An 83,752-nucleotide genomic window follows, 5' to 3' on the forward strand; every position below is an offset into this window, starting at 1 on the left:
CCCAGGAACTGGAGTGGGCCGACGTCGTCGCCATCACCTCCGGTTATCCCGCGCTGGAGCAGCAGCGTCGCGTGCTCCAGACGCACCGCATGATCATCGCGGCCATCGCGGCGGGCGACCGGCACCAGGCGACGACGCTGATGCGCGCCCACTCCCTTGCGTTGCACCACCACGTCCTGGAGGAGGGGCGGGACTTTCCGGTCACGCCCCTGACGCACTCCAGGGCGGCCGGTGGCCGGTGACCGGTCCGTGCCACCCAGAATCACCCCAGAGAGTCCCAGGAGTTCCCCATGCCTGTGCCGTTCGGTGACCTGCCCGAGGGGGTCGACGCCGATCTGCTGTTCGATGTCGCCGACGGCATCGCGCGCATCATCCTGAACCGTCCCGCCCGGGGCAACTCGATCACCGTGTCGATGTTCCCGAGCTTCCGCGCCGTCTGGGAGGAGGTGCGGATGAACAACGACATCCGTTGCGTGATCATCACGGGCGCGGGCGGCAGGCACTTTTGCACCGGGGTCGACGTCGACTCCGTCGCGGAGAGCGGGCAGGTCGCCATGGGCAGCGGCAACATCACCGACGAACTGCACTTCACCTCCCGTCAGAACCGTGTGTGGAAGCCCGTCATCTGCGCGGTCAACGGGCTGGTGGCCGGCGCCGGCCTCCACTTCGTCGTGGACAGCGACATCGTGGTCGCCGTCGAGCACGCGCAGTTCCTCGACAGCCACGTGAACGTGGGGCAGGTGGGCGGCATCGAGAACACCGGCCTGGCCAGGCGGCTTCCGCTCGGCACCGCCCTCCGCATGACACTCCAGGGCCGCAACTTCCGGCTGCCCGCAGCACGGGCGTACCAGCTCGGCCTGGTCGAAGAGCTGACCGCGCCCGACCAGCTCATGGAGACGGCGCTGCAGATCGCCAGGGACATCGCCGCCAACTCGCCGCAGGCCGTGTCCCTCTCCCAGCAGGCCGTGTGGGCGTCGACCGAGATGCCCTATTCGCAGTCCGCCGAGTACGGCTGGTCGCTGGTGCGGTCCCACTGGTCGCATCCGGACTTCGTCGAGGGCCCCCGCGCGTTCGCCGAGCGCCGTGAGCCCCGGTGGACTGTCGGATGAGCTCCGGACCTCTGGCGGGGATCGTCGTCGTCAGCCTTGCCGAGCAGTACCCCGGGCCCTTCGCCACCATGGTGCTGGCCGACCTCGGCGCGCGGGTGACCATGGTCGAGCGGCCGACCGGGGACCCCACCCGGCGTCATCCGGCCCTCTTCCGCGCGTTGAACCGCAACAAGCGGTCCGTCGCGCTCGATCTCAAGACGGCGCCGGGGCAGGCGGCCCTCCGGTCCATGCTGGCCGACGCCGACGTCCTGATCGAGGGCTTCCGGCCCGGCGTTCTGGAACGACTGGGTCTCTCCCCGGAGCGGCTTCGGCTGGATTTCCCTGACCTGGTGGTCGTGTCGGTGTCGAGCTACGGCCAGAGCGGGCCGGATCGTGAACTCGGCAGCCACGACCTCACCGTGCAGGGGCGGGCCGGGTTGCTGGACGGGGCGCGGGACGGCGTCGGCGTGGTTCCGGCCGCCGACCTCGTGGCGGGAGCCTTCGCCGTCATCGGGGTACTGAGCGGCCTGCTCGCACGTCAGGCTCGCGGTGGGGCGCACGTCGATGTCTCCATGCTCGACTGCCTGGTGGCCTGGCAGGCGGTACGGATGGGGGGACACCTGGCGAGCGAGGAGACCACGGGTTATCCGCCACGGGAACCGGCGTACGGGATGTTCCGGTGCGAGGACGGTGGTGCGGTGACGCTCGCGATCGCCGGGGAGGACCGGCAGTGGGCCGCGCTCTGCGACGAGCTGGGGCTGGGCGACCTGGGCGGCCTCTCCACCGGCGAACGGGAGAGTCGCGCCGACCAGTTGCGAACACTCCTGTCCCGCGCGCTCGCCGCGCGGCGGTCCGATGATGTCATCGGCCGGTTGGAACGACGGGGTGTCAGCTGCGGCCACGTTCGCCGTGTCCCGGAGGTGTTCGACGATCCGCAGGTCAAGGCGCGCCGGCTGCTGCTCGACCTCCCGTCAGGCCACCGGTCCGTACGGCAACCGCTGCTCTTCGACGGACAGGCCATCACGGCGTGCCCCGATGTCCCGGCGCTGGGCGAGCACAACGAGCTCTATGGCCTCGATCCGCTTCAGGCCGACCGGTGACGGCCGTGGGGACGACCGCGCCGCGCAGGACCTGCGCGGTGGGGATCGCGATCCAGCCGGACCTGCTCACCGCGCCCGCCACCGATCTCGCCCGGTTCGCCCGGGCGGTCCGCGACGCCGGCCTCGACCATGTGTCGGTAGGTGACCACGTCAGCTACCGGGGAGGTCAGGGCATCGACGGCCTCCTCGCGGCGGCGGCGCTCCTGGCGGCCGGGCCCGAACTCCGCGTGGTCGTCGGCGCCTTCCAGCTGGCGCTCCGGCACCCGCTGATCGCCGCCCGTCAGCTCGCCACCGTGACCTCGTTCGCACCTGGACGTCTCGTCCTTGCCGTGGGGGCAGGCGGTGACGACCCCAGGGAGGCCGCCAACTGCGGTGTCGACCCCCGAAGCCGCGGAAAGCGTCTCAACGAGAGTCTCGACGTGCTGAGCCGGCTCATGCGCGGCGAGGTGGTCGATCACCATGGCGTGCATTTCGACCTGGAGCAGGCGTCGATCGCGACGACGGGGCCCGCTCCGCCCCTGGTGATCGCCGGGGCGGGGGAGGCGGCTGTCGAGCGCGCGGCCACCTATGGATCCGGCTGGCTGGGACTGTTGTGCACGCCTCGCCGGTATCGCGAGACCCGTCAGGAGATCGTCCGGCGTACGGCGGCCCTGGGCCGTCCTGCTCCGGACTGGTTCGGGCTCAATGCCTGGTGCGCGTCCGCCGGCCAGTCCGGGCAGGAGCTGGAGTCGAGCCTCGGCCGTTGGTTCGGCCCCGCGGCCCCTCGCCTGCTCCACCTGTGCGGCGTGGGGGAGGACCACCGGATCGCCGCCTGGCTGGCGGAGTACGTCGCGGCCGGCGCGACCCGGCTGAGCATCTCGGTTCCGGCGGCCAACGCGGTCGAAGCCGTCGAACGGGTCGCCGTGCTCGCCGAACTGCTGACCGAGCGGATCGAGGACGCCGCCACGCCACCCGGCTGACACCCGGCGGGGGGTTCGGCGCACCGGCTACGCCCACCGCGCGAGAGCCTCCGCCGCGGTCAGCGCCCGGCCGTCGACCGGTTCGGGTCGCGCGTTGGGAGTTCTGGAGAACCTCGGCGCGGGCGCCGCCTGAACCATCCCGTCCACCTCGACGTATGAGGTCGTTCGCGTCGATGCCCAGCCCGTCCAGCAGCGCCGAGAAGAACTGGGGTTCCAGAGCTCCCACCACCACGTACCGCCGGTCCGCGCACTCGTAGGTGTCGTAGAACGGGGCACCGCCGTCGAGCAGATTGCTCTCCCGCCGGTCACGCCACACTCCCATGCCGCGAAGCGCCATGGCCATCTGGCTCAGGAGTGCGGTCCCGTCCACCATCGCGGCATCGACCACCTGCCCCCTGCCCGACAGTGAGCGCTCCCAGAGCGCGGCCAGCATGCCGACCAGCAGCAGCATGGATCCGCCGCCGAAGTCGCCGACGAGGTTGAGCGGGGGAGCGGGCGCCTGGTCGGCCCGGCCCATGGCGTGCAGCGCGCCGGTCAGCCCGATGTAGTTGATGTCGTGACCGACGTCCCCGGCCAACGGCCCGTCCTGACCCCATCCTGTGATCCGCCCGAAGACCAGCCGGGGGTTACGCGCCAGGCACTCCTGTGGCCCGACACCGAGCCGCTCCACCACGCCGGGCCGCAAGCCCTCGATCATGACATCGGCGCGCTCGGCGAGATCCAGGACGAGAGCCCGCCCTTCCGGCTCCTTCAGGTCCACGGGGATCGAGCGCCGGCCGCGCAGGATAGGCGCCGAGGGCGACGGCCTCAAGATCGCGCTGGCCGGCCTCGACTCCGGCCGGCTGGGCATCGCGGCGGTCGCCACCGGCCTGGCCCAGGGGGCGCTTGACCAGGCTGTGGCGTACGCGAAGGAGCGGGAGAGCTTCGGAAAGCCGATCATCGAGCACCAGGGCCTTGCCTTCCTGCTCGCGGACATGGAGGCGGCCGTCCAGAGTGTCCGCGCGACGACCCTGCACGCCGCGCGCCTGAAGGACCTCGGCCTGCCGTTCGGCCGGGAGGCGTCCATCGCCAAGATGGTCGCCACCGACAACGCCATGAAGGTCACCACCGACGCCGTGCAGGTCCTCGGCGGGTACGGCTACACCCGCGACTTCCCGGTCGAGCGCTACATGCGCGAAGCGAAGGTCATGCAGATCTTCGAGGGCACCAACCAGATCCAGCGCCTGGTCATCAGCCGCGCACTCGCCGGGGACGCCGGTGGGACGATCATCACCTCCGGTGGGGAGCAGGACTGATGGAAGTCGTCAACCGCGCGGGTGTCGCTCCGCCACGCGCACCCAGGCGTGTGGCGGGGGGCGCCAGGTGGTGACGAGGGCGACGGCCAGGAGGAGTTCGGCGACGTCGCCGCCGTAGTACATGAGTTCGGCGCCGCCGCGTATCTGGGTGATGGGGGCGTGGACGCCGATGAGGAACCCGGCGTACAGGAGCTGGGAGGTGATGGCGTGGGCGGCGATCGCGACGCCCAGGACGACGAGGCGAGCCGGGACGCTCGGGCGGCCGGGTGTGGGATCGGGGCCGGCGATGACCCAGGCGAACAGGCATCCGGCGGCCAGGAAGTGCAGATGCAGGAGCGTGTGCAGGGCGGGGCGGACGGTGGTCGCCTGGTACAGGGGGGTGAAGTACAGGACGCCCAGACTGCCGGTGCTCAGCAGCAGCGCGACCCAAGGGCGGGTCAGTGCGCGGGCGGGGCGGCCGCGCAGGAGACGGATGAGGCGGCGGGCGCGGGCGGCGGGCAGGGCAAGCAGCAGCACCGTGATCGGCGCGCCCAACACCAGGGCGAGCGGCGCGTACATACCGATGAGGAGGTGCTGGAGCATGTGGCCGCGGAAGTCGAGTTCGGCGAACGCGTGCGACGGCCCGGACAGCGCCGCCGCGAGCAGGACGCAGCCGGTGACGAACAGCGCCGCCCTCGCACCCCGGGGAGCGCGCGCGAGGTTGCGGTGGCGGGCGCGCCGCCACAGCAGCAGGTAACAGGCGGCCAGGAGCGCCACGGCCGCCACCGGCAACAGCGCGAGCAGCTCGCCCGATCCGCTGTCATGCCCATGACCGTGCACTCCGTGGGCGGGCAAAGGACTCACCGGAGACCGCCCTCGTCGTCGGCGTCGCGCGGTCGCAGGGGCTCGCCGCTGCGCTGCAGCAGATGGCCGCCGGCGACCAACAGTGCGCCCAGAAGGAGGAAGCCCAGGTCCCACCAGAGCCGGTAAGGCCCGCCGCGCACGTGGTGGATGGACAGGAGATGGTGGTCGATCACGCCCTCGACGAGGTTGAACAACCCCCATCCCACCAGGATCCAGCCCCACAGCACCCGCGACGTCCAAGCCCGCCGCCGGTTGTGGGCCAGCCGTCCGTACAGCAGCGCCAGCCCGCACAGCACCGCCAGCCAGCACACCGTGTGGAAGATGCCGTCCCACACCGTGTTCATCTCCAATCCCGGCACCGTGTACGGCGAGTAGTACTTCACCCCGATGTTGTCGCTGTCGGTGCCGGTGAGCATGTGATGCCACTGCAACAGCTGGTGCAGCAGGATCCCGTCGACGAACCCGCCCAATCCCACGCCCAGCACGATCCCGGGCAGTTTCAGGCTCACCGGCAGGCCACCGGCCTGACTCGCGCCCACGGAACCGACCATCCTCATCCCCCGAACACGATCCGGGCGAGCACCCGGAACCGAACCGGGGTCCCGGTGGCGATCGCCGAAAATCCAACCAACCTGTCCGTGACCTGCGGTGACGATTCCCTGCGGAGGTCGAGGACGGCCGGGACCTCGGAACAGGCCGTGTGGGGTGGCCCCGCACGGCCGGCAGAGGCTTCGGCTGCGGACGGCCGTGCCGGGTTTCGTGTCCGACGCGAGCCCGCCACTCCGGCCCCCTGGCCTGTCAGGATCGCTGTTTCCGCAGGTCAGGGACAGCTTCGTGGGGTTTTCGGCGATTGCTGTCGGTAACCCCTCAGGTCGGCGCGACCAACTGCGAAGACGACGTTCCCGAAACATCATCTTTTCGAGAAGGATCACGATCCGTGCGGCGATGGGCTCCGCAAGCGGACGCGTTCTCCATTGCGCCACAGAGGCCTGGTAGCGGGTGCGGGAATCGAACCCGCCCACAGCGGCTTATGAAACCGCCGAGCACACCAGCGCCCTCACCCGCTCCAAAAAAAGAGCCGTCTCGGACCGTGTGGTCCGAAGGACGGCTCGCGTCGTGACGGCGGGCGTCACACACGAGCCTCCCGGGACATGCGCATACGGCGACGAGCACGCGTGACGCGACGGCCCTGACCGTGATGGCGGCGCATGATCCCTCCTGGTGAAGCTCGACCGACCTGATCTGAGGATGCTGGATCTCCGGAATCGACCGCAACGTGTTTTCTCCGGGGCCCGGTGAAAACCGGGTGGATTCGCGGCAGGGGAACGGTCTCGTCCTGAATACCGGCACGGACCGCCCGGACCGGGGGCGTGCGGCGCCCGGGAGCGGACACGATCCGGTAGCGGACCGGGAGCGGTCGCCTACCGGGTGCCGTGGGCCCGCCGGATCAGGATGCCGCGTTCGCTGGAGGAAGTCGTGCCACGCGTCACGGGCCGAACGCGTTCGTTCGGCGACCTGCTCCACGCCCAGCCTCGGTCATTGCCAAAGTCGTCAACTGTGTTTACTATATAGACAACCACGTTGACGATATTCCTCGGCGTGCGACCACCTGGCGCGTCTTCCGCGTGCCCGGAGAATCCAGAGAGAAGGCCCCATGTCCCACGACGTCTTCGTCACCCACACCGTCGAGAGCGCCCCCGCCGCCGCCCGCGCCACGGTCGAGGCGGTGGAGCGGAAATTCGGCTTCATCCCCGCGCCGGTCGGCCGGATGGCCACCTCCCCGCATCTGCTCAAGGGGTTCCTGACGGCCAGCGCCGGCTTCGAGCAGACCTCCCTCGCCCCGGTCGAGCGTGAGATCGTCATCCTGACGGTCGCCACCCGCAACGGCTGCCACGTCTGCGTGGCGATGCACACCGCCACGCTGGTCAAGCTGGGGGCGCCGGCCGAGGTCATCGAGGGGCTGCGGGCACGGAAGCCCCTTCCGGACGCCCGCTCGGAGGCACTGCGGTCGTTCACCCTCGCGGTGATGGACCACCACGGCGCGGTCGGCGACGAGGAGATGCGGGCGTTCCTCGACGCCGGCTACACGCCGCAGAACGCCCTTGAGGTCGTCCTCGGTGTCGGTGTCTACACGATCTCCACGTTCGCCAACCGACTGATCGACGCCCCTCTCGACCCGGCGTTCCAGGCCTACGCCTGGGACGGCGACGGCGAGTAGGCGTCCGCCAGGGCCGCGTGGGTGGGGCCGTCCGGCACCCCGGCCGGCCTGCCGGCGGCGAACTCCCTGCGCAGTACCGGGATGACCTCCTCGCCGAGGATGTCGAGCTGCTCCAGCACCGTCTTGAGCGGGAGCCCGGCGTGGTCCATCAGGAACAGCTGGCGCTGGTAGTCGCCGAAGGACTCCCTGAAGGTCAGGGTCTTGTCGATGACCTCCTGCGGGCTGCCCACGGTCAACGGGGTCTGGTCGGTGAAATCCTCCAGCGAGGGGCCGTGGCCGTACACGGGCGCGTTGTCGAAGTAGGGGCGGAACTCGCGCACCGCGTCCTGGGAGTTCCTCCGCATGAACACCTGGCCGCCCAGGCCGACGATCGCCTGCTCGGGGGTGCCGTGGCCGTAGTGGGCGAAGCGGTCCCGGTACAGCTCGATCAGGCGGATGAAGTGCTCCCTGGGCCAGAAGATGTTGTTGGCGAAGAACCCGTCGCCGTAGTAGGCCGCCTGCTCGGCGATCTCCGGGCTGCGGATCGAGCCGTGCCAGACGAACGGCGGGACGCCGTCCAGCGGGCGGGGTGTCGAGGTGAACGACTGCAGGGGGGTGCGGAAGCGGCCCTGCCAGTCGACCACGTCCTCGCGCCACAGCCGGTGCAGCAGCGCGTAGTTCTCGACGGCCAGCGGGATGCCCTGGCGGATGTCCTGCCCGAACCACGGATACACCGGCCCGGTGTTACCGCGGCCCAGCATCAGGTCGACGCGCCCGTCGGCCAGGTGCTGCAGCATCGCGAAGTCCTCGGCGATCTTGACCGGGTCGTTCGTGGTGATCAGGGTCGTGGCGGTGGAGAGGATGATCCGCTCGGTCCGCGCGGCGACGTAGCCGAGCATGGTCGTCGGTGAGGAGGGGACGAAGGGCGGGTTGTGGTGCTCGCCGGTGGCGAAGACGTCCAGGCCGACCTCCTCGGCCTTGAGCGCGATGGCCACCATCGCCTTGATCCGCTCGTGCTCGCTCGGCGTCCGGCCCGTGGTGGGGTCCGTGGTGACGTCGCCTACGGTGAAGATCCCGAACTGCATCGTGCTCACCGTCCTCCGTTTCGTTTGAAATTTCAACTACTCTTAACGTCTCAGCGGACGGGTTATTCCTGCCTGCGCCGGCCTCGGTGACCAGGCGGCCGGACAGCGGGAACGACCGCCGACGGACCGCCGGGACACCTCCGCCCGGTGCGGAGATCTTCGTGGCAAGTGCGCGCTTCTCCAAAATGATCACCATCCGGGCTTTCCGTACCGCCTGACCCGGGAACGAACAGCGGATCAGCGGGAAGGCGCCCGGTGGAGCACCGCTCCACCTCGTCATCCGGTCGTGAGTGCCCGCCCATACGGGGAGCGGTTCCATGACAGGTATCCAAGGACATGACGCATGCACATCGATCTCACCGGTAAGACGGCACTGGTCACCGGATCCACGCAGGGGATCGGGGCGGCCATCGCCGCTGGCCTCGCACGGGCGGGCGCGACGGTGGCCGTCAACGGCCGCACCGCCGAGAAGGTGGAGAGCGCCTGCGACGCGCTGCGCGCGGAGACTCCCGGCGCGCGGATCGTCCCGGTCGCCGCCGACCTCGCCACCGAGGAGGGGGCGGACCGCGTCGTCGACATGCTGCCGGAGGTCGACATCCTGATCAACAACCTCGGAGTCTTCGGGGTCCAGGACGCTCTGGAGATCACCGACGACGAGTGGCGTCGTTACTTCGAGGTGAACGTCCTGGCGGCGGTCCGTCTCACCCGCGCCTATCTGCCGGGGATGGTGGCGCGCTCCTGGGGCCGCGTCCAGTACATCGCCAGCGACTCCGCGATCGTCATCCCCGCGGAGATGATCCATTACGGCATGTCCAAGACCGCGCTCCTGGCCGTCTCGCGCGGCTTCGCCAAGAGGGCCGCGGGCAGCGGTGTCACCGTCAACTCCGTCATCGTCGGCCCCACCCACACCCGAGGCGTGGAGGACTTCGTCTACGAACTCGTCGACAGGGGCCTGCCCTGGGACGAGGCCCAGCGCGTCTTCATGCGGGAGCACCGCCCGCAGTCCCTGCTGCGGCGGCTGATCGAACCGGAGGAGGTCGCCAACATGGTCGTCTACCTCGGCTCGCCGCAGGCCTCCGCCACCACCGGCGGCGCGCTCCGCGTCGACGGGGGCTACGTCGACGCCATCCTCCCCTGACCGCTGGCACGCGGTGGTCAAGACTTCGTCGGTGAATACCGGGATAACCGGACAGGGCGGCCGGGTAGGGGTTGCGCCGTGGACCGTGAAGAGACCGCCTCCGGGCCGGACGCGTCCGGCCCGGAGGCGTACTGAGCACGGCGAGCGATGCCCCCGCTCTTCCGGCGGGCCGCCGACCGGCTGATCGACGCCGCTCCGGGCTGGCTGGTCGAGACGGTCCGCCCGGCACCCGCGGCGCTTCGATGGTGGCCGATGCTGCGCATGGCCGTGGCGGTGACCGTCCCGCTCCTCGCGGGGGTCGCCGCCGGGCACGTCACGGCCGGCCTGCTGTCCGCCATGGGCGCCATGAACGCCGGGATGGCCAACCGGGACGGCCCGTACCGGGCCAGGATCATCCGGATGGGCGCGACCGGGGCCGCCGGGGCGCTGGGGTATCTCATCGGCGCCGCGGTCCGCGACCACGGCTGGTGGGTGGTGCCGGTCATGGTGGCCGTTTCCGTACTGTCCGCACTGATCAGCGCGGGCGGGGGCGCGGGCTCGGCGGCCGGGCTGCAACTGCTGGTGATGACCGTGATCGCCAGTGGCATAGCACTGCCGGGACCGCCCGGCCCGAACGCGCTGACGTTCCTGCTGGGCGTGCTGTGGGTGATCGCGCTGGGGGTCGCCGACTGGCCCCTCCACCCGCGTGCGCCGGAGGAGACCTCGGTGGCCCAGGTCTACCGGGCCCTCGGCCTGCTGTTCACCGATCGCGCCGCCGACTCCCTGATCGCGTTCGACACCGCGCTCAGGAACGCCTACGACACCGTCCTCGGCGCCCGCTCCCCGGTGGGGGAGCTGGATCCCGGGCGTACCCGGCTGGTCGCCCTGCTGAACCAGGCCTCGCTGATCCGCAACGCGTTGCTCTCGCTGTGCCACGAGGAGCGCGAGCCGCCACAGGAGCCGGCGTCCGCCGTCGAGGGCGTCGCCGCGTCGCTCACCGGCGGACCCGCGCCGGCGGCGGTGCGCCACGAGGGCGACTCACCCGCCGTACGCGCCCTCTTCTCCGCCGCCCAGGGGGCGGTCGACCTGGCATCCGGCGGTGACGTCGCGGCCGACCAACTGCCGTACGAACCGGTGGGCTACCGCTCCCGGCTCCGGGCCGTCCTGGAGAAGATGTGGTACGGCCACCTCGTCCGGGTCTACACGGTCCGGCTCGCGCTCTGCATGGGCGTCGCCGCCGCGGTCAGCCGGCTCGGCTGGTTCGATCGGTCCTACTGGATGACACTGACCGTCGCGCTGGTGCTCAAGCCCGACTTCGGGTCGGTGTTCGCGCGCGCCGTACAGCGCGCGCTCGGGACCGTCGCGGGCACACTGATCGGCACCCTGATCCTTCTCCTGGTGCCGTACGGCCCACTGCTGCTGATCCCCATCGCGGTGTTCGCGGCGCTCCTGCCCTACGGCATGCAGCGCAACTGGGGCCTGATGTCGACCTTCCAGGCGCCGCTGGTCCTGTTACTGGTGGATCTACTGACCCGCGGGGGACCGGAGCTGGGCGGGATCCGGATCGTGGACACGCTGGTCGGATGCGTGATCGTCCTGCTGCTGGGATACCTGCCGTGGGCCGGGAGCTGGGAGGCGCCGGTCGGGCCCCGGTTCGCCGACGCGGTGTCGGCCACCGCGAACTACCTCAGGTACGCCTTCGAGCCCGAGTACCCCGGCAGGGCGCTGCTCCTTCGCAGGGTGTACGACGCCCTGGCCGACCTGCGGACGGTCTTCCAGCGGGCGATGACCGAGCCATCTGTGATCAGCAGGCGCGTCACCACCTGGATGCCCGCGATGACCGCGCTGGAACGGGTGGCCGACGCGACCGCCGCCACCGTCGCGCGCACCGGGCGCGGCGCGCCGCCCCCGTCGCGGGCGGCGGTGGCGGCCCTGGCGGAGTCCCTGGAGCACATCGCCGGTGACGTCCGCGCGGGGCGGATACCCGGCGAACCCGGGACATGCGCCGACGAGACCCTGGAGCGGGTCGACTCCGCCGTACGCGGCCTGCGCGACACGATGGCGGGAGACCACCGGGGCTGATCCCTGCCCCGGGCCGCGCGAGGGCTCACAGGAACAGGCTCAGTGCCAGGACCAGCAGCAGGCCGGTCACCGAGATGACCGTCTCCATCAGCGACCAGGTCTTGATGTTCTGCCCCACGGTGAGCCCGAAGTACTCCTTGACCAGCCAGAATCCCGCGTCGTTGACGTGGGAGAAGAACAGCGAGCCCGCACCGATGGCGAGCACCAGCAGCGAGGTCTCCCCGACGCTGAGGTTGGCGACCAGCGGTGCCAGGATTCCGGAGGCGGTGACCGTCGCGACGGTCGCCGACCCGGTGGCCAGCCGGATGAGCACGGCGACCAGCCAGGCCAGCAGCAGCACAGACAGTCCGCTGTTCTCCACCCAGGTGGCGACGAGGTCACCGATGCCGCTCTCGATCAGCGTCTGTTTGAAACCGCCGCCGGCGGCCACGATCAGCAGGATGCCCGCGATCGGCGGCAGCGACTGTTCCAGGGACTTCGCGATCGCCTTCCGGTCCATGCCGGCGCCGAGGCCGAGGGTGAACATCGCCACGACGACGGCGATCAGCAGCGCCACCAGCGGCGTGCCGAGGAAGTCGAGCACGCCGCGGACCACGGTGCCCTCGGCGGTGAGGATGTCGGCGAGGGCCTTGCCCATCATCAGCGCGACCGGCAGCAGCACGGTGGCCAGGGTGACGCCGAACGACGGCCGGCGGGTGCCCTCCGTCTCGGACCGGGACTCGTAGAGTTCGGGCGCCGGGACGTCCACCCACCGGGCGGCGTACCTGGAGAACAGCGGTCCGGCGATGGCGACCGTCGGAACGGCGACGAGCACGCCCAGACCCAGCGTGATGCCGAGATCGGCCTTGAGGGCGTCGATGGCGACCAGCGGTCCCGGGTGCGGAGGGACGAGCCCGTGCATCACCGACAGGCCCGCGAGCGCGGGTATGCCGATGCGGATCAGGGAGACGCCGGAGCGGCGCGAGACCAGGAAGATGACCGGCATCAGCAGCACGAGGCCGATCTCGAAGAACATCGGCAGACCGATCAGCGCGCCCACGGCGGCCATCGCCCAGGGCAGGGATCGGGGACTGGACCTGCCGACGATCGTGTCCACGATCTCGTCGGCCCCACCGGAGTCGGCGAGCAGCTTGCCGAACATCGCGCCGAGTGCGATGAGCGTGCCGACCCCGGCCGCGGTGCTGCCGAACCCGTCGGTGAAGGCGGCGATGGTGTCGGTCATCGACAGGCCCGCGACGGCCCCGACGACCAGCGAGCCGAGGGCCAGGCTCAGGAAGGGATGCAGCTTGAAGTACGTGATCAGCAGGACGATCAGCGCGATGCCGATGAGCGCGGCCGGGACGAGCCGGCCGGGGGAGGTCGTGGCGGGCTCGGCGAGGGTGATCAGAACGGTGCTCACCTCGCCCTCCCGGCCTCTCCGCCCCCTCTGGGTCCACCGGGATCGGCGGGACCGGTTGGGCCGGCGGGGTGCGGGTCCGGTCGGGTCCGGGGGCCGGCCGCCGCGGCGACGTAGGCGTCCACGAGCTCGCCGACGGGCCTGGCGAAGTCGAGAACGATCCCGTGCTCGTCGGGCCCGAGAGGCTCCAGGGTCCTGAACTGCGAGTCGACCAGCGAGGCGGGCATGAAGTGCCCTGGACGGCCGGCGACCCTCCGGCGTACGGCGTCGATCTCGCCGTGCAGATGGACGAAGCTCACCGTCGGCGCGGATTCCCGCAGGATGTCGCGGTAGCTCCGCTTGAGCGCCGAGCAGCTCGCCACCCCGCCGCCGGCGGCGTGCTCGGCGAGCCAGGCGCCGATCGCGCGCAGCCACGGCAGCCGGTCGTCGTCGTCGAGGGGGATGCCCGCCGACATCTTGGCGATGTTGGCCTCGCTGTGGAAGTCGTCGGCGTCGGCGAACGGCACCCGTAACCGCTGGCTGAGGGCGGCGCCCACGGTGGTCTTGCCGGAACCGGTCACGCCCATGACGACGAGTAGCGCGGTTCCAGGAGCCGGTACGGCGGAATCCTCAGCGGGGTTCATATAGGAGGGCCTCCCATGTCGCTCTGTGCGACAGCCTGACGGGGTTGGTGACGGTCGGCGGGCGGTGTTCGAGATCGGGTGCGGGCACTGACCAAGGACCATGCGATGACGGGTCGTCTCGGGGCGACGACCGGACAAGTATGGGACTACACCGGAGCGTCCTGGATAAACTCGATTCTCCGCTCGTTTCAGGCGGCCTCCTCACCGGCCAGGTGCCGAGGACCGAGCCGGCTCCACCGCGGTCACGGCGCCGATCGCGCTGTCCGGGGCGACGCGACCTGGCCTTGGCCCTGCCCCGGTGGTTCGGTGATTCGACGGTTCGTAAAGCGCGGCAAGCAGGTTTTTCAACAAGCCCGGTGACGTTCTCCGGAATGGTGTGGTGCGGGCCGGGCACATCCCCTCCCATGGCAGACACCGCCATCGTCGACATCGACGGCACCCTGGTCGACACCAACTACCAGCACGCGCTCGCGTGGTTCCGGGCGTTCGGGCGTTACGACGTGTGGCTGCCGCTGTGGCGCATCCACCGGCACATCGGCATGGGCGGAGATCAGATCGTCTCCGCCCTCGCCGGTGACGACGTCGAGCGGCGGCACGGTGACGCGCTGCGTGACGCGTGGGTGGAGGAGTTCGACGTGTTCCTCGACGAGATCAGGCCCTGCGAGGGAGCCACCGAACTCCTGGACGCGCTCGGCGGGCGCGGCTTCACCGTCGTGCTGGCCTCGTCGGGCAGGCCGCAGCACGTCGAGCACTTCATCGACCTCGTCGACGGCCGTTCGCGCTGCCGGGCCTGGACCACCTCGGAGGACGTCGAGGCGACCAAGCCGGCCCCCGACCTGATGAAGGCGGCGCTGGCCAAGGTCGAAGGCGCGTCCGGGGTCGCGGTGGGTGACTCCACCTGGGACTTTCTCGCCGCGGGCAAGGCCGGTATGCCCGGCGTCGCGGTCCGCACCGGCGGCTTCTCCCCTGAGGAACTGCGCGCGGCCGGGGCGGCCCACGTCTTCGACTCGCTCCCCGAACTGATCGAAAACCTCGGGCGCACCCCGCTGCGCGCGCCTCCCTGAGACCGGTGCCCCGGTCATGCCCGCGCGTGCGACGCACGGGCGCCCGAGTTCAGCTCCAGGGAAGCGCGCCGCGCTCGGACCAGTAGCTCTCCGGGGTCTCCGCCAGTCCGGCGAGCCGCTCCTCGAGCTCGGGGTCCCAGCCGGTCTCGACCGCGCCGAGGTTGTCGCGCAGTTGCCCGGCCGAGACCGCGCCGCTCAGCACCACCCCGGCCCACGGCCGTGCCAGTACGGCGGCCAGCGCGAGCGCGTCCGGTGTGGTGTCCCGCTCGCGTGCGGCGGCCAGGAGCGCGGCGGGTGCCGCCCGGGCGGTCAGCCGGCCGTTCGCCACGCCCTCCTTGACGATCACGCCCAGCCCCGCCTCGTGCGCCCGCGCGAGTGCCTCACCGGCCGAGCGCTCCAGCAGGTTCCACGTCGACTGCACCGTGTCGAACAGCCCGGCTCCGATCGCCCGATCGATCGTGTCCGCCTGGCGCGGCCCGCTCGTCGACAGACCGATCGCCACTCCCTCGGCCCGCAGCGCGCGCAGCCGGTCGAGCACGTCCTCGTCGTCGAGCACGCCGCTCTCCACGGTCGCCGAGTGGATCTGGTAGAGCGACAGGTGCTCGCCGAGCAGCGCGCGTGTCTGCTCCAGCTGGACGCGCAGCCGGTCGGCGGTGAGTTCCTTCACCTCGTGCCGCTCGGCGTCCAGACGCCAGTCGCCGACGTAGGCGTATCCCCACTTCGAACCGATCGTGACCGTTCCCGGGGCGATCTCGCGCTCGCGCAGCCAGCCCGCGAGGAACTCCTCCGCCCGCCCGTACGAGCGCGCCGTGTCGAGGTAACGCACCCCCGCCGCCCAGGCGGCGTCGAGTACGGCCCAGGTGCGTGACCGCATCGCGGCGATGTCGCGGTCGTCGCCGAGATCCTCGGCGCGGCCGAGCGTGATGTAGGCGGGGCGGCCGAGCGCGGCCAGGCCGAGACCGACGGGTGTCACGGCCAGGCCGGTCTGGCCCAGAGGGCGTCGGACCAGCGAGTTCATGGCCGCCAATATATCGGCCGCCAGATCCGGAGGTCGTCGCATGAGGTGCTGCCGGACCACTGGCTATATACCGAAATATCCATATATGCAATTCCGGATCGCCGGCGGGTGTCATTTATTGCCAGACTTATGGCCAATATCTGTAATATGGAGTTTTTTTGTCTATATTTGTTTAATTCAAGCAATTCCTGGACTTATGGCGGTCTGGGATTGAAGGTGGAAAGCAGCCTGCTTCGCAGGGATATGGAGATGTTCCGGCTGGAACGACCTTGGAGGGCGTATGGGGAAGTGGCGGATCGCGATCGTCGCGATGCTGGTGCTGTTCGTCCTGGGAGCGGCCGCGCCGCCCCAGGCGCAGGCAGGGCAGTCGTACGAGGTGTGGCTGGTCGACCAGTCCAACACCGACGGGCTCTCCTACGGCGGCACGGTCAACGTGTACTCCGGCGCCGAGGTCACCCGCCGGCTGTCGGCCGCGCGGCCCGTCCACGTCATAGACCTGAGCGGTGCGGCCTCGTCCCTCTGCCTGGCGAGCACCGGCAGCGTCCCGGTACGTCCCCACATGCTGGTTTTCAACAAGGCCGACACCCACGCCGCGCTCGCCTTCGTCGCCAGCGGCCACGTGGTCGTCTTCAACGCCGCCACCCGGCAGCCGCTCGCCTGCTTCCTCACCGAGGCCGGAGCGGGAGGGGCCCGGCAGGCCCATGCCCTCTGGCCCACCGAGGACGACGAGTACCTCATCATCTCCAACCAGAACGGCAAGAAGCTGGAGCGCATCGGCACCGACTACGCGTCCGGCACCTTCGTCCAGCAACCGGCCGCGACGATCGACCTGGCCGGATGCACCACCCCGAACGGGATGCCGTGCCAGGCACCCCGGCTCCGCCCGGACAACGCGCCGATCTGCCCGTTCATCGCCTCGGACAACGGCCCGGTCTTCGTCAGCCTCCGGGGCGGCGGGATGCTCGTGGTCGACTGGCGCACGACGCCGATGTCGATCGTGGGAGAGTACGACGCGAGCAGGATCCCCGCGAACGGCTGCGGGTTCATCGAGGCCAAGGGGAAGGTCTTCGGGAACGGAGGCGGTGGCACACACGACAACCTCGACCAGTTCAGCGTCTTCCGGCTGCCGAGGAGCGGTTACTCACCGGCCAACCCGCCGAACACCCCGGCGGTCCAGTCGCTCTTCGACGACGACTCGCCCGACCGCGACGCGCACGGCGTCCTCGCCTCCGACGAGGAGCGCTACGTCTGGGCCGGCGACCGCGCCGCCAACGTCGCCGAGGTCTTCGACGGGGCGACCGGCGCCCGGGTCGGCACCGTCGACCTCGTCTCCCGGTTCAGCGCGGACCCGACGGTCGACCTCTTCGCCGTCTCGCCCGACCGCGACTGGGCCTTCGCCTCGACGCGAGGACCGATCCCGCTCTCCGGCGACCCGCACTCCTCCCACGGGACCGACCCGGGAATGCTGATCGTCAAGCTGACCGGAAACGGTAGGGAGGGTGTGGTCAAGGGCCTGATCCCGATCTCCAACGTGGACGCCGGCGGCCTCCAGCGCGCCGACGCCCACGGCATCCGCGTGCGGCGTACCGGCTGAAACGGACGTTCGAAAGGGTGGACGGCATGATTGAACCGTTTAGGTAGGGTGTTTCGCGATTCATATTTCCCTGCCGTCGTCTGTCAAGGCGTCATCGGCTCGGCACGATCTCAGGAGCCCGTCGTGCTCGACGACGCCTCGCCCTCCGCCCCGCAGGCCGTCACGACGGCCCTCCCCGCCGCGTCCCACCGCCTTCAGCCGCTGCTGCACGATCTCGTCAGCACCGTGCTGGCACCGACCGTCGCGCTGAGCGGCGGCGACGGGCAGATCCGTCCTGCCGGTGTCCAGGGACTGTTCCACGCCGACTCCCGGGCCCTTTCACAGGCCACCCTGACGATCGGCGGCCGGGAGCCCGAGGCCGTCGGCCACGCGCCACGGGGGCCGGGCGGCAGCAGGTTCGTCGCGCTGGCCCGATGGCTGGGCGACCCCGTCCTCGATCCCACGGTAAGGATCGAGCGCGTCCGGCAGGTCAAGCCGGGAGGCATGGCGGAGCGCGTCGAGATCGTCTCCAGCGCCACCGTGCCCGTCGCCGCCACCGTGACCCTGGAACTGGGCTGCGACTTCGCCCCCATCGAGGTGGTGAAGTCCGGCGGTGACACCGTCGAGGCCGAGGCGGAGCGCACCGCCCCCGGAGAGATCTCGTGGAGTTCGGACGGCGTCCGGGTCACCGTGACGGGCGAGGGCGCGCGGGCCGAATCCGCCGGGCACGCGCGTACGGCCTTCCTGAGCTGGCCGGTCGAGCTGGCGCCCCGCGGCCGGGTCACGCTGTCCTGGAAGGTCGAGGTGCACGACCCGGGGGCCGTGGTGACCGCGCCCGCCCGCGCCGCCGAATGGGCCCCGGGAGCGGGTGAGCCCAGGATCGCCGCCGCCGACCATCGGCTGAGCAGGCTGTTCGAGCGCTCCCTTGACGACCTGCGCTCGCTCAGGCTGGCCGAGACCGCCGCCCCCGGCGACGCCTTCCTCGGCGCCGGAGTGCCCTGGTTTCTCACCCTCTTCGGACGTGACAGCATCTGGGCCGCCCGGATGCTGCTGCCACTCGGCACGGAGCTGGCCATGGGCACCCTCCGCGTGCTGGCCCGCAGGCAGGGAACCAGGATCGACGCCGGCTCGGGCGAGGCCCCCGGGAAGATCATGCACGAGCTGCGCCGGCACGAGTTCGCGGTCGAGGGCAGCGGCCTGCGCCTGCCCGCCGCCTACTACGGCACCATCGACGCCACGCCGCTCTGGATCGGCCTGCTGCACGACGCCTGGCGCTGGGGCGCGCCCACCGAGGAGGTCGCCGCGCTGCTGCCCTGCCTGCGGGCGGCTCTCGGCTGGCTCGGTGAGCACGCCGACCCCGACGGGGACGGTTTCGTGGAATATCTCGACACCGGCGGCCGGGGCCTGGCCAACCAGGGCTGGAAGGACTCCGGCGACGCGCTGCGCTTCCATGACGGCCGCCAGGCCCGGCCGCCGATCGCCCTGGTCGAGGTGCAGGGCTACGCCCACCAGGCGGCACGGCAGGGCGCCGACCTGCTGGAGGCGTTCGGCCGCCCGGGAGCCGCGCGCTGGCGCGAGTACGCCGCGGGGCTGGCCGAGCGTTTCCGCGTCCGCTTCTGGACGGACGGGCCGCTGGGCAGGTTCCCGGCACTGGCCCTGGACCGGGACAAGCGTCCCGTCGACGCGCTGACCAGTAACATCGGCCACCTGCTCGGCACCGGCCTGCTCACCGGGGCGGAGGAGGCGGCCGTCGCCGACCTGCTGGTCGCACCGGAGATGGCCGGTGGCTTCGGGCTCCGTACGATGTCCGCGGAGGCCGGTGGTTTCAACCCGCTCTCCTACCACTGCGGGTCGATCTGGGCGCACGACACGGCGATCGTGGTCGCCGGGCTGGCCCGCGCCGGGTTCGCCGGGCACGCGGCGACCCTCGCCGAGGGGCTGCTCGCGGCCGGAGAGACGTTCGGCTACCGGCTGCCGGAGCTGTTCGGCGGTGACGACCGGGCGGCGCTCGGGCGTCCGGTGGCCTATCCGGCGGCCTGCCGCCCGCAGGCGTGGTCGGCCGCCGCCGCGGTGACCCTCGTGCACGCGGCGCTCGGCCTCTATCCCGACGTGCCCGCCGGCCGGGTACTGTTGCGGCCGCTCGCGGGCGCTCCGCTGGGACCGGTCTCGGTACGAGGGCTACGGATCGCCGGAGCCGAGGTGGGCGCGGCCGTCGACCGGGAGGGGGAGGTCGTCGTGACCGGCCTGCCCGCGGGGATCTCCACCGAGCGGGCGGCCCGGGAGGTGAGCTGAGCCCGGCCGTCACCCCGGCGGGACGTCCCCCGGGGTGACGGGTTCCGTCAGCGGCGGCGGAGGACCGGGTCGGTCAGGGCGGGCGGCACGTAGCCGACGTCGTCGGGGCTGATGTTCGTCCCCGGCGGGACCAGCTCGTCGATCGCGTCGAGGATCTCCGGCGACAGCCGCACCTCGTCCGCGCCGAGCTGGCTGGTGAGCTGCTCGAGCGTACGCGGGCCGATGACCGCCGAGGTGACGGCCCGGTGGGAGAGCACGAAGCCCAGGGCCAGGTGGATCATCGAGATGCCCGCCTCGTCGGCCAGGACCGCCAGCTTCTCGGTGACGTCGAGCTTGCGGGCGCGGATCTCCTCGACCTTGAAGTCGAAGTGGTCGCCGTTGCTGAAGGCCCGGGAGCCGGCGGGCAGCGGCGCGTCCCGGCGGTACTTGCCGGTCAGCCAGCCGCCGTTCAGCGGGCTCCAGACCATGACCCCCAGGTTGTGACGCTCGGCCACCGGCAGGACCGCGGCCTCGGCGTGCCGGGCGAGGATCGAGTACGAGGGCTGCTCGGTCGAGAACCGCTCGCGCTGCCGGTGGTCGGCGACCCACTGGGCCTCGACGATCTCCTCGGCGGGGAAGGAGGAGGTGCCGATCGCCCGCACCTTGCCCTGGCGCACGAGATCGGACAGGGCGCCGAGGGTCTCGTCGATGTCGGTCTGCGGATCGGGCCGGTGGACCTGGTAGAGGTCGATCCAGTCGGTGTCCAGGCGGCGCAGGCTGTCCTCGACGGCCTGCATGATCCAGCGACGGGAGTTGCCGCGCCGGTTGGGCGAGTCGCCCATCTGGTTGTGGAACTTCGTCGCCAGCACGATCTCGTCCCTGCGGCCCTTGATGGCCTTGCCCAGGATCGTCTCGCTCTCGCCGAACGCGTACACGTCGGCGGTGTCGATGAAGTTGATGCCCGCGTCGAGCGCGGTGTCGACGATGCGCCCGCACTCGTCGTAGTCGGTGTTTCCCCAGGCCCCGAGCATCATCGTGCCGAGACAGAGCGGGCTTACCTGAATGCCGGTGCGGCCAAGCGTGCGATGGTTCACGGCCCGATCCTGCCAGCCCGGTCCCGGCCGCTTCATGCCGGGTGTCGCCTTTGGTGTGGTTTCGGAAGAAGGGTGCGGCGGAGGCGCGCGGGTCACCGTGCGCGGCCTCCACATGGGCGAGGTGTTCGCGGGGACGACCGGCGGGCGTACGGGTCCTGACCGGCTCCGCTGTCCGATATCGGACACCCGTTCCGTAGGTCTCTGTGTATTTGTACGTGGTCGGACACACTGGCTCTACCGATCATGTCGGGATCAGTCGTACGCGTGCGATGGGCACCCGAGGGTGGGAGCGTCGATGGGCGAGGTGCGAGGGCGTGTCCCGCTGGGCAACAGGCCGGTCTTCGACACCGCGGACCTCGACGAGGCCCGCGAACGGGTGGCCCGCGTGTTCTGCCCCCACCGGCTGGAACTGGCCGGGGACGTCTCGCGGCTGGCCGCGCGGCTCAACTCGGTACAGCTGGGCGCCGTACGGGTGAACTACCTGGACTACGGGGCGGACGTCCGCATCGAACCCGGGGAACTGGGCTCCTTCTTCCTGGTGCAGATCCCGCTGGCCGGGAGCAGCCTGATCCGGTGCGGCGGGCAGGAGATCGTGTCGACACCCCGCCTGGCCTCCCTGCCGTCGCCGTCGGAGCACCTCGACATGCGCTGGGCGGCGGGCTGTCCCCAACTGATCGTCAAGTTCGACCGGTCGGCGGTCGAGGGCGCCCTGGAGCGGATGCTCGGGGAGCCGCTCGACAGGCCGATCGTCTTCGGTCTGGGCATGGACATGACCACGGGCTGGGCACGGGCCTGGAAGGCGATGGCCGACCTGATCGTGGGCGAGGCCGAGCACGACGACGGGCTCGCCGCGCAGCCGCTGGCGGTCGCCCACCTGGAGAACGCCATGCTCTCCTCCCTGATCACCGGGCAGCCGTCCAACTACCTGGCGCGGCTGAGCGCGCCCCAGCCTCCCGCGCTGCCCAAGGTGGTGCGCCGGGCCATGGAGTACGTCGACGGCCACGCCCATCTGCCGTTGACCACCGACGAGATCGCGGGCGCGGTGGCGGTCAGCGGCCGCTCGCTCCAGGAGGGTTTCCGGCGTCATCTCGGCCTGACCCCGATGACCTATCTCAGAGACGTGCGCCTGGGCCGGGTCCACGACGACCTGGTGGCCGGCGATCCCGCCAGGTGCACGGTGACGGGCGTGGCGGCCCGGTGGGGTTTTCCGCATCAGGGGAGGTTCGCGGCGCTCTACCGCGCGCGCTACGGTCAGGCGCCGTCGCGGACGCTGCGCGACGGCTGACGGTCCGGACCCGACCGGCGCCGGGTGCCCCACCCTGCCGCCGCTGTCCCGCCGCCGTGTGGCGAGGCCCGGGGAGGATCCCGCGCCAGGCGGATGGAACCCGCGCTGAGCGGATGGCCCGGCCGGCTGCCCCGGCCGTACCTTTTCATCAGGCGCCGCTCAATCCTCCCCCTTCCTTGAAAAGGAGACATCGTCATGCGCAGAATCCTGGTCGTCGGTGCCGGTCAGGCGGGCCTGCACCTCGCCCTCGGCCTGCTGCGGAACGGCTACGACGTCACCGTCGTCTCCAACCGGACCCCCGACGACATTCGCGGTGGCCGGGTCATGTCGAGCCAGGCCATGTTCGGCACCGCCCTCGGCCACGAGCGTGACCTTGGCCTGGACCTGTGGGCGGACGACTGCCCGCCGATCGACGGGATCCAGTTCGCGGTGGCCGGTCCCGACGGCGAACCGGCCATCCACTGGGCCGCCCGGCTCGACACGCCCGCCCGCTCGGTCGACCAGCGGTTGAAGATGCCCGGGTGGATGGCCGAGGTGGAACGGCTCGGCGGAAAGATCGTCATACACGACGCCACCGTGGACGACCTGGAGGACTACGCCGCCCGGTACGACCTGGTCCTGGTCGCCGCGGGCAAGGGGGCGATCTCCTCGCTCTTCGAGCGGGACGAGTCGCGCTCGTCGTACCGCGCCCCGCAGCGGGCCCTGGCCCTCACCTACGTCAACGGTCTCGTACCGCGACCGGGGCATTCCGCGGTGTGTTTCAACGTGATTCCCGGGATCGGCGAGTACTTCGTGTTCCCCGCGCTCACCGTCACCGGCCCCTGCGAGATCATGGTGTTCGAGGGCGTCCCCGGCGGGCCGATGGACTGCTGGGCGGACGTTCGCACCCCCGCCGAGCACCTGGCCAGGAGCCGGTGGGTGCTGGAGACCTTCCTGCCGTGGGAGGCGGACCGCTGCGGCGATGTCGAGCTCACCGACGAGGGGGGCGTCCTGTCGGGCGGCTTCACCCCGACCGTGCGCAGGCCGGTCGCGATGTTGCCGTCGGGCGCCCCGGTGATGGGCGTGGCGGATGTGGTCGTGCTCAACGACCCGATCACCGGGCAGGGGGCCAACAACGCCGCCAAGTGCGCGGCCTCCTATCTGTCCGACATCCTGGAGCGTGGTGAGCGGCCGTTCGACGCGGCGTGGATGGAGCGGGCCTTCGAGCGCTACTGGCAGGAGGCCCGGCACGTCACCGCGTGGACGAACGCGCTTCTCGCGCCCCCGCCGCCGCACGTGCTGGAGGTTCTGGGCGCCGCGGGCGGGCTGCCCGAGGTGGCCTCCCGCTTCGTGAACGGCTTCGACGACCCGTCGGACTACGCGAGCTGGTTCATGGACCCGGCCGGGGCGGCCGAGTATCTGGCGCGGTTCGGGAAGTGAGAAGGGGCCATGAGATCTCTGCGCGACGCCCTCGGGCAGTTCGCCACCGGGGTGGCGGTGGTCACCGCCGTCACCCGGCGGGGTGACCGGCTGGGCGTGACCGTCAACTCCTTCACGTCTGTCTCGCTCGACCCGCCGCTGGTCCTGTGGTGCCTGTCCCGGCGGGCTCCCAGCGCGCCGGCGTTCGCCGAGGCGGGACGGTTCGCGGTCAACGTCCTGGCCGCCGGACAGGAGTACCTGTCCCGGCGGTTCGCCACGCCGCTGCCGGACAAGTTCGCCGGGGTGGAGATCCACCCGGCGACCGGTGAGGTTCCGCTGCTCGCCGGAACCCTGGCCCACTTCGCCTGCCGTACGGTGAGCACCTACGACGGGGGTGACCATCTCATCTTCGTCGGAGAGGTGGAGCACTTTCGGCGGGCGGAGGGCGAGCCGCTGCTCTTCCACTCGGGGGGCTACCGCGCGTTCTCCTCGCCGGACCGGGAGATGGCGTTCGGCGGCGTGGATTGACGCGGTGGTGTCCCTTCCGTCCCGGTCGAAGGCGGCTGAATGAGGATTCATCGTTCGAATCGGTGCCTCGCGGCCCTTGGCCGGCAAGCCGTTAGGCTGTGCCCATGACACCCAGTGCTGAGCGGGGGGCGGTGTTGCGCGCGGACGCCGCACGCAACCGCGCACGGGTGTTGCAGGTCGCCCGCGAGCAGTTGGCCATGGGCGACGACTCGCTCATGCTGAACACCATCGCCCGGCTCGCGGGAGTGGGCGTCGGGACCGTGTACCGGCATTTCCCCAACCGGCACGCGTTGCTGGAGGCGCTGCTGGCGGAACGCTTCCAGCGGCTCGTCGACGAGGCGCAGGCCGCGGCGGCCGAGGAGGACGCCCTTTCGGGTCTGCATCGTCTTCTGCGTTTCATTCTCGGACGCATACTGGACGACGCCGGGTTCGCGGCGGTGCTCGAATCCGCCGGCGACGCCGATGCGCGGACCTCGGCGATGAAGGGCGAGCTGGACCGTGCCGTCGCGGAACTGCTCGATCGTGCCCGCCGCGCGGGCGCCGTCCGGCGGGGCATCGAGGCGGACGACGTCCGCCGTTTGCTCTGCGGCATCGAGCACGCGGTCCGCTCCGGTGGCAATGACGCCGAGCGTGCCGAGATCTACCTCGACGTCCTCCTTGAGGGCCTGCGCCCCCCGCGCTGACGACGGTCTGGAACCCGCGGCTTGGCAGTTCGTCGCAGCATGCCCATCTCGATTAACCGGATAGCTATCCATTTATGTTACGGTGTGAGCCTTGAAACGGATAGCTATCCGGTAGCGTTCGACCAGCGGAGGGCGGGACCATGGGCAAACGAGCCGTGGTGACGGCGGGGACCGGAGGAATCGGCCTGGAGACCGCGATGGGGCTGGCGGCGACAGGTCACGCGGTGACCGTGATCGGCCGGAACGCCGAACGGGGTGCTCGCGCGGTCGAGAGAATCGACGCGGTGGCGACAGGGCAGGGAGCGAGGTTCGTCGCCGCCGACCTCGCGTCGCTCGACTCCGTCCGAGGGCTGGCCGCCCGGCTCGCGGGAGAGGGCCCGCTGAACGTCCTGGTCAACAATGTCGGGGCGATGTTCGCGGATCGGCAGCAGACGGTGGACGGGATCGAGGCGTCGTTCGCCGTCAACCACCTTTCCCCGTACCTGCTGACCGAACTGTTGCTGGAGTCGCTCCGGGCCGGAGGGCCGAGCCGGATCGTGAATGTCACCTCGGGCGCGGTCCGGGTGGCCAAACGCTCCTTCGACGCCGTCGAGCCCCCGGGCGGCTACTACGGCTTTCACTGGTACGGCCGAGCCAAGCTCGCCAACCTCGCCTACACGCTGGAGTTGGCGGAGCGGCTGCGAGGCACGGGCATCTCGGTCTTCGCGGCCGATCCCGGCGGCGCGGCCACCACGATGACCGACGGCACCATGCGGTTGCCGAAGATCGTCTCGCCGGGGCTGCGGCTGCTCTGGCCGCTGGTCCGGCTTGTCTTCGAACGTGCCACGTCCGGCTCCGCGTCACTGGCCGCACGGTCGTCGGTCCTCGCGGCGGCCGACGCCTCACTGGACGGGCGGACCGGCCTGGTCATCGGACCCAAGGCTCGTCCCGTCGCGCCCTTCCGCCCCGTCGCCGACTCCCGAATGGCGGAGGCCGTCCTCCGGCTCAGCCGGCGACTGGCCCCGCTCACCTCGGCCTGATCTTCGCGCGAGAGCGTCGACGACGGATGAGAACCGGTTCCGTCCCGCCTTCGCGCAGGTCCACGTCGATCTCCACGATGCCGGGACCACCGCGTCAGTCGTACGACGACCACCGGCGGTGCCGCTACGAGATCCCGGGCGGCTGCCGCGGTATCGGAGGACCGGGCGTTGCCGTGCCCTTCGTGGGGAGAACGGCTCCCGGGTGGCGCCGAAAACGGCGGGTATATGGTGGAAAACGGACAGAGAGCCATTGTCTCCGGCCCGGATTCGGCCGTCACAGCCCCCTCGTAGCCTCCTCGCGGACGACGACCGGCTGCTCCACCGGGCATCACGCGGAAGGGCGCCACGAGGAAACACGGAGGACGTCATGCCGAGCAACAGAGCCGTCTCCTACCAGGGGGCGGGCAAGGTGGAAGTCCGGAACATCGACTATCCCGAGTTCGAGCTCAAGGACGGCCCGGGGGTCAACCCCGCCAACGTGGGCCGCAAGGTGCCGCACGGGGCGATCGTCAAGGCCGTCGCGACGAACATCTGCGGCAGCGACCAGCACATGGTCCGTGGCCGTACCACCGCGCCCATCGGCCTCGTGCTCGGCCACGAGATCACCGGAGAGGTCGTCGAGGTGGGTCCGGACGCGGAGTTCACGAAGGTGGGCGACCTCGTCTCGGTGCCCTTCAACATCTCCTGCGGCCGCTGCCGCAACTGCAAGGAGGGCAAGACCGGGATCTGCGAGAACGTCAACCCCGACCGGCCGGGCTCGGCGTACGGCTATGTCGACATGGGCGGCTGGGTCGGCGGGCAGGCCCAGTACGTCCTGGTGCCCTATGCCGACTGGAACCTGCTCAAGTTCCCGGACAGGGACCGGGCGATGGAGAAGATCCTCGACCTGGCCATGCTCGCCGACATCTTCCCGACCGGCTTCCACGGCTGTGTCACCGCCGGGGTGAAGCCGGGATCGACCGTCTACATCGCGGGCGCGGGTCCGGTCGGGCTCGCCGCGGCGGTCTCGGCGTTCCTCCTCGGGGCCGCCGCGGTGATCGTCGGCGACCTGAACAAGGATCGCCTGGAACAGGCCCGCAGCTTCGGCTGCGAGACCGTCGACGTGTCACGGGGCGAGCCCAAGGACCAGATCGAGCAGATCCTCGGCGTGCCGGAGGTCGACTGCGGCGTCGACGCGGTCGGCTTCGAGGCGCGCGGCCACGGCGCGGACGCGGGGCGGGAACGCCCGGCCACCGTGCTCAACTCGCTCATGGACGTCACCCGGGCGGGCGGCGCGCTCGGCATCCCCGGCCTGTACGTGACCGGTGACCCGGGTGCCTCCGACGAGGCGGCGAAGCAGGGGTCGCTCTCCATCGGGCTCGGCCTCGGCTGGGCCAAGTCACTCTCCTTCACCACGGGCCAGTGCCCCGTCATGCGCTACAACTACTACCTGATGCAGGCGATCCTGCACGACAGGGTGCAGATCGCGAAGGCGGTCAACGCGGTGCCGATCCCGCTGGAGCGGGCACCCCAGGGGTACGAGGACTTCGACCAGGGCGCCGCCTCCAAGTTCGTGCTCGACCCCAACGGCGTGCTCGGCACGACGGGCTAGCGGTTCGTCGCCGCCGCCGGATCCCGCGTCCGGGCGGGGTGAGGCGGCAGATCACCGGCCGATGGTCACTTGGGGCGGGCCCCGGATTCAAAGGGCCTCGACGAACAGTTCGGCCTCGCGCTCGCCCATGCCGGTCTCGCCGCGTACCAGATAGACCGCCTGCTCGGCGCGGCCGGCGGCCTTGAGCTCGCGCACTCGGGTGGCCAGGTCGGGGCCCGCGACGCCGGTGTGCGGCAGAGCGGTGGGCTGGGCGGCCTTGAACCGGGTCATGGCGGGGTGGCTCCACAGGTCGTGTCCCATGGCCACGCCGTCGATGGCGACCTTGGCGTCCCGCAGGCTGAGCCCGGTGTGGCGGCGCAGCTCCTTGATCGCCTCGATCTTGCGTCCCGCGCGGACCAGGCCGGTGACGAGCTCATGCAGCCCCTGCGAGGTGGGCATGGGCGTCGGCATGGGCATCTGGTTGCCCTTCCTGGCGGCCATGACGATCCCGATGACGATCATCAGGACCACCGCGAACAGGATGGCGACGACCAGCAGCTCCGCGGGTCCGATGTTCGGCATGTGCGGCATCGTATGACGGATCCGCGCGAGCGGTACAGGTGCGAGGGGCGGAGGCGGGTCACTCGCGGGTGATTCCGCCTCCTCCTCGCTTCCTGTGAGCTTCCTATGGGCCTCGCCGGACCGTCAGAGGTCCAGGACCAGGCGGGGTGACGACGAGCGGCCGACGCAGATCATCATTGTCCGGCCGGCCTCCCGCTCCTCGGCGGTCAGCAGCGAGTCGCGGTGCTCGGGCGTTCCCGCGAGCACCCGGGTCTCGCAGGCCCCGCAGTATCCCTTCTCGCAGTCGTAGGAGAGACCGGGGGCGACCTCGCGGATCGCCTCGATGAGGCGCCGGTCGGGCTCGACCCGCACGGTCCGCCCCGTCCTGGCGAGGTGGACGTCGAAGGCGGTGTTGGCCGCCGGATCGAAGAGCACCTCCGGGGCGTCCCCGGCGGTGAAGCGCTCGACATGCAGCTGGTCGCCGATGCCCAGGCGCGCGCAGGCCCGCTCAACGGCCTCGATCATCCCGGACGGGCCGCAGCAGTAGATCGCGGTGGCGGGCCCCGCCGAGCCCAGGATCGTGTCCAGATCGGGAAGGCCGAACTCGTCCTGTGGCACCAGCTCCGCGCGCTCACCCGCGCACTCCACCAGCTCGTCGCCGAAGGCCATGGACGCGCGGGATCTCCCGCCGTAGACGGCGCGCAGGGGGCTGCCCCGGCGGGCGGCGGCGCGGGCCATGGCCAGGATCGGGGTGATGCCGATACCCCCGGCGATGAACAGGTAGTCCTCGGCGGCCACCAGCGGGAAGTGGTTGCGCGGTCCCCGTACGCCGACGGTGACACCCTCACGGGCGATCTCGTGCACCTCGGCCGAGCCGCCGCGGCCGTTCTCCTCGCGCAGCACCGCCACCCGGTAGCTGTCCAGCCGTTCGGGGTCGCCGCACAGGGAGTACTGCCGGACGCGGCCCGACGGCAGGCGGAACTCCAGGTGCGCGCCGGGCTCCCAGGCGGGCAGTTCGCCGCCGCCCGCCCTGGCCAGGGTCAGCGCCAGCACACCGTCGGCGACCGGCTCGGCCCGGGTGACGACCGCCTCGAAGGAGGCGGCCTTGGTGAAAGAGGAGGTGAAGGCCGGCTGGGTGCCGGGCGCGGAACCGGCACCCAGCCGGGGTCCCGGTGGGAAGATCGCGGGGATCGCGTCCCAGCCGGACTGGTTCCCCCGCGTGGGGTAGGCGACGAGCCCGTCTTCGAGCACCTGGAATTCGGGCAGCCTGGTCAGCACCTGGGTGATCATCTCGCGGAACATGGCGCGGGCCAGGTGGGCGCCGGCGCAGCGGTGCGTGCCGATGCCGAAGCTGAGGTGCCTGGTGGCGTCCCGGTCCAGGCGCACCTCGGCGGGGTCGGGGAAGACGGCCGGGTCGTGGTTGGCGGCGACCCACGGGATCAGCACGCGCTCGCCGGCCCGCACCGGGCACCCGCCGATCTCGGTGTCGGCGAGTACGGTGCGCGCCATGGACTGCGAGGGGGCGAACGCCCGGAGGAACTCCTCGGTGGCCGTGTCGAGCAGGTCGGGCGACTCGATCAGGCGGCGCCGCTGTTCGGGGTGGCGGCTCAGATGCACGAGGACGCTGCCGGTCAGCGAGGTGGTGGTGTCGACACCGCCCGCGATGAGCAGCCCGATCACCGAGACCAGTTCGTCCTCGTCGTACGGGAGTCCGTCGGGACGGCGCTGCGAGGCCAGGACGCTGGTGGCGTCCGAGGTGGGTTCGGCCCGGCGTAGCCGGACGATCTCGCGGATCCGCCGTTCCATGTAGGCGAGGCCCTCGGCGCCCCTGCGGGCCCTGTCGCTGTCGGCGGGCGCGGCGAAGATGTCGTGGATCGGCCCGGCCAGCAGGGCCCAGTCCTCTTCGGGGAAACCCAGCCAGTCCAGGGTGACCGCGGCGGGCAGCGGGTTGGTCAGATCACGGACGAAGTCGGCCGAGCCGTGCTCGATGAACGCGTCGACGACGCGCGTGGCGTGCCTGGCGATCATCGGCCGTAGCCGGTCGACGGCCTCCGGGGTGAGCAGGGGGTTGATCAGGTCGCGGTACTCGGTGGCCTGTGGAGGGTCCAACTCGATCGGGTACTGCTCCAGGCCCGGCCCGCTGGGGATGACGATCGCGACCCGGTCCTCGCCCGAGGAGGCCCTGGAGGAGGAGAAGGTGTCGTCGTCGCGGGCGATCCTGGTCACGTCCGCGTAGCGGGTCGTGTAGACGAAGCCGCCGTGGGCCGCGGTCCGGCCGACCGGGCACCGCTCGCGAAAGGAGTCGTAGTAGGCGACCGGGTCCGCGGTGCACGCCGCGGAGTGGTGGTCGAAGTCAATCTGCTGGGTCATGGCGCACAGGCCCCATATCCATACGAACGATGCGCGGTGTTGCCCAGCCGCGCCACTGGGTGTCTGGGTGCCGGAAGTCTACTCATGCGCGGATCACGAGACAATGTCTCGCATATCGCAGCGATGTCACGCGGTCTCCGGCGAGGACCGGGAGCTCAGAAGGTCAGGACGGCCTTCGCGGTCTTACCGGCGCGCAGGTCGGCGATCGCCTCGTTGATCCGCTCGAAGGGGTAGGACGTCATCATCCTGTCCACCGGGAACCGTCCCGCGGCGTACAGATCCAGCAGCCTGGGCAGGAACACCTGGGGGAGACTGCTGCCCCCGATGATCCCGGTGACGGTGCGTCCGTTGAGGATGCTGCGCCAGTCGAAGCTCATCTCCTGGCTGGGGCCGACGCCGATCACGCCGCACCGGCCGAGCGGGCCGAGCGCCTCGACGGCGGTGCGCAGCACGTCCTGGCGGCCGGTGGTGTCGATGACGAAGTCGAAGCCGTGCGGTGCGATCTCGCGCAGCGCCTCGGCGGAGTCCGAGACGGAGGAGTCGACCGTGTGCGTCGCGCCGTAGGAGCGGGCGGCCTCCAGCTTGGCGGCGTTGACGTCGACCGCCGCGACGACCGAGCAGCCGCTGATCGCCGCCGCGATGATCGCCGCGACCCCCACCGCGCCGGCCCCGAAGACGGCGATCGAGGAGCCGGGGGACGGGCGCAGCACGTTGAACACCCCGCCCGCGCCGGTCTGCAGACCGCAGCCGAACGGGCCGACATGGGTCAGGTCGATGTTCTTGTCGATGGGGACGACGGCGCGCTCGGTCGCCACGACGTGCGTGGCGAAGGACGACTGCCCGAGGAAGTGGCCGTTGACCGGCGCGCCGTCCAGGGAGAGCGCCGAGGAGCCGTCGGGCCGCCTGCCGCCGAAGTTGAGGGCGTCGAAGCTCCGGCAGTAGGCGGGGGAGCCGGTCAGGCAGAGGGGGCAGGTCCCGCAGGAGGTGAAGCTCATCGCCACGTGGTCGCCGGGGGCCACCGAGGTCACCCGCGAGCCGACCCGCTCCACGACCCCGGCACCCTCGTGGCCGAGCACCGCGGGGGTGGGGAAGAAGGTGGCGAACTCCAGGTCGGTGCCGCAGATGCCGGTGCTGCTCACCCGGACCAGCACCTCGTCGGGGCGGGGTTCTTCGAGTTCTGTCTCCCGGAGGGCGAAGGACCCTCCGGAGGTTTCCAGAACGGCGGCGGTGATACGCACGGATCCTCCACAGCTATTTTCATAAAACGAGATGGCATCTTGACATGCAGAACAAGGGGGGTCAAGGATTCCGACATGGCCGAACTTCTGATCCCTTCCGCCCAGCAACTGATCGACGGAGAGTGGGCAGCCGCTCGTGACGCCGGTGAGCTCCGTGTCACCGACCCCGCCACCGGCCAGACCATCCAGACGGTGGCCTGCGCGGGCCGAGCGGACGTGGACGACGCCGTGCGGGCCGCCAGGCGGGCCTTTCCCGGCTGGGCCGCGACCTCGGCCTCCGAGCGCGGCAGGCTGCTGCGCCGCTGGTCGGAGTTGATCGGTGAGCATGTCGAGGACCTCGCCCGCTTCGAGGCCCGGGACGTGGGCAAGCCGTTGTCGGGTGGCCGGATGAACATCTTCATCACCCAGGGCATCATCGAGTACTTCGCGGGCGCCGCCGACAAGCTGACCGGCGTGACCCTTCCCACCCGCACCCCCGACTACCTTGGCTACACCCTGCAGGAGCCGTACGGCGTCTGCGCGGTCATCCTCCCTTGGAACGTTCCCGCAGTGCTCACCGCGGCCAACGTGGCCCCCGCGCTGGCCGCGGGCAACACGGTGGTGCTCAAGCCCTCGGAGGTGGCGCCGCTGGCGCCGTTCGCGCTGGCGGAGCTGGCGCGGCGGGCCGGTTTCCCGCCGGGCGTGCTCAACGTGCTCGCCGGAGTCGGCGCCGACGCCGGTGCCGCGCTCACCTCACACCCCGGTGTGAACCACATCAGTTTCGTCGGCTCCACGACCACCGGCCGCGCGATCATGCGGGCCGCGGCGGACAACCTGGTGCCGGTCAAGCTGGAGTTGGGCGGCAAGTCGCCCAACGTGCTCTTCGCCGACGCCGATCTCGACGTCGCGATCCCGGCGATCGTGGGCTCCATCACCGAGAACGCCGGGCAGAACTGTTACGCGGGATCGAGGCTGCTCGTCGAGGCGTCCATCAGGGACGAGGTCGTGGAGCGGGTGGCGGAGTCGATGCGCGCCGTGCGGGTCGGCCCGTGGGACGCCGACCTCGACATGGGGCCGCTGGTCAACGAGGCGCAGTACCACCGGGTGCTCGGCTTCCTGGAGGGCGCTCCGGCCGAGGGCGCCCGCCTGGTCACCGGGGGCGGTCCCGCGCAGCGGGCGGACGGCGGCTGGTTCGTCCAGCCGTCGCTCTTCGACGGCGTGGACCCGCGCTCCCGGCTGTCCAGGGAGGAGGTGTTCGGCCCGGTGCTCGCCGTGCAGGAGTTCTCCGGCGCCCGGCAGGCGGTGGAGATGATGAACGACACCGACTTCGGCCTGCTGGCGTGCATCTGGACCAGTGACGTCTCCCGGGCGCTGCGCCTGGCCCAGGAGGTGCGCTCGGGGCAGGTCTCGGTCAACCAGTTCGCCGACGCCGGGGTCATCGGCTTCCCCTTCAACATGCAGAAGGACAGTGGCTTCAGCCGCGGCGGCGGGTACGCCGCCATGCGGGAGTACACGCAGGAGAAGGCTGTCGCGGTACGCCTGCTCGACCGGTCATCCGTGGAATGAACGTGGCAGTGACGGGGCGGCTGTTAAATGGCAGCGTTCCAACCTGCGCATATTCACGCCACGCGACCCGCATGTAACAAGCATGTGACGCGCGGGGCAGTTGGCTTCAGAGGCATTGACACGCCTATCGGAGCGGCGGCAGAGTACGACGCATTGCGGGCGATGAATCACAATGCGAGACGCCATCGTGAATAACGATCGCTTGGAGGGTTAGAGTTGCGAGCACTGGTCCAGACGGCCTTCGGAGGCCCGGAGGCGGTGAGCGTGCAACGGGTCGCCGACCCCGAGCCCGGCCCGTATGACGTGGTCGTCCAGGTCGGCGCCTGCGCCCTCAACCGGCTCGACCTGCTCCAGCGGCGCGGCCCCGGAGTGCTCCCCGGCTTCAGCCTGCCGCACATCGCCGGCATGGACATCGCCGGCCGCGTGGTGGCGACCGGATCGGCGGTCACCGGCCTGACGGCCGGAGACCGGGTCGTGGTCGATCCTACGGTGGGCTGCGGATCGTGCCCGCACTGCCTGGCCGGTGAGCGCGGCCACTGCGCCCGGCTGCGGGTCATCGGCGGGAACATGCCGGGCGGCTACGCCGAGTTCGTGGCGGTCCCCGCCGACCTGGCGCACCCGGTGCCGGACCACGTCGACCTCGACGAGGCCGCGGCGCTGCCCACCCCGTGGAGCACCGCCTGGAACGCCACCTACGCCGTCGGGAAGGTGACCGCCGGCGACTGCGTGGTGATCCAGGGCGCGGCCGGCTCCGTCAGCATCGCCGCCGTCCAGCTGGCCAAGCGGGCCGGCGCCCAGGTGGTGGCCGTGGCCGGCAGCGACGAGAAGCTCGCCGTCGCGGCCGGGCTCGGTGCCGACCTGCTGCTGCGCAACGACGCCCCGATAACCGACGCGGTCCGCGACTACACGGGCGGCAGGGGCGCCGACGTCGTCCTCGACCACGTGGGCGCCGCCACCTGGCGGCACTCCCTGAGCTGCCTGCGGATCGGCGGCAGGCTGGTGACCTTCGGCAACACCAGCGGTGACCAGGTCTCCCTCTCCCTCGCCGAGATCTACCACCGGGGGCTCCGCCTGCTGGGCGCCGGCGCCTACGCCCCGGCCGACTTCACCGCCATGCTCGACGCCTACTTCGCGGGAGGCATGCGCACCCTCCGCGCCGCCGAGTGCGGCCTGGAGGACCTGCACGAGAGCTTCGGGCTGGAGCGCTCGCGCGATCTGGTCGGCAGGGTGCTGGTGCGGCCATGACGGGGGAGCGGGCGGAGCGGCCGGAGCAGGCAGGGCATGACGCCGCCCTGCTGATCGTCGGCGGGGACGTGGTGACGATGTCGCCGCGCCGCGAGGTGGTCACCGGTGCCACCGTCGCCGTCGCCGGCGGGCGCATCGCCGCGATCGGTCCCGCCGCCACCCTGCGGAAGGACTTCCCCGGCGCCGCCGAACTCGACGCGGGCGGCTGCGTCGTCATCCCGGGCCTGATCAACGCCCACCAGCACACCACCGCCGACCCGCTGGTGCGCAGCATGATCCCGGACGACATCGACTCCCAGGAGGCGATCTTCGACTGGATCGTCCCGCTGCACGGCAAGGTCACCGGTGACGACGACGAGCTGTCCGCCACCCTGACCGCCGCCGAATCGCTCCTGCGCGGGGTCACCACCATCCTGGAGCCGGGCACCGTGGCCCACCCGCTGCGGGTGGCGGCGGGGCTCCGGGCGGCCGGTATCCGCGGCCGGGTCGGCCGGTGGGGCTGGGACACGCCCGGCGCCCTCCACGCGCTGCCCGCGGCCGAGACCCTGGCCCTGCAGGAGGAGACGGTACGCGCGCTGCCGCCGGGCGGGACCGTCACCGGCTGGGTCACCCTGGTGGGGCACGACCTGGCGAGCGACGAGTTGTTCACCGGGGCCGCCGAGCTGGCCGAGCGGCTGGAGGTCGGCCTCACCTGGCACATCTCACCGGGCGAGGCGGACGTCCACGCCTACGCGCGGCGCGCGGGCAGACGGCCGGTGCTCCACTTCGAGCAGCTGGGCGTGCTGGGCCCGAGGCTGGTGCTCGGCCATGCCGTCTGGCTCGACGACGCGGAGCTGGACGCCCTCGTCGGGACGCGGACCGCGGTGGCGTCCTGCCCCGGGGCGTACCTGCGCCTCGGCCAGGGCTACAGCCGCGCCGGTCGGCACGCCGAGCTCGTACGCCGAGGCGGCAGGGTCGCCCTGGGGTGTGACTCCCACAACGCGGGCGACGTGCCCGACCTGCTGCGGGCCGCGTGGCTGCTGGCCGCGCTGGAGCGCGACCGCGACGTGCGGCCCGTCCTCCGCGCCGACCAGGTGTTCGCGCTGGCCACGATCGACGGCGCCGCCGCGGTGGGCCTGGGCGACCTCGTCGGCTCGATCGAGGTCGGCAAGGCCGCGGACCTCGTGGTCCTGGACACCGGGGACCCTGTCTGGGCACCGCGCGGTGATCTCGCGACCCACCTCGTCTGGGGCGCCCCGAGTCACACGGTCAGGGATGTCCTCGTCGACGGTCAGGTGGTCGTGCGCGACCGCCGGATCACCACCGTCGATCTCGAAGCCCTGTCGGAGGAGGCGCGGGCACGGTCCGCCGCGCTGCTCCGCAGGACCGGCATCGACGTTCCCCACCGCTGGCAGGCCCTGTCGGCGGAAGAGTACATCCAAGGAGTACGCGGATGAGGATCATCGATCTCGCAGACAGGACACCGGCGCAGAAGCAGGGACTGCTCTCCCAGCTCGTCGTGCCGCGCCCGATCGCGATGATCACCACGCTGGACGCCAAGGGCGGTGTGAACGTCGCCCCGTTCAGCTACTACATGCCGGTCTCCGGGGAACCGCCGCTGGTCGCGGTCACGGTGGGCTCGGTCAGGGAGGCGACGGACGAGCCCAAGGACAGCTGGGTGAACCTGAACGCCTCGGGCGAGTTCGTGATCAACGTGACCACGACCGCCCTGGCCGACCATATCGAGACGGTGGCCAGGGAGTATCCGGCCGGCGTGGACGAGGCCGGTCTCGTCGGCTGGCGGACCGTGCCGTCGCAGGTCGTCCGGCCCCCGTCGCTGGCCGACAGCCCGGCGCACCTGGAATGCCGGGTACGCGAGGTCATCGACCGGGGGGATTCGTCCTCCTGCTTCTCGGGCGTGCACATCGTGCTGGCCGAGGTGGTCTGCATAACGGCGGACGAGTCGATCATGGCGTCTCCCACCAGGATCGATCCGACCAGGGTGCACGCGGTCGGCAGGATGGGCTTTCCCTGGTTCGTCGCGGCGTCGCCGGAGTCCATTTTCAGCCAGGACCGTATCGCCTACGCCGACCTGCCGGGTGGCGAGGAGGTGCTCGCCTGACCTGCCACGCGGGCAGGGGAGGGGCTCCGCTAAAGCCCGCACCCCCGCCGGCGACCAAGATTCATCCCCCACTCGCGCACCGTGGGCGGTGCGAGAGCATTCAGATCGAGAGGATCGTCATGGCCGCATACTATCGAAGGGGCCGGGCCACGGCCGCACTGACCGCCTGCCTGAGCGCGCTGGCGCTCGCCGGGTGCGCGAGTAACGACGCCACCGCGCCCCAGGCTTCGGCCCCCGCCCCGGCCGACGCGAGCGCGAAGACCGAAGGCGGCGTGCTGCCGGGCCAGCCGGACATCAACGGCGACGGCAAGGTCGTCATCGGGGTGCTGAGCCCGGGTGACATCAACGACAAGGGCTACTACCAGAGCTTCGTCGACACGGCGGAGGCGTTCGCCAAGGAGAAGGGCTGGACGATCATCAAGCGCGGCAGCGTCAACACCAGTGACGCGCTCAACGCCGCGCGGGCGCTCTGCCAGCAGAAGGTCGACATGGTGGCCCTCGGCGCCTCGGAGCTTCGGGACGCGATCCCGGCCTCGGAGGAGCCGGTGTGCGCCAAGACCGCCTGGTACGTGCCGTCCGCCGACAACATCCTGCAGACCCCGAAGATCATGCTCTCCACCGACCGGGCCGACCAGAGCATGCTGGCCGCGGGTTACGCGGCGGGTCTGATCATGAAGGACAACGGCGACACCAAGGCAGGGTTCGTGACCGGCCCAGAGGCCGACTTCACCGTCACCGCGTCCGCCGCGTTCAAGGCCGGCATCCGGCTGGTGGTTCCCGAGGCCACGCTGACGACCACCTACAGCGGAGACCTCAACGACTCGGCCAAGGCCAAGGAGGCCACCCAGGCGCAGATCAGCCAGGGTATCAAGGTCATCTACCCCTATCTGGGCGGCGCCACCGACGCGTCGGCGGAGCTGGCCAACGCCAACGGGGTCCTCACCCTCACCCCCGGTACCGACCGGTGCGACTCCACCAAGCCCAAGTTCGACATCTCGGTGCTCTTCAGCCCCGGAGACTACTTCAAGGCCGCGCTGGAGGAACTCGCCGCCGCGAAGCTGCAGATGGGCGTGGAGAAGGTCTGGACGCTCGGCGTCGACCCGTTCCCGACCGTCAGGATCTGTAACGGGACCCCCGAGCAGAACGAGAAGCTGAAGGCATTCATCGCCGACGTCGGTAGCAAGAAGATCGACACCACGGAGACGGTGAAGAGGCTCGGTTCCTGATATGACAGAGGACGAACGGGCGAGGGAGCTCACCCCGCCATCGGCGCCCGCGTTGCGGCTGCGGGGAATCAGCAAGAGCTACGGTCCGGTCGTCGCCTGCGACGCCGTGGATCTCGCCGTGCACCAGGGCGAGATCCACGGTCTGCTCGGTGAGAACGGGGCCGGAAAGTCGACGCTCATGAAGATCCTGCTGGGCCTCGTCCAGCGGGACGCCGGAACCATCCTGCACCATGACGGGCCGGTCGACATCGGCAGCCCGCAGGAGGCCGTGGCTCTCGGCATCGGCATGGTGCACCAGCACTTCAGCCTGATCAATCCGCTGACGGTCTGGGAGAACGTCATCCTGGGGGACACCGGGAAGATCGACAAGGCCGCCGCCTGCGACCAGGTGCGGGACGTCTCCCAACGCTACGGCCTGCCGATCGACCCGCTGGCCAGAGTCGAACGGCTCTCCGCGGGCGAGCGGCAGCGGGTCGAGCTGATCAAATGCCTGCGCCGGGACCCGTCGGTGCTCATCCTCGACGAACCGACGTCCGTGCTGACCCAGGCGGAGTCGGCCGAGCTGTTCGGCGTGCTGCGCCACGTGGTCCGCTCGGAGAACCGCGCGGTCATCCTGATCAGCCACAAACTGGCGGAGATCACCGCTGCCACCGACCGGGTGACCGTACTGCGCAAGGGAAAGGTCGTCTTCCAGAGCGCGACCGCGGAGACGGGGCCGCAGGAACTGGCCCGCCAGATGGTGGGCAGGGAGGTCTCCCTGGGCAGCGAGGCCGCGGCGCTCGGCCTGCTGCCGGTCGAGACCCCGCAGGCGGATGAGTCCGGGACGGGGAAGGCGGAGGACCCGGAGGCCTCGGTGGCCGCACTGCGGCTGCGCGGCCTGACCGTCACCATCGACGGGGTGCGCGTGCTGTCCGACTTCGACCTGGACATCGCCCCCGGCGAGATCGTCGGCCTGTACGGGGTCGAGGGCAACGGCCAGTCGAACCTGGGCGACGTGCTGTCCGGGCTCGTCGTACCGGACTCCGGGTCTGTCGAGATCTCCGGCAGGCAGGTGGACCTGAACCGCCCGGGGGCGCTGCACGCGGCCGGACTCGGCATCGTGCCGGAGGACCGGCACGCATCCGGGGTGGTGCTGGACATGAGCGTCGCCGAGAACCTGGTCATGAAGTCGCTGAACACCGTGAGCGGCCGCGCGTTCGTCAGCCGCAGGAAGACGCAGGAGCTGGCCCGCCGCCTGGCGGCCGAGTTCAACATCGTCACCCCGTCGATGGACACCCCGGTGCGCAGCCTGTCGGGCGGCAACCAGCAGCGGGTCGTGCTCGCCCGCGAGCTCTCGGCGGGACCGCTCGTGCTGGTCGCCGCGCAGCCCACGCACGGGCTGGACGTGGGTGCCATCGAGGACATGTACCGGCGATTGCGCGACGTCGCGTCAGGAGGAGTGGCCGTGCTGCTGATATCCACCGAACTGGAGGAGGTCATGGCGCTCTCCTCCAGGATCGCGGTGATCTCCTCCGGGAAGATCACCGGTGTGCTCTCCACCGGGGAGGCCACCGCCGAGCGGCTCGGGATGCTGGTGGGCGGGGTGGCCGCGTGAACGAAGTCCGCGAGGACCTCCGCCGGGACTCCCCCCAGAAGCCGGGGCGAAAGCCCCATCCGGTCCCCGGCACGGACGACACCTCCGGGCGTCGCCTGCTGGCCTTCCTCACCCCGAGTGCGGGTGGCTGGCAGATCGGCCTGGCGACCGCCGTGGGCGTACTCGTGGCGCTCTCCCTGTCGTCACTGTTGATCGCCGTCACCGGGGGATCTCCCCTGGCGTCGGTGCAGGCCCTTTTCGAGGGCAGCATGGCCAACTGGACGGCCTGGACCTCCACGCTGCTGTACGCGGCACCGCTGTTGCTGGTCGCCGTGGGCGCCTGTGTCAGCGCCCGGTCGGGCACGTTCAACATCGGCCAGGAGGGCCAGGTGCTGATCGGCGCCCTCTTCGGGGCCTGGGTCGGCCTGCGCCTGGCGGTCCCGGGCCCGGTGCTGCTGGTGATCGTCCTGCTGGCCGCCTCGCTGGCGGGCGGTGCCTGGGCGGCCCTCAGCGCGCTGATGTACCGGATCCGCGGCGTCAACATCGTGGTCAGCACGCTCCTGATGATCTTCATCGCCCAGCAGGTCGTCGCGTTCGCGGTGAACACGCCGTGGCTGCTGCAGGAGTCGCGGGTCGGGGATGCCATCGTCTCACCGCAGTCCAATCCGCTGCCGGCCGGCGCGCTGCTCGGCTCGGCCGGTGAGTACCCCAACCTTCAGGTCAACGGGGGCCTGCTGCTGGCGCTGGTCGGCGCCGTGGTGGTCGCGGTGGCGTTGGCCCGCACCCGGTGGGGGTTCCGGCTCACCATGCTCGGCCTCAACCCGCTCGCCGCCAAGCACGCGGGGGTGCGCGTCAACGCGCTGGGCGGTATGGCGCTGGCCATCTCCGGTGCCTTCGCCGGCCTGGCCGGGGCAGTGCTGCTGACCAGCCCGGTGGGAGTCAACCGGCTTCAGCCGGGCATCGCGATGAACATCGGCTGGGACGGCATGCTGGTGGCCCTGGTCGCGCGTAACCGGCCGCTGCTGACCGTGCCCGTCGCCCTGCTCTTCGGCGTGCTGCGCTCCGGCGGCGGCTTCCTCGCCGCGACCGGTGTGCCCCCGTTCCTCGTGGACGTGGTCAAGGCCCTGCTGGTGCTGGCCTTCGTCGCCCCGCCCGTCATCGTCGCCATGATCCGGCGGCGCAGGGCCGGCGTCCGTACCGCGCGCGCCGAGCCCCGGCCCGCGCCCGTCGCAGAGGGGGCCGCGCTGTGATCGGCGTAGACGACATCTCCACCATCCTGTCCAGCGGGATCAGGCTCACCGTTCCACTGGCCTTCGCGGCGTGCGGGGAGTACCTCGCCGAGCGGGCCGGCGCCATGAACATCTCCGTCGAGGCGATGATGCTGGGCGCCGCGTTCGGCTCGGTCGCCACGGCCAGCGCCACCGGCAGTGCCACCACCGGGCTGGTCGCGGGTGTGCTGATCGGACTCGTGATCGGGTTCGTGCACGGCAACCTCTCGCACCGGCTGGAGATCAACACCTTTGTGGTCGGCCTGGTGCTCAACGCCCTCGTGCTCGGGCTGACCAGTTACCTGATCACGATCAGTTCGTTCGAGTCGCACCAGGTGTCGCAGGTCAGCATTCCCTGGCTGCGCGACATCCCGCTGATCGGCCACCCGCTGTTCGTCGAGCGCTGGCCGGTCTACCTGCTGATCGTCCTCGTCCCGCTGACCTGGTGGCTGGTGGAGCGCAGCAGGTGGGGCCTGGAGCTGCGAGCGGTCGGTGAGCAGCCCCAGGCGGCCGACGTCACCGGTATCCGGGTCAACCTGCGCCGCCGCCAGGCGCTGCTGTGGTGCGGCGCGCTGGCCGGGCTTGGGGGCGCGTACCTGGCGGTCGGCGAGGTCGGCTCGTTCAACCAGAACATGACCGCCGGGCGCGGGTACATCGTCATCGCGGCGGTGATCTTCGGTGCCTGGCGGCTGCGGCGGACCCTGATCGGCTGCGCGCTCTTCGGCCTGGCCGACGCCATGCGCCTGGCGCTGCCCGCGCTGGGCCTGACGATGAACTCGCAGCTGCTCGTGGTGGCGCCGTACCTGCTCGCGCTGCTGGCGATGCTGCTGTTCGCGAACCAGAACCGTGAACCCAGGGCGCTCGGCCAACCCTTCGAACGGGGGTCCACCTGACGAGTGGGCCGAGCCTCGATGACCATCCGCAGTGAAACGCACGATATTTGGAGGAATCAATGAGTGATCTGACCCAGGCGAGATGGACGCATGTCGCGCTGCCCACCGGCGACCTCGACAAGGCGATCGAGTTCTACACCTCGCTGACGCCGCTGGTGGTCGTCGAGCGTTTCCGCGACGCCGACGGTGAGAGCGCCTGGCTCTCCAACGACAAGCAGGTGGAGACCCCGATGGTCCTGGTGCTCGTCTCGTTCAACAAGGACAAGGGCGGGCAACTGGGGCTGCTGACGCCGTTCGCGCACATCGGCATCGAGGTGCCCGAGCGCACCGACGTGGACGGCATCGCCGAGCGGGCGCGCGAGCTGGGCTGCCTGCACTGGGAGCCGCGCGACATGCCCGACCCGGTCGGCTACATCTGCGCGCTGAAGGACCCGGACGGCAACGTCATCGAGATCTCCCACAACCAGCAGGTCTTCAACACGGTGCGCAAGCTGTGGGCGGACCCCTCCTGAGCGGACAGCTCACCCGGGCCGCGGTCGCACGGTACGTCGAGGCGCTCAACGCGCACGACGCCGACGCGATCGCGGCCTGCGTGAGCGAGGACTTCGTCAACGAGCACACCTCGGCGCTGGGGCGGAGCGTGACCGGCAGGCACGGCTACCGCGCCAACCTCACCGGCTTCCTGGCCGACTTCGTGGACCTGCGCTACGAGGTCGAGGACCTCCTCGTCGAGGGGGACCGGGCGTCGCTCGCCTACCGGATGTCGTTCCGGCTGGCTTCGGCGGGCGGCAGGCCGGTGGCGGTGCGCGGGGTGTTCAGGTTCCGGGTCGACGCCGACGGCCTGATCGCGCACCGCACCGACTACTGGGACAGCGGCGAGGTACGACGACAACTCGACGCCTGACCCTAAACGCCCTTTAAGTCGATCAAGCCTACAAACGTTCCTAAATCGCCCGTGACGGTTTGGTGGGCGGCAGGGGGCCGTTGGAGCCGGAACGGATGCTCAACGGCCCCCTGAGGGCTTTCTGGGCCTCGGCAAGGGCGCCGAACGCGAGACGGCCGGTGGGAGGAATCCCACCGGCCGTCTCTTCTGTGTGGTGCGGGTCAGTTGCCCCAGTCCTGGTTGGGCACGACCGCCTCGGCGATGCGGAAGCTGCCGCCCGGCAGCGGCTTCTTGTCCTCCTCATCCCTCGCCTTCACGACGTTCTTGCCGAACCCCTCCACGAGCGGACGGCCCACGTCGCGCTTGAGCCACAGGCGCAGCAGGTGCCGGCGGCGCTCCGGCTCGGGCCAGTCGACGTAGCTGGTCCGCGAGTGCAGGGCGGCGTAGTTCAGCAGCCACTGGACGTCGCCGGGCTGGAAGTCCATGTCGATCGGGAGCCCCTGCTCCTGGCTGATCTCGTCGTAGAGGTGCAGCAGCTCGATCTGCGCGTCGGTGAGCTTCGGCACGCCGGGGTACTTCTGGGCGGAGAAGATCATCGTGCTGCCGGCGTAGGTGCTGAAGATCCCGTCGACGTAGCTGCAGATCGGGGAGATGTAGGTGTTCGAGAGGGCGTCGGGGTCCTGGCCCCGCCAGTCCCAGTGCCAGGGCTCGAACAGCAGGGGAGCGAGGTCGGGGCGGCGGCGCAGGATCTCGTTGTAGATCGTCGTGCCGCTCACCAGGCTGCTGGAGCCGCCCTCCTTGGACGCGCGCAGGCACATCAGCGCCACCACGTCGGAGCTGTCGGAGTGGAAGGGCAGCCGGTCGCGCACCCGCGACGGCAGCGCTCCGGGGTCGTCGAGCGTCTTGTTGGAGGTCGCGATGACGTGGTCGAGCACGTTGCCGAGCTGGTTCTGCTCCATCGGCGTGCCGAGGTGCAGGCCCATCAGGAAGAAGATCGCGCCGGACAGCGTGTCGCCGTACTCGTCGGTGCGCAGGCCGCGGACCAGGATGAAGCCGCGTCCGGCGTCCATCTGCCGCGCGCACTCCTCGATCATGTCGCGCGCGGCGACGAGCGGGTAGCTCTCCGCGGTCACCTTGCGCAGGTCGGGGTCGTCCTCGACGAACCGGCGGCCCAGGGTCTCCAGCTCCTCGCGCTCGGCGTCGCTGAGCAGGTAGATCCACTCGGTCGATCCGGCCAGCTCGTCACCGCGCCAGGCGGAGGGACCGGTGATGGGGGATGAGGAAAGGTCTGTGGTCATGATGCGCTCCGAGTGCTCGGGGTCGTCTCAGAAAGTGCTCGCCGGGGCGGTACACGTGATCCGGGCGGGAACGCGACGGGAGAGGCCGCACGAACCGGTCGTGCGGCGGAGCCCGCCGCGACGCCAGGGTCAGAAGGGGGTCTGCGGATCCCCGGCGGCGGTACCTGGGCGCAGGCCCTTGCGCGGCGGGCGGATCCGCATCGGATCCCTGGGGCAGGGCAGGCTGGACCCGAAGCCTGGCGCGGCTACCTGGGTCATGGTTCTCTCCTGCGGCTGGTGGTTCTCCCGCCACGCTAGACCGGTCCCAAAGGTTCCGTCAATAGAGATGTCATCTCGCCCTCCGTTACGCCTGTGTACTCCTGCGGCCCTCCGGGCGGGGACGGCCTCAGCGGGCCTCTCCGGCGCGGCGCTCCCGCTTTCCCCGGGTGATCTCGGTGCCCAGCGCGTCGAGGCGCTGGGTCCAGAAGTGCCGGTAGCGGTCGAGCCACATGTCCACCTCCCGCAGCGGGGTGGGGTCGACGGCGTACAGGCGCCGCGTTCCCTGGGCGCGCACGGTCGCGAACCCGTTGTCCCGCAGCACGCGCAGGTGCTGCGAGACGCCGGGCTGGGAGATCCCGAACTCCTCCTGCACCACGGCGCCGATCTCGCCGGCCGCCCGCTCGCCGTCGGCGAGCAACTCCAGGATCCGGCGCCGGACGGGGTCACCGAGAACGTCGAGTGCGTGCATGGCCTCACTATCCCAGTGTCGGCCAAGATGGGGGAATTCCACGGCGGACCGAACCGTTCGGCCGCCTCGATATGCCTCCCACCTGGACGTATGCGCCACGGGATGATGCCATGGGAGGAGAGGGATGCCCGGAGAACCGGCACCTGTGATCCAGGAGGCCACAGTGAAGGCAACCATAGGTGACAAGCTGATCGTGGAGGGAACCCACAGCGGCGACCCCCGCAAGGTCGGGTTCATCGTCGAACTCCATCACCAGGACGGAAGCCCGCCCTACCTGGTCCGCTGGGAGGACGACCAGCACGAGAGCCTCGTCTTTCCTGGGCCTGACGCCCATGTGGTGTCGAAGACGCCGGAGTAGGCGGCGTCTCAAGCCCGTTTGGTGAGAATTACCCATGGCGGGGCGGCCGGGGCCGCTCCGCCCCGGACACCGGCGATGCCATCGCGTCGCGCGGACTACGATCGCTGATGTGCAGCAGCGTGAATTGGGTAGAACCGGCAGGCGGATCGGCGTCGTAGGACTCGGCGCGTGGCAGTTGGGGGCCGACTGGGGTGAGGTCGGCGAGGACGAGGCACTGGCCACCCTCAACGCGGCGGTGGACGCCGGGGTCACCTTCGTCGACACCGCCGACGTGTACGGCGACGGACGGAGCGAGCAGATCGTCTCGCAGTTGATCAAGGACAGGCCCGGGCTGACCGTGGCCACCAAGATGGGCCGCCGTGTCGTCCAGGAGCCGTCCGCCTACACCCTGGACAACTTCCGGGCCTGGACCGACCGCTCCCGGGCCAACCTCGGCGTCGACACCCTCGACCTGGTGCAGTTGCACTGCCCGCCCACCCCGGTCTACTCCTCGGACGAGGTCTTCGACGCCCTCGACACCATCGTGGCCGAGGGCCGCGTGGCCGCCTACGGGGTGAGCGTGGAGACCTGCGAGGAGGCGCTGACCGCGATCGCCCGGCCGAACGTGGCCACCGTTCAGATCATCCTCAACGCCTTCCGGCTCAAGCCGCTGGAGAAGGTGCTCCCGGCGGCGGCCGCGGCCGGGGTCGGCATCATCGCCCGCGTTCCGCTGGCCAGCGGCCTGCTGTCCGGCAGGTACGACGAGTCCACGGTCTTCGCCGCCGACGACCACCGCACCTTCAACCGGCACGGCGAGTCCTTCGACGTCGGCGAGACCTTCTCCGGGGTCGACTACGCCACCGGCCTGGAGGCGGTGCGCCGCCTGGCCCCGCTGGTGCCGCCCCAGATCACCATGGCGCAGTTCGCGCTGCGCTGGATCATCGACCAGCCCGGCGTCTCCGTGGTCATCCCCGGTGCGCGCAACCCCGCCCAGGCCCGTGCCAACGCGGCCGCCGCCGCGTTCGACGCGCTGCCCGAGGCCACTCTCCAGGGTGTGCGGGAGATCTATGACGAGCTGATCCGCTCCCAGGTCCACCAGCGCTGGTGAGCCGCCGTGGGAGGGTGCCGGTGGTGGTCTCCTGGATCCGGCGCTCCTTGGAGGTCCACCGGCGCCGGTGAGCCACCGTGGATGACGAGGGCCGGGTGCCACCGGGACCCCGCCCTCGTCGGCAGGTTTTTGTGGATCTGTAAATCGGCCGGTTATGCGTGGCCGTATCGGGGGCCGCCGGGAGATATCGGGTTAGCCGGAAAAGTGGAATTCGGGAGGGAGTGGCCGGGGTTTTTGGCCGCCGGATGAATTCCCTTTCTCTGGCCGGGGAGTTCGCCGATGGTCCGTTAGGCAAAATAGGGGAAGTCCTTTTATCCGCCCATTCATCGTATGACGCGCTTGGCGGGGCGGGCGCCGTGCCGGGCTACGCGCGGGCGCGGGCCCGGCGTAGCCGCTCCCCGGCCGCGGTGCGCTGGGGTGCCGACTCCTCCCGCTGCAGCCGCTCCCGCGCGTACAGGCGCAGCCAGTCGGCGATCAGATAGACCGGGGAGGGTCTGGGCTCCGCGGTGACCACGTGGGCCTCGGCGAGCCTGTCGGCGACGTCGGCGGCCAGCCGCACGTCCGAGTCGAGCAGTGCGGCCAGATCGTCGGCGGTGAACTCGCCGCTCGGCAGCGCGCCCAGGCGCCGCAGCGAGGTCCACAGTTCGGGGCCGAGGTCGCGCTCGTAGGTGGCCGCGCAGGTGCGCAGTGACAGGTCGTCCACCGACAGCTCGTCCAGCAGCGAGTGCTCGTCGGCGAGGCGGTCGGCGAACAGGGAGAGCCTGACGTGCCGGTGGGCGGCCAGCCGCGCCCCGGCGATGCGGACGGCGAGCGGAAGGTTGGCGCAGGTGCCGACCACCCGCAGGGCGGCCGCGGGGTCGGCGTCGACGCGTTCGGCACCGGCGGTCCGCCGTAGCAACTCGACGCCTTCCGCGGGGGTGAAGGTCTCCAGCGCCACGTGGTGCGCCGACTCCAGGGCGCTCAGTCTCCTCCTGCTCGTGATCAGCACTCCGTTGTCCCCGGTACCGGGGAGCAGGGGCCGTATCTGCGCCGCGGTGGACGCCTCGTCGAAGATCAGCAGGATGCTGCGCTCGGCCAGCCAGGCCCGGCAGGCGGCGACCCGCTCGCCGGCCCGGCGCGGAGGGTCGCCCTCGAAGCCGCAGGTACGCAGGATCTCGGCCAGCACGTCGGGAATCGAGCGCTCCCGGCCGCCCGCCGTGCGCAGCCGTACGAAGAGCTGCCCGTCGCGGAAGCGCTCGCGCAGCAGGTGGGCGGAGTGCACGGCCAGCGCGGTCTTGCCCGCTCCGGCCGGGCCGGAGATCACCACCGGCGGGCTGTGCCGGCGGGTACGGAAGACGTCGAGGATGTCCTGGACACTCTCGCGGCGGCCGGTGAAGTCGGCCAGGTCGCGGGGGAGCTGGCTGAGGTGGGCGATCACCTCCTGGCCGTGGCCCGCGGTGGGGTGCGGCCTGATCACGGTCGCGCCGCCGAGGTGTGGCGGGCCCCCGGCCGACGGGCCGTCCAGGGACGGGTCACCCGCGAGGATCGCCCGGTAGAGCCGTTCGAGGACCGGGCTGGGCTGGAGGCCGAGTTCCCGGGCCAGCGTCTGACGCATGTCCTCGTACTGCGCCAGGGCCTCCGACTGCCGCCCGCAGCGGAACAGCGCGATCATCTGCGTGCTGCGCAGCCGCTCCCTGAGCGGGTGGCGCCGGACGTTCTCCTCCAGGGAGCCGATGATGTGGGTGTGGTGTCCGAGGCTGAGCTCCGCCTCGGCCCAGTCCTCGTAGACCGACATGCGCTCGCTGCGCAGCCGGGAGAGCTCGTCGCTGATCAGCGGTACGTGCGCCATGTCGGGCAGGGGGTCGCCCCGCCAGAGTCGCAGAGCCTCATGGAGCGGGCCCACCGCCTTGGTGATCTCGCGGTCGCGCAGGTGCTGGCGGCCCCTGCGGGCCAGGGTCTCATAGAGGAGGACGTCGAGCTGCTGGGGACCGAGCCGTAGCTGGTAGCCGGGAGGACGGTAGGCCAGCCGGTCGCGGTCGGCCTCCCCGAGCACGTTCTTGCGCAGCGCGGACACGTAGACCTGGACGTTCTTCAGCGCGGTCCTGGGGGGCTCCTCGCTCCACGCCGCGGTGCTGAGCTGGTCCACCGGGACGATCCTGTTGGCGTGGCAGAGCAGCAGGGACAGGAGCACGCGCTGCTTGAAGGGCCCGAGCGGGACCAGGCCGCCGTCGCGGCGGGCCTCAAGAGGGCCGAGCACGGCGAAGGTGGTCTCTCCCGCCTCCGCCTTCTCGCGCACTACGGTTGCACCCACGGGGGATTCTCCATTGGCTGTCCAGGCGGCTACGGAAATCTGACCGGGTTATGCGGAGGCGGGCTCACAGAATTGTCATGATATATGCGCTTATCTATTAGTAAACCGGTGATTTCTGCCTGAAGTAGTCAGCTCTGATTGTCAACCAGGAGCTCGTGAAGTGAACCGAGCAGCCGCAGCCCGGCCCGCCGTCTTTCCTCGGTCCCGCCCGCGAGCGCGGAGACGATGGACACCAGGTCGCCGAACTCCGACCCGGTGCCTTCCAGCACCCGCAGGGCGTGGCGGTTGCGCTGCACGATCCGCAGCGCCGCCGACGCCTGCGCGGCGAAGAGCGTCAGCAGGGCCAGCTCGTCGATGGCCGCCCGCGCCTGCGGGTGAGGGTCGAGCACCTCCAGCACGCCCAGCGCCTCGTCGTCGTGGACGAGCGGCACCGCCATGAGCCCGCCCGGCACGTACGCGGTCGACTCGGCGATGTCGCGGGCGAACACCGTGCTCGTCGACAGGTCGTCGACGATCAGCGCGTCCCCGGCGCTCAGCACCCACCCCGCGATACCCCGCGTGGCGGGAAAGCGCCGTCCGACGAGCACCTTCTCGCCCTCGCCGGAGACCGCCTCGAAGACGAGGTCCCCATGCTCCTCGTTCACCAGGAAGATCGAGCTCGCCTTGGCCCCGAAGATCACGCGTGCGGTGTCGACGATCGACTGGAGCAGGAGGCGGTGTTCCGCCTCCGAGCCGGCGACCGCCGCCGAGACGGCCGCGATCATCTCACCGTTCACCATCATCGAGCTTCCTCACATTCTGCGCGGTCAGGTACAGGACGGTCTTCACCTGGAAGGGCGTCAGCCCGGGGTGCTTGCTCAGGATCAGCGCGCAGTGGGCCGCGACATGAGGGGTCGCGAAGCTGTTCCCGGTGCACCGGGTGCGTCCGCCGCCGGGCCAGGCCACCTCCACGTCGGATCCGTGGGCGAAGAACTCCACGGGCGGGCGAGGGTTGTACAGGATCAGCCCGGGATCGGCCCCGGCGTGGCTTCCCACGGAGATCACCGAGGAGAACCGCCAGGGGAAGCTCTCCACCGGCAGGTTGTGCGCGGACGCCACGAGCACCGTACGGCGGAAGTAGGCGAGGTCACCGAGCTCGCGCAGCGGTTCGGCCAGGTGCCTCCTGCTGGTCGACAGGCTCAGGCTCACCACGTCGAAGCCCTGCTCGATGGCCCAGCGGAGCCCGGTGACGAAGGCGTCACCGGTTCCCGAGAAGCCCGCTCCCAGCACCTGGACGCTGTGCAGCTCGCACTCGGGCGCGATCGAGCGGATGATCCCGGCGCACGCCGTTCCGTGCCCGCAGGTGTCGGCGGCGTCGCTCTCCCGCACGACGGCCTTACCGCCCGGGCCCGTCACCACGGCGTGGGTCGCCTGCACCGGGGCGAGCAGCGGGTGGTCGCGGTCGACCCCGCTGTCCACCACGCAGACCCGTACCCCGCGCCCGGTGGCGCCCTGCCACGCCCACTCCGGGGTGACGGCCGCGTTGCCCGCGGCGGACACGGTGATGTCGGCGAGGTCGTCCTCGGCGCCGAGCCGCCAGGTGAGCTCGGGGTGGGCGGTCATCGCCGGCCCGCCAGCGCCAGCGCCCATCCCCTGCCGACCAGGTGCCCCTTGGCCGCGAACTCGGCCATCGCGCCGCGCGCCGCTGCCTCGCTCTCCCGGTGGGCGCCCAGGGCGGCGAGGCCGCGGGCGTTGCCGAGCAGCACCGTGGCGCGGCAGACGGGGGAGTCGGTGCCGCCGGCTTCGTGCACGGCCAGGTCCATGAGCTCCCGGCAGGGCTCCGCGGCGCCCCGGGCGGCGAGCACCTCGGCCCGGATCGCGTGCAGTTCGGCCGTGTTCATCGGGGCGTCCAGGGGCGAGCCCTCCAGGGCCGCGCCCGCCCACAGCTCGGCCCCGGCCAGGTCTCCCCGGCGCAGCAGCGTGCCGGCCAGGTCACGCGAGGCGGTGACCAGGAGCTGGGTGTCGCCGAGCGCCCTGGCCCTGGCGCATGCCTGGCGGAGCAGGTCCTCGGCGAGGTCCCAGCGCCCGGCCAGCGATTCGACGGCCGCGGAGAAGATCGGCATGAAGGCGTCGGCGTAGGCGTGCCGCAGGTCGGCGAGGGAACGCCCGGCCGTCGCGAGGGTGGTCCTGGCCTCGTCGAAGCCTCCCCGCGTGGCCAGCAGGACGGCCAGGGGACAGCCGACGACGGCGCGTACGATCCCCCGGTCCCTGCCGTGCGCGGCCAGCAGGTCACGGCATCTGGAGATGGCGACGGGCGCCGGTTCCGGGCCCAGCCAGAGGGAGGCCGCCAGGTTGCCCAGGATGGTGGCGCGCTCCAGTTCGGCGCCGGACCGCGTGGCGTACTCCAGGGCACGCTGCAACATCTGTCTGGTCTCGGCGAACCTGCCGCGCCCCTGCGCCTCCTGGGCGACCACGGTCCAGGCCCTGGCCAGCCCGAGGTCGTCGGCGGCGGCCTCGAAGACCGGTATGGCACGGCGCGCGACCTCGGAGGAGCCTGCCGGGTCGAAGTGGCTCAGATAGAGCGAGGCGTGGGCGGCCACCACCGCGTCCGCGTCACCGGTCGCGCGCTCCAGCACCTCGGTGAGCAGCAGCCGCCCCCGCTCGACGTCACCCAGGGTGATCCGGGCCTCCGCGACGCGCCCGCTGATCCGCGGCCAGCCGGGGTGGGCCGGCCCCAGCAGCGCGGCCCCCCTGCTGAGCAGGTTCTCCGCCCTGGACAGGTCGCTTCTGCGCAGCGCGAGGGTGCCGGCCTCCGACAGCCGGGCCGCCGCCCCGTCGCGCAGCCGCGCGGTGTGCTCGCCGGGAGGGCCGAGGTCGGTGCGGTGCCGGTACGCCTGCTCCAGGTGCGTGCCGACCGCCTCGTCCCCGCCGTCTCCGGCGGCCAGCCAGCCGGCGAACCGCTCGTGCAGCTCGGCCCGCCGCCGTTTGGCCATGCCGCCGTAGACGACCTCCTGGATGAGGCCGCTGGTGAACCGGAACGTCGCCTCCGTACGATGCTCGACGAAGGACTTGCGCCGGAGCTCCTCCAGCGGAGCGCCGGGCTCGCCGGTTCCCGAGACGGCCCGCAGCTCCCCGGCGGTGAACTCCCTGCCGACCACCGCGGCGCACTCCAGCACCTCCCTGGCCGCGGGACCGAGCCTGTCGACGCGGGCCGCGATGAGAGCGTGCACGGTCAGCGGCAGGCCGTGCGGCTCCCCGCCGTCGCCGAGCATGGCCACCAGTTGCTCCAGATACAGGGGGTTGCCCTCGGAGCGGTCGGCGATCCGGTCGAGCAGGGCGTCGTCGTGCGGCGTCACCTCGGCCAGCCCGGAGGCCAGGAGCCGGGAGTCGGCCGGGCCGAGCCGGGGCAGCGCCAGCCGGGAGGCGACCTGCCAGCCGGGCATGCGGTCGAACAGGTCGGAGCGCGTCACGCAGAGCACCATCACCGCCGCCTCACTCAGCTCCTCGGCCAGATGGCCGAGGGTGTCGAAGACCGGGCCGCCCGCCCACTGCACGTCGTCCAGCACGATCAGCACGTACGTGGAGCGTCCGAGTCCCTCCAGGACGCTGCGCAGCGCCCAGGAGGTCTCCTGGTGCGAGGGGTTGGGCGTGCCGTCCTTCAGCAGGCCGTCGCGGAGCACGGCGAGGGCCCGCGGGTCGGGCGTGCCCACGGTCACCAGCTCGCGCACCGCGTCCGCCACCCCGAGCAGCGTGCCGCCCGCGCCGTACGGGCGGCAGCGGCCGGAACCGACGAGGACGCCCCGCTGCCCCGCGCGCTCCGCCCACAGACGTGCCAGCCGGGTCTTGCCCACCCCCGCCTCGCCGTGCAGGGTCACGATGCGGCAGTGGCGGTGCCTGATGATCCCGTCCAGGGCCCGGTCCAGCTCGCGCAGCGGTTCCTGCCTGTCGACGAACGGGATGTCGAACCGCCGGATCACGGCCGGGTCGTCGGAGCGCATCGAGACCAGCCGCCACGCGGTGACCGGATGCCGCTTGCCGCGCAGCATCAGGGGGCCGGCCGCGGTGCCCACGGCGGAGGGGCCGACCAGGCGCCAGGTCTCGGGCCCGAGCAGGATCTCTCCGGGCCGGGCGAGCTGCTGGAGACGGGCGGCGGCGTTCACCGTCTCGCCCGCGACGAGGGCCTGATCACCGCGGGCGAGGCCGGAGGTGACGACCTCGCCGGTGTTGACGCCGATCCGGACCCTGAGCCGGATCCCGAGATCGTGGTCGAGGTCGTCGTTGAGCCGTTCGAGCGCCGCCCGCATGTCCAGCGCGGCCCGGGCGGCGCGCAGCGCGTCGTCCTCGTGCAGCTCCGGTACGCCGAAGACGGCCATGACGGCGTCGCCGATGAACTTCTCCACCGTGCCGCCGTGCCAGGCGAGCTGGTCGCGCATGAGCGCGAAGTAGCGGATCAGGACCGCGCGCAGGGACTCGGGGTCGAGGCGCTCGCTCAGCGCGGTGGACTCGGCCAGGTCGCAGAAGACCACTGTGACGATCTTGCGTACCTCCACCGGCGCCGGCGCGGCGAGGTGCGTGCCGCACGACGGGCAGAACCGGGGGTGCCCCGGCGTCTCGGCCAGGCAGGACGGGCATCGCATGATCATCCCCGATCAGAACAGGAGTCCGCCGACGATGTGGGCCTCGACCTCGGGAGAGCCCTCTCGCAGCTGCCCGTGGATGGAGACCAGGAGCGCGACCTCGGCCTCGCTCAGCGACCGGACGACCTCGCGCTGCTCGGGGCCGGCGAGGGTGAGGTCGATTCCCGCCCGAGCCAGCTCGTCGAGGGGGTCAAAGGTCATGTTTCCTCCAGGGGTGGCCGAGTGAGACGAGGTCGCCGTAGGGCGGGCAGCCGTACCTCCCGGCGAAGCCCACCCCGCCGCCGGCCAGCTGCATGTCCCGGACCTGCCGCTCCAGGAAGGCGGCGGCGGGCGTGTGCGGGGGAGGGGTGGTCTCCAGCTTTCGGCAGGTCTCGCAGTACCCCCGGCCCGGCGGGGCGCCGGCCAGCCGGAGCGGGCCGTACGTTCTCAGGGCGCGCAGCGTGCCGGAGGTCAGGCAGCGCTCCCTGACCGTGCTCCAGTCGTCGGCACCCGCGTGCCCCAGGCGCAGGTGGCCGGGGACGGGACGGTGGTCGACGACGTCCTGGTTGCAGCACGCGGTGATCGTCCCGTCGAACCCGACGGTCGGCCAGGCGGCCATCGCGCACGGCAGCGCGGGCGCGGCCCCGGAGCCCGCCACGGTTCCGGCGCTCCCGGCGGCCGGTGCGGTCCCGGTCTCCGCGCCGGGCGCGGCGCTCTCGCCCGCCGCGCTGCCCCCGCCCGGTACGGGGAGGGGCACGGGCGCGCCGGCACGGGCCCGGCCGACCGGCCGCACGCGCCCCACCAGCATCGGGATCCGGTCGTGGAACTCCCGCCGGATCTCCGCGGTGACGTCGCGCAGGTAGGGGTCGTCAGGCCCGCTCCCGGTGAGATGGAAGCTGAGGTCCTTGCCCCGCGCCAGCAGCGCCCGCATGACCGCGAAGACGTTCCTCCTGGGCACCTCCTCCTCGTGGAAGGCGTCCAGGCTGGCGGAGAAGTGGTCGGCCGCCTCGATCGCCCCGGCGATCGCGGCGGGAATCCGGGGCGCGAAGAACATGCCCGACAGGATCATCGTGCGGGCGCCGCTGCGGGCGGCGGTCTCGGCCAGGGAACGGGCCAGACGGGGCCGGAGCAGCGGCTCGCCCCCGGTGAGCATGACCAGCTCCGGCCGGTTCGCCGGGGTGAACGTCCCGGCGAACCGCTGGAAGATCTCCCCGGGGTGCTCCTCGGAGCCGGGCAGCGAGCCGGTCGAGCAGTGGCCGCAGCGCAGCGGGCACCGCCGGGTGATCGCCATGAGCACCGCGGCGGCGGGTACCGGGCGCAGCGCCAGGATGTCCATCAGGTGCACGGGAGCACCTCCGGAGGTTCCCCGGCCAGCTCGCGCAGGAGCGCGGCCGCGGCGCGCACGGTGTGCAGGGCGCTGGTGCCGACGGCGGCCTGCTGCTCGCGCGTCGGCCGCAGGCCGTCGAGCATCCGGTCCAGGCCGTCGCGGTGCCCCGGATCCAGCGCGGCGTGCCGCCACAGGGTGCGGAAGGTCGCCCGGGGGTACCCGGTGCCCCGTTCGAGGTGTTCGAGCAGGGCGGGGGAGGGCGCCTCGCCCTCCAGTACCGCGACGTACCCGAGCAGCGCGACGGGGTGGTGGTGCAGCACCCAGTAGTACTGGGCTCCGACGAGTTCGGCCACCGACGGGGGCGGCGTACGGCGCAGCAGCTCCTCCGCCGAGGGCTCGATCGAGACCAGGTCCTCGCGCAGCCAGTCGTCGTGACAGGCCTCCTCGGCCGCGTGCCGGTCCAGGTACTCGCCCAGTTCCTCCTCGCCCAGCTCCGCCGCCCTGGCCGACGCGGCCCGCAGCAGCGGTACCGAGGCTCTGATGACCATGTGCATCGCGCACAGGTAGTCGCGGTAGCGCCGTCGAGGACCGGGTGCGCGCCACAGCGTGCTCTCCGCGCTCCTGAGCGCGCGGCCGGCCAGGTCGATCTTCGCCCGCAGGATGGCGCTGGGGGGTGGCATCGGGCTCCCGTCGTCTGAACGAAGTGTCGGCTCCGCCGGTTGGATAACGGTTGAAAGCCGGTATGGAAGTACCTGGTGCCGCGCCCTGCCAGGGGCGCTGCCATGCCTCAAACCGGATTCCAACCACGATCAAGGCGCGCTTTAACCGGGTGCTCGCACACTGGGCGCCACGTGCCGAAGAGGGAGCCGGACATGGCGGACGTCGCGGTCGAGACCAGCGAACTGCGCAAGACCTACGTGAGCTCGTCCGGGGTGACCGAGGCGGTGGCCGGGCTCACCCTGCGAGTGGGCGCGGGGGAGATGTTCGGCCTCCTCGGGCCCAACGGGGCGGGAAAGACGACGACGATCGGCATGCTCACCACCAGGATCGTCCCCACCGGCGGTGTGGCCAGGGTGGGAGGCGCGGACGTGGTGCGCGAGCCCATCGCGGTCAAACGCCACATCGGTGTCGTGGCCCAGTACAACAACCTCGACCGGCAGCTCACCGCGTGCGAGAACCTGGAGTTCCGCGGCCGGTACGCCGGGCTGCCCGCGAAGGAGGCCAGGCGGCGGGCGATCGAGCTGCTGGAGCGGTTCGGCCTGGGTTCCCGCGCCACGGCCAGGATCACCGAGATGTCCGGCGGCCAGGCGCAGCGCGTCATGATCGCACGGGCGCTGATGCACCGGCCGGACATCCTCTTCCTCGACGAGCCCACCTCGGGACTGGACCCGCAGACCAGGGTGAACCTCTGGGACATCCTGCGGGAGATCCGCGCCGGGGGCCAGACGATCGTGCTGTCCACCCACTACATGGAGGAGGCCGAGGAGCTCTGCGACAGGATCGCGATCATCGACCGCGGAGCCGTCCTGGCCTGCGGGGAGCTCGCCGAGCTCAAGACGGCGACCGGCCTGCGGACCGTGCTGACCCTCACCTACGACGGGGACCCGGAGAAGATCGTCGAGCAGGCCCGGCGGCTGGCCGGAGTCGCGGACGCCGAGGTCTCGGAGAACCGGCTGCGCGTCTTCACCCTGGCGCCGGAGGGCATCCTCGCCGCCCTGGTGAGCGCGGGCCAGGACGCCGGGCTGGCGCTGGCCGACGTCCGGGTCGTCCGGCCCAGCCTCGAAACGGTGTTCCTCGCCCTGACCGGGCGGGAGTACCGGGATTGACCTCCGCCCCGCGGCGTCGCGCCGCGCCCCCCTCTCCCGGGGCCAGAGCCCGGGATCTCCCCGCTCAAGGAGATGCGATGACGGCATCGACCATCGCGCCGCCGGCCGCGTCACACGGCTACGCGCGCACCTTCGGCGCGCTGCTCGCCAGGGACCTGCGGGTGCTGCGGCGGGACCTGCCCTCCTTCATGGCCCGCACCGTGGTCCAGCCCGTCCTGTTCATATTCGTGTTCGCCGTGGTCCTGCCGCGGATCGGGTACGGGGCGGGGCAGGGACTCTCCGAGGCCGGGCGCGCGGAGACGTTCGCCACGATCCTGGTCCCCGGCCTGGTCGCCTCGGGCATCGTGCTGCAGGGCATCTTCGCCGTGACGACCCCGCTGGTCATGGAGCTGTCCTACACCAAGGAGATCGACGACAGGGCGCTGGCCCCGATCCCGGTCTGGGCCGTCGGGGTCGAGAAGATCGTCGCGGGGGCGATCCAGGGGGTGATCGCGGCGGTGGTCGTCTTCCTCGCCGTGCTGTTCGTGCACGGTCCCGGCGAGGCCCCGAACATCGACTTCGGCCGCTGGCCGCTGCTGATCGCGGTGCTGGTGCTGTCGTCCCTGCTGACCGCCTGCCTGGGCCTGCTCATCGGCACGCTGCTCCCGCCCCAGCAGCTCAGCGCGCTGTTCGCGATCTTCATAGTTCCGCTCATGATGCTCGGCTGCGTGTACTACCCCTGGTCCGCGCTGGAGGCACTGCCCTGGCTGCAGACCGCGGTCCTGGTCAATCCGCTGGTCTACGTGAGCGAGGCGCTGCGCGGCGCGTTGAGCCCGGCCGTCCCGCACATGCCGGAGGTGGTCGCGCTGGGCGTGCTCGCCGCCGGGACGCTCGTCACGGGCGCGCTGTCGCTGCGGTCGTTCGCGCGGCGTCTGGTGGGTTAGCGGTGGACGGCGGTCTGCCCCGGCGATGGTCCGGCGACCCCGTCGGCCGCGACGTCGAACTCGCCGGCCTGCGGGACCTGCTCGGCTCGGCGCGGCTCGTCACGCTCACCGGCGCGCCGGGGGTCGGCAAGACCCGGCTGGCGCACGCGTACGCCCATACCTGGGCCGGCGCCCATCCCGGCGGGATCTGGTTCCGCGATCTGACCGCCGGTTCCGGCGACCTCACCGGCCTCGACGCCCTTGCCGTGGTCCCCGGCGAGGGGCCCGCGCTGCTCGTGCTCGACACCTGCGAGCACGTCGCCGACCGGTGCGCCGTGACCGTTCCGGAGTTGCTCGGCACCCACCCCGGACTCCGGGTGCTGGCCACCAGCAGGGAGCCGCTGAGCGTTCCAGGCGAGGTGACCTACCGCCTCGCCCCGCTTGACGTGGTGAGGTCCGCGCGCCTGTTCGCCGAACGCGCCGCGGCGCAGGGGCGGCTGGCCAGCCCGGAGACCGCGGAGGCGGTGGAGGAGATCTGCCGCCGCCTCGACGGCCTGCCGCTGGCCGTGGAGCTCGCCGCGGCGCGCTCGATCATGCTGTCGCCGGCGCAGATCGCCGAGCGGCTCGACGACCCGCTCCGGCTGCTGGCCGGGGGGAGCCGCACCGCCCACCCCAGGCACAGGTCGCTGGAGGCGGCGATCGGCTGGAGCCACGAGATGCTCCCCGGGCGGGAGCGGCTGCTGCTGCGCAGGCTCGCGGTGTTCGAGGACGGCTTCGTCATCGACGACGTGGAGGGGGTCTGCGCGGGCGCGGGCATCAGACCCGACGCCGTCGTCGACCTCCTGGCCAGGCTCGTGTCCAGGTCCCTCGTCGAGTGCGACACCACGGGTACCGTGACCCGCTACCGGCTGCTGCGGGTCGTGCGCGCCTACGCGGGGCAGGAACTGCGCGCCGGCGGCGAAGCCGAGACCGTGCGGGCGCGCCACGCCGAGTACTACGCGGCGCTGGCCGAGCGGGCGGCGGAGGCGCTCACCACGGGCGCCGCCACGCCGCACCTGGAACGCGTCGAAGCCGCCTACGCCAACATGCGGGCGGTGCTGCGCTGGTGTGTCTCCGGCGGGCCCGCGACGGTCGGGGCCAGGCTGGCGAGCGCGCTGGAGACGTACTGGATCGTGCGGGGCCGCCCGCGAGAGGGGCGCGGCTGGCTCGCCTCGCTGGTCTCCGCCGGGGGGCTGGGCCACGGTGAGGTGCCGGCCGCCGCGGCGCTGAGCACCGCGGTGCTCTCCTGCGCCCTCGGTGAGTACGCCGACGCCGCGGACGCCTGCCGCCGGGCCCTGGCCATGTTCCGCGAGCTGGGAGACGAGGCCGGGCAGACCCGGGCCCTCGCGGTACTGGCGGGCCTGCGGACGATGAGCGAGCCCGCCTCGGCCAGCCGAACCCTCACCGAACTCGCCGCCCGGGGCCGGGCGCCTGCGGGCCACGCGTGGAACTGCGCGCCGCTCGTCCTGCTCGGACACGCCCGCGTCGCCGCGGGAGACCTCGCCGGGGCACGCGCGGCACTGGAGCGGTGCGTCGACATCGGCCGCAGGCACGGCTCGGAACTGAGCCTGGAGATGGGCCTGCTCGCCATCGCGCAGGTGGCCGTCTACCAGGGCGCGTACGCGGAGGCGGAGAACGCGCTCGGACAGAGCCTGGCCGCCGCCGAGCGGATGGGCGATGTCTGGGGAAGGGCCGCGGTGCTCAGGGGGCTGGGGGAGGTGGCCTCCTGCCGGGGGCGGTACGGCCAGGCGGGGGAGCGGCTCGCCGAGGCGGTCGAGATCGCGCGCTCCGCGGGCTCCCCGCCGCTGCTCGGCGACTGCCTCGACACGCTCGGCAGGATGCTGCTCGACATCGGCGAGTACGAGGCGGCCAGGGAGGTGTTCTCGGAGGTCGCCGAGGTGGGCGAGCGCACCGCCGCGCGGCTGGCGGCGATGGGGCTGGCCGGTCTCGGCGCGGCGATCCTGGGTTCGGGCGGTGCCCCCGCGGCCTCCGCGGCCCTCACCTTCGCCGAGGAGGCCATGGCGCGCGCACGCGAGACCGACGACCGGCCGCTCAGCTGGCGGTGCCTGTTCACCCTCGGCCGCGTCACCCGGTGCGCCGACCCGGCGCGCGCCGCCTCCGCGCACCACTCGGCGCTGCGGGCCGGTGCCGCCATGGGCCTGCGCGCCCAGACGGCAGACTCGCTGGAGGCCATGGCCGGGCTCGCGGCAGGACACCACCGCCACGAGCACGCCGCCAGGCTCTTCGGCGCGGCCCAGTCGCTGCGCGACCGGCTGGGGCTGTCGCGTCCCCCGGCGGCGGCGCCGCAGCACGAGGCGGACCTGGCCGGGGTGCGCGCCGCGCTGGGCGCCGACGCCTTCGCCGCCACGTGGGCCGAGGGCGCCGGGCTGGACGTCGGCCAGGCCGTCGTCTACGCGGGCAGGGGCCGGGGGCCGCGCGGACAGGGGGTCGGCTGGGCCGCGCTGACCAGGGCCGAACGCCAGGTGGCCCTGCTGGCGTCCGGCGGGCTGACCAACCGCGAGATCGGCGCGAAGCTCTTCGTGTCGCCCCGCACGGTCCAGGCCCAGCTGTCCAGCGTGTTCGCCAAGCTCGGCCTGTCCTCGCGCAGGGATCTGGCCCGCGAGTACGACTCGCGGGCCAGATCCCTGCGCGAGCAGGACTCACCCCTCCTCGCGCAGCGCGACGACCCCGGTGGCGCAGAGGATCCTGAAGGCCGCGTCGCATACCTCACGGGTCGGCTCGGTGGCTGAGCCGGCCCGCGTCTTGTCCCGCCACTCACCGACCGTGATCCCCACCGCGGCCGCCTCGTAGGCGGCCAGCAGCGGGCCGGTCAGCGGGTAGCCCACCGCGCCGCCCCGGGGGAACAGGTAGCCCTGGCGTTCGCGGGCGAGCGCGTCGAAGGTCAGGGTGAAGTCGCGCAGCAGCAGGTGAACGGGGTGGTCGGCCCAGTGCACGGCGTCCGGCGCGACGCCCGCGACGAGCGCGCCGTCGGCGAGCCCCGGTGGATCCTGCGCGGTCGTCGCCCGCTGGGCCTGGACCGCCGCGTCCCAGGCGAGCCCGTCGAGCAGCAGGCGGCGCGCCCCGGAGGGCAGCTCCGCCTCCTCGATGAGGGGCGCGGGGTCGGCGCCGGAGCCCAGGTCCAGGCGCTCGGCCCAGTCCGCGACGTCGCAGTCCGCGATCGCGATCATGCAGCGCAGCAGGGTGGGCGCGATGTCCTGCAGCGCCTCGATCCGCCCGGCGAAGACCATCGCCCGCCGGTAGTCCTCGGTGCCGAAGCCGCGCGAGCTGACGACGAGCGGGGGCTGGAAGTCGAAGAACTCGATGCCGTACTGCTCGGCGTACTCGAAGAAGTCGGTCCCGGGGAAGGCCATCAGCGGTGCGAAGTGCACCTTCTCCACCCCGCTCGCGTAGGCGAAGCGCACGCTGTCGCGGACCTTGTCCGCGTTGTCCCCCGGCATGCCGATGATGATGTCCGCGGCCAGGGCGTGGTTGTGGTGGCGGCGGATGAGGGAGGCGGCCTGGGCGAACCGCTGCCGGTCGAACCTGCGGGCCGCCAGTTGCAGGGTGTCGGCGTCGGACGACTGGATGCCCAGGGTGATCACGCGGCACCCGGCGCGGTTCATCGCCCGTACGTAGTCGAGGTCGACGTGTTTGACATCCGGGTAGACGTCCACCACCGTCCCCCGGTTGTGCTCGGCGACGATCTCGAAGATCTCCATGGCCCGGTGCCGCGAGATGCCCAGGTGGGCGTCGCACATCCGCAGGTAGGGGATGCCTCCGGCCAGCAGGTAGGTCAGCTCGCGCTCGATCCGCTCCATCGGGAACGCGCGGAGTTTCGGCGCGCTGTAGAGGCAGAACCTGCACTTCTGCCGGCACCCCCGGCCCGTCTCGTAGGCCAGGACCGCGCCGGGCCTGCGCCGCAGGATCGGCTCCAGGGGGAGCCTGTCGGCGGTGAAGACCAGCGGCAGCGCGCCCAGGTCGACGTCGGGCGGGTCGTCGTTGTGCACGGGCTCGCCGTCGACGCGCCGGGTGAGGCCTGCCACCGCGCCCAGGTCGCCACCCCGCGCCAGGTGTTCCAGCAGGTCAGGGTACGCCTCCTCGGCCTCGCCGCGCAGCACCAGGTCCAGCCACGGGTACTCGCGCAGCAGGTGGGCGGCCATCCGCCGGGAGTTGGCCTGGGCGCCGCCCCACACGACGCGGCAGTCCGGCAGGTGCCGCTTGACGATGCGTCCCATCCGGGTGAACTCATCGTGGTTCCATACGAACGCGGAGAAGGAGATCACGTCCGGCCGGTAGTCGAACAGCCGCGCCATGAAGGCGTTGTAGTGCCCCAGGTAGTCCTCGGCCAGGTTGCCCACGTCCTCGTGGAACCAGACCCGGTGCTCGACCCGCGACGGGGGGAGGCGGTCGGCCACGGCCGCCCGGATCAGCTCCACCCCCAGCGAGAACCCGTCGTCGTTGGAGTAGACGAGTACGGCCTTCAGGGTCATGACGATCTCCCCGCTGTCGCTTTCGGCGTCACTCTCGGCCGCGCGGAGCGCAGTGCCTCGGCGAGCCCGTCGAAGGCGGCCGTCGCCCGCGCGTGCGCCTCCCGGTAGGCGACGGCCTCGATCGGCTCCTCGTCCAGCGCGCGTTCCACGATCTCGATGAGGTTCTCGCCGGTGTGCGCGTTCCAGTAGCGGTGCGCCATGCCCAGCTCGCCGGTGAGCTCGTGCAGTTTGCTCGTGCCGTTGCGGCGGCTCCAGAACGGGTCGACCGCCACGAACGGGGTGGCGCCGCGCAGCGCGAGGATCGCGCTGTGGTAGCGGGAGACGAGGACGAGGTCGCAGTGGGAAAGGGCCTCGGTGAGCTCCCCGGCCCCGGTGGAGGTTCTCCGAAGGGGGATCTCCCGGATGCGGGCGCCCGGCACCGAGCGGGCGAACCGGGTGCCGACCTCCTCGTCCCCGTAGATGTTGGGCACCGTGATGAACTCGATGTCGGCGAAGCCCGCCAGCTCGATCAGCGTCAGGCCCAGCTCCGTCACGAACCCCAGCGCGGCGGCCCGCTCCCCGGGACTCGTCGCCTCGGCCATGACCTGCTCGGGTGGCACGCACAGCGCGAGGTCCGCCGCGCCGTGCCCGGCGAGGTTGCGGCCGACGAGGTGGGTGATCAGTTGCGAGGTCACTCCCGGGGCGCCGACGGCGACGCCGATCAGCGGCCGGCGCCGTCCCGGGCGCGGTGGCCGGGACAGCGGCTCCAGTGCGAAGGCGGGATCGGGGACGAGGGTCGTGTCCGGCACGCCGGTCGCCTCGCCCATCCGCAGGGCGGCCGCCGCGCCGCGCACGGTCAGGTGGTCGATCCGCTCCCGGACCGCCCTCAGGTAGCCGCGCCAGTCGTCGCGCGCCGCCGCCGGGGTGTCGTCCTGCAGGCCCACGCCGTGCCAGGCGACCCACACGCCGGGGTCGAACGCCCGAGGGTCGCCTCCCAGGCAGAACACCTGCATGATCGGGTGCCGGAACGGCGGGCCGCTCCACAGGCCACCCGCCATCACGACGGCGTCGAACGATCCCGTGCCGGGCCAGTTCCCCACCCCGTCCACCCAGAGCGGCGCTGGCTCCGCCGCCGTGCTCCACGGGCAGAAGTGCCCGAATACGGCATCCGGCAGGCGGCGGGAGAGCTCGGTCTCCGTCACCGCCGCCAGCAGCCGGTCGCCGACGTTGGGCAGGCTGCTGCCCGCCCAGATCGCGATCCGCCGGGACATCCCGCTCACCCGCCGATGGGGTACGGCTGGCGCAGGCCGAACTCTTCCCAGCCGCGGCGCTCGGCGTACTCGTTGTAGACCCCGCCGCACTGCGTCCGCAGCGGGCAGCCGTCGCAGGGCGGCCCGTACGAGCGCATCTGCTCGTCCATGAACGCGTCGTAGTCGTCCAGGACGTTGCCCTGGTACATCATCCGGATCGAGCGCGTGCCGTCCTCGATGGCCAGTGCCTCGTGCGGGGTGACCACGCAGAGCGGGAAGCCCTCCAGGGTCAGCCGCGCCGGTGAGGCGAGCATCATCTCGATCACCGGCAGCAGGTGATCACGGGTCTCGGCGACCGTGGGCGCCTGCATGTCGAGGGCGAAGAAGCCGCTGCCCACCGGGTGCAGGTTGGAGATGTTGACGTGGTCGACCCCCAGCTCGACGCAGAGCCGGCAGATGTCCATCAGCCGGCCCATGTTGAGCCGGGTGATGACGGTGTTGGTCCGCACGGCGACGCCCGAGCGCTTGGCGTTGCGGATGCCCTCGATCGTCTCGTCGAACCCGCCGGGCGTCTGGGTCAGGCAGTCCTGGATCACCGAGGTGGAACCGTGCAGCGAGACCACGAACAGCTCGACCCCGGCCTCGGCGAGGCGCTGGGTGAACTCCGGGTCCTTCAGGCGGCGCGCGTTGGTCTGGATCTCCACCCGCGGGTACTCCAGCAGCCGGATCGTACGCAGCAGCTCGAACAGGCGCGGATGGATCGTCGGCTCCCCGCCGTGCAGGTTCACCGACGCGTACCCCTGCCCCGAGTTCTCGGCGAGGAAGCGGATCAGGTCGCCGTACTCCACGCTGTCGGACTTCGCCAGCGGCGACCCCACGACGCAGAAGCCGCACTTCTCGTTGCACAGGTCGGTCACGTGCATGCTCAGCTGTTTCATGTCCACCTCACACCAGGCCCAGGCGGCGCGCCGCCGAGGCGAAGACCTCGGGGGTGCCGGGATGATCGGTCAGCGTCTCCAGGTACGCGGCCCGCTCGCGTGCCAGGTCGTCCTGGACCCCTCGGTCGTACAGCACGCCGTGCAGCGCGGACAGCACGGCGGGCTCGTCGAGCAGCTCGGCGTGGGCGAAGGTCGATATATAGGGATTTTTCGCCACGATGGGATCGAGGAAGCTGTGGAACCCCAGCGGCCACATCCGGAACGGATACATGGGCAGGGTCCGCGACAGCCAGGAGCGGACGTCCTCCGACAGGCCGGACAGCTCCGCCTCGACCCGGTCGATGTCCGGTTTCTCCGGGACGTCGAACCGGTTGGTCAGCACCAGCCCGGGGATGTCGGACAGCACGGCCCTGGCCAGGGTGGTGGCGCCCAGGTTGAGCGTCAGCACCAGGTCGACCGAGCCCAGCAGCACGTTGAACCGGTGCGGCGAGCAGGCGGGAATGACATGGGCGCGGTCGGCCAGATCCGCCAGCACCGGCGGCACGCTGCCCACCAGCACGAAGCGGGCGCTGGGCGGCAGCTGCCGCAGGTAGTGCACGAGCAGTTCGGGAACCTGGTCGGCGATCCGGTCGCCGTTCTCGTCGGCGTACCTGTCCTGCTGCCATCCGGCCACCGCGAGCAGCACCATCCGGTCCTCCGGCGCCATCCCGAACGTCTCGCGCAGGTGGTGGCGGGTACGGCGGCTGACCCGCTCGTTGCCCTCCCAGAGCCGGAAGGGGTACGTTCCCGGCTCCTCGTCCAGATGACAGATCGGCACCGGGCGCAGGTGGGTGGGCATGTCCATGATCCGCCGGGTGACGCCCATCGACTTGCCCTGGAAGACGTCCACCGCGAACTCGGTGTTGGCCCACTCCCAGATGTCGATCGGCATGATCGGCAGGCCGTACCGTTCGATGAACCACGGGTCGATGCCGTAGCGCTTGGGGAACACGCCGCAGTAGGTGAAGTAGTCGGACAGCACGATCGCGTCCGGGCGGAAGTCGCGGACCGTCTCGTCCACCAGCAGTGTGGCGAAGGAGCCCATCGAGTTGTTCAGCACCAGGTACGGGAAACCGCTGCCACGCAGCAGCCTCTCCGACGTGGGCTCGACGATGAAGAAGCTCTCGATTCCGGCCACCCTGAGCTGGCGGGCCAGCGACATGCCGATCAGCGTCTCGCCGTATCCGGCGCTGCTCATCGCGAAGAAGAGAAGTCTCACGGACCCACCGCCAGAAGTGAGGGGCCCTCCATGGACCGGCGGACGGCGAGCGGTGTCCCGACGTCCTGGAACGTGCCGCCGGGGAACTCGACGGCGCGGACCCGCAGGCCGCTGCGGACCGCGAGGTCGAAGTAGTGGCCGAGCACCGGCTCGCCGTTCCGGGGGGCCTTCTCCCGGGTGTCCTGGATCAGCCCCTCGTGCAGGAGCCTCGTGAAGGCGCCCCCCCAGATCGCCGCGCCCCAGGTGTTCATGACCGGCGGGTCGGCGGGCTTGTCGAACACCCGGTGTACCCGGTCTCCGCGCAGGATCACCGGGCCGAGGCGGTGCGCGTCCGGCGTGGGGAAGACCGCGAGCGCGAGGTCGGCCCCCGTCTCCTCGTAGACGCGGCGCAGCCGGGTCAGCGCGTCGGGCGGGGTGAAGATCGTGTCGGGCATGACGAACACGACGTCGCGCCCCCGGGTCCATTCCCGGGCCAGGTCGAGTGCCCAGGCCAGGCCGCGCGCCTCCTCCTGGAGGAGGTAGGCGATGTCGACGCCGAGGTGGCGCCCGTCGCCGAGGTAGCCGACCACCTCCAGCTTCCACGGGGCCACCACCACGATCGCGCTGCCGACCCCCGCACCGGCCAGCGACTCCAGCGCGTACTCGGCGACGGGACGCAGCCGGGCGCCTCCCTCGGCCTGCTCGTACACGATGGGCAGCAGTTCCTTGGGGTAGCGCAGCGGGGCCATCCGGGTGCCCCGGCCGGCGGCGGGTACGAGTCCGACGAAGTCCGTGCTCGTCAAGTGCCACTCCTTACTGGTTGGGGAGCGACCGGTTGGGGAGCGCCGCTCAGCTGTGGGGGAGCGCCGGGCGCGGGCCGTGGTTCGGGAGGTCGCTCGCCGAACCGGACCAGCCGGATGGCGTCGATCAGCTCGCGCTGGAAGGGGTCGGCCGCGATCTCACGCAACCGGGCCCGCCCGTCGAGTGAGCGGAGCATCTTGTAACAGAGGTCGCAGCCGTTGGTGAAGGTCGCCCCCTTGAACAGCCCGCGCACCGCGGGGGAGGAGGCCACCATGCGTGCCACGCCCTGCGGCCCGTACACCCGCAGGAACTGGTACTCGTAGTTGCGGTCGGCGTCGGCGAGGATCTCCTGGAACGACTTCTCGTGCAGGTTGCCCATGAAGTAGGCCAGGTCGGAGAGCGTGACGTAGGCCCCGGCCTTGCCGATGTGGCAGGCGGACAGGTCGCCGTTCGGGTTGATCAGCGGGGTCTCCAGGTAGCACGAGGCCGAGAAGTGCTCGGGGTCGGGAGGCAGGCCCACCTGGTGCGCCGTCTTGATGAACGGGGTGGGGATCACCCGGTCCACATGCACCCGCACCCGATCCTCGAAGCGCCGGTACAGCCCGCGGATCCGCTCCTCCTCGTGGTCCTCGGCGATGGTGATGCAGAGGCTGATCTCGGGGATCTCCCTGGCGATCGCCCCCTCGATCACGTTGACCACGTGCTGGGTGGGGACGCGTTCCTGGTGGTAGACGTCGGTGCTCAGAAAGAGCCGGGTGAGGCCGGGCAACTGCCCGAGGATCTTGTCCACCGTCGCGGCCGAGCGCCCCCAGAAGCTGCTGGTGAACACCGAGATCCGCGGCCTGCCGGGGTGGCCGGCGGCGGCCCCGACCCCGGATCTGAGCATCCGGAATCGCTGGAAGGGCTCGCCGCCGGTGAAGATGATCTCCGGGATGCCGCTGTCGCACGCCTGTGCCACCCAGCGCCCGATCTCGTCCGCGGTCGGCTGGCGGTCCCGCGTGGAGCCGGTGAAGCCGCAGTGCCGGCAGCCCACCGTGCAGATCTCGGTGACGCTGACCAGTATCGAGTTGAAGTGCACGACACCCCCAGAGATGTTTAGTAGTAGCCGCCGCCGCCGGGCTCCTTGACGGGGACCGTGTGCGCCTGGACTGCGGGCTTGAGCAGGCCGGCGCCGGCCAGCTCCTTGATCTGGTCGATGTGGTCGGCGCCGAGGTTGTACTCGGTGGCGACCGACTCGGGGTCACTGAGCAGCTGCTCGGCGAACCCGGGGTCGGAGGCGGCGCGTTGCACGAGATCGCGAACGCGTGGAGACGAGTCGCTCATTGGTCCCTCCCATGGGACGGGGTTTCGTGGGCCGGTCGGGCTTCCCACGCGATCAAGGTATGAATCCGGCGGACTCCGAACCACCGCCTGGCAGGCGTATTCCGGGGCCGCCGGGAGGCGGAGGGCACGTCTCGGGCCGGCTGCCCGGCCGCGTGCGATGGCCTACGCGTCCGGCGCGGTGGCCTAGATCCCCGCCGGTGTGGCGTAAACGGCGCGCGGCGCGGGCGGGGGCGGCCACCGCGGCGCGAGGCGGCGTAGCGTCGGGGGCATGCTCAGGTTCGCCGAGCTCGACGCCCTGCGGCGGCAACGCGGAAGGTCGGCCCTGCTCCTCATCACCGACCGGTGCCCGGTCGGCTGCGCGCACTGCTCGGTCGACTCCCGCCCGGACGGCCCGCGCGTCACCGACCACGCCCTCTTCGCGGAGATCGTCGAAGGGCTCTGCGCGGACGAGGCACTGCGGGTCGTCGGTGTCTCAGGCGGGGAGCCGTTCGTGGAGCGGCGCGCCCTCGCCCACGCGGCCCGGCGGATCCACGCCTCGGGCAAGGCACTCGTCCCCTACACCAGCGGCTACTGGGGCGCGGGCGGCGATCCCCCCGGATGGATCCGGTCCGTGCTGCGCCTGTCGGCCTGCGTCGTGCTGGGCGTCGACGCCCACCACCCGAGCCCGCGCGCCGCCGTGGCCGCCGCCGCCCGTGCCGTCGCCGCCGAGGGGGCGTGGCTGGTGGCGCAGGTACTGGACGATCCCGCCCAGATCGAGGCGGCCCGGGACCTCCTCTCCGGCGCGCTGGGGGAGGGCTGGCGCGATCTCGCCGAGATCCACCCGGTCCCGCCCCTGCCGTACGGCCGCGCCCGCGGTCTGTTCCCCGAGGTACGTCGCGTGCCCGGCGCGCGGCTGGGCCGGTGCGCGATCGCGCACACCCCGACGGTCCGCTACGACGGGCGGATCTCGGCCTGCTGCGACGAGAACGTCATCATGGGGGCAGGCCCGCCCGACCTGCACCGCGCCGCCCGCGACCGCGACGGCGTGCGCCGGGCCCTGGCCGATCTCGCCGCCGACCCGTTCCTCGCGGTCCTCGGCTCCCTGGGGACGGAGGCGCTGACCGCCCTGCCCCGCTACCGCGACCTCGCGGAGCGGGAGTTCTCCGGCATCTGCGGGATCTGCCGCCACATGCTGAGACGCGCCGCGGGCGAGCGCGACACCCTCCTGCACGCGCTGGCGCTCCTTTCGCCGCCCGGGGAGGCGGACCCCCCGGGGTGAGCCCGCCGCTCCCCGAGAGCGGGCTCCGAACGCCGTCGGCCGAACGCCGTCGGCCGAACGCCGTCAGTCGAACGCCGTCAGCTGAACAGGGCCCGGCGCAGCGCGACCACCCGCTCGGCGGAGGCACGGCGGCTGATCTCCGCCTGCGGGAGCATCCCGTCGAAGCCGTGGAAGGCACCCGGGTAGAGATGGAACTCGGTGGAGACACCCGCCCGGACCAGTCGCAGGACGTAGTCGACGCACTCGTCCCTGAAGACCTCCAGCTCACCGACGTCGACGTACGCCGGGGGCAGGCCCGACAGGTCGGCCGCCCTGGCCGGGGCCGCGTACGGGGAGACGTCGTCGCCGCCTGCCCGCTCACCCAGCAGGGCCTTCCAGCCCAGGAGGTTCGCCGCCCGGTTCCACACGATCGCCTCGGCGAACTCCAGGCTGGACGGGGTGGTGTTGCGGTCGTCCAGCATCGGGCAGATCAGCAGCTGGAACGCCAGGGCCGGGCCGCCCCGGTCGCGGGCGAGCAGTACGGTTCCCGCGGCCAGGCCACCTCCGGCGCTGATCCCGCCCACCGCGATGCGATCCGGGTCCACCCCCAGTTCGGCGGCGTTCTTGGCGGTCCACACCAGGCCCGCGTAGCAGTCCTCGACCGGCGCCGGGTCAGGGTGCTCGGGAGCCAGGCGGTAGTCGACCGAGACGATCACGCATCCCAGTTCGGCGACGTAGTCGTTGAGGCGCGCGTCCTCCATCTCGACGTCGCCGAGGATCATCCCGCCGCCGTGGATCCAGTACAGGCAGGGAACGGCTTCCCGCCGCCCGGCCGGACGGTAGATCCGTAGCCGGATGTCGGGATCGCCGTCCGGGCCCGGCACCGTCCGGTCCTCGATCGTGACCCGCTCGTCCGGCGCGAGCGGAGCCAACGCGGCGCGCGCCGCGCTCAGTTGGAGACGGAGGCCGGGCAGGTCCTCCAGCCGTACGGCACCGAGGTCCGCGACCGGCAGGGGGGTCGCCTCGAGGGCGGCGGCCAGTCCGGGATCAAGGTTCGGATGAAATGCCATATCACTCCCATGAGATCGGTCCCTTCCGTCGATCATGCGTGAACCCGCGCCCCCTTCACAACCGCGACATGGCCGAGACGAGAACACCGCCGGCCCCACCCGGCCGGCCCGGATCCACGGGTGAGGAGGGAGAGGTGAATTCCGTACCGATCGCGGAATCCATCACCAGAAACGAACCCGACAAAAATAATTGGCGCCGAGGCTGGTTTTGCCCTTCAATGAACAAAGGCAGGGGAACTCGCCCCCGGCCCAGGGAAAGGAGTGGCCGTGAACCACGGTGCGTCGCCGGTGTGGCAGATGAGGCTCCCCACGTCCGCCCTGTTCAAAAGCATTGGTCAGGCTCCAGGATGGTCAGGCGGATAAACCCCGAAAGGGAAACCGCCGGGCCGCCAGAGACTCCGTCGCAGGCGGCTTCTTCATTTCCTCTTTCGCAGCGATAACCGGACGGCCGGTTTCCGAGATGGACAACTCCACAGTGCAGCACGTTGAACGCGAATTCGTTCGGGCTCCCCTTCCGGAGGGCACGAAAGGACTCACCTCCGGGAGATTCCCGGGGGACACGCCGCAGAGGCCGAACCGGTAAGGCAGCCGGCTTCCACCCGGCAGGACGGGGTTCGAGTCCCCGCTGCGGCTCCGCCCTGAAAGAAGAGGGCCATGGGACTGGGACTCGGCGAGGGGAGTGGCGACCCCCGCCCGGTCGGCAGGCCCGCAGCGCGTCCGGTACGGCCCACGCCAACCGGCCCGGACGCGTGACGGAACGTGGCTCAGCAGGAAGAGCATCCGGCCAGGGACCGGAAGGCCGCAGGTTCGAGTCCTGCCGTTCCGACGACACCGTGTCACCACGGCGGCGCAGCACGGCGGCGCGGCATCGAACACGGCACCACCGGCGCGCCGCACGGCGCGCCAGGCCGCTCTGGCCCAACGGCAGAGGCGCCGCGCTCAGGACGCGGATGTTCGGGGTTCGAATCCCCGGGGCGGCACGCGATACGACGCCGGAGACGGCAGGGACGGCTATCCGCCGCTTCGCCAGGGCAGCAGGACGGGTTCCGCGGGAAGGTCTCCGGCCAGCAGGCCGGGTAGCAGGGCCGGCAGGTTGACCGGGAAGACCAGTTCCCGGGTGGTCAGGAACTCCCGGTGCGGCCACCAGCGGTGCGCCGAGATCTGCGAGCGCTCCAGCTCCTCCTGCCCCGAGACGTCGACGGTGTGGCCGGCGACGCGCAGGAAGAAGAACGAGTCGGTCGCCTCGACCAGGACGTCGCCGAACTCGGCGAGGCCGGAGGTACGGGCCACGACGGGCCCCAGCCGCTCCTCCGCGACGTCCAGCCCGGTCTCCTCGCGCAGTTCGCGGACCGCGGCGGCGGCCAGGCTCTCCCCCTCGTGCACCCCTCCGCCCGGGGTGGCCCAGAAGTGCTCGGCGGGCCAGTGCGCGGGAGCCTGGAACCGGAACAGCAGGAGGCGGTCGTCGTCGTCGACCAGCAGGATACGGGCGCTGGGGCGGGAGATCGGGGCAGCCACCTTCCCGATCATAGAAGCCTCTCGCCCACGGTGTCGTTCGTACGGAAGCCGCCACCGGCGGGAGCCGGTGATCGGACGTCAAGCGGTCGTCAAGGTATGCCGGGCCCCGTCCGGGGGAGGCGTCAAGCCTGGGTGCCGGGGCGTATGGAAACCGTCAAGAGGCGCAATAAGCGCGGAAAGCAGCGCTTTCCTTGCATGTGCCCTGCCCGTCGGGCGGTGGTGAGAACAAACCCTGGATGCGAGGAGTGGGATGACAGACGTCATCTTCGTCGCCCTGACGATCGCGGTCTTCGCGTTCCTCGGGCTGGTCGTCAAGGCGGTGGAACGGCTGTGAGTACCGTCAACGCGGCCGGTCTGGTCGTGGTCGTCGGCCTGGTGGTCTTCATGGTCGTGGCCCTGCTCTTCCCGGAGCGCTTCTGATGACGTCGACCACGGCCGGAATCCTGTTCATCGGATCCCTCGTCGTCGCCCTCGCGGTGGTCCACCGGCCGCTGGGCGACTACATGTACCGCGTCTACCACGACACCGGGCACCTCGCCCCCGAGCGGATGATCTACCGGTTCGCCGGCGTGCGGCCGGACGCCGAGCAGAGGTGGGGGCTCTACGCCCGCAGCCTGCTGGCGTTCTCGGCGGTCTCCGTCCTTTTCCTCTACGGGCTGCAGCGGCTGCAGGATAGGCTGTTCCTGTCGTTGGGCCGGCCGCCGGTGACCGGCCACGTCGCGTGGAACACCGCGGTCAGCTTTGTCACCAACACCGACTGGCAGGCCTACTCCGGTGAGTCCACCATGGGCCACCTGGTGCAGATGTCCGGCCTGGCGGTGCAGAACTTCGTGTCCGCCGCGGTGGGCATGGCGGTGGCGATCACCCTGGTCCGCGGCTTCGCCCGGCAGAAGACCGAGGAACTGGGCAACTTCTGGGTGGACCTGGTCCGCGGCACCCTGCGCGTCCTGCTGCCGATCGCCCTCGTCGGCGCGGTCGTGCTGCTGGCGGGCGGACTGGTGCAGAACTTCGCCTCCCCGCACGAGGTGACCACCCTGACCGGCGGCGCCCAGGCGATCACCGGCGGCCCGGTGGCCGGCCAGGAGATCATCAAGGAGCTGGGCACCAACGGCGGCGGGTTCTACAACACGAACTCGGCGCACCCCTTCGAGAACGCCACGAGCCTGACCAACTGGGTGGAGATCTTCGCGATCCTCCTGATCCCCTTCGCGCTGCCCCGCACCTTCGGCCGTATGGTCGGCGACAGGCGGCAGGGCTACGCGATCGTCGCGGTCATGGGGATCCTGGCGCTGACCGGCGTCGCGCTGCTCACCGGGCTGGAGACCGCCCACGGCGGCACGGTCCCGCAGGCGGTGGGCGCCGCGCTGGAGGGCAAGGAGGTGCGCTTCGGCGTGCCGGGCTCCGCCGCCTTCGCCGCCGCCACCACCCTGACCTCGACCGGCGCGGTGAACTCCTCCCACGACTCGTTCACCGCGCTCGGCGGCATGATCACGATGATCGGCATGATGCTGGGCGAGGTCGCCCCCGGCGGCGTCGGCGCGGGTCTGTACGGCATCCTCGTCCTCGCGGTGATCACGGTCTTCGTGGCCGGGCTCATGGTCGGCCGTACCCCCGAATACCTGGGCAAGCGGATCGGCTCCCGGGAGATCAAGTTCGCCGCGATGTACTTCCTGGTCACGCCGGTGCTGGTGCTGACCGGCACGGCACTGGCGATGGGCTCGGCCGAGCGGCGGGCCGGCATGCTCAACAGCGGCCCGCACGGCTTCTCCGAGGTGCTGTACGCCTTCACCAGCGCGGCCAACAACAACGGCTCCGCGTTCGGCGGCCTCACCGCCGACACGCCGTGGTACACCGTGGCTCTCGGCCTGTGCATGGTCCTCGGCCGGTTCCTGCCGATCATCTTCGTGCTCGCGCTGGCCGGCTCCCTGGCCGTGCAGGCGCCGGTGCCCGTCTCGGCGGGCACCCTGCCCACCTACCGGCCGCAGTTCGTCGGCATGGTCGTCGGCGTGACGGTGATCCTCGTCGGGCTGACCTTCCTGCCCGCCCTGGCACTCGGCCCGCTCGCGGAGGGAATCCAGTGATGTTCATCCGGACGTTCCAGCTGCCGGGCCGTACCCCCACCCCCGGAAACGGCAGGGTGGGCGGCGGCCTCCTCCATCCCGGGCGACTTGTCACATCGCTGCCCGAGGCGTTCAGGAAGCTCAATCCGGCCACGCTCTGGCGCAACCCGGTGATGCTGATCGTCGAGATCGGCGCGGCCTTCAGCACGGCGCTCGCGGTGGTGAACCCCTCGTTCTTCGCCTGGGCCGCCGTGGTGTGGCTCTGGCTGACCGTGCTCTTCGCCAACCTGGCCGAGGCAGTCGCCGAGGGGCGCGGCAAGGCGCAGGCGGCCGCGTTGCGCGCCGCCAAGCGCGAGACCACGGCGCGGCGGCTGCGTGGCCGCGACTCCGCCGAGTGGGACGTCGTCGGGGCTCCCGAGCTGCTGCGGGGAGACTTCGTCGTGGTGGAGGCCGGAGAGATCATTCCAGGTGACGGCGACGTGGTCGACGGTATCGCCTCGGTGGACGAGTCGGCCATCACCGGTGAGTCGGCCCCGGTCATCCGCGAGTCGGGCGGTGACAGGTCGGCGGTGACCGGCGGCACCAAGGTGCTGAGCGACCGGATCGTCGTCCAGATCACCCAGCGGCCCGGCGAGAGCTTCATCGATCGGATGATCGCCCTGGTCGAGGGCGCCGGACGGCAGAAGACGCCCAACGAGATCGCCCTCAACATCCTGCTGGCCGCCCTGACGATCATCTTTCTGGTCGCCACCGCGACCATGCAGCCGATGGCGATCTACGCCAAGGCCCAGAACCCCGGGGTCCCGGACTCACCGGCCCTGACCGAGGACGGTGTCACCGGTGTCGTGCTGGTCGCGCTGCTGGTCTGCCTCATCCCGACCACCATCGGGGCGCTGCTGTCGGCGATCGGCATCGCCGGCATGGACCGCCTGGTCCAGCGCAACGTGCTCGCGATGAGCGGCCGCGCGGTCGAGGCCGCCGGGGACGTCAACACCCTGCTGCTGGACAAGACCGGCACCATCACCCTGGGCAACCGGCAGGCGTCGGCGTTCCTGACCGCCCCCGGAGTCTCCGCGGAGGAGCTGGCGGAGGCCGCGCAGCTGGCCAGCCTGGCCGACGAGACCCCCGAGGGCCGCTCGATCGTGGTCTACGCCAAGCAGCAGCACGGCCTGCGAGAGCGCCTGCCGGGAGAGCTCGCCCGCGCCCGGTGGATCGGGTTCACCGCGCAGACCCGGATGAGCGGCGTCGACCTCGAAGGGCGCCAGGTCCGCAAGGGCGCCGCCACCGCCGTGATGAAGTGGGTCCGCGAGCAGGGCGGCCACCCCGTCGAGGCGGTCGGAGGCATCGTCGACGCCGTCTCCGGCTCCGGTGGCACCCCGCTGGTCGTCGGTGAGATCGCCGACGGCCGGGCGCGGGTGTTGGGGGTGGTTCATCTCAAGGACGTGGTCAAGCAGGGGATGCGTGAGCGGTTCGACGAGATGCGCCGGATGGGCATCCGCACGGTCATGATCACGGGTGACAATCCGCTGACGGCCAGGGCGATCGCGGACGAGGCGGGGGTGGACGACTTCCTGGCCGAGGCGACTCCGGAGGACAAGCTCGCGCTGATCAGGTCGGAGCAGGAGGGCGGCCGGCTGGTCGCGATGACCGGTGACGGTACCAACGACGCGCCCGCGCTCGCGCAGGCCGATGTCGGGGTGGCGATGAACACCGGCACGTCGGCCGCCAAGGAGGCCGGCAACATGGTCGACCTCGACTCCAACCCGACCAAGCTCATCGAGATCGTCGAGATCGGCAAGCAGCTGCTCATCACCCGCGGCGCGCTGACGACGTTCTCGATCGCCAACGACATCGCCAAGTACTTCGCGATCATTCCCGCGATGTTCGCGGCGGTCTACCCGGGCCTGGACGCGCTGAACGTGATGCGTCTGGCCGGTCCGCAGTCGGCGATCCTGTCCGCGGTCGTCTTCAACGCCCTGGTGATCATCGCGCTGATCCCGCTCGCCCTGCGGGGTGTGCGCTACCGCCCCTCCAGCGCGTCGAAGCTGCTCAGCCGCAACCTCTACGTCTACGGTCTGGGCGGCATCGTCGCCCCGTTCATCGGCATCAAGCTGATAGACCTTCTCATCCACCTCCTTCCGGGAATGTCGTAAATGAAACACATGCCCATCTGGATGCACAGGTATCTCGCCGCGCTCCGCGCGCTGCTCGTCCTGACCCTGCTCACCGGTGCCCTCTACCCGCTGGTGGTCACCGGCATCGCTCAGCTCGCCTTCCACGACGGGGCCAACGGTTCCCTCGTGGAGAAGGACGGACGGGAGGTGGGCAGCGCGCTCGTCGGCCAGAACTTCACGGACGCGGCGGGCAGGCCCGTCGGGAGGTACTTCCAGAGCCGGCCGTCCATGGCCGGCGACGGCTACGACATGCTCTCCACCGCCGCGAGCAACCTGGGACCCGAGGACGTCGTGGACGTCCTGCCCGTTCCGGGTGCCGGGGGCGAGGGCAGACGGAGCCTGCTCACCCAGGTCTGCGCCCGCTCCAGGGCCGTCGGGGAACTGGAGGGCGTCAGCGGTGCCCGGCCGTACTGCACACCCGACGGCGTCGGTGCCGTGCTGAAGGTCTTCCCGGCGGCCGGCACCCCGACCAGGGCCGTCAGCGTCAACCAGGCCTGCCCCGCGCCCCCGTTCGTCGCCGAGTACCGTGGTGTCAGGGTCGAGTGCGGTAGACCCGGCGAGAGCTACGCGGCCGGCCGCACCGTTCCGGTCCGCGGTACGACGGTCCGGGCGGTCGTGCCCGCCGACGCGGTCACCGCCAGCGGCTCCGGCCTTGACCCGGACATCTCGGTCCCCTACGCCGAACTCCAGGCGGCCCGCGTGGCCAGGGAGCGCGGAGTACCAGTGGAGAGGGTCAGGCGGCTGATCGCGGAGAACACCACGGGCCGTTTCCTCGGCTTCATGGGCGAACCGGCGGTGAACGTCCTCGCACTCAATCTGGCGCTCGACGGAGGCTGACCTCCGCCCCGGGGCCGGGGACCGGGGTCTCCACACTCAAGGAGATGTGATGAACGTAAGACGGGGGCGGCTGCGGGTCTACCTCGGAGCCGCCCCGGGGGTCGGCAAGACCTACATGATGCTCTCCGAGGGCCACCGCCGCCTCACCAGAGGCACCGACGTGGTCGTGGGCCTCGTCGAGACCTACGACCGTCCCCGTACCGCGGAACTGCTCGAGGGCCTGGAGATCGTCCCGCGCAGGAGCATGGACCACCGCGGGTGCACGTTCACCGAACTCGACGTGGACGCCGTCATCGCCAGGAGGCCCAAGGTCGCGCTGATCGACGAGCTGGCCCACACCAACGTGCCCGGCTCGCGCAACACCAAGCGCTGGCAGGACGTCGAGGAGATCCTCGACGCGGGCATCGACGTCATCTCCACGGTCAACATCCAGCACCTGGAGTCGCTCAACGACGTGGTCGAGGAGATCACCGGGGTGGTCCAGCGCGAGACGATGCCCGACGAGGTGGTGCGCCGAGCCGACCAGGTGGAGTTGGTGGACATGGCCCCGGAGGCGCTGCGCCGCCGGATGGCGCACGGCAACGTCTACGCGCCGGAGAAGGTCGACGCGGCGCTGTCGAACTATTTCCGGGTCGGCAACCTGACCGCGCTGCGCGAGCTGGCCCTGTTGTGGGTCGCGGGCAAGGTCGACGAGCAGCTCGACCGCTACCGCGCCGAGCACGGCATCTCCGGCACCTGGGAGGCACGGGAGCGCGTCGTGGTCGCGCTGACCGGCGGCCCGGAAGGCGACACGCTGGTGCGCCGGGCCGCCAGGGTCGCGGCCAGGAGCAAGGGAGCCGACCTGCTGGCCGTGCACGTCACGCGCGCCGACGCGCTGGCCGGAGTGGATCCGGCGAGCATGGTCCGCCAGCGCACGCTGGTGGAGGACCTGGGCGGCACCTACCACCAGGTCGTCGGCGACGACATCCCGCGCGCCCTGCTCGACTTCGCGCGCGGCGTCAACGCCACCCAGCTGGTGCTGGGGGCGTCCCGGCGCGGCAGGTTCGCCCAGATCCTCTCCCGGGGGGTCGGGGTGACCACGATCGCGCAGTCGGGGTCCATAGACGTTCACATGGTCACCCACGAGGAGATGAAGAAAGGGCGCGACCGAGCCCCGTCGCGGGCCGCGCTGACCCGCCCCAGGCGGGTGACCGGCTGGGTCCTCGCGATGCTCGGGCTGCCGGTCCTGGCGTTGGGACTGCGCCTGCTCCGCGACGGGGTGAACCTGCCGAGCGACATACTGCTCTTCCTGCTCACGGTGATCGTGGTCGCCCTGGTGGGCGGCATGTGGCCGGCCGTCACCGCGGCCGTGTTCGGCTTCCTGCTGCTCAACTACTTCTTCACGGAGCCGCTCGCCGGCTTCACCATCGCGGACCCGGAGAATCTGTTCGCGCTGAGCGTCTACGTGCTGGTGGCCGTCATGGTGAGCGCCGTCGTCGACCTCGCCGCCCGCAGGACCAGGGAGGCGGCCCGCGCCCGTGCCGACGCGGAGATCCTCTCCACCCTGGCGGGACACGTGCTCCGCGGCGAGCACGTGCTCGCCTCGCTGCTCGCCCGGCTGAGGGAGACCTTCGGGCTGTCCTCGGTCACCCTGCTGGAACGTACCGGAGAGCCGGTGCCCGAGGACCAGGCCGACCCCGAGGCGTGGCGGATCGTCGCCGCCGCCGGCGTCGACGTGCCCTGCACCTCGCCCGGCGCCGCGGACACCGACGTGGTCATCGACGAGCGGCTCGTCCTCGCCGTACGGGGCAGGCTGCTGGAGGCCTCCGACCGGCGGGTGCTGGAGGCTTTCGCCGCCGAGGCGGCCGTTGCCCTGCGGCAGGACCGGCTGGAGGAGGAGGCGGAGCAGGCCAGGCCGCTGGCCGAGGCCGACAGGATGCGCACCGCGTTGCTCGCCGCGGTCAGCCATGATCTGCGCACCCCGCTCGCCTCGGCCAGGGCGGCCGTGGAGGGCCTGCGGGCCACCGACGTCGACTGGTCCCCGGAGGACAGGGCGGAGCTGCTGGCCACCGCCGACGAGTCCCTGGTCAAGCTGGACCGCCTGGTCGCCAACCTGCTCGACATGAGCCGGCTGCAGGCGGGGGTGCTCGGGGTGGCCCTGGAGGCGACCGCGCTGGAGGAGATCGTGCCGCGCGCCATCGACGATCTCGGCGAGCCGTCCCGGCGGATCGAGGGTGACGTCTCCGCCGGGCTGCCCGAGATCGTCGCCGACCAGGTGCTGCTGGAACGCATCCTGGTCAACCTCATGTCGAACGCCGTCCGCTACAGCCCCGAGGACATGAAGGTCCTCGTCACGGCCAGCAGGCACGGCGACCACGTGGAGATCCGCGTCGTCGACCGCGGTACGGGCATACCGCCCGAGGCCTATGATCGGATCTTCATGCCCTTCCAGCGGCTCGGTGACCGCGACAACCACACCGGTGTCGGCCTGGGCCTCGCGCTCTCCCGGGGGCTCGCCGAGGCGATGGGCGGCACGCTGCTGCCTGAGGAGACGCCCGGGGGCGGTCTCACCATGGTCCTGACACTTCCCGTCTTCCCGGGCCCGCGGGCGCCCCTCGCCGAGGAGGGCCCGTGACCCGCTTCCCGGCCGCCGCTGGCCGATCACCCCGACAAGGTCGGGGTGATCGGCCAGCGGCCGGGTCGGCGTACCGCTACAGCGGGTCGGCGCCGTTCGTCTGGGGCTGGTTCGACCAGGCGAGCTGCTCGTTCCTGCGCAACTCCTCCTCGGTGGTCTGCTCCACCCTGGCCATGGCCCAGCGCAGGATCGGCGGTGCCATGAGGGAGGTCACGATCGCCACCAGCACCACGATCGTGTAGACCTCGACGCTGAGGATGCCCAGCCGTAGGCCCACCATGGCCACGACCACCTCGATGACGCCCCGCGCGTTGAGTCCGGCGCCCAGGGCCAGGGCCTCCCATCGGTTGAGCCTGCTGGCGCGTGCTCCGGCGTAGGCCCCGAGGAATTTGCCGACGATCGCCACGACCAGGATGGCGAGCCCGGCGAGCAGCACCATCGGGTCGGCCAGGGACGTCAGGTCCATGCGCAGTCCGGCGGTGGCGAAGAAGATCGGTGCGAAGCCGGAGAGCACCACCGTGCGCAGCGGGGCGAGCCGCGACGGTTCGACGCCGCCCGCGGTGCCGATCAGCATGCCGCAGACGAAGGCGCCGAAGACCGCCTCCAGGCCCATCGCGTGCGTGGCGGCCGAGGCGAGCAGGATCAGCACGGCCGCGGTCGCGACGGACGAGCCGGAGTCCTCGTCCCGGGAGGTGAGCCGGAACGAGTGCCGCACGAGGGGGCGGCCCAGGGTGAGCGCGAAGACCACGACCGCCAGCAGGCAGGCCAGCGAGACCAGCACGCTCCCCGCGCGCAGGCCGGTGGTGGCCATGGCCGACACGATCGACAGCATGAACCAGCCGAACGCGTCGTCGATCATGCCCGCGGTGAGCGTGAGCTGCCCGATGTTGCGGTGGAGCAGCCCCATGTCCATCAGGGTCTTGGCGATGACCGGGATGGCGCTGACGCACATCGCGACGCCGAGGAAGAGCGCGAAGACCAGCGGCTCGGTTCCGGTGGGGATGAGTGTGGCCGGGAGCAGGAATCCGGCGCCGATGCCGAACGCGAGCGGCACCAGCAAGCCGCCGATGCTGACTCCGGCCGCCGTCGCGCCCCTGCGCCGGACCATCCCCATGTCCATGTGGATGCCGGTGATGCCGACGAGCAGTAGCACGCCGATCTGCCCGACCGCGTCGAGCAGGTGGAACTGGGCGCTGTCCTGCGGGAACAGCCAGGTGGACAGGCCGGGTGCGACATGGGCGAGGAAGGAGGGTCCCAGGACCACCCCGACGAACAGTTCACCGACGACGGCGGGCATGCCGAGTCGCCCGGCCAGGCGGCCGAAGGTGAGGGCGAGCAGCAGGAGCAGTCCCACCTGCAGTAAGAAGACGAGTAGTTGATGTGCGGCGATCGGCGCCACTGGTGCCGCGAGCGTGACGAGCACGACAGACCCCTCCGATTTTCGAGGTGCCGCCCCCTCTCCCCAGTCAGGACGACACAGTGCAGAGCTTGGCAAATCAAAGATCGGCAATCAACTCTTGAAGAGCTGCCCAAAATATGCGGCAGTACCTGTGCCGCAGGTTTGTGCGAGGTATCGCCTGACTAATCACGCTTCACCTGCCGGTTCCGGTAAAGGTGGGGTGTGGCTTGGCCGCCTTGGGCGGATCGGAGCCCTCTGAGGCGGTCGGGACCGGGTCAGGGGCGGTGTCCCGTCTCGGGGTCCCCGGCATCCGGTTCCGCGGGGATGCGGGCCAGCCGCCGTACGGCTCGCAGGCCCTCGGCGGTGCCAGGCCAGTGCCGGGTGAGAGCCGCCTCGCCCGAGTGCCTGACCACCGAGCGCAGGACGAGGGCGACGACGATCGCGTCGTCGGCGTAGCCGAGGACCGGGACGAAGTCGGGGACCAGGTCGAAGGGCATGGCGAGATAGCCGAGGAGCAGCCACAGCCTGACGCGGACGCCGCGCGGCAGGGAGCCGTCCCGGGCCAGGCGGGGGATGAGCCGGAGCAGGTCGGGGAGCAGCCGCAGCGCCTCGCCGAGCGCGTTGCCGCGAGGGCGCGCGACCGCGAGGGCGGCGACGAGAGCCAGCCACAGCAGGACCAGCCCGGTCAGCGCGCCGAGCAGGGTGGTGACCCAGGTGTTCACCGTCGGCTCCTCCGTGTGGGGTGGCCCCCGCTTTTCCGGCGGGGGAGTGCGGCACCTCGGGGGCGCAGGGAGTGTCCCACAGCCGAGAATAATTCACAGTTAACCTGTAGAGATAGTAGATTAATCGGCACCGACCCACATGAGGCCATCTGGAGACGCACTGTCGGGGGGCTGCCTGATGCACGTCACGGCGCGGAGCGACTACGCCCTGAGGGCGATGCTGGTCATCGCGTTGAGCGATCCCGCCCCCGTCAAGTCGGAGACGATGGCCCAGACGCAGGGGATCCCGGCGAGTTTCCTGCGCGGCATTCTGACCGACCTGCGCCGTGCCGACCTCGTCTTCGCCCAGCGGGGCCACGAGGGCGGCTTCACGCTCACCAGGCCGCCGGTGGACATCTCGGTCGGAGACGTCCTGCGTGCCGTCGGCGGCGAGCTGACCTCGGTGCGGGGTCTGCCGACCGGGGACGTGGCCTACTTCGGAGAGGCGGTACGACTGCGCACGGTGTGGCTGAACATCGAGACCTCGATAAACGCCATCGTCGACACCGTCAGTCTGGCCGCGCTCCTGTCGCCGGTGGCCGAGAACGGCAGGCGACGCGGAGCCTGACAGCGGATGTCGACCGAACTGACGGCCCGTGTGAGACGAAGATGTCCACGACCTGAGACACCTTGCGCGAAACGTGACTTGACGTCGCCGTGAAGTTCAATAACCATGTTTCCTATCAACATAGTAGGGAAAATGGGAAGGAGGCGTCGTGCGTGCGCTCATCCTCTTAGGCCTGGTCGGCTTCGCGGCGCAACTCGTCGACGGCAGCCTCGGCATGGCCTACGGTGTCACCTCGACGACGCTGCTCCTGGCCATCGGCACCAACCCCGCCGCCGCCTCGGCCACCATCCACCTCGCTGAGATCGGCACGACCCTCGCCTCCGGTGTGTCCCACTGGCGCTTCGACAACATCGACTGGAAGGTCGTCGCCAAGATCGGTCTCCCCGGCGCCGTCGGCGCGTTCGCGGGAGCCACCTTCCTGTCCGGCCTCTCCACCGAGGTCGCCGCCCCGGTCATGTCGGTCATCCTGCTCGCGCTGGGTGTCTACGTCCTGGTCCGCTTCACGGCCTTCGGCCTGCCGCGCGGCAACCTGGGCAAGCCGTTGCGCAAGCGCTTCCTCGCACCCCTCGGCCTGGTCGCCGGATTCATCGACGCCACCGGCGGTGGCGGCTGGGGTCCGGTCGGCACCCCGGCGATCCTGGCCAGCGGCCGCCTGGCGCCGCGCAAGGTGATCGGTTCCATCGACGCCAGTGAGTTCCTGGTCGCCATCGCCGCCAGCATCGGTTTCTTCGTCGGCATCGGCTCGGAGAACATCGACTTCTCCTGGGTGGCCGTCCTGCTGCTCGGCGGCGTCATCGCGGCCCCCATCGCGGCCTGGCTGGTCCGCCACATCCCGCCGCGCATCCTGGGTTCCGCCGTCGGTGGTGTCATCGTCCTGACCAACGTGCGGACCCTGCTGCGCAGCGACTGGGTCGGCGCCTCCGGCGGTGTCCAGACGGTCGCCTACATCACCATCGCCGCCATCTGGGCCGCCGCCATCGCCTACTCGCTCCGTGAGTACCGCCGTGACCGCGACAACGAGCTGGCCGAGGCGGAGTTCAAGCGCTCCGGGGAGCAGGAGACCGCCGGTTCCCCCAGCTGAGCCCGGCGGCGCGAATCCGGCCGTGCTTCCGTGCGAAGGTCCCCTCCCATGGTGAGGGGGCCTTCCGCGTTCCGGGCCCGGGTCGGCCACCGCCGGTGCCGGGAGCCGGGCGAAACCCCGGCGTTGAAGGGCTTGGACCACCGCGGCCCCAGCACGGTGACCGCCCGGCGGCGCACGGGCCCGCATCCGCTGGCCGAACCGTTTCGGTGTCCGTAGGGTGACCTGATGCGCGCTCTGATGTGTGAGGAATTGGGGTCGGTCGCGGTCGTCGAGACGGACGTCCCGAGGCCCGCCGACGGCCAGATCGTCATCGCCGTCGAGGCCGCCGGGGTGAACTACGTCGACGGGTTGTTCGTCCACGGCCGCTACCAGATCAAGTTGCCGCCGCCGTTCGTACCGGGCGGTGAGGTCGCCGGCACGGTCAGTGCCGTCGGCCCCGGCGTGACCTGGCCGACGGTCGGAACGCGAGTGGTGGCGGTGTGCGGGCTGGGCGGTTTCGCCGAACAGGTCGTCGTTCCGGCCGCCGGCGTGGTGCGCATCCCCGACACCCTGGACGCGGCCCAGGCGGCGACGTTCGCCCAGAGTCACTGCACGGCCATGTTCGCGTTGCGGGACCGGGGCGGACTGAGCGCGGGGGAGACCGTGCTGGTCCTGGGCGCGGGCGGCGGAGTGGGGCTGGCGGCGGTGCGGGTGGCGACCGCGCTTGGCGCGACGGTCCTGGCCGGGGCGTCGAGTGAGGACAAGCGGCGGGCCGCACGCGCCGCGGGCGCCGTCGCCGTGCTCGACACGAGCGCCCAGAGCCTCAAGGATGCGGCCCGCGAGTTCTCCAACGGCGGGGTCGACCTGGTCTACGACCCGGTGGGCGGCGACCTGGCGGATCCGGCCCTGCGGTCGCTGCGGGTGGGCGGCCGTTATCTGGTGATCGGGTTCGCCTCGGGAGCCATCCCGTCGCTGCCGCTCAACCAGGTGCTGCTGCGCAACCGATCGGTCGTCGGAGTCGACTGGGGCGCCTGGTCGATGTCGGACGCCGCAGGTCAGCACGCCCTGCTCACCGAACTCCTGGACCTCGTCGCCGCCGGCCTCCTCACCCCGGCCATTCCTGCGACCGCCCCGCTGGAGGCCGGCGCGCAGGTCATGGACGACCTCCTACGACGCCGGGTCACCGGAAAGATCGCCCTCATCCCCTGAGCGCGGAAGCCTCGGGGGAGAAGCGGACGGTCATCGGACGACGAGACCTCCAAAAGGCCGGCCGTCTCCGGACCGTAGGCGAACGGCCCCGTCGGCGGCTCCGGGCCTGGTGCGCGCCGATGACCGAGGAGACTCAGGGGACGAGGAGGACGCGGCCGAGTTGGGAGCGGCTTTCCATGACCCGGTGCGCTTCGGCCGCCTCGTCGAGCGACAGCCGGGCGTGCAGTCTGGCGCGCAGTCTCCCCTCGCCCCCCAGGCCGGAGTGGAAGGAGCACGACGAGCATCGGGGCGAAGGCGACCCCCCGTCTACCGGTTCTGGCACGGCCACACCAGCGCGCTGATCGCCGCGCGACGTCCCGACCTGGACGGAGAGCTGCTGGCGCACATCCTGCTGGGCAGCCTTCAGTAGTGCTTGCGAGGAACCTCGGGCCTTCAGGCCCGAGGAGAATCGCATACGGTGCCGCGCGTTCGGCGAATCAACGCTAAAATTCACAATGTGAAATTCGTTGTGCAGGTCCGACTGTTCCCCACGCCCGCCCAGGAGGCGGCGCTGGCGGACACGCTGCGTCTGTGCAACGAAGCCGCCAATC

General features: G+C 71.4%; 72 protein-coding genes, 4 tRNA genes and 2 pseudogenes (1 of these 78 cut by a window edge). 45 read left to right on the plus strand and 33 right to left on the minus strand.

What is annotated here, in order from left to right; translation table 11 throughout:
- The 4 genes in view from AB0K21_RS27660 to AB0K21_RS27675 are tightly spaced (at most 48 nt apart) and all read left to right on the plus strand, a layout consistent with a single transcriptional unit that may run on beyond the window.
- A protein-coding gene (locus AB0K21_RS27660) for a GntR family transcriptional regulator (RefSeq protein ID WP_343963576.1) crosses the window boundary here: on the plus strand, positions 1–242 show its final stretch. Its footprint begins 577 nt before the window's first position; only the last 242 of its 819 coding nucleotides appear in the window; its start codon lies off the left edge, out of view; its stop codon occupies positions 240–242.
- Positions 243–290: 48 nt separating this feature from the next.
- A complete protein-coding gene (locus AB0K21_RS27665) occupies positions 291–1,109 on the plus strand; it encodes an enoyl-CoA hydratase/isomerase family protein (RefSeq protein ID WP_343963574.1) in 819 nt (272 codons plus the stop codon).
- Entirely contained in the window at positions 1,106–2,188 is a 1,083-nt protein-coding gene (locus AB0K21_RS27670) for a CaiB/BaiF CoA-transferase family protein (RefSeq protein WP_364154485.1), read from the plus strand. The genes AB0K21_RS27665 and AB0K21_RS27670 overlap by 4 nt, the downstream gene beginning before the upstream one ends.
- Positions 2,189–2,193: 5 nt before the next feature.
- On the plus strand, positions 2,194–3,147 hold the full coding sequence (locus AB0K21_RS27675) for an LLM class flavin-dependent oxidoreductase (protein WP_343963570.1): 954 nt from the start codon (positions 2,194–2,196) through the stop codon (positions 3,145–3,147).
- Between the two features lie 172 nt (positions 3,148–3,319).
- On the opposite strand, the pseudogene AB0K21_RS27680 reads toward AB0K21_RS27675, so the two are convergent.
- Positions 3,320–3,925: pseudogene (locus AB0K21_RS27680) on the minus strand (CaiB/BaiF CoA-transferase family protein); the annotation flags it as partial.
- A 1-nt stretch (position 3,926) separates the two neighbouring features.
- On the opposite strand from AB0K21_RS27680, the pseudogene AB0K21_RS27685 reads away from it, so the two are divergent.
- A pseudogene (locus AB0K21_RS27685) lies at positions 3,927–4,442 on the plus strand (acyl-CoA dehydrogenase family protein); the annotation flags it as partial.
- Positions 4,443–4,451: 9 nt separating this feature from the next.
- Here AB0K21_RS27685 and AB0K21_RS27690 read toward each other — a convergent pair.
- The 3 genes from AB0K21_RS27690 to AB0K21_RS27700 all read right to left on the minus strand — a co-directional run bounded on the left by AB0K21_RS27690 (position 4,452) and on the right by AB0K21_RS27700 (position 6,351).
- Entirely contained in the window at positions 4,452–5,285 is an 834-nt protein-coding gene (locus AB0K21_RS27690; RefSeq protein ID WP_343963568.1) for a cytochrome c oxidase assembly protein, read from the minus strand.
- On the minus strand, positions 5,282–5,824 hold the full coding sequence (locus AB0K21_RS27695) for a DUF2243 domain-containing protein (protein WP_364154489.1): 543 nt from the start codon (positions 5,822–5,824) through the stop codon (positions 5,282–5,284). Before AB0K21_RS27695 ends, AB0K21_RS27690 begins: the two co-directional genes overlap by 4 nt.
- 451 nt (positions 5,825–6,275) lie before the next feature.
- Positions 6,276–6,351 (minus strand) — tRNA-Met (locus AB0K21_RS27700).
- Positions 6,352–6,939: 588 nt separating this feature from the next.
- On the opposite strand from AB0K21_RS27700, the gene AB0K21_RS27705 reads away from it, so the two are divergent.
- Positions 6,940–7,503, plus strand: a complete 564-nt coding sequence (locus AB0K21_RS27705; RefSeq protein ID WP_343963563.1) for a carboxymuconolactone decarboxylase family protein — start codon at positions 6,940–6,942, stop codon at positions 7,501–7,503.
- Here the strand turns inward: AB0K21_RS27705 and AB0K21_RS27710 are convergent.
- Entirely contained in the window at positions 7,476–8,567 is a 1,092-nt protein-coding gene (locus AB0K21_RS27710; protein ID WP_343963718.1) for an LLM class flavin-dependent oxidoreductase, read from the minus strand. The genes AB0K21_RS27705 and AB0K21_RS27710 overlap by 28 nt on opposite strands.
- A 343-nt stretch (positions 8,568–8,910) precedes the next feature.
- Here AB0K21_RS27710 and AB0K21_RS27715 point away from each other — a divergent pair, with 343 nt between their 5' ends.
- Positions 8,911–9,705, plus strand: coding sequence for an SDR family oxidoreductase (locus AB0K21_RS27715; protein ID WP_343963561.1), 795 nt, complete (start codon positions 8,911–8,913; stop codon positions 9,703–9,705).
- Between the two features lie 147 nt (positions 9,706–9,852).
- Positions 9,853–11,766, plus strand: a complete 1,914-nt coding sequence (locus tag AB0K21_RS27720; protein ID WP_364154494.1) for an FUSC family protein — start codon at positions 9,853–9,855, stop codon at positions 11,764–11,766.
- A 25-nt stretch (positions 11,767–11,791) separates the two neighbouring features.
- On the opposite strand, the gene AB0K21_RS27725 is transcribed toward AB0K21_RS27720, so the two are convergent.
- Positions 11,792–13,165 carry a gluconate:H+ symporter gene (locus AB0K21_RS27725; protein WP_343963555.1) on the minus strand — a complete coding sequence of 458 codons (1,374 nt, stop codon included), beginning with the start codon at positions 13,163–13,165 and terminating at the stop codon, positions 11,792–11,794.
- Positions 13,162–13,785, minus strand: coding sequence for a gluconokinase (locus AB0K21_RS27730; RefSeq protein ID WP_343963553.1), 624 nt, complete (start codon positions 13,783–13,785; stop codon positions 13,162–13,164). Before AB0K21_RS27730 ends, AB0K21_RS27725 begins: the two co-directional genes overlap by 4 nt.
- Before the next feature lie 404 nt (positions 13,786–14,189).
- Between AB0K21_RS27730 and AB0K21_RS27735 the strand changes: the two genes are divergently transcribed.
- On the plus strand, positions 14,190–14,849 hold the full coding sequence (locus AB0K21_RS27735) for an HAD family hydrolase (protein ID WP_343963551.1): 660 nt from the start codon (positions 14,190–14,192) through the stop codon (positions 14,847–14,849).
- 49 nt (positions 14,850–14,898) lie between these two features.
- On the opposite strand, the gene AB0K21_RS27740 is transcribed toward AB0K21_RS27735, so the two are convergent.
- Positions 14,899–15,867 (minus strand): aldo/keto reductase, encoded by a 969-nt coding sequence (locus tag AB0K21_RS27740; protein WP_364154499.1) that lies wholly within the window; start codon positions 15,865–15,867, stop codon positions 14,899–14,901.
- Positions 15,868–16,147: 280 nt separating this feature from the next.
- Between AB0K21_RS27740 and AB0K21_RS27745 the strand changes: the two genes are divergently transcribed.
- Both AB0K21_RS27745 and AB0K21_RS27750 read left to right on the plus strand, forming a co-directional pair.
- The gene (locus AB0K21_RS27745; RefSeq protein WP_343963547.1) at positions 16,148–17,461 is read left to right on the plus strand and encodes a hypothetical protein; all 1,314 of its coding nucleotides are present in this window, start codon (positions 16,148–16,150) and stop codon (positions 17,459–17,461) included.
- 123 nt (positions 17,462–17,584) lie between these two features.
- Positions 17,585–19,732, plus strand: a complete 2,148-nt coding sequence (locus tag AB0K21_RS27750; RefSeq protein ID WP_364154503.1) for a glycogen debranching N-terminal domain-containing protein — start codon at positions 17,585–17,587, stop codon at positions 19,730–19,732.
- Between the two features lie 47 nt (positions 19,733–19,779).
- Here the strand turns inward: AB0K21_RS27750 and AB0K21_RS27755 are convergent, their stop codons facing one another.
- Positions 19,780–20,805 (minus strand): aldo/keto reductase, encoded by a 1,026-nt coding sequence (locus AB0K21_RS27755; RefSeq protein ID WP_364154506.1) that lies wholly within the window; start codon positions 20,803–20,805, stop codon positions 19,780–19,782.
- A gap of 295 nt (positions 20,806–21,100) precedes the next feature.
- Between AB0K21_RS27755 and AB0K21_RS27760 the strand changes: the two genes are divergently transcribed.
- From AB0K21_RS27760 to fdhA, 6 genes are all read left to right on the plus strand, one after another.
- On the plus strand, positions 21,101–22,090 hold the full coding sequence (locus AB0K21_RS27760; RefSeq protein ID WP_343960906.1) for an AraC family transcriptional regulator: 990 nt from the start codon (positions 21,101–21,103) through the stop codon (positions 22,088–22,090).
- Positions 22,091–22,285: 195 nt separating this feature from the next.
- The gene (locus AB0K21_RS27765; RefSeq protein ID WP_343960908.1) at positions 22,286–23,509 is read left to right on the plus strand and encodes a styrene monooxygenase/indole monooxygenase family protein; all 1,224 of its coding nucleotides are present in this window, start codon (positions 22,286–22,288) and stop codon (positions 23,507–23,509) included.
- A gap of 9 nt (positions 23,510–23,518) precedes the next feature.
- A complete protein-coding gene (locus tag AB0K21_RS27770; RefSeq protein WP_343960910.1) occupies positions 23,519–24,016 on the plus strand; it encodes a flavin reductase family protein in 498 nt (165 codons plus the stop codon).
- Positions 24,017–24,120: 104 nt separating this feature from the next.
- The gene (locus AB0K21_RS27775) at positions 24,121–24,699 is read left to right on the plus strand and encodes a helix-turn-helix domain-containing protein (RefSeq protein ID WP_364154511.1); all 579 of its coding nucleotides are present in this window, start codon (positions 24,121–24,123) and stop codon (positions 24,697–24,699) included.
- 140 nt (positions 24,700–24,839) lie between these two features.
- Positions 24,840–25,718 (plus strand): SDR family NAD(P)-dependent oxidoreductase, encoded by an 879-nt coding sequence (locus AB0K21_RS27780; RefSeq protein WP_343960914.1) that lies wholly within the window; start codon positions 24,840–24,842, stop codon positions 25,716–25,718.
- Between the two features lie 367 nt (positions 25,719–26,085).
- Entirely contained in the window at positions 26,086–27,309 is a 1,224-nt protein-coding gene (gene fdhA / locus AB0K21_RS27785) for a formaldehyde dehydrogenase, glutathione-independent (protein WP_343960916.1), read from the plus strand.
- 87 nt (positions 27,310–27,396) lie between these two features.
- Here the strand turns inward: fdhA and AB0K21_RS27790 are convergent, their stop codons facing one another.
- The 3 genes from AB0K21_RS27790 to AB0K21_RS27800 form a co-directional block, all read right to left on the minus strand.
- A complete protein-coding gene (locus AB0K21_RS27790; protein WP_364154516.1) occupies positions 27,397–27,870 on the minus strand; it encodes a hypothetical protein in 474 nt (157 codons plus the stop codon).
- A 123-nt stretch (positions 27,871–27,993) separates the two neighbouring features.
- A complete protein-coding gene (locus tag AB0K21_RS27795; protein WP_343960920.1) occupies positions 27,994–30,219 on the minus strand; it encodes a cytochrome P450 in 2,226 nt (741 codons plus the stop codon).
- Positions 30,220–30,374: 155 nt separating this feature from the next.
- Positions 30,375–31,457: an NAD(P)-dependent alcohol dehydrogenase gene (locus tag AB0K21_RS27800; RefSeq protein ID WP_364154521.1), complete on the minus strand. Its 1,083-nt coding sequence runs from the start codon at positions 31,455–31,457 to the stop codon at positions 30,375–30,377.
- A gap of 75 nt (positions 31,458–31,532) precedes the next feature.
- Here AB0K21_RS27800 and AB0K21_RS27805 point away from each other — a divergent pair, with 75 nt between their 5' ends.
- The 10 genes from AB0K21_RS27805 to AB0K21_RS27850 all read left to right on the plus strand — a co-directional run bounded on the left by AB0K21_RS27805 (position 31,533) and on the right by AB0K21_RS27850 (position 42,212).
- A complete protein-coding gene (locus tag AB0K21_RS27805) occupies positions 31,533–33,002 on the plus strand; it encodes an aldehyde dehydrogenase family protein (protein WP_343960924.1) in 1,470 nt (489 codons plus the stop codon).
- 216 nt (positions 33,003–33,218) lie between these two features.
- Entirely contained in the window at positions 33,219–34,247 is a 1,029-nt protein-coding gene (locus tag AB0K21_RS27810) for a zinc-binding dehydrogenase (protein ID WP_343960926.1), read from the plus strand.
- Positions 34,244–35,683 carry an amidohydrolase family protein gene (locus tag AB0K21_RS27815; RefSeq protein ID WP_343960928.1) on the plus strand — a complete coding sequence of 480 codons (1,440 nt, stop codon included), beginning with the start codon at positions 34,244–34,246 and terminating at the stop codon, positions 35,681–35,683. The genes AB0K21_RS27810 and AB0K21_RS27815 overlap by 4 nt, the downstream gene beginning before the upstream one ends.
- A complete protein-coding gene (locus tag AB0K21_RS27820) occupies positions 35,680–36,348 on the plus strand; it encodes a flavin reductase family protein (RefSeq protein ID WP_343960930.1) in 669 nt (222 codons plus the stop codon). The genes AB0K21_RS27815 and AB0K21_RS27820 overlap by 4 nt, the downstream gene beginning before the upstream one ends.
- Positions 36,349–36,467: 119 nt before the next feature.
- Positions 36,468–37,574: a BMP family ABC transporter substrate-binding protein gene (locus AB0K21_RS27825; protein WP_343960933.1), complete on the plus strand. Its 1,107-nt coding sequence runs from the start codon at positions 36,468–36,470 to the stop codon at positions 37,572–37,574.
- Position 37,575: 1 nt separating this feature from the next.
- A complete protein-coding gene (locus AB0K21_RS27830) occupies positions 37,576–39,168 on the plus strand; it encodes an ABC transporter ATP-binding protein (protein ID WP_343960935.1) in 1,593 nt (530 codons plus the stop codon).
- Positions 39,165–40,397, plus strand: coding sequence for an ABC transporter permease (locus AB0K21_RS27835; RefSeq protein WP_343960937.1), 1,233 nt, complete (start codon positions 39,165–39,167; stop codon positions 40,395–40,397). The genes AB0K21_RS27830 and AB0K21_RS27835 overlap by 4 nt, the downstream gene beginning before the upstream one ends.
- Positions 40,394–41,308 (plus strand): ABC transporter permease, encoded by a 915-nt coding sequence (locus tag AB0K21_RS27840; protein WP_343960939.1) that lies wholly within the window; start codon positions 40,394–40,396, stop codon positions 41,306–41,308. The genes AB0K21_RS27835 and AB0K21_RS27840 overlap by 4 nt, the downstream gene beginning before the upstream one ends.
- A 59-nt stretch (positions 41,309–41,367) precedes the next feature.
- Complete coding sequence (locus AB0K21_RS27845; RefSeq protein WP_364154530.1) at positions 41,368–41,820, plus strand: VOC family protein; 453 nt, start codon at positions 41,368–41,370, stop codon at positions 41,818–41,820.
- Positions 41,802–42,212, plus strand: coding sequence for a nuclear transport factor 2 family protein (locus AB0K21_RS27850; RefSeq protein ID WP_343960943.1), 411 nt, complete (start codon positions 41,802–41,804; stop codon positions 42,210–42,212). The genes AB0K21_RS27845 and AB0K21_RS27850 overlap by 19 nt, the downstream gene beginning before the upstream one ends.
- A 200-nt stretch (positions 42,213–42,412) precedes the next feature.
- Here the strand turns inward: AB0K21_RS27850 and AB0K21_RS27855 are convergent, their stop codons facing one another.
- From AB0K21_RS27855 to AB0K21_RS27865, 3 genes are all read right to left on the minus strand, one after another.
- On the minus strand, positions 42,413–43,489 hold the full coding sequence (locus AB0K21_RS27855) for a TauD/TfdA family dioxygenase (protein ID WP_364154534.1): 1,077 nt from the start codon (positions 43,487–43,489) through the stop codon (positions 42,413–42,415).
- Positions 43,490–43,618: 129 nt separating this feature from the next.
- Positions 43,619–43,747 carry a hypothetical protein gene (locus tag AB0K21_RS27860; protein WP_343960947.1) on the minus strand — a complete coding sequence of 43 codons (129 nt, stop codon included), beginning with the start codon at positions 43,745–43,747 and terminating at the stop codon, positions 43,619–43,621.
- Between the two features lie 127 nt (positions 43,748–43,874).
- Entirely contained in the window at positions 43,875–44,216 is a 342-nt protein-coding gene (locus tag AB0K21_RS27865; protein ID WP_343960949.1) for a metalloregulator ArsR/SmtB family transcription factor, read from the minus strand.
- 163 nt (positions 44,217–44,379) lie between these two features.
- On the opposite strand from AB0K21_RS27865, the gene AB0K21_RS27870 reads away from it, so the two are divergent.
- A complete protein-coding gene (locus tag AB0K21_RS27870) occupies positions 44,380–44,574 on the plus strand; it encodes a DUF1918 domain-containing protein (protein ID WP_343960951.1) in 195 nt (64 codons plus the stop codon).
- Between the two features lie 109 nt (positions 44,575–44,683).
- Positions 44,684–45,661 (plus strand): aldo/keto reductase, encoded by a 978-nt coding sequence (locus tag AB0K21_RS27875; protein WP_343960953.1) that lies wholly within the window; start codon positions 44,684–44,686, stop codon positions 45,659–45,661.
- Between the two features lie 364 nt (positions 45,662–46,025).
- Here the strand turns inward: AB0K21_RS27875 and AB0K21_RS27880 are convergent, their stop codons facing one another.
- The 7 genes from AB0K21_RS27880 to AB0K21_RS27910 all read right to left on the minus strand — a co-directional run bounded on the left by AB0K21_RS27880 (position 46,026) and on the right by AB0K21_RS27910 (position 54,553).
- Positions 46,026–47,951, minus strand: coding sequence for a BTAD domain-containing putative transcriptional regulator (locus tag AB0K21_RS27880; protein WP_343960955.1), 1,926 nt, complete (start codon positions 47,949–47,951; stop codon positions 46,026–46,028).
- Positions 47,952–48,079: 128 nt separating this feature from the next.
- Positions 48,080–48,733 (minus strand): GAF domain-containing protein, encoded by a 654-nt coding sequence (locus tag AB0K21_RS27885; RefSeq protein ID WP_343960957.1) that lies wholly within the window; start codon positions 48,731–48,733, stop codon positions 48,080–48,082.
- Complete coding sequence (locus tag AB0K21_RS27890; protein ID WP_364154541.1) at positions 48,717–49,553, minus strand: S8 family serine peptidase; 837 nt, start codon at positions 49,551–49,553, stop codon at positions 48,717–48,719. Before AB0K21_RS27890 ends, AB0K21_RS27885 begins: the two co-directional genes overlap by 17 nt.
- Positions 49,550–52,567 carry an adenylate/guanylate cyclase domain-containing protein gene (locus tag AB0K21_RS27895; RefSeq protein ID WP_364154544.1) on the minus strand — a complete coding sequence of 1,006 codons (3,018 nt, stop codon included), beginning with the start codon at positions 52,565–52,567 and terminating at the stop codon, positions 49,550–49,552. Before AB0K21_RS27895 ends, AB0K21_RS27890 begins: the two co-directional genes overlap by 4 nt.
- A gap of 12 nt (positions 52,568–52,579) precedes the next feature.
- Positions 52,580–52,768 carry an aroma-sacti cluster domain-containing protein gene (locus tag AB0K21_RS27900; protein ID WP_343960963.1) on the minus strand — a complete coding sequence of 63 codons (189 nt, stop codon included), beginning with the start codon at positions 52,766–52,768 and terminating at the stop codon, positions 52,580–52,582.
- Entirely contained in the window at positions 52,758–53,882 is a 1,125-nt protein-coding gene (locus AB0K21_RS27905) for a radical SAM protein (RefSeq protein WP_364154592.1), read from the minus strand. Before AB0K21_RS27905 ends, AB0K21_RS27900 begins: the two co-directional genes overlap by 11 nt.
- Positions 53,882–54,553 (minus strand): iron-containing redox enzyme family protein, encoded by a 672-nt coding sequence (locus AB0K21_RS27910; RefSeq protein WP_364154549.1) that lies wholly within the window; start codon positions 54,551–54,553, stop codon positions 53,882–53,884. The genes AB0K21_RS27905 and AB0K21_RS27910 overlap by 1 nt, the downstream gene beginning before the upstream one ends.
- 192 nt (positions 54,554–54,745) lie before the next feature.
- Between AB0K21_RS27910 and AB0K21_RS27915 the strand changes: the two genes are divergently transcribed.
- From AB0K21_RS27915 to AB0K21_RS27925, 3 genes are all read left to right on the plus strand, one after another.
- Complete coding sequence (locus AB0K21_RS27915; RefSeq protein ID WP_343980410.1) at positions 54,746–55,699, plus strand: ABC transporter ATP-binding protein; 954 nt, start codon at positions 54,746–54,748, stop codon at positions 55,697–55,699.
- A 77-nt stretch (positions 55,700–55,776) separates the two neighbouring features.
- Entirely contained in the window at positions 55,777–56,622 is an 846-nt protein-coding gene (locus tag AB0K21_RS27920; RefSeq protein WP_343980413.1) for an ABC transporter permease, read from the plus strand.
- Between the two features lie 2 nt (positions 56,623–56,624).
- A complete protein-coding gene (locus AB0K21_RS27925; protein ID WP_364154554.1) occupies positions 56,625–59,390 on the plus strand; it encodes a tetratricopeptide repeat protein in 2,766 nt (921 codons plus the stop codon).
- On the opposite strand, the gene AB0K21_RS27930 is transcribed toward AB0K21_RS27925, so the two are convergent.
- From AB0K21_RS27930 to AB0K21_RS27960, 7 genes are read right to left on the minus strand one after another with little or no spacing between them, the layout of a single operon-like run.
- Positions 59,301–61,130 (minus strand): radical SAM protein, encoded by a 1,830-nt coding sequence (locus AB0K21_RS27930; RefSeq protein ID WP_364154557.1) that lies wholly within the window; start codon positions 61,128–61,130, stop codon positions 59,301–59,303. The two genes, AB0K21_RS27925 and AB0K21_RS27930, sit on opposite strands and share 90 nt — an antisense overlap.
- A complete protein-coding gene (locus AB0K21_RS27935) occupies positions 61,127–62,380 on the minus strand; it encodes a polysaccharide pyruvyl transferase family protein (RefSeq protein ID WP_343982377.1) in 1,254 nt (417 codons plus the stop codon). Before AB0K21_RS27935 ends, AB0K21_RS27930 begins: the two co-directional genes overlap by 4 nt.
- A 5-nt stretch (positions 62,381–62,385) precedes the next feature.
- Positions 62,386–63,297, minus strand: a complete 912-nt coding sequence (locus tag AB0K21_RS27940; protein ID WP_343982375.1) for a radical SAM protein — start codon at positions 63,295–63,297, stop codon at positions 62,386–62,388.
- Between the two features lie 7 nt (positions 63,298–63,304).
- Complete coding sequence (locus AB0K21_RS27945; protein ID WP_343982372.1) at positions 63,305–64,555, minus strand: DUF6365 family protein; 1,251 nt, start codon at positions 64,553–64,555, stop codon at positions 63,305–63,307.
- Complete coding sequence (locus AB0K21_RS27950; protein WP_343982369.1) at positions 64,552–65,337, minus strand: sugar phosphate nucleotidyltransferase; 786 nt, start codon at positions 65,335–65,337, stop codon at positions 64,552–64,554. The genes AB0K21_RS27945 and AB0K21_RS27950 overlap by 4 nt, the downstream gene beginning before the upstream one ends.
- A complete protein-coding gene (locus AB0K21_RS27955; protein ID WP_343982365.1) occupies positions 65,334–66,413 on the minus strand; it encodes a radical SAM protein in 1,080 nt (359 codons plus the stop codon). Before AB0K21_RS27955 ends, AB0K21_RS27950 begins: the two co-directional genes overlap by 4 nt.
- Before the next feature lie 17 nt (positions 66,414–66,430).
- The gene (locus tag AB0K21_RS27960; protein WP_343982362.1) at positions 66,431–66,658 is read right to left on the minus strand and encodes a hypothetical protein; all 228 of its coding nucleotides are present in this window, start codon (positions 66,656–66,658) and stop codon (positions 66,431–66,433) included.
- Positions 66,659–66,926: 268 nt separating this feature from the next.
- Here AB0K21_RS27960 and AB0K21_RS27965 point away from each other — a divergent pair, with 268 nt between their 5' ends.
- Positions 66,927–67,916 (plus strand): radical SAM protein, encoded by a 990-nt coding sequence (locus AB0K21_RS27965; RefSeq protein ID WP_364154564.1) that lies wholly within the window; start codon positions 66,927–66,929, stop codon positions 67,914–67,916.
- A 77-nt stretch (positions 67,917–67,993) separates the two neighbouring features.
- Here AB0K21_RS27965 and AB0K21_RS27970 read toward each other — a convergent pair whose 3' ends face one another.
- On the minus strand, positions 67,994–68,965 hold the full coding sequence (locus AB0K21_RS27970; protein ID WP_364154567.1) for an alpha/beta hydrolase: 972 nt from the start codon (positions 68,963–68,965) through the stop codon (positions 67,994–67,996).
- Between the two features lie 561 nt (positions 68,966–69,526).
- Between AB0K21_RS27970 and AB0K21_RS27975 the strand changes: the two genes are divergently transcribed.
- The 3 genes from AB0K21_RS27975 to AB0K21_RS27985 all read left to right on the plus strand — a co-directional run bounded on the left by AB0K21_RS27975 (position 69,527) and on the right by AB0K21_RS27985 (position 69,945).
- A tRNA-Gly gene (locus tag AB0K21_RS27975) sits at positions 69,527–69,598 on the plus strand.
- Positions 69,599–69,718: 120 nt separating this feature from the next.
- Positions 69,719–69,791: transfer RNA gene (locus AB0K21_RS27980), tRNA-Pro, on the plus strand.
- A gap of 81 nt (positions 69,792–69,872) precedes the next feature.
- A tRNA-Leu gene (locus AB0K21_RS27985) sits at positions 69,873–69,945 on the plus strand.
- A gap of 31 nt (positions 69,946–69,976) precedes the next feature.
- Here AB0K21_RS27985 and AB0K21_RS27990 read toward each other — a convergent pair.
- The gene (locus tag AB0K21_RS27990) at positions 69,977–70,480 is read right to left on the minus strand and encodes an NUDIX domain-containing protein (RefSeq protein WP_364154570.1); all 504 of its coding nucleotides are present in this window, start codon (positions 70,478–70,480) and stop codon (positions 69,977–69,979) included.
- 330 nt (positions 70,481–70,810) lie between these two features.
- Here AB0K21_RS27990 and kdpF point away from each other — a divergent pair, with 330 nt between their 5' ends.
- The 5 genes from kdpF to AB0K21_RS28015 are packed head-to-tail and all read left to right on the plus strand — an operon-like array spanning position 70,811 to position 78,165.
- Entirely contained in the window at positions 70,811–70,900 is a 90-nt protein-coding gene (gene kdpF / locus AB0K21_RS27995; protein WP_037972605.1) for a K(+)-transporting ATPase subunit F, read from the plus strand.
- Positions 70,900–72,561 (plus strand): potassium-transporting ATPase subunit KdpA, encoded by a 1,662-nt coding sequence (kdpA, locus tag AB0K21_RS28000; RefSeq protein WP_343974045.1) that lies wholly within the window; start codon positions 70,900–70,902, stop codon positions 72,559–72,561. Before kdpF ends, kdpA begins: the two co-directional genes overlap by 1 nt.
- The gene (kdpB, locus tag AB0K21_RS28005) at positions 72,561–74,693 is read left to right on the plus strand and encodes a potassium-transporting ATPase subunit KdpB (protein WP_364154575.1); all 2,133 of its coding nucleotides are present in this window, start codon (positions 72,561–72,563) and stop codon (positions 74,691–74,693) included. The genes kdpA and kdpB overlap by 1 nt, the downstream gene beginning before the upstream one ends.
- On the plus strand, positions 74,694–75,551 hold the full coding sequence (locus AB0K21_RS28010; RefSeq protein ID WP_343973439.1) for a potassium-transporting ATPase subunit C: 858 nt from the start codon (positions 74,694–74,696) through the stop codon (positions 75,549–75,551).
- Between the two features lie 49 nt (positions 75,552–75,600).
- Positions 75,601–78,165 (plus strand): sensor histidine kinase KdpD, encoded by a 2,565-nt coding sequence (locus AB0K21_RS28015; protein WP_364154579.1) that lies wholly within the window; start codon positions 75,601–75,603, stop codon positions 78,163–78,165.
- A 76-nt stretch (positions 78,166–78,241) separates the two neighbouring features.
- Here the strand turns inward: AB0K21_RS28015 and AB0K21_RS28020 are convergent, their stop codons facing one another.
- Together AB0K21_RS28020 and AB0K21_RS28025 are read right to left on the minus strand one after the other, a co-directional pair.
- Entirely contained in the window at positions 78,242–79,588 is a 1,347-nt protein-coding gene (locus AB0K21_RS28020) for a cation:proton antiporter (RefSeq protein ID WP_343973445.1), read from the minus strand.
- A 251-nt stretch (positions 79,589–79,839) separates the two neighbouring features.
- The gene (locus tag AB0K21_RS28025; protein ID WP_343973447.1) at positions 79,840–80,286 is read right to left on the minus strand and encodes a YkvA family protein; all 447 of its coding nucleotides are present in this window, start codon (positions 80,284–80,286) and stop codon (positions 79,840–79,842) included.
- Positions 80,287–80,464: 178 nt separating this feature from the next.
- Here AB0K21_RS28025 and AB0K21_RS28030 point away from each other — a divergent pair, with 178 nt between their 5' ends.
- From AB0K21_RS28030 to AB0K21_RS28045, 4 genes are all read left to right on the plus strand, one after another.
- The gene (locus AB0K21_RS28030) at positions 80,465–80,893 is read left to right on the plus strand and encodes an Rrf2 family transcriptional regulator (RefSeq protein ID WP_343973450.1); all 429 of its coding nucleotides are present in this window, start codon (positions 80,465–80,467) and stop codon (positions 80,891–80,893) included.
- A gap of 148 nt (positions 80,894–81,041) precedes the next feature.
- Positions 81,042–81,974, plus strand: a complete 933-nt coding sequence (locus AB0K21_RS28035) for a sulfite exporter TauE/SafE family protein (RefSeq protein ID WP_343973453.1) — start codon at positions 81,042–81,044, stop codon at positions 81,972–81,974.
- Between the two features lie 225 nt (positions 81,975–82,199).
- Positions 82,200–83,162 carry an NADPH:quinone oxidoreductase family protein gene (locus AB0K21_RS28040; protein WP_343973456.1) on the plus strand — a complete coding sequence of 321 codons (963 nt, stop codon included), beginning with the start codon at positions 82,200–82,202 and terminating at the stop codon, positions 83,160–83,162.
- A 109-nt stretch (positions 83,163–83,271) separates the two neighbouring features.
- A complete protein-coding gene (locus tag AB0K21_RS28045; RefSeq protein ID WP_364154585.1) occupies positions 83,272–83,571 on the plus strand; it encodes a hypothetical protein in 300 nt (99 codons plus the stop codon).
- Positions 83,572–83,752 lie beyond the last annotated feature (181 nt).

This window comes from Streptosporangium sp. NPDC049248 (genome assembly GCF_040678965.1).
In the GTDB taxonomy this organism is placed as follows: Bacteria; Actinomycetota; Actinomycetes; order Streptosporangiales; family Streptosporangiaceae; genus Streptosporangium; species Streptosporangium fukuiense.

Bases quoted from the DNA above. Each gene is read 5' to 3' on its own strand.
- AB0K21_RS27665 (WP_343963574.1), top strand. From the start codon at position 291: ATGCCTGTGCCGTTCGGTGACCTGCCCGAGGGGGTCGACGCCGATCTG.
- AB0K21_RS27670 (WP_364154485.1), top strand. From the start codon at position 1,106: ATGAGCTCCGGACCTCTGGCGGGGATCGTCGTCGTCAGCCTTGCCGAG.
- AB0K21_RS27705 (WP_343963563.1), top strand. From the start codon at position 6,940: ATGTCCCACGACGTCTTCGTCACCCACACCGTCGAGAGCGCCCCCGCC.
- AB0K21_RS27710 (WP_343963718.1), bottom strand. From the start codon at position 8,567: ATGCAGTTCGGGATCTTCACCGTAGGCGACGTCACCACGGACCCCACC.
- AB0K21_RS27715 (WP_343963561.1), top strand. From the start codon at position 8,911: ATGCACATCGATCTCACCGGTAAGACGGCACTGGTCACCGGATCCACG.
- AB0K21_RS27720 (WP_364154494.1), top strand. From the start codon at position 9,853: ATGCCCCCGCTCTTCCGGCGGGCCGCCGACCGGCTGATCGACGCCGCT.
- AB0K21_RS27730 (WP_343963553.1), bottom strand. From the start codon at position 13,785: ATGAACCCCGCTGAGGATTCCGCCGTACCGGCTCCTGGAACCGCGCTA.
- AB0K21_RS27735 (WP_343963551.1), top strand. From the start codon at position 14,190: ATGGCAGACACCGCCATCGTCGACATCGACGGCACCCTGGTCGACACC.
- AB0K21_RS27740 (WP_364154499.1), bottom strand. From the start codon at position 15,867: ATGAACTCGCTGGTCCGACGCCCTCTGGGCCAGACCGGCCTGGCCGTG.
- AB0K21_RS27745 (WP_343963547.1), top strand. From the start codon at position 16,148: ATGGGGAAGTGGCGGATCGCGATCGTCGCGATGCTGGTGCTGTTCGTC.
- AB0K21_RS27760 (WP_343960906.1), top strand. From the start codon at position 21,101: ATGGGCGAGGTGCGAGGGCGTGTCCCGCTGGGCAACAGGCCGGTCTTC.
- AB0K21_RS27765 (WP_343960908.1), top strand. From the start codon at position 22,286: ATGCGCAGAATCCTGGTCGTCGGTGCCGGTCAGGCGGGCCTGCACCTC.
- AB0K21_RS27770 (WP_343960910.1), top strand. From the start codon at position 23,519: ATGAGATCTCTGCGCGACGCCCTCGGGCAGTTCGCCACCGGGGTGGCG.
- AB0K21_RS27775 (WP_364154511.1), top strand. From the start codon at position 24,121: ATGACACCCAGTGCTGAGCGGGGGGCGGTGTTGCGCGCGGACGCCGCA.
- AB0K21_RS27780 (WP_343960914.1), top strand. From the start codon at position 24,840: ATGGGCAAACGAGCCGTGGTGACGGCGGGGACCGGAGGAATCGGCCTG.
- fdhA (WP_343960916.1), top strand. From the start codon at position 26,086: ATGCCGAGCAACAGAGCCGTCTCCTACCAGGGGGCGGGCAAGGTGGAA.
- AB0K21_RS27790 (WP_364154516.1), bottom strand. From the start codon at position 27,870: ATGCCGAACATCGGACCCGCGGAGCTGCTGGTCGTCGCCATCCTGTTC.
- AB0K21_RS27795 (WP_343960920.1), bottom strand. From the start codon at position 30,219: ATGACCCAGCAGATTGACTTCGACCACCACTCCGCGGCGTGCACCGCG.
- AB0K21_RS27805 (WP_343960924.1), top strand. From the start codon at position 31,533: ATGGCCGAACTTCTGATCCCTTCCGCCCAGCAACTGATCGACGGAGAG.
- AB0K21_RS27815 (WP_343960928.1), top strand. From the start codon at position 34,244: ATGACGGGGGAGCGGGCGGAGCGGCCGGAGCAGGCAGGGCATGACGCC.
- AB0K21_RS27820 (WP_343960930.1), top strand. From the start codon at position 35,680: ATGAGGATCATCGATCTCGCAGACAGGACACCGGCGCAGAAGCAGGGA.
- AB0K21_RS27825 (WP_343960933.1), top strand. From the start codon at position 36,468: ATGGCCGCATACTATCGAAGGGGCCGGGCCACGGCCGCACTGACCGCC.
- AB0K21_RS27830 (WP_343960935.1), top strand. From the start codon at position 37,576: ATGACAGAGGACGAACGGGCGAGGGAGCTCACCCCGCCATCGGCGCCC.
- AB0K21_RS27845 (WP_364154530.1), top strand. From the start codon at position 41,368: ATGAGTGATCTGACCCAGGCGAGATGGACGCATGTCGCGCTGCCCACC.
- AB0K21_RS27855 (WP_364154534.1), bottom strand. From the start codon at position 43,489: ATGACCACAGACCTTTCCTCATCCCCCATCACCGGTCCCTCCGCCTGG.
- AB0K21_RS27860 (WP_343960947.1), bottom strand. From the start codon at position 43,747: ATGACCCAGGTAGCCGCGCCAGGCTTCGGGTCCAGCCTGCCCTGCCCC.
- AB0K21_RS27865 (WP_343960949.1), bottom strand. From the start codon at position 44,216: ATGCACGCACTCGACGTTCTCGGTGACCCCGTCCGGCGCCGGATCCTG.
- AB0K21_RS27885 (WP_343960957.1), bottom strand. From the start codon at position 48,733: ATGATGGTGAACGGTGAGATGATCGCGGCCGTCTCGGCGGCGGTCGCC.
- AB0K21_RS27890 (WP_364154541.1), bottom strand. From the start codon at position 49,553: ATGACCGCCCACCCCGAGCTCACCTGGCGGCTCGGCGCCGAGGACGAC.
- AB0K21_RS27895 (WP_364154544.1), bottom strand. From the start codon at position 52,567: ATGCGATGCCCGTCCTGCCTGGCCGAGACGCCGGGGCACCCCCGGTTC.
- AB0K21_RS27900 (WP_343960963.1), bottom strand. From the start codon at position 52,768: ATGACCTTTGACCCCCTCGACGAGCTGGCTCGGGCGGGAATCGACCTC.
- AB0K21_RS27905 (WP_364154592.1), bottom strand. From the start codon at position 53,882: ATGGACATCCTGGCGCTGCGCCCGGTACCCGCCGCCGCGGTGCTCATG.
- AB0K21_RS27910 (WP_364154549.1), bottom strand. From the start codon at position 54,553: ATGCCACCCCCCAGCGCCATCCTGCGGGCGAAGATCGACCTGGCCGGC.
- AB0K21_RS27915 (WP_343980410.1), top strand. From the start codon at position 54,746: ATGGCGGACGTCGCGGTCGAGACCAGCGAACTGCGCAAGACCTACGTG.
- AB0K21_RS27920 (WP_343980413.1), top strand. From the start codon at position 55,777: ATGACGGCATCGACCATCGCGCCGCCGGCCGCGTCACACGGCTACGCG.
- AB0K21_RS27930 (WP_364154557.1), bottom strand. From the start codon at position 61,130: ATGACCCTGAAGGCCGTACTCGTCTACTCCAACGACGACGGGTTCTCG.
- AB0K21_RS27935 (WP_343982377.1), bottom strand. From the start codon at position 62,380: ATGTCCCGGCGGATCGCGATCTGGGCGGGCAGCAGCCTGCCCAACGTC.
- AB0K21_RS27940 (WP_343982375.1), bottom strand. From the start codon at position 63,297: ATGAAACAGCTGAGCATGCACGTGACCGACCTGTGCAACGAGAAGTGC.
- AB0K21_RS27960 (WP_343982362.1), bottom strand. From the start codon at position 66,658: ATGAGCGACTCGTCTCCACGCGTTCGCGATCTCGTGCAACGCGCCGCC.
- AB0K21_RS27965 (WP_364154564.1), top strand. From the start codon at position 66,927: ATGCTCAGGTTCGCCGAGCTCGACGCCCTGCGGCGGCAACGCGGAAGG.
- AB0K21_RS27970 (WP_364154567.1), bottom strand. From the start codon at position 68,965: ATGGCATTTCATCCGAACCTTGATCCCGGACTGGCCGCCGCCCTCGAG.
- kdpA (WP_343974045.1), top strand. From the start codon at position 70,900: ATGACGTCGACCACGGCCGGAATCCTGTTCATCGGATCCCTCGTCGTC.
- kdpB (WP_364154575.1), top strand. From the start codon at position 72,561: ATGTTCATCCGGACGTTCCAGCTGCCGGGCCGTACCCCCACCCCCGGA.
- AB0K21_RS28010 (WP_343973439.1), top strand. From the start codon at position 74,694: ATGAAACACATGCCCATCTGGATGCACAGGTATCTCGCCGCGCTCCGC.
- AB0K21_RS28015 (WP_364154579.1), top strand. From the start codon at position 75,601: ATGAACGTAAGACGGGGGCGGCTGCGGGTCTACCTCGGAGCCGCCCCG.
- AB0K21_RS28030 (WP_343973450.1), top strand. From the start codon at position 80,465: ATGCACGTCACGGCGCGGAGCGACTACGCCCTGAGGGCGATGCTGGTC.
- AB0K21_RS28040 (WP_343973456.1), top strand. From the start codon at position 82,200: ATGCGCGCTCTGATGTGTGAGGAATTGGGGTCGGTCGCGGTCGTCGAG.